At 67.3% G+C, this 112,694-nt stretch carries 107 protein-coding genes and 1 pseudogene (2 of these 108 only partly in view); 61 read left to right on the top strand and 47 right to left on the bottom strand.

Translation table 11 applies throughout. From position 1 onward, the window contains the following. Positions 1–4 carry the end of an Nramp family divalent metal transporter gene (locus tag CFB39_RS27980; RefSeq protein WP_089475262.1) on the top strand. It extends 1,643 nt beyond the left edge of the window, so the window shows 4 of its 1,647 coding nt (coding positions 1,644–1,647); the start codon falls outside the window, past its left edge; it ends in the stop codon at positions 2–4. A gap of 127 nt (positions 5–131) precedes the next feature. On the opposite strand, the gene CFB39_RS27975 is transcribed toward CFB39_RS27980, so the two are convergent. Continuing rightward, entirely contained in the window at positions 132–1,037 is a 906-nt protein-coding gene (locus CFB39_RS27975) for a LuxR family transcriptional regulator (protein ID WP_089475696.1), read from the bottom strand. A 284-nt stretch (positions 1,038–1,321) separates the two neighbouring features. On the opposite strand from CFB39_RS27975, the gene CFB39_RS27970 reads away from it, so the two are divergent. After that, positions 1,322–2,155 carry an autoinducer binding domain-containing protein gene (locus CFB39_RS27970; protein ID WP_089475261.1) on the top strand — a complete coding sequence of 278 codons (834 nt, stop codon included), beginning with the start codon at positions 1,322–1,324 and terminating at the stop codon, positions 2,153–2,155. A gap of 264 nt (positions 2,156–2,419) precedes the next feature. Further along, entirely contained in the window at positions 2,420–4,387 is a 1,968-nt protein-coding gene (gene asnB / locus CFB39_RS27965) for an asparagine synthase (glutamine-hydrolyzing) (RefSeq protein ID WP_089475260.1), read from the top strand. Positions 4,388–4,406: 19 nt separating this feature from the next. Here asnB and CFB39_RS27960 read toward each other — a convergent pair. The 4 genes and pseudogenes from CFB39_RS27960 to CFB39_RS27945 all read right to left on the bottom strand — a co-directional run. Next, a pseudogene (locus CFB39_RS27960) lies at positions 4,407–4,598 on the bottom strand (lytic transglycosylase); the annotation flags it as partial. 512 nt (positions 4,599–5,110) lie between these two features. Continuing rightward, positions 5,111–5,512 carry a winged helix-turn-helix domain-containing protein gene (locus tag CFB39_RS27955; protein ID WP_089475259.1) on the bottom strand — a complete coding sequence of 134 codons (402 nt, stop codon included), beginning with the start codon at positions 5,510–5,512 and terminating at the stop codon, positions 5,111–5,113. 442 nt (positions 5,513–5,954) lie between these two features. Next, a complete protein-coding gene (locus tag CFB39_RS27950; RefSeq protein WP_089475258.1) occupies positions 5,955–8,165 on the bottom strand; it encodes a xanthine dehydrogenase family protein molybdopterin-binding subunit in 2,211 nt (736 codons plus the stop codon). A 2-nt stretch (positions 8,166–8,167) separates the two neighbouring features. Continuing rightward, positions 8,168–8,629: a (2Fe-2S)-binding protein gene (locus CFB39_RS27945; RefSeq protein ID WP_006480868.1), complete on the bottom strand. Its 462-nt coding sequence runs from the start codon at positions 8,627–8,629 to the stop codon at positions 8,168–8,170. A gap of 467 nt (positions 8,630–9,096) precedes the next feature. Between CFB39_RS27945 and CFB39_RS27940 the strand changes: the two genes are divergently transcribed. Next, entirely contained in the window at positions 9,097–10,020 is a 924-nt protein-coding gene (locus CFB39_RS27940; protein ID WP_089475257.1) for an AraC family transcriptional regulator, read from the top strand. A gap of 29 nt (positions 10,021–10,049) precedes the next feature. Here the strand turns inward: CFB39_RS27940 and CFB39_RS27935 are convergent, their stop codons facing one another. The 5 genes from CFB39_RS27935 to CFB39_RS27915 are packed head-to-tail and all read right to left on the bottom strand — an operon-like array spanning position 10,050 to position 16,626. Next, positions 10,050–12,701 carry a glycosyltransferase gene (locus CFB39_RS27935; RefSeq protein WP_089475256.1) on the bottom strand — a complete coding sequence of 884 codons (2,652 nt, stop codon included), beginning with the start codon at positions 12,699–12,701 and terminating at the stop codon, positions 10,050–10,052. A 26-nt stretch (positions 12,702–12,727) separates the two neighbouring features. Next, complete coding sequence (locus CFB39_RS27930; RefSeq protein ID WP_144030328.1) at positions 12,728–14,131, bottom strand: UDP-glucose/GDP-mannose dehydrogenase family protein; 1,404 nt, start codon at positions 14,129–14,131, stop codon at positions 12,728–12,730. A gap of 35 nt (positions 14,132–14,166) precedes the next feature. Continuing rightward, positions 14,167–15,156: a UDP-glucose 4-epimerase GalE gene (gene galE / locus CFB39_RS27925; protein WP_089475255.1), complete on the bottom strand. Its 990-nt coding sequence runs from the start codon at positions 15,154–15,156 to the stop codon at positions 14,167–14,169. Then, on the bottom strand, positions 15,153–16,160 hold the full coding sequence (locus tag CFB39_RS27920) for a UDP-glucuronic acid decarboxylase family protein (protein WP_089427055.1): 1,008 nt from the start codon (positions 16,158–16,160) through the stop codon (positions 15,153–15,155). Before CFB39_RS27920 ends, galE begins: the two co-directional genes overlap by 4 nt. After that, positions 16,153–16,626 carry a hypothetical protein gene (locus CFB39_RS27915; protein ID WP_256991466.1) on the bottom strand — a complete coding sequence of 158 codons (474 nt, stop codon included), beginning with the start codon at positions 16,624–16,626 and terminating at the stop codon, positions 16,153–16,155. The genes CFB39_RS27920 and CFB39_RS27915 overlap by 8 nt, the downstream gene beginning before the upstream one ends. A gap of 14 nt (positions 16,627–16,640) precedes the next feature. On the opposite strand from CFB39_RS27915, the gene CFB39_RS39695 reads away from it, so the two are divergent. The 8 genes from CFB39_RS39695 to CFB39_RS27870 all read left to right on the top strand — a co-directional run bounded on the left by CFB39_RS39695 (position 16,641) and on the right by CFB39_RS27870 (position 24,261). Further along, positions 16,641–17,369, top strand: coding sequence for a hypothetical protein (locus CFB39_RS39695; protein ID WP_179257738.1), 729 nt, complete (start codon positions 16,641–16,643; stop codon positions 17,367–17,369). An 879-nt stretch (positions 17,370–18,248) separates the two neighbouring features. Continuing rightward, complete coding sequence (locus CFB39_RS27900) at positions 18,249–18,572, top strand: hypothetical protein (protein ID WP_089427058.1); 324 nt, start codon at positions 18,249–18,251, stop codon at positions 18,570–18,572. Between the two features lie 111 nt (positions 18,573–18,683). Further along, positions 18,684–19,274: a hypothetical protein gene (locus CFB39_RS27895; RefSeq protein WP_089427059.1), complete on the top strand. Its 591-nt coding sequence runs from the start codon at positions 18,684–18,686 to the stop codon at positions 19,272–19,274. A 73-nt stretch (positions 19,275–19,347) separates the two neighbouring features. Beyond that, positions 19,348–19,629: a hypothetical protein gene (locus CFB39_RS27890; protein ID WP_089475253.1), complete on the top strand. Its 282-nt coding sequence runs from the start codon at positions 19,348–19,350 to the stop codon at positions 19,627–19,629. 44 nt (positions 19,630–19,673) lie between these two features. Then, positions 19,674–21,347 (top strand): chemotaxis protein CheA, encoded by a 1,674-nt coding sequence (locus CFB39_RS27885; protein ID WP_089475252.1) that lies wholly within the window; start codon positions 19,674–19,676, stop codon positions 21,345–21,347. A 156-nt stretch (positions 21,348–21,503) separates the two neighbouring features. After that, positions 21,504–22,088 (top strand): hypothetical protein, encoded by a 585-nt coding sequence (locus tag CFB39_RS27880; RefSeq protein ID WP_089475251.1) that lies wholly within the window; start codon positions 21,504–21,506, stop codon positions 22,086–22,088. A 111-nt stretch (positions 22,089–22,199) separates the two neighbouring features. Further along, the gene (locus CFB39_RS27875; RefSeq protein ID WP_089475250.1) at positions 22,200–23,621 is read left to right on the top strand and encodes a sigma-54 dependent transcriptional regulator; all 1,422 of its coding nucleotides are present in this window, start codon (positions 22,200–22,202) and stop codon (positions 23,619–23,621) included. A gap of 133 nt (positions 23,622–23,754) precedes the next feature. Then, positions 23,755–24,261: a hypothetical protein gene (locus CFB39_RS27870; protein ID WP_089427064.1), complete on the top strand. Its 507-nt coding sequence runs from the start codon at positions 23,755–23,757 to the stop codon at positions 24,259–24,261. 27 nt (positions 24,262–24,288) lie between these two features. Here the strand turns inward: CFB39_RS27870 and CFB39_RS27865 are convergent, their stop codons facing one another. Then, positions 24,289–24,783, bottom strand: coding sequence for a hypothetical protein (locus CFB39_RS27865; RefSeq protein ID WP_069252109.1), 495 nt, complete (start codon positions 24,781–24,783; stop codon positions 24,289–24,291). Positions 24,784–25,169: 386 nt separating this feature from the next. Here CFB39_RS27865 and CFB39_RS27855 point away from each other — a divergent pair, with 386 nt between their 5' ends. Next, positions 25,170–25,847 carry a response regulator transcription factor gene (locus CFB39_RS27855; protein WP_089475249.1) on the top strand — a complete coding sequence of 226 codons (678 nt, stop codon included), beginning with the start codon at positions 25,170–25,172 and terminating at the stop codon, positions 25,845–25,847. 25 nt (positions 25,848–25,872) lie between these two features. Here CFB39_RS27855 and CFB39_RS27850 read toward each other — a convergent pair whose 3' ends face one another. Next, on the bottom strand, positions 25,873–27,426 hold the full coding sequence (locus CFB39_RS27850; protein ID WP_089475248.1) for a methyl-accepting chemotaxis protein: 1,554 nt from the start codon (positions 27,424–27,426) through the stop codon (positions 25,873–25,875). A gap of 259 nt (positions 27,427–27,685) precedes the next feature. Here CFB39_RS27850 and panE point away from each other — a divergent pair, with 259 nt between their 5' ends. From panE to CFB39_RS27810, 8 genes are all read left to right on the top strand, one after another. Next, positions 27,686–28,633, top strand: coding sequence for a 2-dehydropantoate 2-reductase (panE, locus tag CFB39_RS27845; RefSeq protein ID WP_089475247.1), 948 nt, complete (start codon positions 27,686–27,688; stop codon positions 28,631–28,633). Positions 28,634–28,866: 233 nt separating this feature from the next. Next, positions 28,867–29,826 (top strand): AraC family transcriptional regulator, encoded by a 960-nt coding sequence (locus CFB39_RS27840; protein WP_089475246.1) that lies wholly within the window; start codon positions 28,867–28,869, stop codon positions 29,824–29,826. A gap of 120 nt (positions 29,827–29,946) precedes the next feature. Then, a complete protein-coding gene (locus CFB39_RS27835) occupies positions 29,947–30,891 on the top strand; it encodes a substrate-binding domain-containing protein (RefSeq protein WP_089475245.1) in 945 nt (314 codons plus the stop codon). 62 nt (positions 30,892–30,953) lie between these two features. Continuing rightward, positions 30,954–32,474 carry a sugar ABC transporter ATP-binding protein gene (locus CFB39_RS27830; protein ID WP_089475695.1) on the top strand — a complete coding sequence of 507 codons (1,521 nt, stop codon included), beginning with the start codon at positions 30,954–30,956 and terminating at the stop codon, positions 32,472–32,474. After that, on the top strand, positions 32,461–33,474 hold the full coding sequence (locus CFB39_RS27825) for an ABC transporter permease (protein WP_089475244.1): 1,014 nt from the start codon (positions 32,461–32,463) through the stop codon (positions 33,472–33,474). Before CFB39_RS27830 ends, CFB39_RS27825 begins: the two co-directional genes overlap by 14 nt. 46 nt (positions 33,475–33,520) lie before the next feature. Then, on the top strand, positions 33,521–34,609 hold the full coding sequence (locus CFB39_RS27820) for an alcohol dehydrogenase catalytic domain-containing protein (protein ID WP_089475243.1): 1,089 nt from the start codon (positions 33,521–33,523) through the stop codon (positions 34,607–34,609). A gap of 29 nt (positions 34,610–34,638) precedes the next feature. Next, the gene (locus CFB39_RS27815) at positions 34,639–36,186 is read left to right on the top strand and encodes an FGGY-family carbohydrate kinase (RefSeq protein ID WP_089475242.1); all 1,548 of its coding nucleotides are present in this window, start codon (positions 34,639–34,641) and stop codon (positions 36,184–36,186) included. Then, on the top strand, positions 36,183–36,941 hold the full coding sequence (locus CFB39_RS27810) for an SDR family oxidoreductase (RefSeq protein ID WP_089475241.1): 759 nt from the start codon (positions 36,183–36,185) through the stop codon (positions 36,939–36,941). The genes CFB39_RS27815 and CFB39_RS27810 overlap by 4 nt, the downstream gene beginning before the upstream one ends. Before the next feature lie 70 nt (positions 36,942–37,011). Here CFB39_RS27810 and CFB39_RS40355 read toward each other — a convergent pair whose 3' ends face one another. The 6 genes from CFB39_RS40355 to CFB39_RS27785 all read right to left on the bottom strand — a co-directional run bounded on the left by CFB39_RS40355 (position 37,012) and on the right by CFB39_RS27785 (position 42,749). After that, positions 37,012–37,152, bottom strand: a complete 141-nt coding sequence (locus CFB39_RS40355; RefSeq protein WP_174972170.1) for a hypothetical protein — start codon at positions 37,150–37,152, stop codon at positions 37,012–37,014. Positions 37,153–37,355: 203 nt separating this feature from the next. Further along, positions 37,356–37,940, bottom strand: a complete 585-nt coding sequence (locus CFB39_RS27805; RefSeq protein WP_089475240.1) for an NTP transferase domain-containing protein — start codon at positions 37,938–37,940, stop codon at positions 37,356–37,358. Positions 37,941–38,043: 103 nt separating this feature from the next. After that, positions 38,044–38,763, bottom strand: a complete 720-nt coding sequence (locus CFB39_RS27800) for a M15 family metallopeptidase (RefSeq protein WP_089475239.1) — start codon at positions 38,761–38,763, stop codon at positions 38,044–38,046. A gap of 291 nt (positions 38,764–39,054) precedes the next feature. Further along, positions 39,055–39,738 (bottom strand): Fe2+-dependent dioxygenase, encoded by a 684-nt coding sequence (locus CFB39_RS27795; RefSeq protein WP_089458582.1) that lies wholly within the window; start codon positions 39,736–39,738, stop codon positions 39,055–39,057. Then, positions 39,735–40,502 carry a tetratricopeptide repeat protein gene (locus tag CFB39_RS27790; RefSeq protein ID WP_089475238.1) on the bottom strand — a complete coding sequence of 256 codons (768 nt, stop codon included), beginning with the start codon at positions 40,500–40,502 and terminating at the stop codon, positions 39,735–39,737. The genes CFB39_RS27795 and CFB39_RS27790 overlap by 4 nt, the downstream gene beginning before the upstream one ends. Positions 40,503–40,505: 3 nt before the next feature. Further along, positions 40,506–42,749, bottom strand: a complete 2,244-nt coding sequence (locus tag CFB39_RS27785; protein WP_089475237.1) for a TonB-dependent siderophore receptor — start codon at positions 42,747–42,749, stop codon at positions 40,506–40,508. Between the two features lie 322 nt (positions 42,750–43,071). On the opposite strand from CFB39_RS27785, the gene CFB39_RS27780 reads away from it, so the two are divergent. Beyond that, positions 43,072–43,311 (top strand): Arc family DNA-binding protein, encoded by a 240-nt coding sequence (locus CFB39_RS27780; RefSeq protein ID WP_089475694.1) that lies wholly within the window; start codon positions 43,072–43,074, stop codon positions 43,309–43,311. Beyond that, positions 43,308–43,727 carry a type II toxin-antitoxin system VapC family toxin gene (locus CFB39_RS27775; protein WP_089475236.1) on the top strand — a complete coding sequence of 140 codons (420 nt, stop codon included), beginning with the start codon at positions 43,308–43,310 and terminating at the stop codon, positions 43,725–43,727. Before CFB39_RS27780 ends, CFB39_RS27775 begins: the two co-directional genes overlap by 4 nt. Positions 43,728–43,839: 112 nt before the next feature. On the opposite strand, the gene CFB39_RS27770 is transcribed toward CFB39_RS27775, so the two are convergent. Further along, positions 43,840–45,135, bottom strand: a complete 1,296-nt coding sequence (locus CFB39_RS27770; protein WP_089427078.1) for an aspartate carbamoyltransferase — start codon at positions 45,133–45,135, stop codon at positions 43,840–43,842. Positions 45,136–45,367: 232 nt separating this feature from the next. Between CFB39_RS27770 and CFB39_RS27765 the strand changes: the two genes are divergently transcribed. Then, on the top strand, positions 45,368–45,502 hold the full coding sequence (locus CFB39_RS27765; protein ID WP_006485835.1) for an entericidin A/B family lipoprotein: 135 nt from the start codon (positions 45,368–45,370) through the stop codon (positions 45,500–45,502). Positions 45,503–45,601: 99 nt separating this feature from the next. Here CFB39_RS27765 and CFB39_RS27760 read toward each other — a convergent pair whose 3' ends face one another. From CFB39_RS27760 to CFB39_RS27750, 3 genes are all read right to left on the bottom strand, one after another. Next, on the bottom strand, positions 45,602–46,150 hold the full coding sequence (locus CFB39_RS27760) for a permease (RefSeq protein WP_089475235.1): 549 nt from the start codon (positions 46,148–46,150) through the stop codon (positions 45,602–45,604). Between the two features lie 256 nt (positions 46,151–46,406). After that, on the bottom strand, positions 46,407–47,375 hold the full coding sequence (locus CFB39_RS27755; protein ID WP_256991465.1) for a DMT family transporter: 969 nt from the start codon (positions 47,373–47,375) through the stop codon (positions 46,407–46,409). Positions 47,376–47,598: 223 nt separating this feature from the next. After that, positions 47,599–48,393, bottom strand: coding sequence for an AraC family transcriptional regulator (locus CFB39_RS27750; RefSeq protein WP_089475233.1), 795 nt, complete (start codon positions 48,391–48,393; stop codon positions 47,599–47,601). Between the two features lie 172 nt (positions 48,394–48,565). Between CFB39_RS27750 and CFB39_RS27745 the strand changes: the two genes are divergently transcribed. Both CFB39_RS27745 and CFB39_RS27740 read left to right on the top strand, forming a co-directional pair. Beyond that, on the top strand, positions 48,566–49,399 hold the full coding sequence (locus tag CFB39_RS27745) for a MoaF C-terminal domain-containing protein (protein ID WP_089475693.1): 834 nt from the start codon (positions 48,566–48,568) through the stop codon (positions 49,397–49,399). Further along, positions 49,396–50,205, top strand: a complete 810-nt coding sequence (locus CFB39_RS27740) for an SDR family oxidoreductase (RefSeq protein ID WP_089475232.1) — start codon at positions 49,396–49,398, stop codon at positions 50,203–50,205. The genes CFB39_RS27745 and CFB39_RS27740 overlap by 4 nt, the downstream gene beginning before the upstream one ends. A gap of 299 nt (positions 50,206–50,504) precedes the next feature. Here the strand turns inward: CFB39_RS27740 and CFB39_RS27735 are convergent, their stop codons facing one another. Then, entirely contained in the window at positions 50,505–51,197 is a 693-nt protein-coding gene (locus CFB39_RS27735; protein ID WP_089475231.1) for a dihydrodipicolinate reductase, read from the bottom strand. A 160-nt stretch (positions 51,198–51,357) separates the two neighbouring features. After that, a complete protein-coding gene (locus CFB39_RS40935; protein WP_256991464.1) occupies positions 51,358–51,480 on the bottom strand; it encodes a hypothetical protein in 123 nt (40 codons plus the stop codon). A 210-nt stretch (positions 51,481–51,690) separates the two neighbouring features. On the opposite strand from CFB39_RS40935, the gene CFB39_RS27725 reads away from it, so the two are divergent. The 4 genes from CFB39_RS27725 (at position 51,691) to creD (ending at position 56,162) form a co-directional block, all read left to right on the top strand. After that, complete coding sequence (locus tag CFB39_RS27725) at positions 51,691–52,404, top strand: SDR family NAD(P)-dependent oxidoreductase (protein ID WP_089475229.1); 714 nt, start codon at positions 51,691–51,693, stop codon at positions 52,402–52,404. Between the two features lie 84 nt (positions 52,405–52,488). Beyond that, complete coding sequence (gene creB, locus CFB39_RS27720) at positions 52,489–53,193, top strand: two-component system response regulator CreB (protein WP_089475228.1); 705 nt, start codon at positions 52,489–52,491, stop codon at positions 53,191–53,193. A 15-nt stretch (positions 53,194–53,208) separates the two neighbouring features. Continuing rightward, entirely contained in the window at positions 53,209–54,660 is a 1,452-nt protein-coding gene (creC, locus tag CFB39_RS27715; protein ID WP_089475227.1) for a two-component system sensor histidine kinase CreC, read from the top strand. A gap of 110 nt (positions 54,661–54,770) precedes the next feature. Then, positions 54,771–56,162 carry a cell envelope integrity protein CreD gene (gene creD, locus CFB39_RS27710; RefSeq protein WP_089475226.1) on the top strand — a complete coding sequence of 464 codons (1,392 nt, stop codon included), beginning with the start codon at positions 54,771–54,773 and terminating at the stop codon, positions 56,160–56,162. An 87-nt stretch (positions 56,163–56,249) separates the two neighbouring features. On the opposite strand, the gene CFB39_RS27705 is transcribed toward creD, so the two are convergent. Next, positions 56,250–56,672: a RidA family protein gene (locus tag CFB39_RS27705; protein ID WP_089475225.1), complete on the bottom strand. Its 423-nt coding sequence runs from the start codon at positions 56,670–56,672 to the stop codon at positions 56,250–56,252. Positions 56,673–56,827: 155 nt separating this feature from the next. On the opposite strand from CFB39_RS27705, the gene CFB39_RS27700 reads away from it, so the two are divergent. Together CFB39_RS27700 and CFB39_RS27695 are read left to right on the top strand one after the other, a co-directional pair. Further along, positions 56,828–57,016 carry a hypothetical protein gene (locus CFB39_RS27700; RefSeq protein WP_089475224.1) on the top strand — a complete coding sequence of 63 codons (189 nt, stop codon included), beginning with the start codon at positions 56,828–56,830 and terminating at the stop codon, positions 57,014–57,016. 82 nt (positions 57,017–57,098) lie between these two features. Then, on the top strand, positions 57,099–57,296 hold the full coding sequence (locus tag CFB39_RS27695; RefSeq protein WP_089475692.1) for an oxidoreductase-like domain-containing protein: 198 nt from the start codon (positions 57,099–57,101) through the stop codon (positions 57,294–57,296). Positions 57,297–57,378: 82 nt separating this feature from the next. On the opposite strand, the gene CFB39_RS27690 is transcribed toward CFB39_RS27695, so the two are convergent. After that, positions 57,379–58,839 carry an MFS transporter gene (locus tag CFB39_RS27690; protein WP_089475223.1) on the bottom strand — a complete coding sequence of 487 codons (1,461 nt, stop codon included), beginning with the start codon at positions 58,837–58,839 and terminating at the stop codon, positions 57,379–57,381. Positions 58,840–59,009: 170 nt separating this feature from the next. Between CFB39_RS27690 and CFB39_RS27685 the strand changes: the two genes are divergently transcribed. Beyond that, entirely contained in the window at positions 59,010–59,882 is an 873-nt protein-coding gene (locus CFB39_RS27685; protein WP_089429065.1) for a LysR family transcriptional regulator, read from the top strand. Between the two features lie 59 nt (positions 59,883–59,941). Further along, entirely contained in the window at positions 59,942–60,262 is a 321-nt protein-coding gene (locus CFB39_RS27680) for a hypothetical protein (RefSeq protein WP_089475222.1), read from the top strand. Positions 60,263–60,310: 48 nt separating this feature from the next. Here CFB39_RS27680 and CFB39_RS27675 read toward each other — a convergent pair whose 3' ends face one another. Next, the gene (locus CFB39_RS27675) at positions 60,311–61,213 is read right to left on the bottom strand and encodes a LysR family transcriptional regulator (protein ID WP_089475221.1); all 903 of its coding nucleotides are present in this window, start codon (positions 61,211–61,213) and stop codon (positions 60,311–60,313) included. A gap of 101 nt (positions 61,214–61,314) precedes the next feature. Between CFB39_RS27675 and CFB39_RS27670 the strand changes: the two genes are divergently transcribed. Beyond that, entirely contained in the window at positions 61,315–62,298 is a 984-nt protein-coding gene (locus CFB39_RS27670; protein WP_089475220.1) for an NAD-dependent epimerase/dehydratase family protein, read from the top strand. Positions 62,299–62,645: 347 nt separating this feature from the next. On the opposite strand, the gene CFB39_RS27665 is transcribed toward CFB39_RS27670, so the two are convergent. The 5 genes from CFB39_RS27665 to CFB39_RS27645 all read right to left on the bottom strand — a co-directional run bounded on the left by CFB39_RS27665 (position 62,646) and on the right by CFB39_RS27645 (position 67,597). After that, on the bottom strand, positions 62,646–63,347 hold the full coding sequence (locus tag CFB39_RS27665) for a DUF2848 domain-containing protein (RefSeq protein WP_089475219.1): 702 nt from the start codon (positions 63,345–63,347) through the stop codon (positions 62,646–62,648). A gap of 53 nt (positions 63,348–63,400) precedes the next feature. Beyond that, positions 63,401–64,720, bottom strand: coding sequence for an MFS transporter (locus CFB39_RS27660; RefSeq protein WP_089475691.1), 1,320 nt, complete (start codon positions 64,718–64,720; stop codon positions 63,401–63,403). A gap of 79 nt (positions 64,721–64,799) precedes the next feature. After that, complete coding sequence (locus tag CFB39_RS27655; RefSeq protein ID WP_089475218.1) at positions 64,800–65,486, bottom strand: DUF4286 family protein; 687 nt, start codon at positions 65,484–65,486, stop codon at positions 64,800–64,802. 98 nt (positions 65,487–65,584) lie between these two features. Beyond that, positions 65,585–66,613 carry a LysR family transcriptional regulator gene (locus CFB39_RS27650; RefSeq protein WP_089475217.1) on the bottom strand — a complete coding sequence of 343 codons (1,029 nt, stop codon included), beginning with the start codon at positions 66,611–66,613 and terminating at the stop codon, positions 65,585–65,587. A 192-nt stretch (positions 66,614–66,805) separates the two neighbouring features. Continuing rightward, on the bottom strand, positions 66,806–67,597 hold the full coding sequence (locus tag CFB39_RS27645) for an SDR family NAD(P)-dependent oxidoreductase (RefSeq protein ID WP_089475216.1): 792 nt from the start codon (positions 67,595–67,597) through the stop codon (positions 66,806–66,808). Between the two features lie 400 nt (positions 67,598–67,997). Here CFB39_RS27645 and CFB39_RS27640 point away from each other — a divergent pair, with 400 nt between their 5' ends. The 11 genes from CFB39_RS27640 to CFB39_RS27590 all read left to right on the top strand — a co-directional run bounded on the left by CFB39_RS27640 (position 67,998) and on the right by CFB39_RS27590 (position 80,853). After that, positions 67,998–68,879 (top strand): neutral zinc metallopeptidase, encoded by an 882-nt coding sequence (locus CFB39_RS27640; RefSeq protein ID WP_089475215.1) that lies wholly within the window; start codon positions 67,998–68,000, stop codon positions 68,877–68,879. 173 nt (positions 68,880–69,052) lie between these two features. After that, entirely contained in the window at positions 69,053–69,793 is a 741-nt protein-coding gene (locus CFB39_RS27635; protein WP_089475214.1) for a LuxR C-terminal-related transcriptional regulator, read from the top strand. Positions 69,794–69,990: 197 nt separating this feature from the next. Next, positions 69,991–71,493, top strand: coding sequence for an aldehyde dehydrogenase family protein (locus CFB39_RS27630; protein ID WP_089475213.1), 1,503 nt, complete (start codon positions 69,991–69,993; stop codon positions 71,491–71,493). Positions 71,494–71,535: 42 nt separating this feature from the next. Continuing rightward, positions 71,536–72,876, top strand: a complete 1,341-nt coding sequence (locus CFB39_RS27625; protein WP_089427101.1) for an aspartate aminotransferase family protein — start codon at positions 71,536–71,538, stop codon at positions 72,874–72,876. Between the two features lie 239 nt (positions 72,877–73,115). After that, positions 73,116–74,618, top strand: a complete 1,503-nt coding sequence (locus CFB39_RS27620; protein WP_089475212.1) for an APC family permease — start codon at positions 73,116–73,118, stop codon at positions 74,616–74,618. Further along, positions 74,615–75,202 carry a DUF3156 family protein gene (locus tag CFB39_RS27615; RefSeq protein ID WP_089475211.1) on the top strand — a complete coding sequence of 196 codons (588 nt, stop codon included), beginning with the start codon at positions 74,615–74,617 and terminating at the stop codon, positions 75,200–75,202. Before CFB39_RS27620 ends, CFB39_RS27615 begins: the two co-directional genes overlap by 4 nt. 61 nt (positions 75,203–75,263) lie before the next feature. Then, positions 75,264–76,202 carry a helix-turn-helix domain-containing protein gene (locus CFB39_RS27610; RefSeq protein ID WP_039344159.1) on the top strand — a complete coding sequence of 313 codons (939 nt, stop codon included), beginning with the start codon at positions 75,264–75,266 and terminating at the stop codon, positions 76,200–76,202. A 167-nt stretch (positions 76,203–76,369) separates the two neighbouring features. Then, positions 76,370–77,578: a porin gene (locus CFB39_RS27605; RefSeq protein WP_089475210.1), complete on the top strand. Its 1,209-nt coding sequence runs from the start codon at positions 76,370–76,372 to the stop codon at positions 77,576–77,578. Positions 77,579–77,853: 275 nt separating this feature from the next. After that, positions 77,854–79,092, top strand: a complete 1,239-nt coding sequence (locus CFB39_RS27600; RefSeq protein ID WP_046548265.1) for an ABC transporter substrate-binding protein — start codon at positions 77,854–77,856, stop codon at positions 79,090–79,092. 34 nt (positions 79,093–79,126) lie between these two features. Continuing rightward, entirely contained in the window at positions 79,127–79,996 is an 870-nt protein-coding gene (locus tag CFB39_RS27595) for a carbohydrate ABC transporter permease (RefSeq protein ID WP_089475209.1), read from the top strand. Further along, a complete protein-coding gene (locus CFB39_RS27590; protein WP_373452743.1) occupies positions 79,966–80,853 on the top strand; it encodes a carbohydrate ABC transporter permease in 888 nt (295 codons plus the stop codon). Before CFB39_RS27595 ends, CFB39_RS27590 begins: the two co-directional genes overlap by 31 nt. Positions 80,854–80,885: 32 nt before the next feature. On the opposite strand, the gene CFB39_RS27585 is transcribed toward CFB39_RS27590, so the two are convergent. After that, a complete protein-coding gene (locus CFB39_RS27585) occupies positions 80,886–81,908 on the bottom strand; it encodes a LacI family DNA-binding transcriptional regulator (protein ID WP_089475207.1) in 1,023 nt (340 codons plus the stop codon). A gap of 6 nt (positions 81,909–81,914) precedes the next feature. Between CFB39_RS27585 and CFB39_RS27580 the strand changes: the two genes are divergently transcribed. Further along, on the top strand, positions 81,915–82,835 hold the full coding sequence (locus tag CFB39_RS27580) for a phosphatidylinositol-specific phospholipase C (RefSeq protein ID WP_179257737.1): 921 nt from the start codon (positions 81,915–81,917) through the stop codon (positions 82,833–82,835). Here the strand turns inward: CFB39_RS27580 and CFB39_RS27575 are convergent. Both CFB39_RS27575 and CFB39_RS27570 read right to left on the bottom strand, forming a co-directional pair. Next, positions 82,832–83,788 (bottom strand): serine aminopeptidase domain-containing protein, encoded by a 957-nt coding sequence (locus CFB39_RS27575; protein ID WP_089475205.1) that lies wholly within the window; start codon positions 83,786–83,788, stop codon positions 82,832–82,834. The genes CFB39_RS27580 and CFB39_RS27575 overlap by 4 nt on opposite strands. A 56-nt stretch (positions 83,789–83,844) precedes the next feature. Next, positions 83,845–84,456: a LysE family translocator gene (locus tag CFB39_RS27570; protein ID WP_089475204.1), complete on the bottom strand. Its 612-nt coding sequence runs from the start codon at positions 84,454–84,456 to the stop codon at positions 83,845–83,847. An 85-nt stretch (positions 84,457–84,541) separates the two neighbouring features. On the opposite strand from CFB39_RS27570, the gene CFB39_RS27565 reads away from it, so the two are divergent. Then, positions 84,542–85,069, top strand: a complete 528-nt coding sequence (locus CFB39_RS27565) for a GNAT family N-acetyltransferase (RefSeq protein WP_089475203.1) — start codon at positions 84,542–84,544, stop codon at positions 85,067–85,069. Positions 85,070–85,087: 18 nt separating this feature from the next. Here CFB39_RS27565 and CFB39_RS27560 read toward each other — a convergent pair whose 3' ends face one another. From CFB39_RS27560 to CFB39_RS27550, 3 genes are all read right to left on the bottom strand, one after another. Then, positions 85,088–86,149, bottom strand: coding sequence for an alkene reductase (locus tag CFB39_RS27560; protein ID WP_089427114.1), 1,062 nt, complete (start codon positions 86,147–86,149; stop codon positions 85,088–85,090). Positions 86,150–86,231: 82 nt separating this feature from the next. Beyond that, the gene (locus tag CFB39_RS27555; RefSeq protein WP_089427115.1) at positions 86,232–86,540 is read right to left on the bottom strand and encodes a helix-turn-helix transcriptional regulator; all 309 of its coding nucleotides are present in this window, start codon (positions 86,538–86,540) and stop codon (positions 86,232–86,234) included. A 323-nt stretch (positions 86,541–86,863) separates the two neighbouring features. Next, positions 86,864–87,460, bottom strand: coding sequence for a carboxymuconolactone decarboxylase family protein (locus CFB39_RS27550; RefSeq protein WP_089475202.1), 597 nt, complete (start codon positions 87,458–87,460; stop codon positions 86,864–86,866). A gap of 182 nt (positions 87,461–87,642) precedes the next feature. Here CFB39_RS27550 and CFB39_RS27545 point away from each other — a divergent pair, with 182 nt between their 5' ends. From CFB39_RS27545 to CFB39_RS27535, 3 genes are all read left to right on the top strand, one after another. Then, positions 87,643–87,954, top strand: a complete 312-nt coding sequence (locus CFB39_RS27545) for a winged helix-turn-helix transcriptional regulator (protein WP_231937848.1) — start codon at positions 87,643–87,645, stop codon at positions 87,952–87,954. A gap of 83 nt (positions 87,955–88,037) precedes the next feature. Further along, positions 88,038–88,718, top strand: a complete 681-nt coding sequence (locus CFB39_RS27540) for an HAD family hydrolase (RefSeq protein WP_089475201.1) — start codon at positions 88,038–88,040, stop codon at positions 88,716–88,718. A 236-nt stretch (positions 88,719–88,954) separates the two neighbouring features. Continuing rightward, positions 88,955–90,115 (top strand): alpha/beta fold hydrolase, encoded by a 1,161-nt coding sequence (locus CFB39_RS27535; RefSeq protein WP_089475200.1) that lies wholly within the window; start codon positions 88,955–88,957, stop codon positions 90,113–90,115. 243 nt (positions 90,116–90,358) lie between these two features. On the opposite strand, the gene CFB39_RS27530 is transcribed toward CFB39_RS27535, so the two are convergent. The 3 genes from CFB39_RS27530 to CFB39_RS27520 all read right to left on the bottom strand — a co-directional run bounded on the left by CFB39_RS27530 (position 90,359) and on the right by CFB39_RS27520 (position 92,958). Beyond that, positions 90,359–91,498, bottom strand: coding sequence for a patatin-like phospholipase family protein (locus CFB39_RS27530; RefSeq protein WP_089475199.1), 1,140 nt, complete (start codon positions 91,496–91,498; stop codon positions 90,359–90,361). A 157-nt stretch (positions 91,499–91,655) separates the two neighbouring features. Beyond that, positions 91,656–91,988, bottom strand: coding sequence for a cupredoxin family copper-binding protein (locus tag CFB39_RS27525; RefSeq protein WP_089475198.1), 333 nt, complete (start codon positions 91,986–91,988; stop codon positions 91,656–91,658). A 25-nt stretch (positions 91,989–92,013) separates the two neighbouring features. Then, positions 92,014–92,958 (bottom strand): metallophosphoesterase, encoded by a 945-nt coding sequence (locus tag CFB39_RS27520; RefSeq protein ID WP_089475197.1) that lies wholly within the window; start codon positions 92,956–92,958, stop codon positions 92,014–92,016. Positions 92,959–93,213: 255 nt separating this feature from the next. On the opposite strand from CFB39_RS27520, the gene CFB39_RS27515 reads away from it, so the two are divergent. The 3 genes from CFB39_RS27515 to CFB39_RS27505 all read left to right on the top strand — a co-directional run bounded on the left by CFB39_RS27515 (position 93,214) and on the right by CFB39_RS27505 (position 97,996). After that, positions 93,214–94,803, top strand: a complete 1,590-nt coding sequence (locus tag CFB39_RS27515; RefSeq protein ID WP_089475196.1) for an inorganic phosphate transporter — start codon at positions 93,214–93,216, stop codon at positions 94,801–94,803. Positions 94,804–94,883: 80 nt separating this feature from the next. Then, a complete protein-coding gene (locus CFB39_RS27510) occupies positions 94,884–96,638 on the top strand; it encodes an ABC transporter permease subunit (protein WP_089475195.1) in 1,755 nt (584 codons plus the stop codon). An 11-nt stretch (positions 96,639–96,649) separates the two neighbouring features. Then, positions 96,650–97,996: an AAA-associated domain-containing protein gene (locus CFB39_RS27505; protein ID WP_089427123.1), complete on the top strand. Its 1,347-nt coding sequence runs from the start codon at positions 96,650–96,652 to the stop codon at positions 97,994–97,996. 50 nt (positions 97,997–98,046) lie between these two features. Here CFB39_RS27505 and CFB39_RS27500 read toward each other — a convergent pair whose 3' ends face one another. The 6 genes from CFB39_RS27500 to CFB39_RS27475 are packed head-to-tail and all read right to left on the bottom strand — an operon-like array spanning position 98,047 to position 104,201. Next, positions 98,047–99,165: an ImpA family type VI secretion system protein gene (locus tag CFB39_RS27500; protein ID WP_089475194.1), complete on the bottom strand. Its 1,119-nt coding sequence runs from the start codon at positions 99,163–99,165 to the stop codon at positions 98,047–98,049. After that, positions 99,162–100,217 carry a type VI secretion system baseplate subunit TssG gene (tssG, locus tag CFB39_RS27495; protein WP_089475690.1) on the bottom strand — a complete coding sequence of 352 codons (1,056 nt, stop codon included), beginning with the start codon at positions 100,215–100,217 and terminating at the stop codon, positions 99,162–99,164. The genes CFB39_RS27500 and tssG overlap by 4 nt, the downstream gene beginning before the upstream one ends. Continuing rightward, on the bottom strand, positions 100,217–102,106 hold the full coding sequence (gene tssF / locus CFB39_RS27490; RefSeq protein WP_089475193.1) for a type VI secretion system baseplate subunit TssF: 1,890 nt from the start codon (positions 102,104–102,106) through the stop codon (positions 100,217–100,219). The genes tssG and tssF overlap by 1 nt, the downstream gene beginning before the upstream one ends. Before the next feature lie 37 nt (positions 102,107–102,143). Next, on the bottom strand, positions 102,144–102,710 hold the full coding sequence (gene tssE / locus CFB39_RS27485; RefSeq protein WP_089475192.1) for a type VI secretion system baseplate subunit TssE: 567 nt from the start codon (positions 102,708–102,710) through the stop codon (positions 102,144–102,146). Further along, positions 102,703–103,554, bottom strand: a complete 852-nt coding sequence (locus CFB39_RS27480) for a type VI secretion system accessory protein TagJ (RefSeq protein WP_089475191.1) — start codon at positions 103,552–103,554, stop codon at positions 102,703–102,705. The genes tssE and CFB39_RS27480 overlap by 8 nt, the downstream gene beginning before the upstream one ends. Further along, positions 103,551–104,201: a TagK domain-containing protein gene (locus CFB39_RS27475; RefSeq protein WP_089475190.1), complete on the bottom strand. Its 651-nt coding sequence runs from the start codon at positions 104,199–104,201 to the stop codon at positions 103,551–103,553. Before CFB39_RS27475 ends, CFB39_RS27480 begins: the two co-directional genes overlap by 4 nt. Positions 104,202–104,740: 539 nt before the next feature. On the opposite strand from CFB39_RS27475, the gene tssH reads away from it, so the two are divergent. The 7 genes from tssH to CFB39_RS27440 all read left to right on the top strand — a co-directional run. Then, entirely contained in the window at positions 104,741–107,422 is a 2,682-nt protein-coding gene (tssH, locus tag CFB39_RS27470) for a type VI secretion system ATPase TssH (RefSeq protein ID WP_089475189.1), read from the top strand. A 36-nt stretch (positions 107,423–107,458) separates the two neighbouring features. Further along, positions 107,459–107,998, top strand: a complete 540-nt coding sequence (tssB, locus tag CFB39_RS27465) for a type VI secretion system contractile sheath small subunit (RefSeq protein ID WP_011354587.1) — start codon at positions 107,459–107,461, stop codon at positions 107,996–107,998. Positions 107,999–108,025: 27 nt separating this feature from the next. After that, on the top strand, positions 108,026–109,519 hold the full coding sequence (gene tssC, locus CFB39_RS27460; RefSeq protein ID WP_089475689.1) for a type VI secretion system contractile sheath large subunit: 1,494 nt from the start codon (positions 108,026–108,028) through the stop codon (positions 109,517–109,519). A 92-nt stretch (positions 109,520–109,611) separates the two neighbouring features. Then, positions 109,612–110,097, top strand: coding sequence for an Hcp family type VI secretion system effector (locus tag CFB39_RS27455; RefSeq protein ID WP_089442060.1), 486 nt, complete (start codon positions 109,612–109,614; stop codon positions 110,095–110,097). Positions 110,098–110,176: 79 nt separating this feature from the next. Next, positions 110,177–110,680 carry a type VI secretion system lipoprotein TssJ gene (gene tssJ / locus CFB39_RS27450; protein ID WP_089475688.1) on the top strand — a complete coding sequence of 168 codons (504 nt, stop codon included), beginning with the start codon at positions 110,177–110,179 and terminating at the stop codon, positions 110,678–110,680. A gap of 31 nt (positions 110,681–110,711) precedes the next feature. Then, positions 110,712–112,055 carry a type VI secretion system baseplate subunit TssK gene (gene tssK / locus CFB39_RS27445; RefSeq protein WP_089475188.1) on the top strand — a complete coding sequence of 448 codons (1,344 nt, stop codon included), beginning with the start codon at positions 110,712–110,714 and terminating at the stop codon, positions 112,053–112,055. Between the two features lie 279 nt (positions 112,056–112,334). After that, positions 112,335–112,694 carry the beginning of a type VI secretion system Vgr family protein gene (locus CFB39_RS27440; RefSeq protein WP_089475187.1) on the top strand. 2,166 nt of this gene lie beyond the right edge of the window, so the window shows 360 of its 2,526 coding nt (coding positions 1–360); its start codon is at positions 112,335–112,337; its stop codon lies beyond the right edge, outside the window.

Below are 112,694 nucleotides of genomic sequence, written 5' to 3'. Positions count from 1 at the left end.
GTAACGCAGGCCGTCTTCCAGGAAGCGGCGCCGGACCCGGCACCGCGCCGCAACCCGCACATGCCGGCCTCCGTGGCCGGCATGTGCGTTTACGCGTCCGCTTGCGACATGCCACGCACGCCGCGCGACCGTCAGATCAGCTCGAGCTTCGACGTCAGGTACGTGAGCTGGATCCGGTTCGCGACGCCGAAGCGCTTGCGCAGCTTGCGCAGGTGATAGTCGACGTTGTGCGCGCTGGTATCGAGGCGCCGGCCGATCTCCTTGTCGGAGGCGCCTTCGGCGATGCCGAGCAGCAGTTCCTGCTCGAACGGCGTGAGCCCGTTCACCGCGCGTTCGCGCGACGTCGAGATCAGCTGCGGCGACGCGAACTTGTGCACCGACAGCCCGATCGACAGCGCCTGCTCGATCGTCGCCGGCGTGATCCATTCGCGCGTGCGGCGCGGCGCGGTGAAGCTCATGAACGCATGCAGCCGCGTGCCGGGCACGGCCATCGAATACATGATGCCGCTGCACATTCCGTCGTCGTGCATCGTCTGCAGGAAGCCGTCGAGCGCGGCCGGCGTCGCGCGCGGGCCGTCGTCGCGCTCGCGGTGTTCGCGGCGCAACTGCTGCAGGTCCCACACGATCGGCATGTTGCACACGCGCGCGCCGAGCGTGCGCGGATCGATGTCGTGATGGTTGTGCCGCACGTAGTCGCCGCGATAGGTGGCCGGCGTGAAGGCTTCGTGCAGGTAGAGACTTTCGACGCGCTCGTGCGCGAATTCGAGCGCGAAGTACGCGAACGTCGAGAAGCCCGTCAGGTGCAGCAGGCTCGCGACGATGCGGCTGCGCTCGGCCGTGCTCTGCGCGTGCGCGAGCGTATCGGCGACGCCGAGCTTCGGCGCGTGCGGCTGCGTGAGCTCGCCGCGCTTCACGTCGTCGCACCAGACGACCTGCACGGGGCGCTCCCGCAGCACGTCCGGGCACGCGTTCAACCCGTGCGTCGGGCGGGGAAAGGTTGGGGCGACCGCTTCTTCATGCAATGCAATATCGGACATGTGCCATCCCTCGGAATCGACGCGCATCGCCTGGCGGCGGCCGTATCGTGTACGGCGTTCGTGGCGGTGCGATCGAGCATCGTGTGATATGCGCCGATCGTCATCCCTGACGAAACGCGGGGGCATTGTACAAAAAATGCCTGTGTATGCGTAATATGCCGTAATACTAATGGCGGCGGAAGATTCCTATTCGCACGCCTATAACGAAGACCAGACAATCCATAAAGAAAAGACCAGATCGTGACGGGGCGCAGTTTCATATATTGGGAAAGGGCGGGCTCCTCATGACATATGCTGACGGCGCACCACGCGTCGAGTGGTTTTCGCAGGCCGATATCGCAACGACTGCGGCTTATTCGAATCAATATCAGGCAATCGGGCACGACGTTTTTACCGGTGCTCAAATTGAATCCGGTAAAACCGACCTTGCTCCGGTCGATTTCGCGCAATGCCATGCGCGCTTGCGGCAAATCGGTTTCAGTACGCTCGGTTATGGCGCTTTCGAAATGATCGGGCGGCGCATCCTGTGCGCGCATCTGTTGCGCGACCTCGCGCCCGCCACGTTCATGCAGCCGTTCATCGAAGGAATGCTCTACGAGAGCGACCCGCGGTTCGCGCAGGTGCGGCAGAGCGGCTTTCCGGTCGCGTGGCAGCTCGACGAGATCGAGGCGGCCGCGCAGGGCAGCGGCGACCGCAAGATGCTGGCGCTCGCCGGCCATCTGCGCGCGCATGCGATGAACAGCGGCGTGCTGTTCGGCCTGTCGGCGCCGCGTCTTGATTTGCGTGTCGCGGTGAACGTGACGTCGGAGACGCACGGCACCGAATGGATCGACGATCGCGTGATCGGCGGTGCGCTGTCGGTGAGCCTCGCGGTGCATCGTGTCGCGTTGCCGTTCCTCGAGGCACGCATCGCACGGATGCGCGGCTTCGCGCTCGGCGACGAGCAGCAGCAGGTGCTCGACCGGCTCGTGCACGGGCTGTCCGACCAGGAGATCGCGAGCGCGCTGCGCACGTCGCTGCACAAGGTCGGCCACCACATCCGCTCGCTCGAAAAACTCTTCAACGTGCAGAACCGCGCGCAGCTCGCGTATCTGGCGGCGCGCCGGATGCCGTCCTGACGCTGTCAGTTCCCCGTTTTCTCCGCGTGACCCGGTGACCGTCGCCGGCCCGCCCGTGGCCGGCCCGACGGGCCGTTTGCGACCGCGGCGCCGTCGCGATGCGCACGCGACGCTTGACAGCATTTTTTTCGAGTGATTGAGACATTCACCTGTGAATTATTGCTGAATTATTTCTTCGTAATATGGCTCGACCGTCACGCCGGACGGCAGGCCGCGAGGTTGCGCCATGCGTGACGGAACTGGTCAACAGGGGCGGACAAATCAATGTGCGGAATCGACGGCTTTCTGAATAGCGTCGCCTTCGATGAGGAGACAGCGCGCGGCACGCTCGCGCGCATGACGGCAAGCCTCGCGCATCGCGGGCCGGACGGACAGGGGATCTGGGTCGATCCGGAAGCCGGCATCGCGCTCGGCCACCGGCGGCTCGCGATCGTCGACCTGTCGGTACACGGCCGACAGCCGATGGCATCCACGTGCGGCCGCAACGTCATGGTCTTCAATGGCGAAATCTACAACCATCGCGAACTGCGCGCGGAGCTCGAGCGCACGGGTCGCGCACCGGCGTGGCGTGGCCACTCCGACAGCGAGGTGCTGATCGCGGCGATCGTCGCGTGGGGTGTCGAGGCGACGTTGCGGCGCGCGACCGGCATGTTCGCGATCGCGCTGTGGAATCGCGAATCGCGGGTGCTGACGCTCGCGCGCGACCGGATCGGCGAGAAGCCGCTCTACTACGGCCGGATCGGCGACGCGCTCGTGTTCGCGTCCGAGCTGAAGGCGCTGCGCGGCTATCCGGGTTTCGACGGCGCGATCGATCGCGACGCACTGTGCCTGTACCTGCGCCAGTCGAGCGTGCCCGCACCGCACACGATCTATCGTGGCATCCGCAAGTTGCCGCCCGGCACGTATATCCAGTTCGAGCATGCGCGCGACACGCCGCGCCTGCGGGCGTACTGGACGCTCGATCAGGCGATCGAGGACGGTCGCGCGCGGCCGTTCGAGGGCAACGCCGACGAGGCCGTCGGCCAGCTCGACGCGGTCTTGCGCCAGGCCGTCGCGCGGCAGATGGAGGCCGACGTGCCGCTCGGCGCCTTCCTGTCGGGCGGCATCGATTCGTCGACGATCGTCGCGCTGATGCAGGCGCAATCGTCGACGCCGGTCGATACGTTCACGATCGGCTTCCACGAAGCCGGCTACGACGAAGCCGGGTATGCGAAGGCGGTTGCGCGTCATCTCGGCACGCGTCATACCGAGCTCTACGTCACGGCCGACCACGCGCTCGGCGTCGTGCCGAAGCTGCCGTCGATCTACGACGAGCCGTTCTCCGATGCGTCGCAGATCCCGACCTTTCTCGTGTCCGAGCTGACGCGCCGGCACGTGAAGGTGAGCCTGTCCGGCGACGGCGGCGACGAGCTGTTCGGCGGCTATACGCGCTACTTCCTGACGCCGCGCCTGTGGCGCAAGCTGCATCGTGTCCCCGGTGCCGTGCGCGCCCGGATCGCCGCCGCGCTGCATGCGTTGCGGCCCGATCATGCGGACCAGCTCGCGGCTGTCGCGCAGGGTGCGTGGGGCGGCGTGGAGGCACGCGAATCGGCCGCGCGCATCGGCGATCGCCTGCACAAGCTCGGCCACGTGATGACGGCCGAGAGCCGCATCGGGCTGTACCGGCTGCTGATGTCGTCGGTGCATCATCCGGAGCGCCTCGCGCTGTCGGGGCAGGAGCCGGCGACGCCGCTCGACACGGTATCCGCGTGGCCCGCGCACCTGAGCTTCGCCGAGCAGGCGATGGCGATCGATACGCTCACGTACCTGCCGACCGACATCCTCGCGAAAGTCGATCGCGCGGCGATGGCGGTGAGCCTCGAAACGCGCATGCCGTTCCTCGACCATCACGTCGTCGAATTCGCGTGGCGCGTGCCGGCGGAGCTGCGTTTGCCGGAAGGGCAGTCGAAGGCGCTGCTGCGCCGGCTGCTCGATCGGTACGTGCCGTCCGCACTGATCGACCGGCCGAAGCAGGGCTTTTGCGCACCCGTCGATCACTGGCTGCGCGGCTCGCTGCGGGATTGGGCCGAGGCGCTGCTGCGGCCGTCGCGGTTGCGCGAGGAAGGCTTCTTCGATGCGGCCGCGGTCGAGCGCCTCTGGCGGCAGCACGTGACCGGGCGGATGAACTGGCAGCACCAGTTGTGGACGGTGCTGATGTTCCAGGCGTGGCTGGAGGCGCAGCGCGCCGCATAAGGCGGCGCACTGCGCGTCGTCACTCGTCGAGGCAGCGCATGCAGCGCTGCTTCGCGGCGTTCGAGTGCAAGCCGCGGCACATCGTCATCACGGGCCGCGCATGGCACGAAGGCGGATCGGCGGACGCCGCGGGCGACGCCTGCCGGCGTGCGCGCTCGGGCGGTGTGGTCGCGGCGGCATCCATCCGTCGCTGGCGTGCGGGCGGCGTGTCGCGCCCGGCGCTGCTCTCATCGGGATTGCCGGACGTCATCGACGCGACGTGCAGCGTGTCGTCGCTGGCGGCATGCGCAACGGGTGGCGGCGTGGCGCACACGAGCGCAACCAGCGCATACAGGCAGGCGACAACGGTTCGCGAAGCGCGCATCTTCATGGTCATTCCGTTCGTTCCGGGGCCGGCGGCGCGGAGGGCGCGCGGCTGCTGCGTCGATTGTAGGGACGACGCAGGCCGCGTGTCACGCCGGAATCCGTCGTCACGGGCATGGACGGTGGCATGGGCGGCGATGGACGCAGCGGGCGCGACGAAGCGTGACGCGCGAGGACGTTCGGCTGCCGGCGCGCAAAAGCGACCGCCGCCCGGAGGCGGCGGTCGGGTCGCGACTGGCTGGCGGGCCGGGCGGCGTGCAGGCCGCGCCCGACGGGCGGGCCGCGAGGCGCTGCGGATCGCCGCAGCGCGGTGGAGGGAGCGTGGCCGGCGCGCCGCGTGCGGGCGGCGCGGGGGAAGCGTCAGGCGTAGTCGGCGGCCATCACGGCCTGCGGCGGCGCCACGCGCAGGATCGGCGCGGCTTCGTGGCGCTCGACGTGCGTCATCGCCGCACCGAACAGCACGAGACGATAGCCGACCGCATAGATCGGAATGATCCGCAGGTTCTTGTCGTGATCGAGCTGCAGCTTCGAGCGAATACGCGAGATATGGGTGTCGAGCGTGCGCGACGACACGCCGAGTTCACGGCCCCACACGGCTTCCTGGATTGCTTGCCGCGGCACGACCTTGTTCATGTTGTCGAGCAGGAATTCGACGACGTCGAATTCACGCGGCGTGACATCAATGATCTTGTTGTCGATTTCGATCGTGCGGCGCACGAAGTTGATTTTTATGTTGTCGATGTACAGGTATTTGCAATCCATGGTGGCCCTCGCATGTCCATAAAGGAGTGTTTGCGGGTCCTGTGCTGCAACTTCCGGGCCAGGGAGCGGATCGTCGGGGATCGACAGGGGGCGGCGCCCGTGCAGGCGGCCCGGCAGCCTTGAATTTAAAAGAATTTTTAACGGAAGGCGCGGGGCGCAGAGAAAAGGGGGCGGGACAACCGTGAAGGATTGTTACGTAGCATCGGCGGGCGACGTTACGGGCGTTACGTCCGACGTAACGTGTGGGGCGAGGCGGGGGAGTGTCGCCGCGGCCGAATGGCGAACCCGACATCGAACCCTACATGGGTCGATGGATTTTTCATGCGAATCAATGTGTTACGGGTGTTTTTTGCCGACATCGAACCCTACATTGTCAGCCTCCTGAATAAAAAACGCCGGCCGCGAGACGTCTGCGCCCCGCGGCCGGCGTTCCGGCCCATCCTCAAGCCTTCGCGCTATCCGCCGAATCGAACGGCAGCACGTAATGCCGCTTGCCCGTCGCCGCGAAGATCGCGTTCGCGACCGCCGGCCCGATCGGCGCGACGCCCGGCTCGCCGACCCCGGTCGGGGCTTCGGCCGACGGCACGATATGCACTTCGACCTTCGGCATCTCGGCCATCCGCAGCACGTGGTAACCGTCGAAGTTGCGCTGCTCGACCTGGCCGTCCTTCAGCGTGATCGCGCTGTGCATCGCCGCGCCGAGCCCGAAGCCGATGCCGCCCTCCATCTGCGCGGCGACGATGTCGGGATTGATCGCGATCCCGCAATCGATCGCGCACACCACGCGCTCGACCTTCACCTTGCCGTCCGCGTCGACCGACACCTCGGCCACCTGCGCGACATAGCTCTTGAACGCTTCGGCGACCGCGATCCCGCGCCCGCGGCCCTTCGGCAGCGGCTTGGCCGGGTCCCAGCCGGCCTTCTGCGCGGCCAGGTCCAGCACTGCGCGCATGCGTGGCTCCTTCGCGAGCAGGTCGCGGCGGAACGCGTACGGATCCTTGGCCGCCGTGTGCGCGGCTTCGTCGATGAACGCCTCGACCGCGTACGCCGTGTGCGAGCTGCCGACCACGCGCCACCACAGCACGGGCAGGCCGACCTTGGTGGTGGTGAGTTCGACCGACACGTTCGGCACCGCGTACGGCAGGTTCGCCGCGCCCTCGACCGAGGTGGCGTCGACGCCGTTCTTCACCATGAACGCCTCGAACGGCGTGCCGGCGAGGATCGACTGGCCGACGATCCGGTGGCGCCAGCCGACCAGCTTGCCGTCCGCGGTCAGCCCCGCGTCGAGCTTGTGGAAGTACATCGGCCGGTAGAAGCCGCCCTGGATGTCGTCCTCGCGCGTCCACTGCAGCTTGACGGGTTTGCCGTCCGCGCCGAGCGCCTTGGCGATCGACACGGCCTCGACCACGTAGTCCGACCACGCGTTCGCGCGCCGGCCGAAGCTGCCGCCCGCGTACAGCGTGTGGATCTGCACCTGCTCGGGCTTCAGGCCGGCCGTCCGGGCCGCGTTGGCCTGGTCGACGGTCTGGAACTGGTCGCCGGCCCAGATCTCGCAGCTGTTCGCCGTCAGCTTGACGACCGCGTCGAGCGGCTCCATCGGCGCGTGCGCGAGATACGGGAATTCGTACGTCGCGCTGATCTTGCGCGCGGCACCCGTGATCGCCGCGTCGGCATCGCCGTCCTTGCGTGCCGACGTGCCCGGCTTGTCGGCGAGCTGCCGGTATTCGCGCATGATCTCGTCCGAGCCGCGCTTTTCGGCGTTCGTTTCGTCCCATTCGATCTTCAGCGCGTCGCGGCCCTGTTTCGCGGCCCAGAAGCCGGTGCCGACGACGGCGACGCCGCCCGGCACCTGCACGACCGACACGACGCCCGGCACGGCCTTGGCCGCCGTCGCGTCAAACGACTTCACCTTCGCGCCGAAGCGGGGCGGGCGCTGCAGCAGCGCGACGCGCATGCCGGGGACGGTCGTGTCGAGCGTGAAATGCGCGGTGCCGTTCGATTTGGCTGACGCGTCGACGCGCGGAATGGGGTGACCGATCAGCTTGAAATCGGCCGGCTGCTTCAGCGTGACCTTGTCCGGCACCGGCAGCTTCGCCGCATCGGCGACGAGCGTGCCGTACGCGGCCGTCTTGCCGCTCTTCGCATGCGTGACGACGCCATTGGCCGTCGTCAGCTCGCTCGCGGGCACCTTCCAGCGGGCCGCCGCGGCCGATACCAGCATCGCGCGGGCCTTGCCGCCGGCTTCGCGCAGTTGCTGCCACGAGTTCGACATGGCCGAGCTGCCGCCCGTCCCCTGCATCGTGCCGAACGCGAGGTTCGCGTAGCGTTTCGCATCGGCGGGCGCGCTTTCGACGCGCACGTGCGACCAGTCGGCGTCGAGCTCCTCGGCGACGATCGTCGCGATGCCCGTATACGCGCCCTGGCCCATTTCGACGTGCTTCGCGATGACGGTGACGGTGCCGTCGGGCGTGATGCGCAGGAATGCATTCGGCGCGAAACCGGCGGCGGGCGCGGTCGCGGCGAGCGCGCGGCGGCCGAAGCCGCTGAAGTCGAAGCCGATGGTCAGGCTGACGGCGGCCACGGCGCCCGCGGCCTTCAGGAACGTGCGGCGCGACGGACGCACCGACCCAGTGTTGTCGAGTTCGATCGTCATGGTCAGGCTCCCAGCGTCGCGGCCGCGTCGTGGATCGCCGCCCGGATGCGGGCGTAGGTCGCACAGCGGCACAGGTTGCCGTTCATCGCGGCGTCGATGTCCGCGTCGGTCGGCTTCGGGTTCTGTTCGAGCAGCGCGGTGGCCGACATGATCTGGCCGGACTGGCAGTAGCCGCACTGCGGCACCTGCAGCTTGACCCAGGCGGCCTGCACGGCCTGCGCGGGCTTGCTCTGCAGGCCTTCGATCGTCGTGACGTGCTTGCCCGCGATGCCGGCGAGCGGCAGCACGCACGAGCGGACGGCCTGGCCTTCGAGATGCACGGTGCACGCGCCGCACTGCGCCATGCCGCAGCCGAACTTCGTGCCGGTCAGTCCCGCGTGTTCGCGAATCGCCCAGAGGACGGGCATCGACGGATCGGCGTCGAGCGTGACGTTCTTGCCGTTCAGGACAAAGGAGGTAGGCATTGTGATTGTCTCCGTGGGGAAAACCCGGCATGCGCCCGGTTACAGGGTCTGCTCACGCTCATAGCGGGCTTGCGCTGGCCCCCAGAAGGGCCGAGCGCAAGGAAAGCGACGCAGCGAATACTCGACGTATTCGCAAGGAGCATGACGCCGCGATCGGCCCTTCTGGGGGCCAGCCCCACGAATGAATTTATCCAAAACAGGGGAACGTGCGTTGCCGGCCGTATTGCGGCGTCGATCGTCGCTTGTTTGGCTCGGCCAAACGGCGCTCCTCACTCCTTGCACTACGACCGGCAACGCACGTTCGCAAGCCCGCTATGAGCGTGAGCAGGCCCTGAGTTTGCGCGAGCGGCCGGTTTTTGCGTCTACCCAATCCTGCAAATTTATTGAACAATCCTGCAAATCCCCGGCAGGCGGCGGGCGGTTTCGCTATGCTCCCGCGACATGAGGAAATTGATCGAGGAAGCGTCATGGACATGACCGATATCGTGGCGTCGCGCGCATCCGGGCAGCGCGAGCTGGCGACGCTGATCAGCCGCTTCGCGCCCGCGGACGGCTCGCATTCAACGGCCGTGCCGGGTTTGATGCTGCACCGGCACACGCGGCCGGTCGATCTCGGCTGCGGCGTGTCGCGGGCTGCGCTCGTGATCGCCGCGCAGGGCTCGAAGCGCGTGATCGTGGCCGGCCAGGCTTACGAGTACGACGCGCAGAATTGCCTGATTACCTCCATCGACTTGCCGATCCTGTCGCGCGTGACGTCCGCGTCACCGGACGCGCCGTACCTGTGCCTGTCGCTGACGCTCGATCCGCAGCGCATCGTCGAGCTCGCGGCCGAGATGCGGCTGCCCGAACCCGATGCGGGCCCCGAAGGCGAGGGGATCGCGCTCGCCGAGCTGACGCCGCCGCTGCTCGATGCCGCGCTGCGGCTGATGCGGCTGCTCGATACGCCGGCCGACATTGCGGTCGTCGCGCCACTGATCGAAAAGGAACTGCTGTACCGGCTGATGACGAGCGGGCAGGGCACGCGGCTGCGGCACATGGCGATCGCGGGCAGCCAGACGCACCGGATCGCCCGCGCGATCGAATGGATCCGCGATCACTTCGCGGAGCCGATGCGCGTCGAGTCGCTCGCGCAGGCGGTCAACATGAGCGTGTCGTCGCTGCACCATCATTTCAAGCACGTGACGACGCTGAGCCCGCTGCAGTACCAGAAGCAGTTACGGTTGCACGAGGCGCGACGGCTGCTGCTGCGGCAGGGCGGCGACGTCGGGTCGGTGGCCGCGGTCGTCGGCTACGAAAGCGCGTCGCAGTTCAGCCGCGAATACAGCCGGCTGTTCGGCGCGCCGCCGATGCGCGACGTCGTGCAGTTGCGCAGGAAGGAACTGCTCGGCTGACGGCCGATCGCTGAAAGCCGGCGCACCGGTCACCTGGCGACCACCGTCGTCTGCAGGAAGGCCGGCGCGATCCGCCAGTCCGGCACGTAATGCGCGGGCCACGCGCCGGGCGTATCGACCGCGTTGAAATACACAACGGCCTTCAGCAGCGGATAGCGCCACAGCGACCGCTGGAATTCGTCGAGTGCCTCGCGCTTGCGCGCATTCGACCCATCGACGCCGAGCTCCGTGACCATCACCGGCAGCCCGTAGTCGGCCACCCGCTCGTACTTGGTCCGCAGGACGCTCGCGGCGGACGCATGGCCGCTGGCCGGCCAGATCGCGCAGCGCGGGCAGTCGAACACGGACAGGCCGATGTCGTCCACATAGCCGCGGCCCGGGAAATAGTCGTCGAGGTTCCGGTTGCCGGCCGGCGACCACACGAAGCGGATCTGGTCGGTCATCGCGCGGCAGGCGGTCACGACCCGCCGGTACGCCTGCACGTAAGCCGATGCATCGCCGATGGCCCACGGATAGCGCCCGGTGTCGGCCTCCATCTCGTGGCCCCAGCGCACGAACACGGGGTGCTTCAACGCGGCCAGCGCCGAGCAGGTGGCCGCGATCCGCGCGTCGTAGCGCCCGTGCGCGATATCGTCGAGCAGCGCGCCTTGCCGCGTGTCGCCGGCCGCCCAGGGCTCGACGGTCAGCATCAGCGAGCGGTTGCGCGCCTGCGCGTTTCGGTACGCATCGTCGATTTCCGCGCGGATGTCGGGCGCGTTCCACGACACGAACACATGGTCGAACGCGAGATTCCGGTCGCCCGCGAGCGTGTTGTCGGGATCGTAGGCGCCGAGTTCGGGCTGCTTCACCGGTTCGCCCGGCACGGGCGCGACCACGGCCGGCAATCCCGAGCGCCACATCATCGCCTGCCAGCCTTTCGGCGCGCGCAGCCCGATGCCCGACAGCAGTATCGCGAGCGCGAACACGAACAGCGCGTTGCGCACCGGCAGGCGGCTGAAGAACATCTGCCTGAACGCCGACCACGCGAGCCCTTGCTCCCGGCCGTGATTCACCGCGACGACGGCCGCGATCACCAGATACAGGATGCTCGTCAGCGTCGAGAACAGGTAGAAACCGGCGGCGTTGCGCGGATCCTCGACCGTGACGACGGGCAGGCTGCAGAACAGCGAGATCAGCAGATACGGGGCGACCACGCGCAGCGGCGCGTCCTGTTCGATCGCGCCGCCCTTCGGCGTGACCTTGAACGGAAATTCCTTGCCGCGCACGCAGTCGAGCACCGCCGACACGCAGCCGAGCACGACCCACGGCCAGCGTGCGAACACGAACGACAGCCCTTCCCACGACAGCAGTTTCGTATTCAGCGGGCGGCACGACTGGGTCGAATGCGTGGCCCAGGTCACGACGCACAGCAGCAGCACGGCCAGCGGCAGCGCGTAGGTGAGGTACGTGAGGTAGTCGACGTGCGCCCACACGCGGCCCGTGAGCAGCGCGACGACCGGAATCACGACGCCGCCGGCCATCGCGAGCGCGCACAGCGGATACCACAGCTGGCAGAACAGGAACTGCGCCTTCAGTTTCAGCGGCAGCCCCATGAAATAGCGGCGCGTGTAGCGCAGCATGATGATCATCACGCTCTTGGACCACTGGAATTCCTGCGTGGCCAGGTCGCCGAACGTGCGCGGCCCTTCGCCGTTGGCGATCGCGTTCAGCGCATGCATGCCGCGCCAGCCCTTTGAATTGAAGATCATCGTGGTCGAGTGATCCTCGGCGAGCTCGGGCCCGAGCCCGCCGATCTCGCGCAGCGCGCGGCAGCGCACCGCATAGTGCGAGCCGATGCACAGCGGCGCGAGGCCGCCCGCATAGCCGGCCTGCATCGTGCCGTGCAGCGGCCCCTCGACGTTCACGCGCCCGCGTGCGCTCCAGCTCATGGCCGCATTGCTGTCGCAGATGCTCGGCGCCGACACGTAGCCGACTGCCGGATCGACGAACGGCCGCAGCATCTCCTCGAGATAGGTGCGGGTCGGCACGTGATCGGCATCGAGCTGCGACACGAAATCGTAGTGGTCGTAGCCCACCATGTCGTAGAAGTACGCGAGATTGCCTTCCTTGCACTGGGTCCGGCGCGGCCAGCTCGTCCGGTGGTACGCGGCGACGCCGCGCCGCGTCGACACGAACACGCCGTGCTCGCGGCACCAGTCGAGCGTCTCGGGCGACGGGTCCTCATCGGCGAGCCACGTATCGTGCGGGTAGGTCTGGTCGAGCATCGCAAGCAGCGTCGTGCGGACGATGTCGAACGGCTCGGACGGCGCCTTGGTGACGACCATCGCGACGCGCCAGTCGCGCGGCACCGACAGCGCGGGGTTCGGCACGACCGCCGAGCGGATGATGAAGATGAAGTAGCCGGGAATGAAGGTGGTCCAGAACAGCACGAAGCAGTTGACGCCGAAGCGGAAGGCGTCGACGTAGTGCTCGTCGCGCAACCACCAGCGCCAGAAGATGCCCAACGCGACGAACCAGCCCAGCGCGAGGAGGTGGAAGACGATACGGGTCCCACTGTCCATCAACGGGACGACGAGCGGAACGTCCGCGTTCATCGGAGCGGCGCGATCTGCTTCGGAGGAGGGGGTGTCGGCGGTATCCGGCGCAGGGCCGCCCGCCAGCGACGCAACCAGCTTCTTCATGGTGCTCTCCCGTCAAGGTCAGATCATCAGTCTTGAAGCAGGCCGCGTGGCAGCCGGGTGTCCTCGCTGGCAGGCGGTTGTTCCGGTGCCGGGTCGGCCGGCGTGCGTTCGCCGCACGCGCGGCCCACGCGCTCGTAGCGGCGAAAGCCGCTGTCGACGGCGAGCCGTTCGCTGAACAGGTTGCGCATGTCGAGCATCACGGGATCGGCCATGTGATCCGCGAGGTCGGCGAGATCGAGTGCCTCGAACGCTTTCCATTCGGTCATCACGACGACGGCGTCCGCGCTGCGCACCGCGTCGATCGCGGAGCCCTCCATGAAGACCTGCGGCAGCAGCCGCGACGCTTCGTGCGGACGCGCCGGGTCGTACGCGCGGATATGCGCGCCCGCGCCGACGAGCAGCTGGATCACGTCGATGCTCGGGCTTTCGCGCACGTCGTCGGTCTGGCCTTTGAACGTGAGGCCGAGCACCGCGATGCGCTTGTCCTTGATCGAGCCGCCGCAGGCTTTCTCGATGCGGCGCAGGATCTGCTCCTTGCGCAGCGCGTTCGATTCGATCGCCGCGCTGACGATGCGCAGCGGCACCGCATGCTCGGAAGCCGTCGCCTTCAGCGCGCGCGTGTCCTTCGGGAAGCACGAGCCGCCCCAGCCGGGGCCGGCCTTCAGGAACGATGCGCCGATGCGGCGGTCGAGGCCCATCCCGTTCGCGACCAGTTCGACGTCGGCGCCGACGGCTTCGCACAGGTCCGAGATCTCGTTGATGTAGCTGATCTTCACCGCGAGGAACGCATTCGCCGCGTACTTCACGAGTTCGGCCGTTTCGATCTCGGTCGCGAGCACGAGATGGCCCATCGCTTCCAGCGGCGCATAGATGGCCTTCATGATCTCGATCGCACGCGGATGCTCGGCGCCGAACACGACGCGGTCCGGGTGCATGAAATCGTCGATCGCCGAGCCTTCGCGCAGGAATTCCGGATTCGATGCGATCGCCGCGTCGATGCCGTCCGGCGCGCAGCGTTCGACGATCTGCTTGACGATCCGGTTGGTGCCGACCGGCACCGTCGACTTCGTGACGACGACCGCGAAGCCGGTCAGGTTCGACGCGATCTCGCGCGCGGCCGCCTCGACGTACCGCAGGTCCGCCTGGTCGGTGCCCGGCAGCGTCGGCGTGCCGACCGCGATGAATACCGCGTCGCGATCGCGCACGCTCGCCGCGAGGTCGCTGCTGAAGCGCAGCGTGCCGCGTTCGACGTTGCGGGCGACGACGGCGTCGAGGCCCGGTTCGTAGATCGGCATGCAGCCGTCGTTCAGCGCGTCGATCTTGCCGCGATTGTTGTCGATGCAGACGACGTCATGCCCGAGATCCGCAAAGCACGCGCCGCTGACCAGCCCGACGTAGCCCGTGCCGACGATGGCGATCCGTACCTTCATGGTGATTCCCCTGCGTGGCGTTCAAGGAAACTTGCTCAATTGCCGGATTCGAATTGCAGTGCCTTCTGAAACCACGCCGCGGCGTGTTCGACCATCGGTTCGATCGCGGTGAAACGTGGCCGCCAGCCGAGCACGAGCGCGGCTTTCGTGGCGTCGGCGTACAACTCGGGCGGGTCGCCCGGGCGGCGCGCGGCCGTGACCGTCGGCACGCGCCGGCCCGTCACGGCTTCGACGGCGCGCAGTGCGTCGAGCACCGACGTTCCTTTGCCGGTGCCGAGATTCAGTGCGACGCTGTGGCCGCCGCCGCACAGATAGGCGGTTGCTTTCAGGTGCGCGTCGGCGAGGTCGCTCACATGCACGTAGTCGCGAATCGCCGAGCCGTCGGGGGTCGGGTAGTCGGTGCCCATCACCTGGAATGCAGGGCCGGTGCCGAGTGCCGCGCGGATCGCGAGCGGCAGCGCGTGCGTTTCCGGTTCGTGGCATTCGCCGATCTCGCCGTCAGGGTCCGCGCCGGCCGCGTTGAAGTAGCGCAGCGCGACCCACTTCAGCCCGTACGCGCGCTCGAAATCGGCGGCCATCCGTTCCATCGCGTACTTCGTGAAGCCATACGGATTGATCGGCTGCTGCGGCGTGCGCTCCGAGATCGGCAGCACGTCCGGAACGCCGTACGTCGCGCACGACGACGACATCACGATCTTGCCGACGCCGGCCGCGCGCATCGCGCTCAGCAGCGTGCAGGTGCCGGTGACGTTGACCGTGTAATAGCGGTCGGGCGCGAGCACCGAATCGCCGACGTACGCGAGCGCGGCGAAATGGATCACGACGTCGGGCCGATGCGTGGTGAACGCCTTCGACAGCGCGTCGCGGTCGAGAAGGTCGGCCGCGACGAGCGGCCCCCAGCGAACCGCGTCGCGATGGCCGGTCGACAGGTTGTCATAGGCGACCGGTTCGTGTCCCGCCGCCGCGAGCGCCTTGCAGGTATGGCTGCCGATGTAGCCCGCTCCGCCTGTCACGAGCACTTTCATGCCGTGGCCCCGGTCACGCGCAGCACCGGCTCGAGCCACAGTTCACGGCTGAAATAGTCGACGGTCCGGCGCAGCCCTTCGTCGAGATCGATGCCCGGCCGCCAGCCGAGCTCGGCCGAGGCCACCGAGATGTCGGGCTTGCGCTGGTGCGGATCGTCGATCGGCAGCGGCCGGAACACGATCTCCGATGTCGAGCCCGTCATCGCGAGCACTTTCTCCGCGAGCTCGATCATCGTGAATTCGCCGGGGTTGCCGATGTTGACCGGCGTGCCGACGTTGCGCTCGGCGCTCATCAGGCAGAAGAAGCCGTCGATCAGGTCGCTGGCGAAGCAGAACGAGCGCGTCTGCCGGCCGTCGCCGTAGATCTCGAGCGGTGCGCCGTTGAGCGCGCCGACGATGAAGTTCGACACGACGCGGCCGTCGCGCGGCGACATCCGCGGGCCGTAGGTGTTGAAGATGCGCGCGACACGCACGTCGACGCCGTGCGTGCGGTAGTAGTCGTAGCACAGCGCCTCGGCCGCGCGCTTGCCTTCGTCGTAGCACGCGCGCGGGCCGATCGTGTTCACGTTGCCGCGATAGGTTTCCGTCTGCGGATGCACGTCCGGGTCGCCGTAGATCTCGCTGGTCGACGCCTGGAACACGCGTGCGCCCGTCTTGCGCGCGAGCATGAGGCAGTGGTTCATGCCGAGCACGTTGGTCATCATCGTATGGACGGGATCGATCTGGTAGGTGGGCGGCGATGCCGCGCACGCGAGATTCCAGATCTCGTCCACCTGCAGTTGCGGCAGGCCGAGCGACACGTCGCCCTTCACGAATTCGAAGCGGCCGGACGCCTTCAGGTCGGCGACGTTGAGCTTGCGCCCCGTCAGCAGGCTGTCGATGCACGTGACTGACGCGCCTTCCATGACCAGGCGCTCGCATACGTAGCTGCCGAGAAAGCCGGCGCCGCCCGTCACCAGGACGCGCTGACCGGCGCGCGTCTCGAGCGCGACCCTGTCATTCATGGCTTTCTCCTTCGTCGAGCAGCTCGAGAAACCACACGTCGATTTGCTCGACGGCGGTGCGCACGCGTTCCATCCCGCCGCACGGGTAGCGCTTCGGCAAGCGCCGGTTCGCATGGGCCGAGGTCGACGAAGCGCCGCGACAGGCGCTCCGGTTTCGTTGACTACCCCGTTGAAGCTTGAACGACGCGCACGTCGATCGATCGGTGGTGATCTTCATCGCCTTTTCCCCGATTCGCTGATGGACGAGCAGGCCGCCGTTCGTGATCTTGTGCCTCGGCGTGCCGCTCGGTGAGAGCCGGAGATCAGGCAATCGGCATGCCATGAACGATGCCGTCGCGATGCGCACGGGGCCGGCGGCGCGATTGCCGCCCGCTGTGCGCGCTTCTGTTTCATGCATGTATCGTGGGGACAGAAAAGCGAGCGGGGAAATTGCCGGATCGATGCGATTCGATACGACGAAACGCACGATAAATCAGGCTTTTGCGGGAATGGCGTCGTCAAAAAGGCGTTGGGTTTGAATGTTTCATCAATGAGAAATGCGTGGATAACGGATTAAAAACGTTTCCTGAATGTGCCGCGAATCGGGTGATTCGGTGCGTGAAAGGCGGGGCGAATGAAAGTGAAAAAATGATGTGCGGCGTGACGGGGTGTGAGTTTTCAATTTTTTTAATTATTACGCCACCACGAAAGTTTTCTTTTTTACGGTCGATTTCGGCCCTCGGGCGGCACGTGATCCTGTCGGTATTTTCACGGATGAATCAAATCCGTTTCGGTCATCAGGGGAAACGCACGTCGAAGACGCGCCGGAGGCTGCTGTGTCGGGCTTTCGGTGCCCGGTATCGGGCGAATCGATTCTCGTTTGTGATGGCACGGGAGGGGGGCGCACCTGCCGCACCCCCCGGTTTGCAGGCGGAAATGCCCGCGCCGCCTGCCTTGCGCGGCAGCCCGGTTCTCAAGTTTGAAACACTCGTTCATCTGGTCGCCCGGTGCGGGCCTGCGGGCCGGATTCGTCCGTCTAATCCGGCGATTGCGTCGCGGCGCTCAATGATCGGAGCGGGTGTCAGACTGTCATTGCGATACATTCCTGAAACAAAAAATGTCGTTCCCGGCGCTGCGAGCCGCCGTGGCGGCCGTTTGCCGTGCGCAATCTGCGGTGGAATATCGCGTGGCACGCTGCTTGCGGTATTGGACGCACCGGCGGGCGGCTGAAACGAAGTAACAAAGCGGTGGGGCGGCCAACTCGTCAATAAGCAGTCGGGGAAACGGCGATGAAGACCATAAGCAGTAGCTTGATCGGCGCGTACTTTGCGCATCAGTGGGGGAGTCGGAAAGGCCGGGGTGACGCTCGCGACGCTGTGCCAGCTTCGCGAGTCGTGCTGTCCCGGTTTCTTGCCCGCCGCGCGCTCCGCGTGCTGGCGCGGTTGTCGCGCCGCACGGCAGTCGGGCGACAGCGGTACTCGCTCTCATTCAGTTCACCCGGATGGATCAGGCTGTTCGTGCCGGACAGCGTGATGCCGATTCGTCCTCGGCCATGCAGGGCCGCTTCGATCGCGCCTGGCCCATGCCGGCGCCGGCCGGATTAGATCGAACGCCTGTCGGCCGGATTATCCGGAAGACGCTTCTTCGATAGCTCAGGGAGAAGACACGCCACCTGGCTGCAAGGCAGTCGTTTGTCGCTCGCGTAAAAGGTGTATTTCAAGCGGCGCTGCAATTTGCGGTGGTTAATGTATTCGCGAATTTTCGATTCCGGAAATGGGATGTCGATTTATGGCATGCCGTCCGGCGGGGTATCGAATATCGCAAGCCGGAAAGAAGTGCGTATCGTTCCGGTCTGTCAAGCAATGGTGTTTTCGATGCAAGGCCAATGTTCATAAAAATAATAGAAAACACCTACCAAAAAAATTTGGATAACCAAAAATCTCGAAGCTAAGCTTCGTCTGGCCAAAATCGCAAAAAACGTGATTTAAAAGGAAACTGGATTTTATTGATTAGATAGTGATCCTTAATTTCGAGGATTGCTCAAGTCAGGAAGGTTGATGGCGTGCGATCTTCCTGATTCACTCCGTCCACGCCGTTTTGGAGTCGACCATGAAGAAGCTTCTGATTGCAGCAGCAGTTCTGGCGGTTTCGGGTGCAGCGTTCGCCGGCAGCGGCACGGTGTCGAGCAGCAATTCGTCGAGCGGCGGTTCGACGATGGCTGGCGTTGCAGGGTTCGGTCATTTCTCCGCGACCGATTCCGGTTCGGCACTCGGTGCAGCCGGTGCACTGGCCGGCGGCCCGGGCAGCGGTTCGGTCTCGTACACGAACCACACCCAATCGTCGTCGGTTGGCGGCTTCGGCTTCGGTGGCGCACAAGCAGGCGGCACCAGCGGCGCGAACGCCGGCTCGATCGGCTGGACGTATCACCACTAAGCCGCGACGCGTAGCGTTCGTCATTGGCTGGCGGTACGGATGCCGGGTTCCGCTCGATGGGGGTTGACCCGGCTCCGCCACCGCCGAACACACTCACAGCAAGGAATTGCTATGAAAGCCAAAGTCTTTTTAGCGACAGCGCTCACCGTCATTTCGTCCGCTGCGTTGGCAGCCGGATCGTCCACGACCAACCAGACGCAATCCGTTGCGGCGGGTGTTTCCGGTTCGGTGCTGGTCGGCTCCGGTAGCTATACCAGCAATTCGACTTCGACGGCCGGCGCGAATGCAGGCAGTACCGTGACACCCGCCGGTTCCGCCGGCACGGCGTCCGCGTTTCACAACTCGACTTCGACAGCCAGCGGGTCGGGGACGAACGGAGGCGCGTTCGCGGCAGGCGGCGGTATCGGTGCCGCCGGATCGTTCGCTGGCAACAGCAAAACGAACGAGAACGCGAATGCGCTGTCGGGAGGGGTGACCGCCACGATCGTACTCGGCGCGAACCACTACACGGCTACGGGCGCGAACGACAACGGCAATGCCAATGCGGGTGCCGTGGGGCTGACGGGCAGTGGCGGGTCGGGCGCGATCGCGGGCTCGAATCACTACAACTCGTCGACCGTGTGGAGTACCGGTCCGGCCGGTTCGCCGTCCGCATCGGGCGGAAGCCAGGGCGACTCGAGCGCAACCGGGAGCAGTCATTAGTCAGGGGTGGGGGGGACCAGTTTCCCTGCGACGCTGGTCTCTTTTCCGCATTGTTGTCACGTAAGGAGTTGGCATGAAGCAGAACCTGATTGCCGCCGCTCTGATGCTCGCGTCTCTGACGGCGTATGGCGCTGACCGTGCTGCCGATGGTGTGCAATCGAATTTGCAGACGTCAAACAACCCTGACCAGACAACCAAACCGTCAGAACAACAAACGCTTTCTTCGGGCAGTGCCATCGGCGGACCAGACGCCCAGCAGTGGCAGGGCATGTCGGCAGGCTCATGGTCCCAGCTGGGCAACGGCTGGAAGCAGTTCGGGGAAGCAGGCAAAGCTGAAGGGAATCAGGGGAACTAGTACGGTTGCCTGGGTGGGAGGTCAAACCTCGTCCGGAGAGTGAAATGAACAGCAACAGGATCAAGGTGGCATGTGCGGCGATGTTCGCGATGACCACGATCGGTGCCCAGGCACAAACCGCCGACTCGACGTCGAGCGCGCAGTCGTCGAGCGGCTCGACGGCGATTAGCCAGGGCGGTGGCTCGAGCATGAACACGAACACCACGAGCTCGCGCGGCGGCAATGCCACCAGCTCCAGCGGGGTGCGCGGCAGCGGCAATTCGACCGTGAATCTGAACGTGACGATGCCGTCCAGCACGAGCGGCGGCTCGGGCATCACGCCGCAGAGCACCAATTCGCTGCAGTCGTCCGGCGCGCCCGGCACCAACCCGTACAACACCCAGTCGTCGGAAAACGTCAATTACTCCGGGACGCAGACGATCAAGACGAACCCCTCGATCCAGGCGCCGGGCCTCACGACCACGCTGTCCGATACCTGCATGGGCTCGGTGAGCGTCGGCGTGTCGTTCCCGGGGTTCGGCGCGACGGGCGGCACGACGCTGGTCGACCAGGCTTGCGTGCGACGTCTCGATGCGCGTGAATTCCGTGCGATGGGCCTGACCGACGTGGCGCTCGCGCTGCTCTGCCAGAGCGACGCGAACCGGCGTGCGGTGGAGGCGACCGGGCACCTGTGCCCCGGCACGACCGCGCCGCTCGCCCGTTCGAACGTGGCGCCGAGCGTGGAAGCGACGGTCGCCGACGACGTGAAGTATCGCGATCCGATCGTGCGCGACCGCATGGGCTTGCCGCCGCTCGGCGCTGCCGCGCCGGCACCGGCGCAGCCCCGCCCGGTGGCGACGTCTTTCGTGCAGGCAGCACCCGTGTCGGTGCCGGTACCCGTGCCCGTGCCGTCGATGGCGCCGGTTGCCGCTGCGCCGGCTGCTGTAGTACCGGCTGTCGCGGCTGCTGCGCCGGCTGCTGCAGTACCGGCTGCCGCGCCGGCAGTGGCAGCGCCTGCCGTTGCAGCCGCACCGGCCGTCGCAGCTGCGGCGCCGGCCGTAGCCGCAGCACCTGCGGTGGCTGCCGCGCCCGCAGCGTCGGTCGTCCCGGCGGCTGCGATGGCTGCCGTGCCGGCTGCCGCCGTGATCGCCGCACCGGCAGTCGCGGACAAGGCATCGCAAGCGCCTGCCACACCGGTCGCCGACACGAAGGCACCCGAGCCCGTGCAGCCGGTCGCCGACAAGGCACCGGAACCCGCACCGGTGGTGGCCGACAAGGCACCGGAACCCGCACCGGCAGTCGCCGACAAGGCCCCCGAGCCCGTGCAGCCCGTCGCCGACAAGGCGCCGGAGCCGATGCCGGTCGCGACCGACAACGCAGCGCAGGCCGCTGCCGCGCCGGCTGCGGACACGACGCCGGCGGCTGCCGTCGTCGCGGCGCCCACGGCTGAAGCCGCGATGCCCGCCCCGGCAGCCGATGCGAAGGCCGCCGAGCCGGCGCCGGTCGCCGCGGCAGCGCCCGCACCGGAAGCCGCGCAGCCTGCCGTAGCCGCGGCGCCTGCCGACATGCCGACCGCCGACGCGAAGGTGCCGGAAGCAGCGGCTGCGCAGCCCGCCGACATGCCCGCGTTGTCCGATCCGGCGCAAGCATTGCCGCCGGCTTCGGTCGACCAGCAGGCGGCCCCGGCTGCACCGGTCGTGCCGGCTCCGGCGGTCATCTCGACGAGCACGTCGTCGTAAGCACGCGGGTCGGTTTCCCGTGTGACCGGAACACCGGCCACACGGGAGACGTTCGACCCCGATGCCCGACGGTCGTTGCCTGTTTGACGGGTGTTGATCCCATCCCCGAGGTCAACACCTCTTTTTGCCTGACGAGGATGCAAGGAGGCCTCAATCATGAGGATCTTTTTGGTCGCTCTGTTGTTGTACAGCGCACAAGCCGCGGCGCAGTCGGTATTTCAGAACCCGGCGGTCTTCGTGATCCTGGGCGAGCAGACCGCCGCGAACGCCGTGAGCGTTCAGCAGGCGCTGTCGACGCTCGGTCGCGCCGACAACACGGCATGCGCGCCGATGATGATGATCGGCGATCCGCAGATGATCTACATGATGCCGGAGGAAGGTCACGCCCCGTCGTGGCAATCGCCGGTGTACGGCCGTGGCGCGCCGTTCGAAGCGCAGAAGGGGCCGACATCGACCGGCAAGACGGTCGGCGCGATGCAGCACGCCGAGGACATGCAGACGCAGCCATGGAGCGACGGCAGCGCGATCACGCAGAAGATCGCCGGCGAGTCGAGCGTGACGGCGGCGGAGCGGGTGAGCGGGTGGCAGCGCAACGGGCTCGGCTCGATCGAGACGGCCCCTGCGACGGAAGTCACGGTAAACGGCAAGACCTACCGCGCCTATCGTGACGACCTCAACCGTTCCGCGAAGCCGGTCGTCGAGCCGCAGATCTACACGCAGCGCGTCGTGTTCTGCCGATAACGAAACGTCAATCCGAGGACGGCCCGGCGCCGCGCCGCGGGACCACGATGTCCCGCCCCGCGCGATCCGGCGACGGCCGTCTCGACCACCCATCCAAGCGACGAGGCCATCGTGAACTATTGCTGCCAGATCAGGGTGTCGGGCCCGCAGGATCTCGAACGCGCGGCGGGACCGGCGCCGTTCGTTGCCGTCCGGCGCAACCATGTCGTACCGCCGCGGCCACTCGTCTACCTGTCGCAGCAGCACGATGCCGCGCTCGTCGACTGCCTCGCGTCACGCGGCTGGGACGTGTGGCGCGCGAAAACCGTTGCGGACGCACTGAATCTCGTCAGGGTGAACCGGCCGCATGCGGGCATCGTCGATTTCGGCAGCTTCGCGTCGCCCGACGTCAAGTCGTTCGAAACGCTGCTGCGCGATCCGCGCGTCGGCTGGGTCGCGCTCGCCGACCATGAGCGCCTGCGGGATCTCACCATCGCGCGCCTGATTCGCCACTGCTGCTTCGACTACGTGCGCAATGCGAACGCCTATACCACGATCGGCTATCTGGTCGGCCATGCATACGGGATGCTGAAGCTCGCGGACGGCAGCCCGGACGCCGATGCGGCGCCCCCCGGCGGCACGATGATCGGCTCGTGCGACGCCATGCGCCGGCTGTTCACGACGATCCGCAAGGTCGCGAACACGGACGCCACCGTCTTCGTCGCCGGCGAATCCGGCACCGGCAAGGAGCTGACGGCGGCGGCGATCCACCAGCAGTCGTTGCGCGCCGACGCGCCCTTCGTCGCCGTGAACTGCGCGGCCATTCCGCCGGCGCTGCTGCAGGCCGAACTGTTCGGCCACGAGCGCGGCGCGTTCACGGGCGCGCACCAGCGCAAGATCGGCCGGATCGAGGCTGCGCACGGCGGCACGCTGTTTCTCGACGAAATCGGCGACATGCCGTTCGAGAGCCAGGCGAGCCTGCTGCGCTTCCTGCAGGAAGGCACGATCGAGCGGCTCGGCGGGCACGCGTCGATTCCGGTGGACGTGCGGATCGTGTCGGCGACCCACGTCGATCTCGAGGCCGCGATGCAGGCGGGGCGGTTCCGTGCCGACCTGTACTACCGCCTGTGCGTGCTGCGCATCGACGAGCCGCCGCTGCGCGTGCGCGGCCGCGACATCATGCTGCTCGCCGACCACGTGCTGCGGCGCTATCGCGGCGACAGTTCGCTCCGGATTCGCGGCTTCATGCCGTGCGCGATCGAAGCGATCCACAGCTACCCATGGCCCGGCAACGTGCGCGAGTTGATCAACCGCATCCGGTTCGCGGTCGTGATGACGAACGGCCCGATGATCTCGGCCGCGGATCTCGAACTGCACCCGTACACGTCGCGGCGGCCGCCGACGCTCGCGGAAGCGCGCCGGCAGGCCGAGCGGCACGCGATCGAGGAAACGCTGATGCGCCACCGCCACCAGCATGCGGACGTGGCGGCCGAGCTGGGCATCTCGCGCGCGACGCTGTACCGGCTGATGACCTCGCACGGGCTGCACGGCTGACGCGCTGCGGCAAACCGCCGCTCAAGACCGCGCGATGTCGGCCGTTAAGACAGGAAACGGCCCGTCCGGACCGCCGGTGCAGCCCTGCTGCGCGCGGCCGGCACGCGGCGCATCACGCTTATCCGAGGTTACCGTGGCAGAGTGCAGTCACTGCGGCAGGACGTTCCTGGTCGGCGGGCGGTCGATCGACGGCCGCCGCTATTGCCGTCCGGCGTGCGCGCAAGCGCATCCGATCGTCGTCGAGGCGGAACGGGTGCCCGACGCGAAAGTCTGGGAGTACGTGCACGACTGGCGTTACGGGCCGTGCCCGATCTGCGGGCGCGACGACCAGCCGGTGGATGTCCATGCGTCGCATCGCGTCGTGTCGCTGCTGTTCGTCACGCGCTGGGCGACGCGGCGCCATGTGTGCTGCCGGCGTTGCGGCCGCAGGAAGCAGGCGGTCGCGCTGCTGGCTTCGGCCGCGTTCGGCTGGTGGGGGGTGCCGTGGGGCCTCGTGCTGACGCCGATCCAGCTCGTGCGCAACGCGCTCGGGCTGGCCGCGCGCGACCCGGCGGTCGCGACGCAGCAGTTCGAACAGCTCGTGCGGCGCAAGCTGGCGGCGCGCCGGCTGCGGCGCGCACGGCAGGGCGCCGGCGCCTGAGCGCGCGGCCCGGCGCGCCGCGCGCGATCAGGCGGCCGGCCGCTCGAAGCCCGATGCGACCCAGCGCTCGGCGCTGGCCTTGTTGAGCTTGAACCCGGCCGACACTTTCGCTTCGGCCAGCAGCTCGCCATACGGATCGAATGCCTTGAGCTGCGCGTACGGCTCGAATTCGTCCGGCACGATGTCGAGCGTCACCGACACATCCTGGTCGTCCTCGCCCTGAACCGTCACCTCCTTGTGCAGCATCGCGCGCCGCTGCTGCTCGTGCCGCATCAGCACCTCGGTCGCGGTCTTCACGAGCGTGCGGAACGCGTTCGCGTCCATCGGCTTCGGGTTCTTCTTGTCGCGGCCCATGGTCCACGGCCCGACGAGCGCGGGCTCGGACTCGCCGTCCTTGATCATCTCGACGGCCCAGCCGTCGTCGTCTTCGTTCTTGATGATGCGGGCCGTCCAGCCGTTGTCGCGCCAGAGGCCGTCTTCGTGGATGGAGGTGTCGTCGGGTTGCAGGTCGGATTCGGTCATGGGGAAAGCGAGGTACGGGCAGCCGGCAAACGGGCGGTGGCGCGCGGCCGGCATCGGCGCGTCGCGCGCCTCCGGTGGCCCGGCGCGGGATGCAAAGGCGTCGATTTTACCTGCTGGCCGGTCGCTTGGCCCGCATCGGCCGCCACGCTGGCCATTCGACCGATGTCCGCGGCGACCCGCCGCCCGGTATCGGGCATTCGAACCGGCGCAAATATCAAACTCGTATTACGTCCCCGGCGGCCGATCCCGATGCCGTCCGATATCCCGCCTGCGCGCGGCTTCATAGAATCGACGTTCAGGCTAAAAATAGCCTGAACGTCCTTTCAACGCCAAACCGGCCGTGCGCGTCCCGTGTCGCGCGGCCGATGAACCAACTGGAACTGCGCATGAGGAAATTCAATGTTCGCGTCGTTTTCGCGTACGACTGGCCGTTGACGCTGGCCGGCATCGAGCAGGTCGCGGGCAGCGGCTGTGCGATCGAGATCGTCGCGGTGTACCGGAGCATGGCCGAACTGGTCGCGTCGCTCGGCGGCGTCGATTGCGATCTCGTGCTGGTCGACTATGCGATCCGGGCAGACGAGCAGATGGACGGCCTTGCGCTGTTCGACTGGCTGCGGCGCACGCGTCCGAACGTCGGGATCGTCGCGCTGGTCGCGAACGAGAATCCGCTGATCTTCGGGTCGATCCTCGCGATCGGCGGCGTGAGCATCGTCAGCAAGTTCGACGAGGTCGGCCATATCGTCACGGCCATTCATTCGAGCTACAGCGGCGGGCGTTACCTGTCGCCGCTCGTCAGGCGCGCGGTCGACGCATTCGGCGAGCGCGGCGAGGCGCCCGTGAAGCTGTCGGCGCGCGAGATCGAGGTCATTCGCCTGTATCTGTCAGGGGTGCCGATCAAGACGATCGCGCAGCGTCTGAGCAAGGGCAAGCAGACGGTCAGCGCGCAGAAGATCAGTGCGATGAAGAAGCTCGGCGTGAGCAACGACGTCGAGCTGATCCAGCGGGCGGCGGGGTTGGGGCTCGGCACTGGCCTGACCGCGTCACGGCCCGGTCGCGCCGCGTGAGCACGCGTGCGCCGGGCAGCCGCCGTCAGGCCGGCAACGCGAACCGCGTCACCGCATCCCGCAACGCCTCGGCCTGATCGCGCAGCGAATGCGCGGCGGCCGCGGCTTGTTCAACGAGCGCCGCGTTCTGCTGCGTCACCTGGTCCATCTCGCCCACCGCGCGATTGACCTGCTCGATCCCGGCGCTCTGTTCGCGCGACGCATGGCTGATCTCGTCGAGGATCTCGTTCACGCGCCGCACCGACTGCACGATCTCGGCCATCGTCTCGCCCGCGTGCGTGACGAGCGCAGCACCTTGCTCGACGGTCTCGTTCGACGACACGATCAGCGACTTGATCTCCTTCGCCGCCGTCGCCGAGCGTTGCGCGAGCGAGCGCACCTCGGCCGCGACCACCGCGAAGCCGCGGCCCTGTTCGCCGGCACGCGCAGCCTCGACCGCCGCGTTCAGCGCGAGGATGTTGGTCTGGAACGCGATCCCGTCGATTACGCCGATGATGTCGCCGATCTTGTGCGAGCGGTCGGTGATCTCGTTCATCGTGCGCACGACGTCGTCGACCACCGCACTGCCGCGCGTCGCCACCTGCGCGGCCTGGCCGGCGAGCGACGCGGCCTGCGCGGCGCTGTCCGCGTTCTGCTTCACGTTCGCGGTCATTTGGTCCATGCTCGACGCGGTCTGTACGAGCGCGGCTGCCTGTTCCTCGGTGCGCTGCGACAGGTCCGTGTTGCCGGACGCGATCTCGCTCGCGCCGACGTTGATGTTCTCGGTGCCCATCCGCACGCGCGACACCATGTCGATCAACCCGCCCTGCATCGTGTGCAGCGCATGCAGCAGGCTGCCGCGATCGTCCTGCTTCACGGTCACGCGCGCGGTCAGGTCGCCCTGCGCGATGCGTTGCGCGGCGTCGAGCGCCACTTCCAGTTCGCCGCCGAGGTTCGCGCGCACGCTTTTCAGCACCAGCACCATCACGGCGGTCGCGATCCCGCCGAGCACGGCCGTCATCGCGAGCCAGCGGCCGACGCTTTCGAGCACCGCCGAGCGGACGTCGTTCATGTACATGCCGGTCACGAGATACCAGTCCCACGGCGCGAAGCGCTGCACCGCGCTGGTTTTGTCCTGCGGCTTGTCGGCGCCCGGCTTCGGCCACAGATACTCGACGAAGCCCTTGCCGCCTTCCAGGTTGCCGGCCTTCACGATCTCGACGAACAGGTGCTTGCCGTTCGGATCGGTGAAATTCGACACGTCCTTGCCGTTGAGCTCGGACTTGATCGGATGCATCACGATCACCGGCTTCGAGTCGTTGATCGAGATGTAGCCGTCCGCGCCGTGGCGCATCGCGGCGATCGCCTCGAGCGCCTTCTGCTTCGCTTCGGCTTCCGGCAGCGCGTTCTGCTGCGACAGCTTGTAGAAATGGTCGGTCACGCTCGCGGCCTGCGCGACCAGCGACGCGAGCTGGTCGCGGCGGTCGGTGATCATCGATGCGCGTGTCTGCCATGCGCCGAGCCCGGCGATCACGAGCAGGCCGAGCCAGAGGATGACGATCATCGAGGCGAGTTTCTGATTCAGGGAAAGGTTGCGCATGGTGTGTGGTCGGTCGATCGTGGAAGCTCGCCATATCGGCGTGACGGGATAAATGTCTTGACGGCGCCCGGCGGGCGTTACCGTAGACGGGTTATCCCTAGGAACCGGTACCGTGGACGCATGCCTCTAATCCCGACGAGGGTATCTATGCATATGCATAACGGGTGTCGCTATACTCACGGGGCGATGGCGTGTGCGCCGCATGTCCGCCACAGCGGCTCGGCGGCGCGGCGGCGAATGAAACCGAAAGGAGGCAACGATGCGAATTCTGGTGGTAGGGGCCGGCGCGGTCGGCGGGTATTTCGGCGGCCGGCTGGCCGCGGCGGGGCGCGACGTGACGTTCCTGGTGCGCGACGGCCGCGCGGCCGCGCTGGCGCGCGACGGGCTGCTGATCCGCAGCCCGCGCGGCGACCTGACGCTCGCGAACGTGCAGACCGTGCGCGCGGGCGATGCGGGTGCCGGCGTCGCGCCGTTCGACCTCGTGCTGCTGAGCTGCAAGGCGTACAGCCTCGACGATGCAATTCAGTCGTTCGCGCCGTTCGTCGGCCCGCAGACGCTGATCCTGCCGATGCTCAACGGGATGCGTCATCTCGACGTGCTGCGCGACCGGTTCGGCGCCGCGCAGGTGCTCGGCGGGCTGTGCGTGATCGCGGCGACGCTCGATCGCGAGCAGCGCATCGTGCACCTCAACGACACGCACGGGGTCACCTTCGGCGAACTCGCGGGCGGTGAATCGCCGCGCGTGCGCGCGGTGGCCGACGTGCTCGGCGGCGCGGGGTTCGATGCGACGCTCAGCGACAACGTGGTCGCGCGGATGTGGGAAAAATGGGTGTTCCTCGCGACGCTCGCCGCGAGCACGTCGCTGTTCCGCGGCTCGGTGGGCGACATTCTCGCCGCGCCGGACGGCCGCCGCCTGCTCGAGACGATGCTCGGCGAATGCAGCGCGATTGCCGAGCACAACGGCCACCGGCCCGAGCCGGCCGCCATCGAGCGGATGCAGCGGATGGTGCTGACGCCGTCGCCGCTGACCGCGTCGATGCTGCGCGACGTCGAGAACCATGCGCGTGTCGAGGCCGATCACGTGATCGGCGACCTGCTTGCGCGCCGCGACCCGCAGGCGGCCGATACGCTGTCGCTGCTGCGGATCGCGTACAACCACCTGAAGGCATACGAAGTGCGGACGGCGCGCGAGCACGCGGCCGCGTAAGCACCGGAGCGGGCGGCCGTCCGGCCGTTCCGCGCTGCACAAATTTGTCGTCCGGCGCCCTGTGCGGCCGGAATGCGCAAAAAAGTATCGGAAATCAGGCGTAAAGTTGGTGGAGCCGCGCGCTCGATCGACCTACATTGCTTCCCATGCGACCGGTCGCGTCGCCGTGTGAAATACGCGGCGCACGCGCGCAACGAACCGGCCAGCGAGACATGGGAATGGAGACGCCAACCATGATGCACCCCGATCTGGAAGTGGTCGACGTGCGACGCGACGAGTCGTTCAAGGTCTGGTCGCACGGCTATCCGTATCGCACGATCCGCTGGCACTTCCATCCCGAATTCGAACTGCACCTGATCGTCGCGACGCGCGGCAAGTATTTCGTCGGCGACCACATCGGCTCGTTCGGCCCCGGCCATCTCGTGCTGCTCGGCCCGAACCTGCCGCACAACTGGGTCAGCGACATGGCTGAAGGCGAAACCGTCGAGCGCCGCAATCTCGTGATCCAATTCGACCCGGCGTTCGTGCGCCGTTGCATGGACGCGTTTCCCGAATGCCGCGATGCGCAGGCGCTGCTTGACGATGCGCGGCGCGGGGTCGGCTTCGACGCGGCCACCAGCGCCGCGATCGCGCCGCTGTTCGACGAACTGCTGGCCGCGCGCGGCATGCGCCGCATCGCGCTGTTCATGACGATCCTCGAACGGCTTTGCGGGGCGGCCGAACGCACGCTGCTCGCGAGCCCCGCGTACGACCAGGCCGACGTCACGCCCACGCGGCTCAGCCATGCGCTGTCCTACATCGGCAAGAACCTTGCGTCCGAGCTGCGGGAAGCCGATCTCGCGCAACTGACCGGGCAGAGCGTCAGCGCGTTCTCGCGCGCGTTCCACCGCCAGACGGGCATGCCGTTCGTGCAGTACGTGAATCGTCTGCGGATTGAGTCCGCGTGCCAGATGCTGCTCGCCGACGACGCGAACATCACCGATATCTGCTTCCAGGCCGGCTTCAACAACGTGTCGAACTTCAACCGCCAGTTCCGCGCGGTGAAGGGGATGGCGCCGTCCGAATTCCGCGCGCTGCAGCGCCTGAATGCGCGCAGCCGCGAGCTCGCGCTGCACGCGGCGCCCACCGGCAATCCGCTGCCGCCGCGTGTCGTCACGGCCGGCCTCCCCGAGCTCGCGCCGCAGCCAGGATGATCGCGGGGCCGCGGCCCGCCTGACTTTCCCGACCGTTTCACCCAGCGCAATCGCGTCGCCCACGTCGCGAGGGGCGCGTTCACCCACGAAAAAGCCGCACACATAACCGGAGACACCGTCATGACGCATGCATTGCCCGCTTCATTCCCCCGTCGCGCCGCCCGTATGGCGGTGATTGCCGCGCTCGCCGTCGCGGCCTGGCTGCCCGCTGCCGCCGTGCAGGCCGCACCGCTGCGCATCGGCATGACGTTCCAGGAGCTGAACAACCCGTATTTCGTGACGATGCAGAAGGCGCTGAACGACGCCGCTGCGTCGATCGGCGCGCAGGTCGTCGTCACCGACGCGCATCACGACGTCAGCAAGCAGGTGAGCGACGTCGAGGACATGCTGCAGAAGAAGATCGACATCCTGCTCGTGAACCCGACCGATTCGACCGGCATCCAGTCGGCGATCACGCAGGCGAAGAAGGCCGGCGCGGTGGTGGTGGCCGTCGACGCGAACGCGAACGGCCCGGTCGATTCGTTCGTCGGCTCGAAGAACTACGACGCGGGCGTGATGTCGTGCGACTACCTCGCGAAGGCGATCGGCGGCAGCGGCGAAGTGGCGATCCTCGACGGCATTCCGGTCGTGCCGATTCTCGAACGCGTGCGCGGTTGCAAGGCCGGGCTCGCGAAATACCCGAACGTGAAGCTGGTCGACACGCAGAACGGCAAGCAGGAGCGCGCGACTGCGCTGTCGGTCACGGAAAACATGATCTCCGCGCATCCGAACCTGAAGGGCATCTTCAGCGTGAACGACGGCGGCGCGATGGGCTCGCTCGCCGCGATCGAGAGCTCGGGCAAGGACATCAAGCTGACGAGCGTCGACGGTGCGCCCGAGGCGATCGCCGCGATCCAGAAGCCGAATTCGAAGTTCATCGAGACGACCGCGCAGTTCCCGGCCGACCAGGTGCGCATCGCGCTCGGCATCGCGATCGCGCGGAAGTGGGGCGCGACGGTGCCGAAGGCGATTCCCGTCGACGTGAAGGTGGTCGATCGCGGCAACGCGAAGGGCTTCAGCTGGTGAACGACGTGCGATGCGACGCGAGGCGCGGCGGCACGGCCGGCGCGCTTCGCACGGAGAAGCCGATGGACACGATACTCAGGCTCAGCCACATCACGAAAAGCTTTCCGGGCGTGAAGGCGCTGTCCGACATTGATCTGGAGATTGCGCGCGGCGAGATCCACGCGCTGCTCGGCGAGAACGGCGCGGGCAAGTCGACGCTGATGAAGATCCTGTGCGGCATTCACCAGCCGGATGCCGGCACGATCGAGATCGACGGCACCGCCCGCCATTTCGCGGACTATCACGATGCGGTCGCGGCGGGCGTCGGCATCGTGTTCCAGGAATTCAGCCTGATTCCGCACCTCGACGCCGTTGACAACCTGTTCCTCGGCCGCGAGCTGCGCAACCGCTGGGGCGCGCGCGACCGCAAGCGGATGCGTCACGCGGCGGCCGCGATCTTCGCGCGGCTCGGCGTGGCGATCGATCTCGATGCGCCGATCCGTGCGCTGTCGGTCGCGCAGCAGCAGTTCGTCGAGATCGGCAAGGCGCTGTCGCTCGACGCGCGCATCCTGATCCTCGACGAACCGACTGCCACGCTCACGCCGGCCGAGGCCGAGCACCTGTTCGCGATCATGCGCGAGCTGAAGCGGCAGGGCGTCGCGATGATCTTCATCTCGCATCACCTCGACGAGATCTTCGCGGTGTGCGACCGCATCACGGTGCTGCGCGACGGCCAGTACGTGGCGACGACCGACGTCGCGCGCACGGACGTCGAGCAACTGGTACGGATGATGGTCGGCCGACGGATCGAAAGCAGCTTTCCGCCGAAGCCGGCGCGCGCGGCCGATGCGCCGCGGGTGCTGGAGGTCAACGAACTGCAGATCGAGCGCGGCGGCCCGGTGAACCGCTTCACGCTGCATGCCGGCGAGATCCTCGGCTTCGCCGGGCTGGTCGGCTCGGGCCGCACGGAAACCGCGCTCGCGGTGATCGGCGCGACGCGTGCGCACCGCAAGGACGTGCGCGTGCGCGGCACGGCGGCGAAGCTCGCCGATCCGGCCGACGCGCTGCGCGCGGGCATCGGCATCCTGCCGGAGAGCCGCAAGACGGAAGGGCTCGTCACGTCGTTCTCGATCCGCGACAACATCTCGCTGAACAACCTCGGCAAGTACCGGTCGATGCGCTGGCTGATCGACCGTCGCGGCGAGGCGCGCACCACGCACGACGTGATGCGGCGCGTCGGCGTGAAGGCGCCGTCGATCCACACCGAGGTCGCGACGCTGTCCGGCGGCAACCAGCAGAAGGTCGTGATCGCGCGCTGGCTGAACCATCACACGTCGGTGCTGATCTTCGACGAGCCGACGCGCGGCATCGACGTCGGCGCGAAAGCCGAAATCTACGGGCTGATGCGCGAACTCACCGCGCGCGGCTACGCCATCATCATGATCTCGTCCGAGTTGCCGGAAATCGTCGGCATGTGCGATCGCGTCGCCGTGTTCCGGCAGGGCCGCATCGAGGCGACGCTCGCAGGCGACGAGATCGATCCCGACACGGTCATGACCTATGCCACGGCCGGCACGCGAGGAGCGACCCATGAACCTGCCTGATTCTTCTTCCACGCCTTCCACGACGCTCGCGGCGACCGCCGGACACGGCGACGCACCGCCGCCACGCGCGAGGTGGGCGCAGCTGCGGCGCTCGACGCTGTTCTATCCGCTCGTCGGCCTGATCGTCGTGTGCATCGCGATGATGATCGCGAGCCCGAGCTTCCTGTCCGCCGCGAACCTGGAAAACGTGCTGCGCCAGGTGTCGATCAACGCGATCATCGCGGTCGGCATGACCTGCGTGATCCTGACCGGCGGGATCGACCTGTCGGTCGGCTCGGTGATGGCGCTGTCGGGCACGCTCGCGGCCGGGCTGATGGTCGCGGGCGTGAACGCGGTCGCCGCGCTCGCGATCGGCATCGCGGTCGGCCTCGGGTTCGGCTTCCTGAACGGCGTGTTCGTCGCGTTCGCGGGGATGCCGCCGATCATCGTCACGCTCGCGACGATGGGTATCGCGCGCGGCCTGGCATTGATCTATACGGGCGGCTATCCGATCGACGGCTTGCCCGACTGGGTCGCGTTCTTCGGCAGCGGCAAGGTGTTCGGCATCCAGGCGCCCGTGCTGATCATGCTGGTGATCTATGCGATCGCGTGGCTGCTTCTCGACCGGATGCCGTTCGGCCGCTATGTGTATGCGATCGGCGGCAACGAGCAGGCGACGCGGCTCACCGGCGTGCGGGTCGCGCGCGTGAAGCTGATCGTCTACACGCTGGCCGGCCTCACGTCGGCGCTCGCCGCGATCGTGCTGACCGGGCGCCTGATGAGCGGTCAGCCGAACGCCGGCGTGGGCTTCGAGCTCGACGCGATCGCGGCCGTCGTGATGGGCGGCACGTCGATCTCCGGCGGGCGCGGCGCGATCCTCGGCACGCTGGTCGGTGCGCTGCTGCTCGGCGTGCTCAACAACGGGCTGAACATGATCGGCGTGAACCCGTATGTGCAGAACGTGATCAAGGGCGGAATCATCCTGCTCGCGATCTACATCAGCCGCGAACGGTCGCGGTAACGACCGATTCATCAGTCATCCAGATCATCCACGAAAGAGACAACTCATGACGACACCCGAAGCCCTGCCGCGGATGACCGCGGTCGTCTGCCACGGCCCCGAGGACTACCGCGTCGAACAGGTCGCGAAGCCGCGCCCCGGCGCGAACGAGCTCGTGATCCGTATCGCCGCATGCGGAATCTGCGCGAGCGACTGCAAGTGCTACACGGGCGCGAAGATGTTCTGGGGCGGCCCGAGCCCATGGGTGAAGGCGCCCGTGATTCCCGGCCACGAATTCTTCGGCCACGTCGAAGCGCTCGGTGACGGCGCGGCCGAACATTTCGGCGTGACGGTGGGCGACCGCGTGATCGCCGAGCAGATCGTGCCGTGCGGCAAGTGCCGCTATTGCAAGTCGGGCCAGTACTGGATGTGCGAAGTGCACAACATTTTCGGCTTCCAGCGCGAGGTGGCCGACGGCGGGATGGCCGAGTACATGCGCATTCCGCCGACCGCGATCGTCCACAAGATTCCGCTCGGCGTGTCGCTCGAGGATGCGGCGATCATCGAGCCGCTGTCGTGCGCGATCCATACGGTGAACCGTGGCGACGTCCAGCTCGACGACGTGGTCGTGATCGCGGGCGCGGGCCCGCTCGGGCTGATGATGACGCAGGTCGCGCACCTGAAGACGCCGAAGAAGCTCGTCGTGATCGACCTGATCGACGAGCGGCTGGAACTCGCGCGCGAGTACGGTGCCGACGTGACGATCAACCCGACGCGCGACGACGCGCGCGAGATCGTCCGGTCGCTCACCGACGGCTACGGCTGCGACGTCTACATCGAGACGACCGGCGCGCCGGTCGGCGTGAGCCAGGGGCTCGACCTGATCCGCAAGCTCGGCCGCTTCGTCGAATTCAGCGTGTTCGGCGAGGATGCGACCGTCGACTGGTCGATCATCGGCGATCGCAAGGAACTCGACGTACGCGGCGCGCACCTGGGGCCATACTGCTATCCGATCGCGATCGACCTGCTCGCGCGCGGGCTCGTCACGTCGACAGGCATCGTCACGCACGACTTCGCGCTCGAGGACTGGGACGACGCGATCCGCGTCGCGAAATCGCCCGAATCGATCAAGGTGCTGCTGAAGCCGGCCCGCTGACGGCCGGCGTGCGCCTCACCGGAGACATCATGGAATACGTCATAGGCGTCGATATCGGCACGCAGAGCACCAAGGCGCTGCTCGTCGACCGGCACGGCACGATCGTCGCGCGGCGCTCGGCCGGCTACCAGCCCGATACGCCGCGCCCGCTGTGGGCCGAACAATGGCCGCAGGTGTGGTTCGATGCGGTGCTCGCGTGCATCGCGGGCTGCGTGAGCGATGCGCGCGCGCAGGGCGTGCCGGCCGATGCGATCCGCGCGGTGTGCGTGGGCAGCCTGTACGGCGGCTCGGGCATTCCGGTCGACATCGACATGCGGCCGCTCCATCCGTGCCTGATCTGGATGGACCGGCGCGCGACCGCGGAAGTCGACTGGGTCGACGCGAACGTGAACGTCGAGCGGCTGCGCGTGATCACGGGCAACGGCGTCGACAGCTATTACGGCTTCACGAAGATGCTGTGGCTGCGCGACCAGCGGCCGGACGTGTGGGCGAACGTGCGCTATTTCCTGCCGCCGAACGCGTACGTAATCTACCTGCTGACCGGCGAGGTCGCGGTCGATCACAGTTCGGCCGGCAATATCGGCGGCGTGTACGACGTCGCGCGCCGCGAGTGGTCCGACGACGCGCTCGACATGCTCGGCATTCCGGCGACGATGATGCCCGAGCGGCTCGTCGAATCGACGGACGTCGTCGGCGGGCTGCTGTCGCAATGGACGGAGCAACTTGGGCTGCCGGCCGGCACGCCCGTCGTCGCCGGCGGCGTCGATGCGGCCGTCGCGACCTTCGCGGCCGGCGCGACGCGCACGGGGCAGCATGTCGCGATGATCGGCACCAGCATGTGCTGGGGTTACGTGAGCCGGCACGTCGATGCGCGTCACGGGCTCGTCAGCATGCCGCACGTGTTCAACGGGCAGCGCGACCTCTACGTGTTCGGCGGCGCGATCACGGCCGGCGCGTCGGTCGCCTGGTTTCGCGACCAGTTCTGTCACGCGGAAATCGATGCGGCGCGCCTGCTGCCGCACGGCGATCCGCACGTGTTGCTCGAGGAAGCGGCCGAAAGCGTGCCGCCGGGCGCCGACGGCGTGCTGTTCCTGCCGTACCTGATGGGCGAGCGCAGCCCCGTGTGGGACGCGAAGGCGAGCGGTGCGTTCGTCGGGCTGAGTCTCGCGCATACGCGCGCGCACCTGTATCGCGCGGTGCTCGAAGGTGTCGCGTTCGCGTTGCGGCACAACATCGAGGCGGGCCGGCGTGGCGCGGTGGCGCTGGATGACCGGCTGATCGTCGTGGGCGGGGCCGCGCATTCGGCGCTGTGGATGCAGATCATCGCGGACGTGACGGGCTTCCCGGTGTGGACGATCGAGCAGGACGTCGAAGCCGCGATGGGGGCGGCCTTGCTCGCGGGCGTCGGGGCAGGGCTCGTGTCGCACGACGATGCGCAAGGCGGCTGGGTCACGCTCGTCGAGCGTGCACGGCCCGATGCCGGACGCGCGAAAGCGTATGCGGCGCGCTTTGCGCTTTATACGGCGCTGTATCCGGCGCTCAAACCGATCATGCACGAGTTGCACACGCCATCATGAAGACACGATTCGATTTCGGCGGTTCGCGGGTGCTCGTCACGGGGGCGTCGAGCGGGATCGGGCGCGCGTGCGCGGTCGCGCTGGCGCAGGCGGGCGCGCAGGTCGTCGCGGCCGGGCGCGACATGGCCGCGCTCGATGCGCTGGCCGGCGAGGCCGCGTGCAAGACGCTGCGACTCGACGTCGGTGGCGACGAGCACGCGATCGATGCGGCGCTCGCCGCGCACGATGCGTTCGACGGCCTCGTGAATTGCGCGGGGATCGCATCGCTCGAATCGGCGCTCGAGGTGAGCGCCGCGCATTTCGATCGCGTGATGGCCGTCAATGCGCGCGGTGCGGCGCTCGTTGCCCGGGCCGTCGCACGGAAGATGAGCGCGCGCGACGCGCGGGGCGTCGCGCAGGCGCGGGGCAGCATCGTCAACGTATCGAGCCAGGCCGCGCTCGTCGGCTTGCCCGCGCATTTGAGCTATTGCGCGTCGAAGGCGGCGATGGATGCGATCACGCGCGTGCTGTGCATCGAACTCGGGCCGCACGGCATTCGTGTGAACAGTGTGAACCCGACCGTCACGCTCACGCCGATGGCGCAGTTCGCGTGGAGCGAACCGGAAAAGCGCGCGCCGATGCTGGCTGCGATTCCGCTCGGGCGATTCGCGGAGCCGGACGAGGTCGTCGAACCGATCCTGTTCTTGCTCAGCGACGCGGCGTCGATGGTCAGCGGCGTGTCGCTGCCGATCGACGGCGGATATACGGCGCGCTAGACAACCTCATGCGGCGACGACGGCGCATGACGGGAACCCGCGATGAATGCGCGGCGCGGCAGCCCGGAGGCTAGACAGGATCCTTGCTCGGCGGTCCGTCCGGTTGCTGCGGGTTGTCGTGATGGCCGGGCGGCGACGAGAACGGATCGTCTTCCGGATCGCGGTTCGGGTCGGCCGGTGGCTCGGGCGTCGGGGTCGTGTGATCGGTCATGGAGGACTCGCGCGGTGCGTGACGGCGGTGGCGCGGCAGGGGCGCCTCGTCTCCGTTATAGCCAATCGGGTGCGCGTTTGCAGCGGGATTGTGGCGACGGGTGGTCTGTCGTCGGTGCAAGCCGCGGATGGACGAGTTTCAGCAGGAGCCCGCTGGGCGCGGCGCTGGCGCTGCTTTGCACCGCCCGCGTGGTGCGATCCCGGTCAGCGCAAATCCGCCGGTGTATCGACGTCGCGCACGATGCCGGGATCGTCGACGTCCAGCAGCGTGACCGCCGCGCTGGCGAACAGCGCGCGGGCGCCTGTGTCGCCGTCGAGGGTGGCCAGTGCATCGAAATGGTGCGCGGCGAACCCGACCGGATGGCCGCGCACGCCGTGGTGCGCGGGTGCGACGATCGACGCGTCGTCGGCGTCGAGCGCGCGCGTGACCGTTTCGTAGGTGGACGCCGCGATCCACGGCATGTCGCCGAGCGCGACGAGCCAGCCGTTGGCGTCGGGCGTCGCGCGTACGCCGGCCGCGAGGCTCGCGCCCATGCCGCGCACGGCGTCGGGCGCATAGACGACGTGGCAGCCGGCTTCGTTCAGCAGCATCGCGAGTTTTTCGGCACCGGGACGCACGACGGCGATCACGTCGGCCGTGGCCGCCGCGAGATGGCGGGCGGCCGCGACCGCAACCGGCGTGCCGTCGGGAAGCAGCGCGAGCAGCTTGCTGTGCAGGCCGCTCGGGTCGAAGCGCTGACCGAGGCCGCCCGCGAGGAGGACGCCGGTGGCGAGTGACGCATAGGACATCGGCGCGGGGGAGAGTGATGCAGGTGCTGCGATTGTGCGGGAGCGGGCAGGGATCGACAAGTGAGGATGTTACCGAGCCGGGCGCGTTTCGTCGGAAAGAATGTCAGCGTGAGGCTTCGTCGAGCATGTTTTCCTCGACGGGGCCGTAGATGGCGTGCGATTGATCGTGCATCACGGCCCAATAGCGGTCGCCGAACGACCAATGCCACCATTCCGACGGGTAATTGGTCAGGCCGGCGCCCGACAGCGCGGTGATCAGCACCTGACGGTTGCGGGCGGCTGCGCGGCTGATGAACGGGTTGTGCGTGTAGCACGCGCCGGAGGATTCCTGGTCGGTGGCGTTCATGATGCAGCCCATGTCGAGCTCGATGCCTTCTGCCGAGATCAGTGTGAGGTCGACGGCTGCACCCGTTGGGTGCGCGGCGACTTCCGGCGGCGCGACGTGGTGGCTCGTCAGGGCGATCAGCGCGTCTTCGTCCGGAAGCGGATTCAGCGTGCGGCGCAGATGCGCGAGGTGTGCGGAGAAGGAGTCGCGCTGCAGGGCCGGCGGCCGATAGCCTTCCTTGACGTACAGGCGCAGGCCGGCGGGGAGCGCTTGCGCGGCGGCGATCAGCCGGTCCGCTATACCGCGACGCACTTTCAGGAAATGCGGGCTTCTGCTTTCGATGTCGCGGCGGCCGAGATCGACGGCAATGCGTGCATGGAAACCTGCGAGATCGACAAACCCTTCGTGCGACTCCAGCAGGGCAATGGACCGGACAACGGGATCGGAGAGCGAAATCACGATAGTGGACGAAGTGGCGCAATGACGGTTGCGGGCCACGTCCGGCTGGCAGCAGGAAGCGCGGTTGCGCGAGGCCGGGCGCTCGTGGTTGATTGGGTCAGACGAATCGCCAATATGCCAGAGTCCGGCGGAGGATGTGTCGCGGTTTCCGCTGCGGGGGCGTGAGCCTCTTATCCTCGCGTATCGATGGTCGTGCCCGCGTGGACGCCGTCGTTTCGCGTGTCGTGTGGCGGCGCCTCCCAACCGCTTTCCTCGATTGGATCGACGGGACCGTCGTAGCGCACGACCGAGCCGCGCAATACGTCCAGCGGCTGCCTTGCATATCGTTGGTTATGCATCCGCCCACTTCCTCAACAGGTTGTGATAAATCCCCGTCAACGAGATGACCATCGGATCCTTCGCGCCTTTCTCCGCGGAAAGCGCCTGAATCTGCGTATCGAGCTGGAACAGCAGCGTGCGGTCGCCGTCGTCGCGCACCATGCTCTGAATCCAGAAGAACGACGCGACGCGTGCGCCGCGCGTCACGGGCGTGACGTGATGCAGGCTCGACGCCGGATACAGCACGAGGTCGCCCGCCGGCAGCTTCGCGCGATGGGTGCCGTACGTATCCTCGACACACAGCTCGCCGCCGTCGTACGCATCGGGTTCTTCGAGAAACAGCGTCGCCGACAGGTCGCTGCGCACGCGGAAATCCGTGCCGCGCAGCAGCCGGATCGCGTTGTCGACGTGCGTGCCGAACGTCTCGCCGCCTTCGTAGCGATTGAACAGCGGCGGAAACACCTTGAGCGGCAGCGCCGCCGAGAAGAACAGCGGATGACGTGCGAGCGCGTCCTGAATCGCGTCACCCACCGCGCGTGCGGCCGGCGCGCCTTCCGGCAATTGCCGGTTGCGTTTCGCGAGCGCCGATTGCGTGCCGGACGTCGCATTGCCGTCGACCCATTCGGCCGCATCGAGCAGTTCGCGACATTGCGCGACCTGTGCTTTCGTCAGTACGCCGGGGATGTGAAGCATCATGATGCGGTGTCCATACAATGTGGCTGCGGCTGTGGTGGCAACTTCAGCGCCGCCGCACGAAACGCGTCGATCGGCGACGACGCGAGATACGCGCGCATCTTCGCGACGAACGCGGGTGTCGCGGTGGCCGGCACGCGTGCAAGCCACGCGAGCGCTTCGTCGATGCGCCCGCGCTCGGCGAGCAGCCGCGCAAGGTTGAACTGGCCGCGGAAGTCGCCGGCCACGGCGGCGCGTCGATAGTGGTCGAACGCGGCGTCGCGGTCGACCGGTACGACCCAGCCATCCTCGTAGAAGCCGCCGATCAGGTTGATCGATTTCGCATGGCCGCGCGCGGCCGCGCGCTGGAACCAGTCGAGCGCCTCGGCGCGGTTCTCGTCGACGCCGTTGCCGAGCGCGAGCGCCGTCGCGTAGTTGTACATGCCCCAGTCGAGCCCCGCCTGCGCGGCGAGCCGGTACCAGTACACGGCAACCGGCGCGCACGCGGCCGTGCCCCAGCCGAACTCGTAGCAGCGGCCGAGCATGTTCATCGCCATCGCGTGGCCGGCGCGCGCCGCGTGCCGGAACCAGTTGAACGCGGCCGCCGGATCGCGCGCGACGCCATGTCCGTCGAGCAGGTATTGCCCGTAGACGGCCTGTGCATCGACGATGCCGTTGTCGGCCGCCGCCGCGACCCACGCGGCGGCGCGCTCGGGCGGCCCGGCCAGGATGTCGGCGAACTCGCGCGGCGAAACCGATGCGAGCGCCTTCAGCGACACGGCCTCCATCGATCAGTAGCGCGCGTTCAGCGTGACGAACGCCGAGCGGCCCGGTGCGATCGACGCGTAGTGCGCCGGATACGCCTGGTCGAAGTAGGTGCGGTTGAACAGGTTGTTCACGTTCAGCTGCAGGTCGAGCTTCTTGTTGATGCGGTACTGCGCCATCGCATCGAAGCGCCAGTACGACGGCACCGCGTGCTGGTTCGCGGGATCGCCGAACACCTGCGACATGTAGAACGCGCCGCCGCCGACGGTGAACTTCGGCGTCACGTCGTAGTTCGACCACATCGTGAAGCTGTGCTTCGGCGTGTTCGGGAACCGGTTGCCGTTGTTCGCCGTGTCCTTGCCGTTGTCGCGCAGCTCGCTCTTCATGTACGTATAGCCGCCGAACAGCTGCCACTGCTTCGTGATCTGGCCCGCGACGCCGAGTTCGAGACCCTGCACGCGCTTGTTGCCGACCATCGCGTACTGGTTGTTCGGCAGCGTCACGCGCGCATTCGTCGTATCGATCTGGAACAGCGCGGCGGTCAGCGCGAGCTTGTCGTTCAGCACGTTCCACTTCGTGCCGAGCTCGATGCTGCGGTTCTTCTCCGGCGACAGCTGATCGGCGTTCGAGCCGACGCCGCCGCGGCCCGGCGTGAGCGACTGCGTTTCGCTGCCTTCGCCGAGCAGCATGCCGGCCGGCGTCGACGACGTCGCGTACGACGCATAGATGCTGCCGTTCTGCGCGGGCTTGAACACGAGGCCGGCCTGCCAGTTCACGAGCGTGTCGTCACGCGTGGTGGTCTTGCCGCCGTTGGCCTTGGTGTCGGTGAAGCGCGTCGAGTAGTCGTCGACGCGCACGCCGGCATTGACCTGCCAGCGCGGCGTGATCTCGATCGTGTCGAAGCCGTAGATCGACTTCGTCACGGTGCGCGCATACGCGTAGTCGTTGTTGCGCGTGATCGAGCCGGCCCACGGGTCGTTCGGGTTCGGCGACCACAGGCTCGTGCAGTTGTAGCCCGACGCGGCACCGATACCGTTCTGGCAGATCTTGCCGTTCGCGGCGGCGACGTTGTACGTGTCGCGCTTGCCCCATTCGCGCGACAGCTCGATACCGGTCGTGAAGCTGTGCTTGAACGGGCCGGTGCGGAATTCGCCGAACAGCTCGGTCTGGTTCGCGATGCTGTTGATTGCGCTGTTGCGGTTGTTCGCGCGCCGCCAGACCTTGCCGTTGACCACGTTGCCCTGGCTGTCGTCGGGCTGCGTCCAGATGTAGTCCTGCGTCGATTCCGTATAGCGCGTGGTGTTGCGGATCGTCAGCGACGACGTGATGTCGTGCTCGATCTTCAGCGTGCTGATGTCCGACGTCGTCTTGCGGAAATCGCGGTTGGTCAGGCCGTAGAAGTTGTGGCGGTCGACGGGCGCCGGGCCGTCGGTGGCGACGCCTTTCGGGAGGTTGAAGCCGTAGTAGTACGGGATGCCGCCGTCGGGCAGGTCGTCCGTCTGCAGGTGGTAGTAGCTCGCGACGACGCGCGTCGACGTGCCGAGGCCGAACGCGATCGACGGTGCGACGCCCCAGCGCTCGTTGTTCACCGCGTCGCGGCCGGCGACGTCGTTGTTGTGGCTCATCAGGTTCAGGCGGAACGCGGCGTGGTCGGCGAACTGCCAGTTGCCGTCGGCCGTGAAGCGGCGGTAGCGGTCGGTGCCGAGGCCCGCGCTCGCGGCGGCGGTGGTGCCGAGGTGCGGGGCCTTCGTGATCAGGTTGATGCTGCCGCCCGCGCCGCCGCGGCCGCCGTACGCGCCGTCGGAACCCTTGGTGATCTCGATGCGCTCGGTGTTGAAGATCTCGCGCGTCGTCGCACCGGTGTCGCGCATGCCGTCGACGAACATGCTGCCCTGCGTGTCGTAGCCGCGGATGAACGGACGATCGCCGAGCGGGTTGCCGCCTTCGCCGGCGCCGAACGTGATGCCGGGCACGGTGCGCAGCGCTTCGGTCAGCGTCGACGCGCCGCTGTTCTGGATCAGTTCCTGCGGGATCACGGTGACGGACTTCGGCGTGTCGACGAGCGGCGCGGTGAATTTCGCGGAAGCGGAGAAGTCGGCCTTGTAGCTGTGTTCGGCCTTGCCCTGGACCTCGATCGGCGCGAGATGGCCTTCGGTGCCGGCCGGGGCGGGCGGCGGCGTGCCGTCCGCCGCGAAGGCCGGGCTTGCGGCGAGCACGCTGCACAGGGTGGTGAATTTGCCGAGCTTCAGCTCGTCGGGACGTGACTTCATGGTGCGCTTCGACCTCGCGGTGTGGCCCCGGGGGCGGTGCGCTACGGAAGTGTGCATGCCGCCGGGAATTATTACGATTTGTTTTCAGGCGGCATTCTATGTAATTTCAACTTAAATGAGAAGCATTCGTGTTATCGCTTGTTGGGAAATTGTTGAGGAATGTGACGGGGTGGTTGTGGGGCGTGCGGGACGGTGTTGATGGCCGAAAGGCCAGGTGGGGCGGGCTTGTCGGGCGGGGTAGAGTGGTTTTGTCGCGGGGCATCAACCATGACAGCAAAGTGCCAGGATGACTGCACTGAAAGCAATCTTGGTGAGGTGCATCATGCCAGTCATTACCGTTCGAAATTTGCCCGATGAAGTGCATCGGGCGCTTCGGGTTCGCGCGGCTCAGCACGGGCGTAGCACCGAAGCGGAAGTGCGCGACATCCTCGAGCAGGCCGTTTTACCGGGCGGTCGGCTCAAGCTGGGAGCGCTGCTGGCCGAAATCGGACGGGAGGCAGGCGGCGTCGATTTCGACGTTCAGCGCGACAGGACGCCAACTAATCCGATGAGCTTTGAATGATCCTTGTTGATATGAATGTCATTTCCGAGCCGCTGCGGCGTGAGCCGAGTGCGGCCGTGGTCGAGTGGCTCGATGCTCAGAACGTCGAGACATTGTTTCTCGCCGCGATCAGTCTCGCCGAAATTCGCTTCGGCGTTGCGGCAATGCCGGAGGGGCGAAGGCGAGACTTGTTGCACGAAAGCATCGAGCAGCGCGTCGTGCCGCTGTTTCGCGGCAGGATTCTGCCGTTCGACGATGCGGCGAGCAAAGCGTATGCGAGCATTCGAGCGCGTGCGCGCGCCTCTGGCAGTGCGATCGCGCCTGCCGACGTTTTTATCGCCGCCACGGCCGAGGCGAACGGGTTGATCATTGCGACGCGCGACGTCGCGCCGTTCGAGTCGGTCGGCCTGCGGGTAATCGATCCGTGGGCGTCCTAGGCGCTGATTGCCTACCTTTCCACCGCGCGTAAAAAAAGCGCAGCCGGGCCTGCCGGGCGCGCTTTCCGTTGAACCTAGGGGCGCCTGACTGGCTCGCCCCCGCAGTTCCTTCTCAATCAACCCCGTGAAACACCGCATCCTCCGGCCCGAGATAGGCCGGCGGGCGCCACGTCGCGTCGCGCATCGAATGCTGGACGAGGTTCTCGACGCCGAGCAGCACCGCGAAGATCGCCATCCGCACCGGAATGCCGTTGTCGGTCTGGCGGAAGATCGCGAGGCGCGGGTCGCGGTTCAGGTCGACCGACAGGTCGTTCGCGCCGGGCCGGCTGTCGCGCGGCAGCGGGTGCATGATCAGCGTGTCCGGCTTGCACACCGAATCGACGAGCGCCTGGTTGATCTGGAAATCCGGCGTGTAGCCTTCGAACGACTCGTCGGTGAAGCGCTCCTTCTGGATCCGCGTCGCATAGACGACGTCCGCGCCGCGCAGCCCGGCGGCGAGATCGGTCGTCTGCTCGATCACGTGGCCGTTCGTCGCGATCTGGTCGACGATGTAGGCCGGCATCTCGAGCGTCGGCGGCGATACGAGCGTGAACTTGAGCCCGCGGTACAGCGCGAGCAGCTTGACGAGCGAGTGCACGGTGCGGCCGTACTTGAGGTCGCCGACCAGCGCGATGTGCGCGCCGTCGACGATCTTGCCGAGCCGCGAGAACTCGCGCTGGATCGTATAGAGATCCAGCAGTGCCTGGCTCGGGTGCTCGCCGGGGCCGTCACCGCCGTTGATCACGGGCAGGTTGGTCGCGCGCGCGAACTCGGCCACCGAGCCTTTCTCCGGATGGCGGATCACGAGCGCGTCGACATAGCCGGCCATCACGCGGCTCGTGTCGTAGATCGATTCGCCCTTGGCCATCGACGAGAACGTGAAGCCCGTCGTATCGCACACCGAACCGCCGAGCCGGCAGAAGGCGGCGCCGAACGACACGCGCGTACGCGTGCTGGCCTCGAAGAACAGGTTGCCGAGCACCGCGCCTTCCAGCACGCGCGAAATCTTGTGGCGGCGCGCGATCGGCTGCATCACGTCGGCCACGCGAAACAGCGCCTCGACCGATTCCCGCGAGAACTGGTCGACCGACAGCAGCTGCGGCTTGCCCTCGAAAAAGAACTGCTTGGCGAGCCCCTGATTATCTACGCTTTGCGTATAGTTGCCGCCTTCCGGTACCGAGCGCTCGACGATTTCCGACACGAAGCGTTCGACGATCTCGGGCATCCCGCGCGATTCCTGCGAATCGTCGGGCAGAAGCCAGGTATCCAGCGCGCGCCGACTCACACCGATGCGGCTGGCGAACGCTTCGCGCGTCATGTTGAGGCGGCGCATGGCGTCGCGGAGGAAGGCTTGCTGGGGAACGGTCATCGGCGGCTCCTGACGAGAAATATACGCGGTGCGTATATTAGTTCCTCGCGTGTTGAAGTCAAGGAAAATCTGCGCGAACCGGCTGTGTGGCCCGCGTGACAGGCGGCGGGTTCGGACTGGCGCGCGGCGGCCGTCTCCGTATAATCAGGTCAGGCCCCGTGCCCAGCATCTGCCGGGCGCGACGCCGCAAACGATTCGCCCGTCGGGCTTGTTGATTCCAAGGAGAATGAGAATGACGCGTACGATTGCTGCAATGCTGCTGGTGGTGACCGCCGCGCTTGCCGGTTGCAACACGGTCGCCGGTGTGGGGCAGGACATTTCGAAGGGCGGCCAGGCGATCAGCGATTCGGCTGAAAAGGCCAAGTAAGCCGACCGGTTCCGGAATGCAGAAGGCGCCGGGCCGCCCCGCGATTGCGGGGCGGCCCGGCGCCTTTTTTCGTGCGGCCGGCGCTCGATGCCGGTGGCGTCAGGCGTGCTCGACGAACGCGTAACGGCCTTCGACCTTGCGCGGCGTGAACCAGCCGTAGTCGGGGAACAGGCGGTTGCGGACGAACCAGACATAGCCCACCAGCAGGACCGTGATCGCGAGGCTCGGCAGCGCGGTCGACGGATCGCGTCCGAGCTCGGCGATGGTCTTCGGCACCTGCAGCAGCGACAGCAGGATGAACGCGTGGTACGCGCCGACACGATTGGTTGCAAAGCCCCAGATGAACAGCAGCGACAGCGGCACGGTCAGCGCGAGGAACACCAGCACGAGGCCGTTGCCGGCGCCGGTGGCGAAGAAGTAGTACGCGAGCATGAGGCTGATCGCGAGTTGCGCGATGCCGAGCGCGACCAGGATCCGGATGTGCAGCTTGTTCTTGCGGCAGCGTTCGGGATCGGGGCGCGACGCGATCAGGTGCGCGAGCACGCGATCCTTGAGCCCCTGTCCGGACAGTTCGGCCAATGCGTCGGCCTTCCTCGTTCCCGCGGACAGCAGCACCGCGATTCTTGTTTTGGCTTCCTTCCTGTTCATTGCGTGGCGGATTGTTGTGCGATGGTTGTCAAAGGTCCCGGCCACGCGAATATTGCATCTTGCGGGGTGGTGCGCAACGGTTTTGCGGTGCGCGGACACATTCCTACAGTTGCCGGCCGCACGGGGGAAGCGCGAGGATCGACAGCTTATACGGCGCGGCGGAGCCGCCGCCGTTTCCGCAACGAAGCAACGAAGCAACGAAGCAACGAAGCAACGAAGCAACGAAGCAACGAAGCAACGAAGCGATGAGCGCGAGTCAGTCGGTGGCTGTTTGCGCGGCGGGCGTGGGGCGGGACGGTCGATCCGGATTCGCCGGGTGCGTATTGCGTGCTACGGCTGGCGGTTCGCGTCGCCGCGTCGCGCCGACGACCATGCCGGCGACGACGAGCGCGATACCCGCGATACGCGTGCCGCTGAGCGTTTCGCCGAATAGCACGACCGCGAACAGCACGGCCGAGACCGGCGCGACCGCCGTGAACAGCGCGGCCTCGGTTCCGCTCGTGCGTGCCGAACCGGCATACCAGCACAGGTAGCCGAGCACGGTCGGCACCAGCGCGTAGTAGGCGATCGCCGACACCGCGTCGACAGTCCAGCCAGTCGCCACCGCGTGCCATTCGAACGCGGCCGGCACGAGGGCGAGCACGAAGCCGAGGCCGGACATCGCGGTGGACAGCGCCAGCGGCGGCAACGGTGCGGCCAGCCGCCGGTTGAGCAGGATGAATACGGCTTCGCAGGCGACGGCGGCCAGCACCAGCGCATCGCCGGCGAGCGTGCGGAGCGACGGCAGGGCCTGGCCGGGCGCGAATGTGACGAACAGCACGCCGGCCGTTGCGAGCGCGGCGGCCATCCAGTCGCGCGGCGTCTGCCGCTCGCGCAGCACGACGGCCGCGATCAGCGTCGACATCGCGGGCAGCGTGCCGAGCATCACGCCCGCATCGAGCGGCGACGACAGCTTCGTGCCGCAGATCAGCAGCACCGTATAACCGACGCCGCCCGCCGCCGCCTGGATGACGAGCAGCACGGCGTCGTGAGTGGAGAGGCGCGGCCAGCGCATGCGCTGCGCGCGCATCAGCGCGAACAGCAGCGGTGTCGCGATCAGGAAGCGCAGCGCCGTGGCCGCGAACGGCGGCAGGCCGCCGGCCGCGAGACGGCTCGCGATGACGGTGCTGCCGACGCCTGCCATTGCGGCGGCGAGATAGAGATAGCCAATCAGTCGTGTCTTCATGCGCCGCATCGTCGCGTACGGCCGCGGTGCGCGTCTTGAATGAAATTGCAGCGCGCGCGGGCATGTCGAATACGGCGCGCGCGACTCGGCATGCTTGGGCCGCAGGGGCGGGCGACAGCCACCGCGAGCAGCGCATGGCGCGGTGTGCCGTCGCAGTTGTCGATGTGAGCGCAGCCTTCGAGGCCGGTATGTCGACGACGGGCCCCGCGGGATGACGGCGGCGTCAAACGGCCTGCGTGAACCGCCCCGGCGTGATCCCGAACTGGCGCGCGAACGCGCGCGTCAAATGGCTTTGATCGGCAAAGCCGGCTTCGGCCGCGGCATCCGCGATCGGCAAGCCGCTGGCAAGCAGCGCGCGCGCCAGCCGCGCACGCGACTGGATCAGGTACGCGTGCGGCGTGATGCCGACTTCGCGGGCAAACCCGCGCAGCAGCTGGAAGCGGCTGACGCCGCTCAGGTCGGCCAGCTCGGCGAGCGAAACGGGCGCGGCCGGCGTCGCGTCGAGCCGCTCCCGGGCGAGGCGGATTGCCGGTGCGACGCCCGCCGCCGGCAGCGTGCGGTTCGCATGCCGGGCAAGCAGCCCGGCGACGAGCATCACGAGCGCCTCGTCGCGGGCGAGCGGCTGGGATTCTCCCGCGACGATACGTGCATGCAGCTGGCCGACGGCAGCCGTGAGTCGCGCGTCGCGTACCGCCGGATGCGCCAGTTCGATACCGCCGAGGCCTTCTTCCGCCGCCACGCCAGCAACCAGCGCGGGTGTGAGGTACAGCATTCGCCAGCGCCGGCCCGTGCCGGCCTCGATCGGCGAGCCGTCGTGCATCTCGCCCGGGTTGACCATGATCGCGTCGCCGGCCAGTGCGTCGACCTGCCCGCGGCCGCTCCACGACCGATGCGCGCCGCTGACGATCACGCCGACCCCGAATTCGTCGTGCGCGTGGCGTGGAAATGCACGGTCGGATTCGAGGCTGATTGCCTCGATGCCTTCGTCGGTCCGTCGGTAATGGGTGACGCGGTGCATGTGCGCTCCTCGCGCCGGTTGCGGCGCGGATGTCGTGCACTTTAGCGCGTTCCGGCGCCGCGCGCCCTTCATCCTTTTGGCCGATACCGCGCGGCGCGCGCAGCCCGCACCATATGTGCACATGAGCAGCGTACACGGCCCGCCGGGCCTGAAGCTGCGCGGGAGGCGGCAGGTGGAACGACAGGATCCGGTATTCATTCAGGTTGGCGCGCTCGCGGACGGCTTCGCGCCGGAAGCGAACATCCTCGCATCCGTCGACGCGCTCGCCGGGCGGACGCTTGTGCTCGGCGACGCATCGGGGGCATGGCGCGTCTATACGTTCGAGCCCGGCGCGCTGCAGTGGCGCGATGCGGCGACCGATACGGGCGGCCGCGAGCCGTGCCGCGTGACGCGGCTGCGCGACGCGCTGTACTTCGTCGACTACATCGATTCGGCCGCCCGCGCGACGTCGGTCAGTCTCGTGATCGATCTCGACAACGGCGTATGGACGTCGGTCGTCGGCGCGCTGCCGACCGAAGCCGACACGCGCATCGACGCGTTCACACGGGTTGCGCGCGGGCTGCCGCTGACGGGCGTCGAGGCCGAGTTCCGGCACGGCACGCTCGGCGGCCACACGCAGCCGGGGCCGTTGCACGGGCCCACGCGCGAGCTGATCGGCAAGCGGACGATGTATCGCTATAGCCCGACCGAATGCTACGAGCACATCTACCTGAACGAGAATTTCTATGCGTGGCAGTGCCTGCAGGGTGTCGAAGGCGGGCTGGCCGATGTCGACCGCTGTCATTACTTCAGGATTGCGGACGAACTGTATCTCTTCGTGTGGCGAGAAAAGGTGGTGCCGACGCTCGGCGTCGTGCTGATCGACCTCGCGCAGCGCAAGACCGACGGCAAGATCTTCGGCTACCAGGGCGGCGATTTCGGCACGCTGTCGAATTTCCCGATCGGCGCGCACGCGCAGGTGCTCAACGAAACCGTGCATCCGCTCGACGGCGAGGCGCAGCGATGAATGCCGTGCCGGGCAGCGGCCGCCTGCGGGCGGATTTCAGCGGGCACGTCGTGCTCGTCACGGGCGCCGCGCAGGGGATCGGCGCGGCGATCGCACGCCGATTCGCGGAATCCGACGCGTTCGTCGCGCTTGCCGACCTGAACGGCGAAGCCGCCGCCGCGCAGGCCGATGCGCTCGCGAGCGCGGGCGGCGAGACGCGCGCCTATCGGGTGGATGCCGCCAGCCGCGACGAACTGGGCGCACTGGTCGCGGCGGTCGAGCGCGACGGTGGCCGGCTCGATGTGGTCGTCCACAATGCCGCGTATTTTCCGCTGACGCCGTTCACGCAGATCGACGAGCCGACGCTCGACCGGACGCTCTCGGTCAACCTGTCGGCGCTGTTCTGGCTCGCGCAGGCTGCGTTGCCGGCATTCGAGCGCGCGGGAGCGGGGCGGCTGCTCGTCACGTCGTCGGTGACGGGGCCGCGTGTCGCGTATCCGGGGCTCGCGCATTACGCGGCGTCGAAGGCCGGCGTGAACGGCTTCATTCGTGCGGCGGCGCTGGAACTCGCGCGCCGCAACGTGACGGTCAACGGCGTCGAGCCGGGCATGATTCGCACGCCGGCGGCCGGCAATCTCGGCGACGCGTCGGTCGCGACGCAGATCGCGCAAGACATTCCGCTCGCGCGGATGGGCGAACCGGAAGATATCGCGAACGCGATGCTGTTTCTCGCATCGGCGGATGCCGCTTACATCACGGGGCAGACGATCGTCGTCGACGGCGGTGCGACGTTGCCCGAGAGCGGAGCGGTGCTTGGCGGCGCGTGACGGTGACTCGCGCCCCATCTCGGCGAATGAACCTCGGCCGATAACTTGCCAGCGAATGCGGCAGGGAGATTGCTCGTCGAATTTCCCGAGCGGCCGTGGCGGCGAAGCCGGCTGGCGTGATCTTGAACGCCGGCCATGCGGGACGTCACGTGCCGGCCGGCGCGATTCATGGCGGCCCGGATGTCGCGGATCGGGCGATCGACGACCTCCACGGAAATCGGCACCGAACCTCTTCTTGCGTTGAACAAAAAACTTCTGCGCTGCCACGCGCGCGTGCCGGCCGCCGCGCATCGCCGCGACTACAGCCAGCCGTTGCGGATGAACTCGACGATCGAATAGCGGCGGTGCTCGAGATCGTGCTGCCGAACGGCGTCGACGATGCGCGACACGCCATCAGCGTAAGGTGTCGCACCCACCACGCGCGATTCGAACTGCAGGCTGCACGCGCCGTCGTCGATGCGGATCCGGTGAATCGCATGGCGGCCGAGCTGATCGTCGTCGACCGAGAATTCGCTGCGCTGCACGTCCGGGTCGCGCACGGAGCGGATGTCTTCCGGCCGCACGCCGAGCGACTGGCCGATCCCGACGGCCGTGCCGGGGACGGACGTCTTGCCGGCCTGGTGCGACTCCGTCACGCTGATCCGGCAGTCGTGAAACAGGTGGCCGCTGGTTTCCAGCATGCTCATGAACTTGAGCATCAGGATGTTCGTGTTCGGGCACAGCACGACCGGGAAAGCGTGCGAGCCGGTTTCGAGCGCGGAGCCGGTCGACAGTTCGACGAGTGGCGATCCGGTGGCCTCGCAGAACGCGATCACAGCGGGGAGTTCGCGGCCGGAACCGGCATGCACGACGATCGTTCGGGCGTCGCTGCGCTGCGCGTCGTCGCGCGCGCTGTCCGACCAGGGGATCACGCGGCAGGTGGCCGGGTCGAGCCGGTGCGCGTCGAGCAGTTCGCTGGCCAGCTTGCCGGTTCCTACGACGAGTACTTGCATGACATTCACGGATTGAAGTTCAGGATTCGGGACGGGAAATGATGCGGGCCGTCGGGTGGTCCGGCACGGTCGCGGCGCGTGGCGCCGGACCGGCCTCGCGCATTATGCCCGGCCGCTCGCCTGCGTGCCCGCCGGGCCTCGCAGCCGGCGGCCCGGTGCGTCAGCTCGCCGCCACCGTCGGCAGCCACGCATTTGCCGCGTTCTGCGTCGCGCGTTGTTTCGCGATCGAGCGTTCGAGGCGGTCCGTATCGGATGCCACCGTGTCGTGCTTCACTTCCGACACGCCATGCACGCCGGCGCCGACCGCTGCATCGCCCTGACAACCCGGGCGAAACGACGGAGGAACCGCGCCGTCGCAGCCTCGTCGCGGTGCGCACGGATGCGTGAACGGCGCTACCCTGTGGCACATTGCCGGCCGCGCACGCATGCCGCGGCCGGCATCGCTCATGCAACACGCATCATCAAGCAACCCTCGATCCAGGAGAAAACATCGATGGAACACGATTTCAAAGGCAAGGCAGTCGCGATCACCGGCGGATTCGGTCACCTGGGCGTCGCGACGGCCGCGTGGCTCGGCGAGCGCGGCGCACGCGTCGCGCTGATCGGCCGCGGCGCGGCCCCGGCGGCGCAGGCGCTGCCCGGCGTGCCGCCCGACGCGCTGCGCATCGGCGGCATCGATCTCGTCGATCCGCAGGCCGCCGCGCAGGCGCTCGATACCGTGCAGCGCGAATTCGGCCGGGTCGACGCGCTGCTGAACATCGCGGGCGCGTTCGTGTGGCAGACGATCGCCGACGGCGACGCCGCCACGTGGGACCGCATGTACGAGCTGAATGTGAAGACCGCGCTGAACGCATCGAAGGCCGCGCTGCCGCACCTGCTGGCGAACCCGGCCGGGCGCATCGTCAACATCGGCGCGGGCGCGGCGTTCAAGGCCGGCACGGGGATGGGCGCCTACGCGGCCGCGAAGGCCGGCGTCGCGCGGCTCACCGAGGCGCTGGCGGCCGAACTGCTCGACCGCGGCGTGACGGTGAACGCGATCCTGCCGAGCATCATCGATACGCCGCCGAACCGCGCGGACATGCCGGACGCGGATTTCACGCGCTGGGTGAAGCCGGAGCAGATCGCGGCGACGATCGGCTTCCTGCTGTCGGCCGACGCGCAGGCGATCACCGGTGCGTCGATTCCGGTGACCGGCCGCGTGGCATAGCGCGGCAGGGCAAGGCAGGGGCTCGCGCCACAGCCGGCCGTGCGTACAATGTCGCACCGGATTGCGCGAGCCCTGACTGAGACCATGCATCAGCCCACTATCCTGATCGTCGAAGATGAAGTGGCGATCGCGGACACGATCATCTATGCCCTCGGCACCGACGGCATGCAAACCGTCCACTGCATGCTCGGCCAGGCGGCGCTCGACCACCTGCGCGACACGCGCGTCGATCTCGTGGTGCTCGACGTCGGCCTGCCGGATCTCAGCGGCTTCGAGGTGTGCCGACGGCTGCGCACGTTCTCCGACGTGCCGGTGATCTTCCTCACCGCGCGGCACGATGAAATCGACCGGATCGTCGGGCTCGAGATCGGCGCCGACGATTACGTGGTCAAGCCGTTTTCGCCGCGTGAGCTGGCGGCGCGGGTGCGCGTGATCCTGCGGCGCTTCTACCGGACGGCCGTGCCCGAAGCGGCACCCGCGCCCATGCCGGCTGCGACGATCGCACCAGGTTTCACACTCGACACCGACGGCGCCCGCATATCGTGGCTCGGCCACGCACTGGATCTCACGCGCTACGAATTCGGGCTGCTGGCGCTGCTGGTCCGGCATCCGGGGCGCATCTACTCGCGTGAGCAACTGATGGACCTCGTGTGGCACGAGGCATTCGACTCGGCCGACCGCACGGTCGACACGCACATCAAGACGTTGCGCGCGAAGCTGCGCGCGATCGACCCCGAGCGCGACCCGATCCGCACGCATCGCGGGATGGGTTATTCGCTGCAACCGTAACGACCGGCACCGCCCATGCATATCGGCCTGCGCATCTTCTTCGGCTTTTTCCTGATCGTCGGCCTGGCCGCGCTGATCACGCTGCGCGTGTTCGTGCAGGAGGTGAAGCCGGGCGTGCGCGAGGCGATGGAGGACACGCTCGTCGATACCGCGCAAGTGCTCGCGACGCTGGCCGCCGACGACCTGGCGAACGGCCACATCGCCAACGGCGCGTTCGCGCGGCAACTGTCGAACCTGCACGAACGCCCGATCAGCGCGAACGTGTGGGGCGTGCAGAAGAACACGATCGGCTACCGCCTCTACATCACCGACGCGCACGGCATCGTGCGCTACGACTCGTCCGGCCGCGCGGTCGGGCAGGACTATTCGCGCTGGAACGACGTGTACCGGACGCTGCGCGGCGAGTACGGCGCGCGCAGCACGCGCAGCGATCCGAACGACGACAGCAGCACCGTGATGCACGTGGCGGCGCCGATCCGGCATGGCAACGCGATCATCGGCGTGCTGACGATCGCGAAGCCGAACCAGACGGTCGCGCCGTTCATCGCGCGCAGCCAGCGCAAGATCATGCTGTACGGCGCGCTGCTGATGGGCGGCGCGATCCTGATCGGCGTGGCCTGCACGTGGTGGCTGGTGGTCGGGCTGCGGCGCCTGCAGCGCTATGCGCGCGCGATCGCGGCGGGCGAGCGCGCCGACATGCCGCTGCAGGGCGCGAGCGAGCTGGCCGAACTCGGGCGCGCGGTGGAAAGCATGCATCAGCGGCTGGAAGACCGGCAGTACGTCGAGACCTACATCCATACGCTCACGCATGAGATGAAGAGCCCGCTGGCGGCGATCAGCGGCGCGGCCGAACTGCTGCAGGAAGACATGCCGGTGGCGAACCGGCGGCGCTTCACCGAGAACATCCGCCGCCAGGCCGGCCGCCTCGAACAGATGATCCGCAAGCTGCTCGCGCTGGCCGAAGTCGAGCAGAAGCAGCGCCTGTCGGTGCGCGAACCGGTCGCGCTGCGGCCGGTGCTCGAACAGCTCGTCGACGATATCGAGCCGCGCGCGCGGCAGCGCGGCGTGAACCTCGCGATCGACGCGCACGATGCGGCCGATCCGGCGAGCGTCGAAGGCGATCCGTTCCTGCTGCGCCAGGCGCTCGGCAACCTGCTCGACAACGCGCTGGATTTCGCGCCGCAGGGCAGCACGATCCGCATCGCGCTCGAACGGCAGCCGGCGGGCAAGGCGCACGTCGCGGTCGTGCGTGTGGCCGACGACGGCCCCGGCGTGCCCGACTACGCACTGGCGCGCGTGTTCGAGCGCTTCTATTCGCTGCCGCGCCCCGACGGCCAGGATCGCAGCACCGGCCTTGGGCTGTGTTTCGTCCGCGAGGTCGCGATGCTGCACCGCGGCCAGGTCGCGCTCGCGAACCGCGACGAAGGCGGCGCGTGCGCGACGCTCACGCTGCCGTCGGCGGGCTGAACTCCCTTCAACTTCACGTTCGCCACACCTTCGCTTCACACCGGCTTCAATCGCCCTTCACCGGGCCGGATCATGCTGACCGTACCCTTTTACTCCGGTACCTGTCGGCCATGAATCGAGTCCTGTTGTTCAAATTCGCGATCACCGCGTTTCTCGCGCTGCTGATCCTGATCCCGCTGCAGATGGTGCAAAGCATCGTGCACGAACGCGCCGCCTATCGCCGGGATGCGCTGCAGAGTATCTGGTCGAGCTATGCGGGGCCGCAGACGGTGGCGGGCCCCGTGCTCGTCGTGCACTACACGGAAGTCACGCGGGTGCGCGACGATTCGCCGGCCGGCGGCGCGACGAAGACGAGCCTGCGCAGCGAGACGAAGCGCCTGCTCGTGTTTCCGAAGACGCTGAACGTCGACGGCACGCTGACGACCAGCGTCCGCTATCGCGGCATCCACAAGGCGCTGGTGTACGAGCTGGCAAGCCGGATGACCGGCACGCTGCCGTTGCCGGACCTGAAGAAGATGCCGCAGGCGGACGGCCACGTGAGTTTCAAGATCGACGATGCCTATGTGTCGATCGGCATCGGCGACATTCGCGGGCTGACCGCGCAGCCCGACCTGCGCATCGGCGGCACGCGCTTCGACGTCGAGCAGGGCACGCGGCTGGACAGCCTGCGCCAGGGCGTGCACGCGAACGTCGATCTTGCGGCGCTGGCGGATGCAAACGCAGGGGCGGTCGTACCGTTCAGCGTCGACCTGCCGTTGCGCGGTGCGGATTCCGTCGCGTTTGCGCCGGTGGGCGACCAGAACGATTTCTCGCTGAAATCGACGTGGCCGCATCCGAGTTTCGACGGCGCATTCCTGCCGAACAACCGCACGGTCGATGCGCGCGGCTTCACCGGCAACTGGCGCGTGACGTCGTTCAACACGAAGGCGCGTGAGCAGATCATCTCGGGCGACGGCGAAGGCGCGATCGAAATGGCGTCGGTGTCGGTGATCGAACCCGTGAACGTCTATCTGCAGGCCGAGCGTGCGACGAAGTATGGCGCGCTGTTCGTGATGCTCACGTTTGCAAGCTTCTTCATGTACGAACTCGTGAAGCGGCTGCGCATTCACCCGATCCAGTACACGCTGGTCGGCCTGTCGCTCGCGCTGTTCTTCCTGTTGCTGCTGAGCCTGTCCGAACACATCAAGTTCGCGTATGCGTATCTCGCGGCGAGCGGCGCCTGCATCGGGTTGCTCGCCTTCTACCTGTCGTTCGTGCTGCACAGCGTGAAGCGCGGGGCGGTGTTCGCGGTGTTGCTCGCGGTGCTGTACGCGGCGCTCTACGGGTTGCTGCTGTCGGAAGACAACGCGCTGATGCTCGGTTCGCTGCTGCTGTTCGCGATCCTCGCCGGCATCATGACGCTCACGCGCCGTGTGGACTGGTATTCGCTCGGCGCCGCGTGGCAGCCGCTGGCCGACAAGGCGGGGGCCGGGGCCGTTAAGCCGGGCACGCAGGGGAAGTAAGCGGGTGGATTGTGCGCAGGCGCGCCGGTCGGGAAGGTGACGGCCGGCGCGTCATACGGCGCGGTACCACATCGCCACATCGCTGAGTCACGCGCGCGGTGCAGGCCGCCGAAACCGTGCCAGCGGAATCTCGGCAACAGCGGTGATCTCGATCAGCAGATCGGGATGGTAGAGACGCTCGACCTGGACGGTCGTCGTCACGGGATAGGGCTCGGCGAAGACCGCTTTGCGGATGTCGCCGGCCTGCATGAAGGCATCGATGTCGGTCGCGTAGTGAACGAGCGAGATCACGTCCTGCATCTGTCCGCCCATCGTGGCGAGCACGGCGCGGATGTTGTCGAGCGTCTGGCGTACCTGCGTGCGCATGTCGCCGTGGCCGGCCACCTGGCCGTCGCGGTCGAGCGACACTTGCCCCTTCAGATGCACGATCCGGCCATCGCCCTGGATCACGGCCATCGAGAACGCGCCGAACGGCGTCCAGACTTCCGGCGGATTCACTGCTTCGGCCATCGTGCGGCTCCTGTGGGGCGATGACGAGGATGCGGCGGCGAGCGTCGTGGTGGGTTCGGGTCGTGCGCCGGCCGGAATGCGATGGAAGCGAGACATCGACGGCGTCGCCGGGTTCGCCGACAATCGCGCCATTATGGATCAGCGCCCGGCGAAGCGTGAGCGACGCCACGCAGCGAACGACGGCACTCGAGCGGCTCGGCTTCGTGTTCCGCGATTCGCGGCAGGATTTCATCGACCGTCCGGACACGCGTTGCGCTGCGCTTGCGGAAGTGATTGCCGAAATCGATGCATGGACGCGCGAGGTCCGGATCCGCCAGGACCAGGTGACGATACTGGGGATATGACGCAGCATGGTATGGCCCGCGCGGCACGCATGCCGTGCGGCATCCGCTTATACTGAACGCGTCCATTCATTCGATTTTCGCCGTGCCCAACACTGTCTCTCCGGATCCGTCCGTCGACGATCCCCGTCCGACCCCGCCCATCCAGCCCGAACTCGAAGACTGCTGCAACAGCGGTTGCTCGCCGTGCGTCTTCGATCTCTACGACGAAGCACTCGCGCGGTATCGCGTCGAGCTGGCCGAATGGGAAGCGCGCCAGGCTCAACGCAAGCATCACGCGTGATGCCCGAGACCGGCGAGCGGCCGCACCTGCATCGGCATCGCTTCCGCATCAGACCCTGCCGTCGCAACGCTTCCCGTCCCGCTTACCCGCCTGCATGCAGCCGCCGATGCAGCGGCCCGAGCAGCGCCGACAGCGCGATGCACACGAGCAGGACGGCCGTCAGCGCGAACATCGACGTCCTGAAGCCCTGCACGTAATCGAGCGCGGCCGGATGCGCGCCAAGCCGGGCGAAGAACACGCCGCCGAGCGTCGCCGCGCCGACGGCCGCGCCGATCTGCAGCATCGCGGTGACCATGCCGGAGGCGACTCCCGCGCGCGCCGTGTCGACTTCCGCGAGCACGATCCGCACTACCGACGGCAGCACGAGGCCCTGGCCGATCCCGATCGCCGCGATCCCCACGTAAAAGCCGATGCCCGGCGTGGCTGCACCCGCCAGCGCGGCGGCCGTCGCGACGCCGGCCGCGAGCATCGCGAAACCGAGCGTGAGCACGCGATAGCCGCCGAACCGGCCGACGAGTCGCGGCATCAGCAGCGGGCTCGACAGGAAACCGAGCCCGAGCGGCAGGATCGCGAGCCCCGACGCGAGCGGCGACCAGTTCAGGCAGCCCTGCAGGTAGATTCCGTAGCTCAGGAAGAACGCGCTCAGCGTATAGAACAGGAACGCCAGCACGAGCCCGAGCGCGACGACGGGGTTGCGGAACAGGCGCACGTCGAGCAGCGGATCGTGGCCGCCCGCGAGACGGCGCGCCTCGACCGCCAGCAGCGCGCCGAGCATCGGCAGCGCGCCGACGAGGCACGCGACCATCCACAGCGGCCAGCCGGCCTCGCGCCCGTGCGTGAGCGGATAGACGAGCATCAGCAGGAACAGCGACAGCAGCACCATGCCCGGCACGTCGATGCGCTGGCCTTTCGGCGGCCGGCTTTCCGGGATGAAGCGCCAGCTGCCGATCAGCGCCAGGATGCCGATCGGCAGGTTGACGAGGAAGATCGCGCGCCAGCCGAGCCCGAACGGATGCAGGCTGATCAACGCGCCGCCGCCGAGCTGGCCGATCACGGCCGCGAGGCCGAACACGAAACCGTAGAAGCCCATCACGCGCACCTGCTCCTGCGGGCTGAACACGCTGCGGATCGTCGCGAGCACCTGCGGCGCGAGGATCGCGGCGAACAGGCCCTGCAGCACGCGGCCGCCGACGAGCACCGCGCCGCTGCCGGCGAGCCCGCACAGCGTCGACGCGACGACGAAGCCGGCCATCCCGATCATGAACATCCGCTTGCGGCCGTACAGGTCGCCGAGCCGGCCGCCGGTGATCTGCACGACGGCGTTCGCGCACGCGTACGCGGACACGACCAGCTGCAGCTCGGCCGGGCGCGCGCCGATGCCGTCGCGGATGGCCGGCAGCGCGAGATTCACAATGAAGTAGTCGAGCGGCGGCAAAATCGCGCCAACCAGCAGGACCACCAGCGCCCAGCCGTGGTGGCTGCGCGGCGTCGCCGCGGCGGCCGTGCCGGCCGGCACGCAGGGGGCAAGGGTGTCGTTCGTCATGGAAGCAGGTCCGAAAGAATGAGTGCCGCATTCACGCCGGACGCGACGACAGAAGCGCCGGTTCGGCCGTGGGCGGGCGATTGACCCCCATTCTGGGTGGTGGCAATGAATCGGAAAAGCGGGAATTGGTGGTAGCATCCATCGGGTTAATCGATGGATGGGGAATGGCGATGCGCGGTTTCGACCTGGATCAGTTGCGTACTTTCGCGGCGGTCGCGGATGCCGGCAGCCTGACGGCCGCCGCGCCGCTGCTGCACCTGTCGCAGTCGACGGTCAGCGAGCAGGTGCGCAAGCTCGAATCGCGCGCCGGCGTGCCGCTGTTCGTGCGCAGCAAGCGCGGGGTCGAGCCGACGCCGGCCGGCTCGCGGCTGCTGCAGCACGCGCGGCGCATCGTCGCGCTGAACGAGGCCGCGTTCGACGAAGTGCGTGGGCAGGCGATCAAGGGCGAGCTGCGCGTCGCGATCACCGATTACTACCGGACCAACGAAGTCGCGGGCTTGCTCGCGCGGCTGCGGGAGTGCTACCCGCAACTGAGCCTGCACGTCAGCGCGATGAAGAGTGCCGATATCGAGGCCGCGCATGCGCGCGGGCAGGTCGATCTCGGCGTGGTGATGAACCTGTCGAGCGGGCCGTTCCGGCCGGCGTCGGCCGATACGCGCTGGGTGCTGCGGCGCGAACCGCTGTCGTGGGTCGCATCGCCCGCGCTCGCCGAGCAGTTGCCCGAGCCGCTGCCGCTCGTGCTGCTGCCGGACGACTGCATGATGCATCAGGTCGCGGTGCGCTCGCTCGACGAGCAGCACATGCCGTACCGGCTCGTGCACAGCGCGTCCGGGGTGGCGGGGCTGCAGTCGATGCTGGCGGCGGGGCTCGGGGTGGGCTGCCTGTGCGCGTCGGCGATCGGCGACGGCATGATGCGGCTCGGCGCGAAATACCGGCTGCCGCCGCTGCCCGACGCGGTGTTTTCGCTGACGCCGCCGATGCCCGGCGAACGCGAAGCCGTCACGCAGGCGCGCGAGGTGCTGTCGCGGCAATTGCTGATGTAAAACCGGGCCGCACGACTGGCGGCGGCGCGTCCCTGAGAGGCGCGCGAAGGAACATAAAAATGAACGACGAACTGCAACGCCAGATGGCCGCGAAGCTGCAGGATGCGCTGGAGCGCGTGGTCGACGAACGCTCGCTGATCCAATTCCTGCGCGTGCTCGGCCACGACTGGAACACGGAGCGCCAGCTCGAGGCCGACGTGCCGCCGTCGCCGTACGCCCGCGCCGCGCTCGGCTGGGAAAACCGCTCGATCGGCGAGTACCTGGACGCGATGGTCGACTGGGCCGAGGCGTCGGAGGAAGGGCTGCGTTTCTACGACGTGCCCGACAATCCGTGGCGGCGCATGGCGGACATCCTGTTCGCCGGGAAAATCTACGAATAGCGCCGCGCGCGCTTCGTTCACTGCGTCCGTGCCGTCGCCGCGCACCGTTTATTCGACGATTTCGCCGCTCACATACGCACGCAGCCCGTCGGCCAGCGCATCGAACACCGCGCGGCAGCGCGGGCTCGACCGCAGGTCCTCGTGCATCACGACCCAGGTTTCCAGCTGCATCGCGAGCGTGTCCGGCAGCACCCGCACGAGCCGCGTGTCGCGTTTCGCGAGCCCGCTCTGGCAGAAGCCGATCCCGTAGCCGGCGCGGATCATCGCGAGCTGGGCGAGGTTGCTGTCGGTGCGCAGCGAGAACGCATCGCGCTTCCACAGCGGCATGCTGCGGCCCATCGAGCGGATGAACGGCGTGACCGTATCGAAGCCGATCAGCGCGTGATGCGCGAGTGCGTCGGTCGTCTCGGGCACGCCGTTGTGCGCCAGGTAATCGTCGCGCGCATACAGCCCGACATCGACCGCGCCGATACGCCGCGCAACCAGCGCCTCCTGCATGGGCGGCGTCATCCGGACCGCGATGTCGGCCTCGCGCTTGAGCACGTCCTGCAGGCGGTCGGTCGGCACCAGTTCGATGACGAGCCCCGGATGGTTGCGCCGCAATTGCGAGAGCATCGGCGGCAGCACTTCGACGGCGATCACGTCGCTGGCCGAGATCCGCACGATGCCGCGCACGCCGGCGCCGTGGCTCGCGGCCGCGCGCTCGAACGCGGCCGCCGCGCTACGCAGCGCCTCTGCATGGCCACGCAGCGCGAGCGCCGCCTCGGTCGGCAACAGGCCGGACGGCGAGCGCGTGAACAGCGTCTGGCCGAACGCGGCCTCCAGTGCCGCGACGTGGCGGCCGGCCGTCGGCTGCGTGATGCCGAGGGCGCGCGCCGCGCCCGACAGCGAGCCTTCCGTCAGCACGGCGAGAAAGGTGCGGTAGCGTTCCCAGTTCAGATCGGTGGTCATGCATAAATGTATAGCTGATCTATCAGGTTGGGCAATTCCTTGGTAGCCGAAGCCGCGCCAGAATGCGTGTCATCACGGACATTCATTCAAGGAGAGCGGCAATGACGACCCACGCAGGCGGGACGCAACGACAGGCACTCGTGCTCGGCGCGAGCGGCGGAATTGGCGGGGAAGTCGCGCGGCAGTTGCGCGATGCGGGCTGGCAAGTGCGCGGGTTGAAGCGCGGGCTCGATGCCGAAGTCGTGGAGCGCGACGGCATCACCTGGATGCGCGGCGACGCGATGGATCGCGACGCGGTCGTCCGCGCCGCGCGCGGCTGCGGCGTGATCGTGCATGCGGTGAATCCTCCGGGCTACCGGAACTGGGCCGGGCAGGTGCTGCCGATGATCGACAACACGATCGCGGCGGCAAAGGCGGAGCGGGCCACCGTCGTGTTGCCGGGCACCGTCTACAACTACGGCGCCGATGCGTTTCCGGTGCTGGTCGAAGATGCGCCGCAGCATCCGTCGACGCGCAAGGGCGCGATTCGCGTCGAGCTGGAGCGCCGGCTGCAGGATGCGGCCGGGCAGGGCGTCCGCACGATCATCGTGCGCGCCGGCGATTTCTTCGGGCCGAAGCTCACCGGCAACAGCTGGTTCGCGGCGGGGTTCGTCAAGGCCGGGCAGCCGGTGGCGGCCATCAGCGTGCCGGGGCGGGACGGCATCGGGCACCAATGGTCGTACGTGCCGGATGCCGCGCGCGCGATGGTCGAGCTGATCGAGCGGCGCGACACGCTGGAACCGTTCGCGCGCTTTCATCTCGGCGGGCATTGGGATGCGGACGGCACGCAGATGGCGGAGGCCGTGCGCCGCGTCGCGCAGCGGCACGGGCTGCGGCCGACGGTGCGCAAGTTCCCGTGGTGGTTCGTGTGGGCGGCGGCGCCGTTCGTCACGACGCTGCGCGAATTGCTCGAGATGCGCTACCTGTGGCGCGAGCCGATCCGGCTCGACAACACGCGGGTGACCGCGGTGCTCGGCCGTGAGCCGGTGACGCCGCTCGACACGGCGGTGGAAGCGACGCTGGTGGGGCTCGGGTGTCTCAAGTGAGCAACGGCCCGGGCCTGGGTTCATGCTCTGGCACGGGCAGGCGCGATGGCGAACCGCAGAACCCGCGGCACAACAATTCTCCACATACCCGGGCCCGTCCGATGCGCATCATGTCGGCTCATGTCGAAAAGGCGGAAACGGGGGCGCAATGTTGCATTTCGGATGGAAAGTGTCGGTTGCGGGCGCAATGATGCTTGCATTGAGCGGGTGTACCAACCTGGCTGGTGTGCTGTATTGCGGCAACTCGCAGTTCAACTTTCCCGACTATCACTGCTTTTAAGCGTATTAGCGGGAGCCGGCGCGGCGACAGAACGCTGGCGCGCCGATGTGCCGCGCCTCGTTACCCGCTATGCCACGACCGGCAATACCTCCACCGCATAGCGGTGCCGAAGGCTGCGCCCGAGCACCGGATCGTGCAGCTCCATCTCGAACGCCTCGCCGTCACCCATTGCCGCGATCGGGCCATGCACGGCAACCGTGCCGCCATACATCGCGCCGCGTGCGGGCATCGTCCGGCCGTCATCGAAGCGCTGCCACAGCACCTCGGGCGCAAGCAAACCGCTCACCGCGCCGTGCTGGTACGCCGTCCGCCCGCCATCGCGCGAAATCAGCCACGAACGCATCTCGATCGCATCCCAGTGATCCGCAACGTCGGCGTAAAGCCACGCGTGGTGGCCGAGCGGTTTCGCGCACACCTGCTTCGACACCGCGACGCCGTACGCTTCGACCTCACGATCCGTATGATCGGAGCCGACGGTCACGAGCGTGCCGGCCGGGCTGTCGACCAGCACGCATTCGATCTCGCCGCCCGAGCGTGCGCCGAGCACGCCGATCGTGGGCGCCTGCGTCAGCAGCGCGGCCGACACACGATAGAAGCAGGGCGTGGTCGACGGCGGCGCGACGCCGAGCGCCGCGAGTTCGTCGATATGCGCCTGGATCGCGGCCGGATCGCGGCCGGCCCAGCCGGCGATCACGACGCGCGTGATCTCGACGTCGACGGTGGCCGGCGCACCTTTCCGGGGAATGACATTAAACGACAGGGTTGGCATGCGGGTATCCGGTTGAAGTGCGAAGGAATGAAACGGCTTGCTGACGGCGACGTTCAATCCGCGAGCGGCTTGTGCGCGGTTTCGCGTGCGACGAGGAGCGCGATCGACGTGACGACGAGCGCGGCGGCGACATACAGCGACACGGCCGTCGTCGTGCCCGTCTGCCGGAACAGCGCGGCGATCACGAGCGGCGCGAAGCCGCCGCCGACGATGCCGGCGAGCGTGTACGCGAGCGACGAGCCCGCATAGCGCACGCGGGTCGGGAACTGTTCGGTCACGAACGCGCCCTGCGGGCCGTACATCACCGCGTGGATCACGAGGCCGATCGCCACGGCCGCGACGATCGCGCCGGGGCGCGCCGAATCGAGCAGCGTGAAGAACACGAACGCCCACACGATGCCGGCGAGCGCGCCGGCGAGATACACGGGCCGGCGGCCGAAGCGGTCCGACAGCGCGCCGAAGCACGGCACCGCGAGCGCGTTGCAGGCCGTGCCGATCATCACGGCCGTCAAGGCGACGGGGCGCGACAGGTGCAGCACGGTCGTCACGTAGGTGAGCGTGAACACGACGATCAGCGCATACAGCACGTCCGAGCCGATCCGCGAGCCACCCGCGATCAGCAGGCGCTTCCAGTGGTACTTCAGCACGTCGGCGACGGGCACCTCGGCAGTCGCGTGCGATTCGGCGAGCTGCTCGAACTGCGGCGTTTCGTCGACACCGCGCCGCAGCCAGAAGCCGAACACGACGAGCAGCGCGCTGGCCGCGAACGGTACGCGCCAGCCCCACGACAGGAAATCGCCGGACGTGGTCGACAGCGTCACGAGCGCGATGCAGCCGGTGCCGAGCAGCGTGCCGAACGACGGGCCGATCTGCGTCCACGATGCGGACAGCCCGCGCCGCTTCTGGTCGCCGTGCTCGACCGACAGCAGCACCGCGCCGGCCCATTCGCCGCCGAGCGCGACGCCCTGCACGAAGCGCAGCGCGACGAGCAGGATCGGGCTCAGGATGCCGGCCTGCGCATAGGTCGGCAGCGCGCCCATCAGCGCGGTCGTCACGCCCATCAGCACGAGTGTGAGCATCAGCACCGCGCGGCGCCCGATGCGATCGCCGAGATTGCCGAACACGAAGCCGCCGAGCGGGCGCGATACGTAGCCGACCGCATAGGTCGAGAACGCGAGGATCGTGCCGGCCAGCGGATCGACCGACGGAAAGAACAGGTGGTTGAAGACGAGTGCGGCGAGCGTGTTGTAGATCGTGAAGTCGTACCACTCGAGCGACGTGCCGATCATGCTCGCGGTCGCGAGTCGGCTGGTGCGGACGCGGCGGGGCGCGTGGGCGGCGGGCTGGGCGAGCGTGTTCATGGTGTCGGGCAGGTCGTGATGGTGAACGGGATGAGGCGCCGGGCCGATGCGTGGGTGTGCATCGCGCCTGCGGTGCGGCCGGCGTGGGCGATCAGGCCGAACATGCCGCGGCAGCGGGTGCGGTTTCGACGTCGCCGTGCGTGACGTGCGGCGGCGCGGCAGCGCGCCACAGCAGCTCGAAGGTGCGCACGTCGTCGTGCCCGGCGAGCGTGGCGGCCACGCGGCGGGTCGCGGCCGCATCGCTGCCTTCGATCAGCACGAGCGCATCGGCGGCCGGGCGCGCGGCCGCAGCGGCGCCGATCGGCGCGGACAGCTCGGGCGCGGTGCAAAACAGTCGTGCCGCGTGGATGCCCGGTTCGTGCAGCACGTCGTCGAAACGCTCGCGCAGATGCGGCACGTCGATGCGATCCGGCGGCAGCACGAACAGCGCGAGATGCGCGCCTTCACCGTCGCCGGCCTCGATCGTCAGTTCTCCGACGCGTCGCTGCGTGCCCGTCATGCGCTCGAAATTCGCGAGCGACCATGCGCTCTGCTGCGTGAACGCGCGCCGGTACGCGTCGCCATGGAACACGTCGAGCGCGTCCGTCACGTACAGCGCGAGGTACTTGCGCGGGCCGCGGTCGGTCGCGCGAAAGCGCCGCGCATGCGTGAAGCCGGGAATCGCGACACGTTCCTGCATGTGCTCGCGGTCGTACCACGCGTTGAAATCGGCTTCGTGCGCGGGGTCGATATCCGTCCAGACGCAAAGCTGGCCGTGTGGAAGGGAAAGGCGGGTCATCGCGGGGTTCCTCGTGACGGGGTGTCAGGAACCGCAGTTTCCCGAAGACGGGCCGCGCCCGTCCAACAAGAAAACAAATTCGCGGTGAACAGGTTTTCTTATGAGCGGCGCGGGCGGCGTTTCGCGGCGGCCGGGGCGGATGGCGTCGTGCGTTTCGCTTTTGCCGGTGCTGTCGCTTTGGCCTTTGTCGCGGGACGGGCGGGTGCTTTGCTCACGTTGTCGGGCGCGGCCGTCTTTGCGTGATGCGCGGCGGCGGCCATCGCGCGCGCGACTTCGCTGGCCAGTTCCGCGATGCGCGCGGCCACCGGCAGGCCCTGGCTGCGATACGTCGCGACGAGCGGCAGCGCGGGGAATTCGGGTTCGACGTCGAGCAGTTCGAGCGTGCCTTCGTGGAGTTCGCGCCCGATGATCGCGGGCGGTAGCGCGGCCACGCCGAAACCGTCGGCGACGAGGCGGATCATCGCGGCGACCGACGTGATGCAGTTGATGCTGGCCGGCCGCTCGACGGCCGCGAACAGCCGCTCGATCGTCGCGTGCGGTCCTGAGTGGCGCGAGAAGCTGATGATCGGGAATTCCGCCAGGCGCGCGACGTCGAGCGCCTGGCCGCCGAGCCCGAGGCGCGGGCTGGCCGCCCAGCGCACCGGGAATTCGCACAGCGGCAGGTTCGTGAAATCGGGGCCCGGCACCGGGTCGGTCTGCAGGATCAGGTCGACGCCGTCGGTGCTGAGCAGGCGGATCAGGTGCAGCGTCGTGTCGCTGGTGATCTCGACGTCGAGGCGCGGATAGCGCTCGCGCAGTTGCGCCATCAGCGCGGGGAACCAGCTGTGCACGATCGATTCGATCACGCCGATCCGGATCAGGCCCGCATCGCTCGCCGCATCGATGTCGCGGCGCATTTCGCCGTCGAGCCGCACGATCCGCTCCGCGTACGCGAGCATGCGGCGCCCGGCGGGCGTGAGCGTGGCCGAGCGCGTGTTGCGGTCGAACAGGCGGACGTCGAATGCCTCCTCGAGCGACGCGATGCGGCTCGATACGGCGGCCTGCGTGGTGTGCAGTTTTTCGGCCGTGAGCCGGAAGTTTTCCAGCTTCGCGAGCCAGACGAAGGTTTCAAGAAACCGGATGTTCATCGACGTTCGAACCGTGAGGCGGTGCCGGGCGGGGCGGCGGGATCGGTCGATGGTAGCGGATTTTCGGGGGCGGGAAACAAGCGGCAGACCCGGCGCGCGTGCGTGGGCAGGCGCTGGAGCGGGCGGACGGGACGACGTGCACGAAACGCCGCCCGCGACGCGTACGTCACGCGAGCGGCACACCCACGCGCATCAAAGCTTGTCGAACGCGAGCGTCGGCACGTCCACCACCATCGCGCCGCCGTCGGCAACGAGCGTCGCGCCGGTCACGAACGACGCGTCCGGCGATGCGAGGAACGCGCACACGGCCGCGATCTCGTCCGGATCGGCCGCGCGCCGCAGCGGCACGTCGGCGCTGACGCGTGCATACGCGCCGTCGAGCGTGTCGCCGTGCGCCGACATCAGCGGTTCCATCTCCGCGTCGGCCATCGGCGTGCGGACCCAGCCAGGGCACACCGCATTCGCCCGCACGCCGTGCGGCCCGTAGTCACGTGCGAGCGACCGGGCGAGCCCGAGCAGCGCGTGCTTGCCGACCGTGTAGCCGCACACGCCGGGCCCGGCCGCGAGCGCGGCGATCGACGCGACCAGCACGATGCTGCCGCGCTGCGCGATCAGATCGGGCAGGCACGCGCGCGCGCTGACGAACGCGGTGTCGAGGTTCGCGTGCATCGCGTCGCGCCACTGCGCGTCGTCGGTTTCGTCCGCGCGGCCGAGACCGTGGCCGCCCGCGCACGCGACGAGCGCATCGACGCGGCCGAAGCGTTCGGCGATCCGCGGCAGGAAGCGGGCCCAGTCGGTGGTGCTCGCGGCGTCGCCGGCCAGTGCGAGGCCGCCCGTTTCGGCGGCCAGCGCGTCGAGCGGCGCCTGGCGCCGCCCGATCAGCACGACGCGGTCGCCCCGGCGGGCGAAGCGGCGTGCGCAAGCGGCGCCGATACCGGTGCCCGCGCCGGTGATCGCGATCGTGCGGGGTGGCGGGTGGGTCATGTCGTGCTCCGGAAAGGTGTCGTTTCCGGTCACTTTAGGCGGCGCCGGCGAGCGCCGGTATCAGCCGAAAGGATGAACGCGGGCGGCATTCGGGCGACCGGCGCGGTAGCGGGCCATTTTGCAAAGGCTGACGATGTCCGGCGCCGAATCGCTCTATCCTCCACATTTTTGCGATAAGTCACGAAAGCCCGGCAGAATAGCGCGGGCGGGCCGCGCATCGACGCGCGGCGCATCGGCCGGCCGATTCCGTCGTGCGAGCGGAGCGGCAGGCCGGCGATCCCGGCAGGAGCGCACACCCCGTGCGCGGGCGTTGCATCGGCCGGGGATCGTGTCACGACAACCTATCGCCCGGTTGCGCGCTCGCGTGCCGGATCATCGACAAGAACAGGGGGGGCCGGCTATGAGGCTGGACGACGAAAGGGAAAGCACGAACGTCGAGGATCGCCGCGGCGCCGGTGGGTTCGGCGGCGGGCGTGGCGCGACGATCGGCATCGGCACGATCGTGGTTGCGTTCGCCGCGTCGTATTTCTTCGGGATCGACCCGCGCGTGATACTCGAAGGCGCGTCGGCGCTGCAGGGCCGCCAGCAACAGGCGCAGCCCGCGCCCGCGCAGCGGCAGGGCGCGGCGGCGAACGAACCGAACGTCGTGTTCACGCGCAAGGTGCTCGGCAATATCGAGCGCACGTGGACGGGTGTGTTCAACACCCAGCTGCACGCGCAGTACCAGCCGCCGACGCTCGTGATGTTCACGAACTCGACGCCGACCGCATGCGGCACCGGCCAGACCGCGATGGGGCCGTTCTACTGCCCGGGCGACCGCAAGGTGTACATCGATCTCGGTTTCTACGACGAACTGCGCAAGCGTTTCGGCGCGGGCGGCGATTTCGCGCAGGCTTACGTGATCGCGCACGAGGTCGGCCATCACGTGCAGAACCTGCTCGGTATTTCCGACAAGGTCGACGCCGCGCGCCGGCGGGCGAGCCAGGCGCACTCGAACGCGCTGTCGGTGCGGATGGAGCTGCAGGCCGACTGCTTCGCCGGCGTGTGGGCGAACAACGCGCAGCGCGCGAACCAGCGGCTGATGGAACCCGGCGATTTCGAGCAGGGGCTGAAGGCGGCCGCCGCGATCGGCGACGACCGGCTGCAGCAGCAAGGGCAGGGCTATGTCGTGCCGGAGAGCTTCACGCACGGCACCAGCGACCAGCGCGTGTACTGGCTGCGACGCGGGATGGAGTCGGGCGAGCTGAGCGCCTGCGACACGTTCGCCGCGAACGCACGCTGAATCGAGCGCGTGCCCGGCCGCGCGCCTGCATCGTTCCGGCCGGAGGGGTGAGAAGCTGCCGTACCGGCCGGGCCGGGACGATTTGCCGATTTGTGCTCACCGGCGCTTTTCGGCGCCGGTAGGCTGGCCTGAACTTCGCTCTTCGTGACGTTCACCCGCCCGCCGATTCCACCATGCCGACCTCATCCGTTCCCGCCGACCCGGCCGCCGCCGACTGGCCACGCGCGCTGCGCGCGTGCGTGGACGCGTTCGACGCGTTCGCGAGCCCGTCCGCGATCGTGTTCTACCGGCTCGACCAGAGCGGCGAACCGGCCGATTTCGAGCTGTTCGGGATGCCGGAATCGATGCATCGCACCTATGTCGCGCGCTACCGGATGCTCGATCCGCTGCATCCGTCGCGCTGCGCGGCCGGCGAGCGCGCGGTCGTCACGCTTGCTTCCCAATTGCCTGACGAAAGGCGCGACGCGTCCGCGTACTGGACCCGTTTCCTGCGGCGGCACGACGTGGCCGACGTCGTCGAGATGTGGCTGCGCGATGCGGGCCGCACGGTCGGTGCGTTCTCGCTGCTGCGCTTCGAGGCGGGCGACACGCGCGGCGGCGTGGCCGGCAACAGCACGGCGGGGCGGTTCGCGCCCGGCGAGATCGAAGCGCTCGCGCGGCTGCAGCCGGTGGCGGAAGCCGCGCTGAGCCCGCTGCTGCGCGCGCGGCGCGGAATTCACCGGATCGGCTGCGAGGAGCGGCTGACCTACCGCGAGGAGCAGATCGCGCGCCTCGTGCGCGACGGCCGCTCGAACAAGGAGATCGCCCGCGATCTCGCGCTCGGCCAGCCGACCGTCAAGACGCACCTGATGCGGATGTACCGCAAGCTCGGCGTGTCGAACCGCACGGAACTGGTGGGGGCGTTGTTCCTGTAATTCATCGGATAATTGCGACCCGGACTTCGAACCTTTCGCGATCGCCAGCCATCCCGCACGGTTCAAACCCGCCTCCTCCCCAGCGCCCACGCGCTGCCAATTTGCGCTCACCGGGCGCGAACCCTCGTCGATACAGTGGAACGACGCCCGCGTGCCCGTGCGCACGCGGTCCAGCCACGACAATCCTCGAGACGCCCATGAGCACCACGAATTTCGTCGCCGTCAGCGACACCGTGCGCACCTTCGTTGCGCGCGACTTCGGCCTCTTCATCGACGGTGAAATGCAGCCCGCGCACGCGGCCGCGCGGCTCGACGTGTACGACCCCGCGACGGGCGAGCGGCTTGCGACGGTCGCGGACGCCGACGCACACGACGTCGATCGCGCGGTCGCCAGCGCGAAGCATGCATTCGACACCCGCGTATGGAGCGGCCTGCGCCCGGCCGACCGCGAACGCATCCTGCTGAAACTCGCCGACCTGATCGAAGCCGACGCCGAAACGCTCGCGCAACTCGAAACGCTGAACCAGGGCAAGTCGATCCACGTGTCGCGCGCGATCGAGGTCGGCGCGAGCGTCGAATACGTGCGCTACATGGCCGGCTGGGCGACCAAGATCACCGGCCAGACGCTCGACGTGTCGATCCCGTTCCCGCCCGGCGCGCGCTATACGGCCTATACGCGCAAGGAGCCGGTCGGCGTGGTCGCGGCGATCGTGCCGTGGAATTTTCCGTTGATGATCGCGGTGTGGAAGCTGATTCCCGCGCTCGCGGCCGGCTGCACGATCGTGCTGAAGCCGTCGCCGGAAACGCCGCTCACCGCGCTGCGCCTGGCCGAGCTCGCACGCGAGGCCGGCGTGCCGCCCGGCGTGTTCAACGTCGTCACCGGCGGCCGCGTGTGCGGCGCCGCGCTCGCGAGCCACCCGTCGATCGCGAAGATCTCGTTCACGGGCTCGACCGCGACCGGCAAGCTGGTCGGCACGGCGGCCGTGCAGAACATGACGCGCTTCTCGCTCGAGCTCGGCGGCAAGAACCCGATCGTGATGCTCGACGACATCGACGTCGCGCAGGCGCTCGACGGCGTCGCCGCCGGCGCGTTCTTCAACCAGGGGCAAGTGTGCGCGGCCGCATCGCGCATCTATGTGCACCGCAGCAAGTTCAGGCAGCTCGCGGATGGCCTCGCGGGCGTCGCGCAGTCGATGAAGCTCGGCGCGGGCCTCGACACGACCGCGCAGATCAACCCGCTGGTCTCCGCGCACCATCGCGACAAGGTCGTCCAGCACATCGAGGGCGCGCGCCGCGCGGGCCTCACGTTCCTCGCGGGCGGCACGCCGGCCGACGACCTGCCCGGCTACTACGTGAAGCCGGCCGTGATCGCCGATCCGCATCCGGACAGCGCGATCGTGCGCGACGAAGTGTTCGGCCCGGTGATCGTCGTCGTGCCGTTCGACGACGCGGCCGACGCGGTGCGCCTCGCGAACGCGTCGCCGTACGGCCTCGCCGCGAGCCTCTGGAGCAACGACCTGACGCGCGTGATGAACCTCGTGCCGCAGATCGAGGCCGGCACCGTGTGGGTGAACTGCCATATCCCGCTCGACCCGTCGATGCCGTTCGGCGGCTACAAGCAATCGGGCATCGGCCGCGAATTCGGCCAGTACGCGATCGAAGGCTTCACCGAAACCAAATCCGTCTGCATCGCGCACTGACGCGCGGCCTCAACCTCAACCGATCCGACAGTGGAGACTGCAATGAGCTACAACGAAGCGAAATTCTGGCACCCGATGCTGCACCCGAACGAGATGAAGCAGCGCAAGCCGATCCGCATCGTGCGCGGCGACGGCTGCTACGTGTTCGACGAACAGGGCCGCAAGCTCGTCGACGGCGTCGCGGGCCTGTGGAACGTGAACGTCGGCCACAACCGCCAGGAAGTGAAGGACGCGATCGTGCGCCAGCTCGACGAGCTCGAATACTTCCAGCTGTTCGACGGCATTTCGCATCCGCGCGCGGAGGAGCTGTCGAAGAAGGTGATCGACATGCTCGAACCGGAGGGCATGCGCCGCGTGCTGTACAGCTCGGGCGGCTCCGACTCGATCGAGACCGCGCTGAAGATCGCGCGCCAGTACTGGAAGGTGCGCGGCCAGGCCGACCGCACGAAGTTCATCTCGCTGAAGCAGGGTTATCACGGCACGCACTTCGGCGGTGCGTCGGTGAACGGCAACACGGTGTTCCGCCGCAACTACGAGCCGAACCTGCCGGGCTGCTTCCACGTCGAGACGCCGTGGCTGTACCGCAACCCGTTCACGCAGGATCCCGAAGCACTCGGCCGGATCTGCGCGGAGATGCTGGAACGCGAGATCCAGTTCCAGAGCCCCGACACGGTGGCCGCGTTCATCGCGGAGCCGATCCAGGGGGCGGGCGGCGTGATCGTGCCGCCGGCCAACTACTGGCCGCTGGTGCGCGAGGTGTGCGATCGTTACGGCGTCCTGCTGATCGCCGACGAAGTCGTGACGGGCTTCGGCCGCAGCGGCAGCATGTTCGGCAGCCGCGGCTGGGGCGTGCGCCCGGACATCATGTGTCTCGCGAAGGGCATCTCGTCGGGCTACGTGCCGCTCGGCGCGACGGTCGTGAACGCACGGATCGAGGACGCGTTCGCCGCGAACGCCGATTTCGGCGGCGCGATCATGCACGGCTACACGTATGCGGGCCATCCGGTCGCGTGCGCGGCGGCGATCGCAAGCCTCGACATCGTCGTGAAGGAGGACCTGCCTGCAAACGCGGCGAAGCAGGGCGCGTATCTGCTCGAGGCGTTGAAGCCGTTCGCGGAACGCTTCGCGGCGGTCGGCGAGGTGCGCGGCAAGGGGCTGATGCTCGCGCTCGACCTCGTCGCGAACAAGGACACGCGCGAGCCGATCGACCCGCTCTCGGGCTATGCGAACGCGGTCGCGGAAGTCGCGCGCGAGAACGGCGTGCTGGTGCGCCCGGTCGGCACGAAGATCATCCTGTCGCCGCCGCTCGTGATCCAGCGCGAGCAGCTCGACCGGATCGTCGACGCGCTCGCGGCGGGCTTCGAGGCCGTGCCGTTCGCGTGACGGCGTGACCGCGTGACGGCACGGCGGCGGCGGCGGGCAGCGTGGCCGCCGCCGGTTTGCCGATTTGCGCTATGACCGGATTATTTTGCCTGCGTATTTTCTCGACATCGGATCAAGGTGTGATCGACAAGGGGCCCGGGAATCGAAGCGCTGAAGCGCCGCCCGGGCCGACCGCATAGCCATGGAACCCGGGTCGCCGACGAAGCGGCAGTCCGGGTCGACACAGGAAGGAGACAGGGATGTCGGGATGGTCTGGAGTTACCGGCGCAGCGGGCGACACGTCCGCCGGCACGCCGGCTGAAGCGGGAGGCGGCACGGCGCTGAAGGCGGGTGCGGTCGGCTTTCCGACCGCGCTGGCGAGCGCCGTCGGCCTCATCATGGCAAGCCCGGTGATTCTCACCGCGACGTCGGGCTTCGGGATGGGCGGCTGGGCGTTCGCGGTCGCGATGATCATCGCGTTCGTGATGATGCAGGCGCAGGCGACCACCTTCTCGGAAGCCGCCGCGATGCTGCCGACGGCCGGTTCGGTTTACGATTACCTGTCGTGCGGGCTCGGCCGCTTCTGGGCGATCACCGGCACGATCTCCGCGTATTTCCTCGTGCACGTGTTCGCCGGGACGGCGGAAACGATCCTGAGCGGCATCATGGCGCTCGTCAATTTCGAATCGCTGAATGCCGCGTTCGAGAAGCACAACAGCTCGTGGCTCGTCGGCGTCGGCCTCGTGGTGACGTTCGCGATCACCAACATCATCGGCATCAAGGTGTTCAGCAAGCTCGAGATCGTGCTGACGGCCGGCATGTGGCTGTCGCTGATGATCTTCGGGATCCTCGGGCTCGCGGCCGCGCCCGCCGTGCATCTCGACGGCTGGTTCGGCGGCTCGGAAGTCGGCACGTCGGTGCCGGCCGTGCTGTCGCTGGTCGGGATGGCGATGTTCATGTTCGTCGGCTGCGAGTTCGTCACGCCGCTCGCGCCGGAAATGAAGGCGCCGGGCAAGACGATTCCGCGCGCGATGGCGCTGGGCCTCGTCGGCGTCGCGATCTGCATGTTCCTGTACGGCGCGGCGATCCGCCGCCAGGTCGCGAACGTGCCGGTGAGCGCCGACGGCCTCACGCACCTGCTCGACACGCCGGGTGCGATTCCCGCGTTCGCGCTGCAGGTGCTCGGGCCGTTCGGCCGCGTGTGGTTCGGCATCGCGTTCCTGTGCGCCGGCGCCGCAACGATCAACACGCTGATGGCCGGGTTGCCGCGCATCCTGTACGGGATGGCGATCGACGGCGCACTGCCGCGCTGCTTCGCGTACCTGCATCCGCGCTTCAAGACGCCGGTGGTCGGTATCGTGGCGGCGGCGATCGTACCTATCTTCCACGCGTGGCTGATCAACGGCAATCTCGACAGCATCCTGCACCTCGTGCTCGCCGCGACCTGCGCGTGGGGCACCGCGTACCTGCTCGTCACCGCGTCGGTCGTGATGTTGCGGATTCGCCGCCCGGACCTGCCGCGCCCGTACCGTTCGCCGCTGTTCCCGCTGCCGCAGATCGTGTCGAGCGTCGGCATCATCCTGGCGATCTGGTACATCACGCCGCCGGGCATGAACGCGCGCGACATCTACGTGCCGTTCGGCGCGATGCTCGGGCTCACCGCGCTGTACGCGCTGTTCTGGACGCTCGTCGTGCAGCGCCGGCATCCGTTCAAGCCGGTGCCGGTCGAGGAAGTGCTGCGCAACGAGCACGTCGCATCGTGAAGCTCGCGCTCGCCCGCTGGCGCGCGGTGTCCGATGCGCCGCCGCCCGGCCATCGGCCCGGCGCGATCGCCGCGCGCGTGCTGGCCGACCTGCGCGCCGAGCGCGATGCCGATGGCGCCGGCAGCCTGACGGCCCGGCTACCGAACGGCGTGCGCGTGAGCATCGACGAGCGGGGCGACCGCCAGTTCCTGATGCATACGGTCAGCGTGAAGGTGGCGGTAACCGCAACCGGCCCGGCCGTGCAAGGCAGCGCGCGCGTGCGCCAGACCGGTTGGCTGCGCTGCACGGGTATCGACGCGGTGATCGTGCCAGGATGCGACCCCGGATTCGCCGACACGCTGGCTGCGCTGGTCGACGAGCCGTCGCTGGCTGACGCGCTGCGGCCGCTGCACCTGACCGACTGTACGATCGACGCGCGCGACGGGCGCTGGACGCTCGCGATCGTGCCGTTCGGCGGCAGCGAGGTCGTGAACCGGATGCCGTCGTTCCGCCGCTACGTCCGCCTGACGGGCGAGCAGGCCGCCGCGCTGTCGGCGGCCTGCCTCGCGTTCGAAACCGCACTACGCAGGATTTTGCACGGGTAAGCTGTGGCGTTGCGCGCCGGGGAACCGGCGGCCGCGTTTAGGGGTTTTACCGGAGATGCCGATGCTGTTCCAGTCACGCTCACACGAAGACGTGCACGATCACGGGCTCGCGATCGCGGGCTGGCATCAGGTCTACCGCCAGATGACGCCGGGCCGCTTCAAGGGCACCGTCACGCAGGTGCTGTACGACGATTTCCACTTCTTCCGCGAAACGACCAACCGGCGAGTCGCGCAGACCGGGCTCGCGCCGGCCGGGCGCACGTCGCTCGCGGTGCCGCTGTCCGTGCCGCTCGCGGGCACGTTTCAGGGCCAGCCCGTCGACGGCTATGCGCTGCTCGCGCTGCGCGCCGGCGAGGATTTCGAATTCCACACGCCGGAAGGGATGGGGCTCGTCGGGATCAGCGCGGCGTCCGACATGGTCGACGAGCTCTGCGAAGCCGAATTCGGCGCATCCGGCGCGCGCAAGCTGCGCCACGTGACACGGCTGTCCGATGAGCAGGGTGTCGCGCTCGGCGTGCGGCTGTCGTCGCTGATCGACGACGCGCAGCGCAACCCGGGCCACCTCGAATACGCGGCCACCCGCAAGATGTTCCGCGACGCGATGCTCGGCATGTTCCTCGATGCGCTCGAACAGGGCATCGGCGTCGAGCGCCGCGACATCACGCACGCCACCTACAGCGACATCGTGAGCCGTTGCGAGAAGCATCTGCGCGACCGGCCCGAGGAACCCGTCACCGTGCTTGAACTGTGTCGCGCGCTGCGCTGCAGCCGCCGCACGCTGCAAACGAGTTTTCAACGCGTGGCCGACGTCACGCCGGTCGGCTATCTGCGCACGATCCGGCTGAACGCGGTGCGCCGCCTGCTGCGCACGACGCCCGTGCAGCAGCTCGGCGTCGGCGAGGCCGCCGCGAGCTGGGGGTTCACGCACCTCGGCTATTTCGCGCGCGAGTATCGCGACCTGTTCGGCGAGCTGCCGTCGCAGACGACGCGCCCCGAATGACGCACGCACGCCGCAACGGCGCCGCTGGGCACGGTCGCGGGCAACGCGTGCGACTGTTTGCCGATTTGCGATAGAGGTCCTGAATTTTCGCTGGATAGAGTCCTGTCACCCATATCGATTACCCCATCGATCTGCACTGCGAATCGATGACAACAGAGGGGCGGGACATGAAGATCGGACGACGACTGGCCGCGGCTGCGGCGACGCTGGGTTGCATGCACGCACACGCGCAGACCTCGGGCAGCGTGACGCTGTACGGCACCGTGGACACCGGCATCATCTACTCGACGAACCAGCAGTTCACGCGCGCCGACGGCAGCACGGGCGGCGGCCATGCGTGGCAGATGGGCGGCGGCAACCTCGTGCCGTCGCGGTTCGGCTTCCAGGGCGCCGAGCCGCTCGGCGGCGGGCTCAATGCGGTGTTCACGCTCGAGCAGCAGTTTCTTTCGGCGAACGGGCAGGCGCTGCAGGGTGGCACGGCCTTCAGCCGGCAGGCGTGGGTCGGGCTGCGCCAGGACGGGATCGGCACGCTCGGCCTCGGCCGCCAGTACGACTCGTACACCGACATGCTCGGTGCGTACGTATCGAGCAACAACTGGGCGACGCCGTACGGCTCGCACCTCGGCGACGTCGACAACCTGAATGCCGCATTCAACTTCAACAACGCGGTGAAGTTCACCAGCGCCGATTTCAACGGCTTCACGTTCGGCGGCACGTTCAGCTTCGGCGGGCAGGCCGGCGATTTCTCCGCGAAGCGCGGCTATGCGGTGGCCGCGACGTACACGCGCGCGCCGGTTGCATTCTCGGTCGGCTACCTCGACCTGCACCAGCCGCTCGACGCGGCGCTCGGCGGCGCGAGCGGTTATATCGGCGATTTCGCGTGCAGCAACCCGGGCGCGATGTATTGCCTGCTGCAGGATGCGGGCTCGATGCGCGCGTTCGGCGCGGGCGGGTCGGTCACGTTCGGCGACGCGACGATCGCGCTCACCTATACGCATACGCGCCTCGGCGACAGCCGCTATTTCTCGACCACCGCCCAGCCGCGCACGCAGGCGTTCACGTTCGATATCGGCGAGGTGAACGCCACGTACATGTTCACGCCCGCGCTGCAGGGCGGTGTTGCGTACATCTTCAACGCCGCGCATACCGACGGGCGCGGCACGACGCGGTTCCACCAGGTGAACGTCGGCACGAACTACAGCCTGTCGAAGCGCACGGCGCTGTATGCGGTCGCGATCGGCCAGATCGCGAGCGGGAAGGGGCTCGGCACCGACGCGGACGGCAACGCGGTGAACTACGCGCAGATCCCGGTGCTCGCGAACAGCAATTCGAGCCGGCAACTGGCGGTGATGGCGGGCATTCGTGTGAATTTTTGAGCGCAGGGCATGGGACACGGCGCGCGAAACGCGGGCGGCCGGCGACGAGCAACGGGCGGCGAGCAGCAGGCGGGTGGCGGGCGGCCGGGTTGCCGCCCGATTCGCCGTGGCAAGCGCTCGGCAGGCGCCGCGCACCGGCGATCGCCGCGTGCCATAAATTCTTAACGATCGGCGTGAACAATGGCGTTCGCTACAGGCGGCCGGAAGCATCCCCCGCGTTGCACACGTGTGCAACGCCCGGCCGTCCCGCCACCACGCCGAACGAGAGAGACCTCATGACCTTGCTGAGCCGCCTGCGCGCGCTGTCCGCCGCCCTTGCGCTGTCCTTCGCCGCCACGCATGCCGTTGCCGCGGATCTCGTCATCGCAGGCCGCGACGATATCTACGGCAAGGGGCTGGCCGACGCCGTCGCCGGCTTCAACAAGCTGCACCCGGGCACCGAGATCGAGCTGCTCAAGCTGCCGAACGCGAACCTGTACCAGAAGCTCAAGCTGTCGATGCGCGAAGGCACCGGCGCGTACGACCTCGTGATGATGGACGACACGTGGGCGCCCGAATTCATCGGCAACGGCTGGCTCAAGCCGCTGCCCGCGTCGCTTGCTGACGCCGATCTCGTGCCGTCCACCGTCGCGCTCGGCCGCAACGCGGCCGGTGCGCTGTACGCGCTGCCGATCGTCGGCAACGTCGAGATGTTCGCGTACCGCAAGGACCTGCTCGCGAAGTACAAGCTGCAGCCGCCGCGCAACTGGGACGACGTGCTGAAGATCGCGCAGACCGTCGGCGGCGCGGACAAGAGCGTGTCGGGCGTCGTGTTCCGCGGCACGAAGGGCAACCCGGTCGTGACGGGCTTCCTGCCGATCCTGTGGGCCTATGGCGGCGACGTGTTCGACCGTGCCGGCAACGTGACGATCGATTCGCGTGAGGCACAGGCCGCGCTGAAGACCTTCCTCGCGCTGAAGGCATCCGCGCCGAAGGACGTCGACGTGTACGGCGCGGCGGAAGTGCGCGATGCGCTGCAGCGCGGCACCGCCGCGCAGTCGATCGAGGTATGGCCGGCGTGGGTGCCGGCGCTCGACGATCCGAAGCAGTCGCGCGTGGTCGGGCAGATCGCGCTGCAGCCGCCGCCCGGGCAGACCGCCGGCCCGGCGCCGATGCTCGGCATCTGGCAGATGGGCATCCCGAAGGACGCGCCGCACGCGAAGCTCGCGCAGGATTTCCTCGCGTACCTGACCGCCCGCGATACGCAAACGCGCCTCGCCGGCATCGGCATTCCGCCGACCCGCCGCAGCGTGTTCAACGATCCGGCGCTGGTGCGCCAGTACCGCTGGTACCCGGATCAGCTGAAGGCGCTCGAAGCCGGCCGTGCGCGGCCGCGCGTGAACGACTGGCAGCAGGTCGAGAGCATTCTCGGCGACCAGCTGCAGCTCGCGCTGACCGGGCAGGCCGCCCCCGACGCCGCGTTGCGCCAGGCGCAGCAGAAGATCGCGCAGGCGACGGCCGCGGCCGGCAAGTGACCACGCGCCTCGAACCCTCGCCGGAACACAGCGCATGAAAGCCTTCGGCCGCAGCCTGCCGTTCGTCGCGCTGCTCGGGCCCGCGCTGCTGGTGCTCGCCGCGCTCGCGCTGTATCCGGTCGCGCAGGTGCTGATCGATTCGTTCTGCCGGGTCGACTACTCGGCCGGCCGCCGCGCGTTCGTCGGGCTCGCGAACTATCGCGCGGTGCTCGGCGACGACGCGTTCACGGCCGGCTTCGGCAACACGCTGCGCTTCACGATCGTCGCGTCGCTCGCCGAAGTCGCGCTGGGCTTTGGCCTCGCGCTGCTGTTCGTGCGTGCGTTTCCGGGGCGGCGCATCGCGCTGCCGCTCGCGATCCTGCCGATGATGCTGTCCACGCTCGTGTGCTCGGCGATCTGGCGCAACTGGCTCAACTTCGACGGCTTCCTGAACGCGCTACTCGCGGCGTTCGGCGTCGAAGGCGTGCGCTGGCTGTCCGATCCGCATCTCGCGCTGTGGTCGCTCGCGCTCGTCGACGTGTGGCAGTGGACGCCGATGGCGTTCCTGATCGTGCTCGCCGGGCTGCAGTCGATCCCGCAGGAGCTGTACGAAGCCGCGCGCACCGACGGCGCGAGCGAGTGGCAGTGCCTGCGCGACATCACGCTGCCGCTCGCGGCGCCGCAGATCGGCCTCGCGCTGCTGCTGCGCTCGATCGACACGTTCAAGCTGTTCGACAAGGTCTATGCGCTGACGGGCGGCGGCCCCGGCAACGCGACGCAGACGCTGTCGACCTATATCTACGACACGGGCTTCCGCTTCTTCAACGTCGGGCCGGCGAGCGCCGCGTCGGTGCTGATGCTCGCGGCGTCCGCGCTGCTGGTTTCGGGGTACGTATGGCAGACGGTTCGCAAGCGGCGCACATGACGGCGCAACCCGCCCACATCACGGGCGCACGAACGGGCGCCGCTTTGGGTCGCGCGATGCCGTGGGCGTTGCGCATCGCCGCGCTCGCGCTGTTGCTGCTGCCGTGCCTGTGGATGGCTGGCGCGGCCTTCATGCCGACGCTCGAACGCCTCGATCACCCGTTGCGGATCTGGCCGGCCGCGCCGACCGTCGAGCATTTCGCGTCGGTCTGGTCCAACGGCATCGGCGCGCCGCTGTTCAATTCGCTGCTGGTCGGTTTCGGCACGACGCTGCTCGCGCTGGCGCTCGCGTTTCCGGCCGCGTATGCGCTCGTGCGGCTGCGGTTTCCGGCGCGGCTCGACCTGCTGTTCCTGGTGCTCGTGCTCGCGTTGAAGCTGATGCCGCCGATCACGATCGCGGTGCCGCTGTTCGCGCTCGCGAAGCGGCTGCACCTGCTCGACTCGACGCTCGGCCTGATGCTCGCGTACCAGATCTACGCGTTGCCGATGGCGATCTGGATGCTGCTCGCGTTCGTGCGCGACGTGCCGATCGAATACGAGGAAGCCGCCTGCATCGACGGCGCGGGTCTCGCGCGACGCCTCGTCCAGATCGTGCTGCCGCTGTGCGCGCCGGGGCTGATCGCGACCGCGATCTTCGTGTTCATCGCCGCGTGGAACGAATTCCTGATCGCGCTGCTGTTCGTGTCGACGCCGAGCCGCTTCACGCTGCCGCTCGCGATTGCCGGCTACGTGACGGAGAACGGCATCGACTGGGGCGACCTGATGAGCGCGGGGCTGATGGCGTCGCTGCCCACGCTGGCCGTGGCCGGCTATGTGCAGCGCTACCTGTTGCGCGGGTTCGCGGGCGGGCTGAAGTGACGCGCGGCGTCGCCGCGCCCGATTCTCCGTGGTTATGCGCAGCTGGCCCGCACCACCTGCGTGACCGGCGCGATGCGCGTGCGCGACGGGCCGTCGAACGCCTGCATCCGGTCGGCGAGCAGGTCGACCGCCGCCTGCGCGAGGCCGCGCGTGTCCTGCCGCAGCGTCGTGAGCCGGTACGCATCGTAATCGGCGGCCGGGATGTCGTCGAAGCCGATCACGCGAACGTCGTCCGGCACGCGCAACCCGAACTCGCTGCGCGCGACGTCGATCACGCCGAGCGCGAGCAGGTCGGACGAGCAGAACACGCCGTCGGGCCGCTTGCCGTTCGCGAACAGTTGCCGCGCGGCGTCGACGCCGCTTGCATGCGTGTCGGACGGCGTGTCGAGCACGTGCGCGAGTGTCGCGTCGAACGCGTCGCCGCGCCCGATCGCCTGCTCGAACGCGGCAGCGCGCGACTGCGCGCTGTAGCTCGCGCCGCGCGGCCCGACGAACGCGAGCCGGCGCGCGCCGGCCCGCACGAGCCGCTGCGCTGCGTGGACGGCGCCCGCCGCGTTGTCGCTGACGACGATGTCCGCGCCCGGCAGGTTCGCCTCGCGGTTGATCATCACGACCGGAATCCGGTGTTCGAGATACTGCTGCGCGACCGACAGCGGCGGCGACGCGGACGTCATCACGAGGCCCGCGATCCGGTAGCTGAGCAACTGTTCGAGCGATTGCCGGACCTGGCGCGGATCTTCCGCATTGGTCACGAGCGGCGTGAGCGCGCGCTGCCCGAGCGCGGCCATCAGGTCCGACAGCAGCCGTGCGCGAAACGGATTCTCGAACCCGGCCGTCACGACGCCGATCATGCTGCTGCGCTGCGTGATCATGTCGCGGGCGATCAGGTTGACCTGGTAGCCGAGCGCGCGCGCGGCGACCATCACGCGCTCACGCGTCTGCGGCGCGATGCTCGCCGTCGGCGAGAATGCACGCGACACCGCGGAGCGCGACACGCCGGCGCGCGCCGCGACATCCGATGCCGTGACCCACGGCTTTCTTTCCTTGTCATTCATCGATTCATGATCCCTTCGAGCCACGATACGTGCATGCCGCCCGCCGACTGGATGTCGGCGCTCGACGATGCGCGGCTGCTGCATACGCTGACCCTACCGGGCAGCCATGACACCTGTGCGTATACCGTCGACGATCGGCTCGTGCGCACCCAGCATGCGCCGCTCGATGCCCAGCTCGCGCATGGCGTGCGGCTGCTCGACATCCGCTGCCGGCACGTGCGCGATGCGTTCGACATCCATCACGGCGGCATCGCGCTCGGCATGACGTTCGACGACGTGCTGGCCACCTGTGCGCGTTTTCTCGACGCGCATCCGCGCGAATGCATCGTGATGTCGATGAAGGACGAATGGCCGGCGCACGCGTGCACGCGCGGTTTCGATGCGACGTTCGACGCGCATCGCGCGCGGCATCCGCGGCTGCGCTGGCATGCCGGCGGCACGCTGCCCGCGCTCGGCGACGTGCGCGGCGCGATCGTGCTGCTGCGCCGCTTTCGCAGTAGCCGGCCGCTCGGCATTGACCTGACTGCGTGGCCCGACAATGCGACGTTCACGATCGACCACCCCGACGGCGCATTCGTGATCCAGGACGAATACCGCGTGCCGGTTGCCGCGTCGATCGGCTGGAAGTGGCGTGCGATCGACGCGCTGCTGACGGATTTGCCGTCGCCGGACAGCGGCCGCTGGGCGATCAACTTCTGCAGCGGGACGGGAATGGGCGCGAATCCGTCGGTGGTCGCACACGGCGACGGCAACGTGCGGGGCATTCATGCACGGCTGGCCGAACGGCTGCGCGAGCAGCCCGGCCCGTATGGCGCGATGCTGCTCGACTTCTGCGATGACGACGACTGGGCGCTGGTACGCGCGCTGATCGCGTGCAACGACCATGTGCCGGCGCCGGGTATCTGGCGCAAGACGTTTCGCTGTTAGTGGAGATTGGCGCTGAAGAACGCGAGCGCCTTTGCATCGAGCGTTTCGTGGAAGGCCGCGCGATCGAATCCCTTCGCATCGGTACAGACTTCGGGCGAGACGTGCGCCAGTTGTTCGGGGCACGGCGCGAGAAACGCGAAATGTGCGGAATTCGGTACGACGTGGAATTCCGGCCGTTTCGGCAGCATGTCGGCCAGCGCGGGGACCGTTTCCGGCTCCACGCCGTCGCCGCCGGCTTCGGATCCCCAGAGCTGGATCGGCGCGTGCACGTCCTTCAGCGTATCGGCGCTCGGGAATTCGTTCATCGGGTCGGCGATCACGTAGGCCTTGATCCGCGGGTCGTGCGTCAGCGGCCGGCGCGGCAGGTCGTGGTCGCGGATCTGCTTGCAGATCAGCCAGGTCGGGTCCGGACAGGCCACGTGCGCGTGGACGAAATCCGGATTGGCGCCGGCCAGCACGAGGCCCGTGTAGCCGCCGCGCGAAAAGCCGAAGAAGCCGATCCGGGCAGCGTCGATATGCCCGGCGTCGGGCCCGTCGGCCAGCATGTAGTCGACCAGGCGCTTGATGTCGTCCGGTCGCTCGACCAGCTCCCGCAGGTCGGCCGCGCGGCTCATGTCGGTGTGCGTGTCGCCGGGATGGTTGATTGCCGCGACGACGTAACCCGCGTCGGCGAGCGTTTCGGCGAGGTCGTGATGCCCGAAGTAGGTGCCAGCGTGGCCGTGCGAAATGACGACGAGCGGCAGCTTGTCGCCGACGGTCGGGCAGTTGCGTTGCCCTTTCAGCACGAACGGGCCGATCGTGAGCGGCTGCGCGGGGGTTGCGCAGGGCGTCCAGATGACGGCGCGCAATTCGGGGCCGGCCGTGTCGGCCGGGATAGTGACGAACTTGACGCCGGCCGCATGCGCGACCGTGGCGGACAGGCAGAGCAGGGCAGCCGATAGCCAGGTCTTCATGTCGATTCCCGGGGCAACGGATTGGACGCGGCGCGACCTGCGTCGGACAGAGGCGCTTACCGCGTCGCGATCGCCACCGCGGCACCGGCCATCGCGGTCGCGCTCGTGCGGTTGGCGAACCGCTTCGCGCGTGCCGATGTCAGGAACGCCCGTGCGCGTGACGCAAGCAGCGACCAGAAGCAGTCGGCGAGGATCAGCACCGCGAGCATCGTGCCGACCAGCTCGGCCCATGCGGTCACACCCACGTGCGTGAGATCGACGAGCGTCGGCAGCAGCGCGAGATAGAACACCATGATCTTCGGGTTGCCGAGCGTAACGAGCATGCCTGCGACGAACATGCGCCATGGCGACTGGCCGCGCGGCAGGTCGTCGGCGTCGGTCGCGGTCGGCGCGGTCCACATCTTCCACGCGAGGAACAGCAGGTACGCGACGCCGAGCAGCTTCAGCACGATCAGGCCCGTTTCGAACGTGCGCGCGAACGCGGACAGCCCCGCGACCGCGAGCGTGAGCCACAGCGCTTCGCCGACCCACATGGCCGCGAGGAACGGCAGCACGTCACGCACGCCGTTCGTCAGCACGCGCGCGACCAGCGCGGCGACGCTCGGCCCGGGCGTGCCGGCGGTGACGAGCAGGGTGACAGCGAAGACGGCGAGCGCGGACAACGTCATGGCGAACCTCGTGGGTGGGGGGCGTTCGAAACGTATGAGGTTTCGATTATAGTGACGGCCGTTCCAGACTGCCTGAATCGCCGTGATGACTGCATCGATCCTGATCCGTCCCGCCACGCGGGAAGACGCGGCCGCGATGGCCGCCGTCGAAGTCGCCGCCGCGCAGCGGTTCCGCGCAATCGGCATGACCCACATCGCCGACGCCGAGCCGACCGATGCGGCTGCCGTGCGCGTGCGCATCGACGACGGTCGCGCGTATGTCGCGGTCGATCCGGAGGGCACGTGCGTCGGGTTTGCGTTCTACCGGCTGCTCGATGCGCAGCGGCTTTATCTGGAAGAGCTGGATGTCGCGCCGTCGCATGCCGGACAGCGGATCGGCGCGCGCCTGATCGAACAGGTGATGGCACGCGCGGCGCAGGAAGGGATCGCGGAGGTCGTGCTGTCGACGTTTCGCGACGCGCCGTGGAATGCGCCGTACTACGCGCGCCTGGGTTTCAGCATCGTCGACGACGCCGCGCTCGACGACACGCTGCGCGCGATCCGCGCGCACCACGTCGCGCTCGGCCTCGACGAGACGCAGCGCGTGTTCATGCGGGCGGACGTGCGCCGCTGAACACGCGCTGCTGAACCGTCAGGCCGCGTCGCTCAGCGCCGGGTAATCGGTATAACCCGTTTCGCCTTCCGCGTAGAACGTCTCCGGCACCGGCTTGTTGAGCGGTGCGCCGAGTTCGAGGCGGCGCGGCAGGTCGGGGTTCGCGATGAACAGCTTGCCCCATGCGATCGCGTCGGCGCTGCCGTCCTCGAGCGCAGCCTGCGCGGTGTCGAGCGTGAACTGCTCGTTCGCGATCAGCGGGCCGCCGAATGCCTCCTTCAGGCGCGGGCTCAAGTGGTCGCCCGAGTACGACTCACGCGTGAAGATGAAGGCGATCTTGCGACGGCCGAGTTCGCGCGCGACATAACCGAACGTTGCCGCCGGATCGGAATCGCCCATCGTGTGCGCGTCGCCGCGCGGGGCAAGGTGCACGCCGACGCGGCCGGCGCCCCACACGTCGATTGCCGCATCGACCACTTCGAGCAGCAGGCGTGCGCGGTTCTCGATCGGGCCGCCATATGCATCGGTGCGGTGGTTGGTGCTGTCCTGCAGGAACTGGTCGAGCAGGTAGCCGTTCGCGCCGTGGATCTCGACACCGTCGAAGCCGGCGGCCTTCGCGTTTTCCGCACCCTTGCGGTACGCGGCGACGATGCCCGGGATTTCGTCGAGCTCGAGTGCGCGCGGCGTCACGTACGGGCGCTGCGGACGCACGAGGCTCACGTGGCCGCCCGCGGCGATCGCGCTCGGCGCGACCGGCAGGTCGCCGTTCAGGAACACCGGGTCGGAGATCCGGCCGACGTGCCACAGTTGCAGCACGATCCGCCCACCGGCCGCGTGCACGGCCTGCGTCACCTGTTTCCAGCCTTCGACCTGCTCATCGGACCAGATGCCGGGGGTGTCCGCGTAGCCGACGCCCTGCGGCGTGACCGACGTTGCCTCGGTAATGATCAGGCCGGCCGTCGCGCGCTCGGCGTAGTAGCGGGCCATCAGCGCGTTCGGCACGCGCGTCGCGCCCGCACGGGAGCGGGTGAGCGGCGCCATCACGATGCGGTTCGGCAGGGTCAGGTCGCCGAGGGTGACGGGATCGAACAGGGTGGGCATGGCAAATAACCTCTTCACGAAAGGCGGGAAACCGTCGCGTCATGGGCGACAGCGTTCCGCATGGCCGGTTCGGCCGTGTTGACTAGAGTTCGCGGCGCAGGGCGTCGTGAAATGCGTCGATGACGGCCTCGTTGCGCTGAAAGAACGCCCACTGGCCGATCCGTGTCGACGTCACGAGCCCCGCGCGCTGGAGCGTCGCGAGGTGCGCGGAGACGGTCGACTGCGACAGCCCGCAGCGCGCGTCGATCTGGCCCGCGCAGACGCCGTGTTCGTACGGCAGCGTCTGGTTCGGGAAATGCTCGCCCGGCGTTTTCAGCCAGAGGAGGATTTCCCGGCGCACGGGGTTCGAGAGCGCTTTCAGGATGGCTTCGATGTCGAGTTCGGTCGGCATGGATGGGTTGGGCGTTTCGGTCAGGCAATGAAGTATCGTCGATGGGCGAATCTTATATCGGAACTTGACGATATGTTTGAAAGCATTGCTGGCAATGGGGTTGATAGTGAAACGCGATAACGGGGATGGATCGTGATGACTTTCGAGGGTGCGGGGCGGGTCGTACTGCGACCGCGCGATCCGGCCCTCAGTCGGGCAGTCCGACGAACGTGTACCGGCCCTATATCGCATCGACATGCGCGAGCGTATCGAGCACGCGTATCACGGGCGGGTGGCCATACACCCGCTCGACCATCGCCTTGTATTCGTCGCCATGCCAGAAATCACGGTCGATCCTCCGCCGGCAAATCAGGGGAATGAACTTCACATGCCGACGTACGAGACGGAAACCGTGTCGCATGCGCTTCAAGCGGCAGGCGCAGTGCATTCGCGAGATAACTGACCGTCCGATAGAAGCCCGCGAGCATCAGCAACTCGAGCCGTGCCTCGTCACTGAAATGCCGGCACAGCGTGTGCCACAGGTCATCGTCGATATCGCAGTGCCGATGCAGCGCATCGCACATCCGGATCAGCACCTGGTCGTCGTCGTTCCAGCATGTGTCGTCAGCCGAGCCGCAAGCCAACGACCGGATTTGCTCGCTGCTCAGCTTCGCCGTCCGGGCGAACACGGCGACATGCACGCCCCATTCGTATTCGCACCCGCAAAGCGCGGTAGTGCGGTCGATGACGATCTCACGTTGCCGGATGTCGAGATGGCCCTTGTCCAGCAGGCCGGCGGCAAAGAATTTCGTGAACAGGCGCGGATCGCGCGCGAGCGTGGTGAAGAGTCGCAACGGTGGACGGCCCTGCATGATCCGGTCGATCGAAGCCGCGATGTCGGGTTCGAACGGCGGTGATGCGGATGCAATACGCTGAGTCATGTGAGCCCCGTGCCCGAGACGATGCATGCGTGGAAGCGTAGGCGTCGTGCTTTAAAAAGTAAAGCGGAACCGAGGCGCGATTCAAGCGATTGACTCTGCCTGGCGATTGCTTTAAAAAGTACAGCATGACCACACCAAAAATCGGACAGCGCGTTCGCGGATCGAAGACGGGACGACCCATCATGGTCGTGCTGGATCTGCTCGGGCGGCGTACTACGCTGCGCATCCTGTGGGAACTGCGTGGCGAGCCGCTCACATTCCGCGCACTGCAGGAAGCCTGCGAAACGAATGCGCGCCTGCTCAATACGCGACTGGCCGAGCTCAAGGCATCGGGCCTCGTCGAGCATGGCGAGGGCGGCTACTGCATGACGGCCGAAGGCCGGCGGCTCGAGGCGGCGCTGCAACCGTTGCTGGGGTGGGCAAAACAATGGGCGAAGCGCGACCCGGACGGGTTCGACGCGGCCGATCGCGAGCAATCCGGTCAGGAGCGCTGATCGATCGCCACGCGGATGCGCAGCGCAACGTCATGCCGGTTCGCGCGTCGCGCGCAAGCCGATTTTTTGCGGAGCGTCCTTTCATGCCTGTTCAGGCCGTCATCTTCGATTTCGATCTGACGCTGGCGGATTCGTCCGCCGCAATCATCGAATGCACGGAATACGCGCTGCATCGGCTGGATGCCGCCGGCGCGACACCGGCGCAGATCAGTGCCGTGATCGGGCTGCCGCTGCACGAAATGTTCCGCGTGCTGACGGGCGAAACCGAGCCGGCGCGGGCCGACGCGTTTGCGCGCCACTTCGTGGCACGCGCCGACGAGATCATGGTGCACGGCACGCGCATCTATCCCGATGTCCCGTCGCTGCTTGCGCGTCTGCGCGAGCAGGGTCTCGCGGTCGCGATCGTGTCGTCGAAGTTCCGCTACCGGATCGAGGCGATTCTTGCGCTGAACGAACTGCAGTTGCGCGTCGACGTGCTGATCGGCGGGGAGGACGTGCAGCGTCACAAGCCCGATCCCGAAGGGCTCGTGCTCGCGCTGGCGCGGCTGGGCGTGCCGGCCCGTTCGGCGATCTACGTGGGTGACCACGCGGTGGATGCGCAGGCGGCCGAGCGTGCCGGCGTGGCGTTCGTCGGCGCGGTGAGCGGGATGACGTCGTTCGATGGATGGGCACGCGCGGGCAAGCAGGCGGTGGTCACGCATCTCGGCGAACTGGATGCGATCGTGCAACGGATGCAGCGCGATGCGTCCGAAGCGTCGGGCTGACGCGCCCCGGGCCGTCGATCGTCGGAATTTCGATGACCCTGACGATCCGCTTCCAGGTCAGCGCGATCGACTCGCCGGCGGCTGGTGGGGCCGGTGACGGATGCCGGGAATGGGCGGGCGGCGCGAACGCGGCGCAGAACCGGCCCACTGACGCGCTTCCCGGAACCGTCCGGCAGCGCGCGACGGATTCTGCGACCATCGCCGTTAAATTCATGTCCGCCACTCGATCCGTCGCCATGTCACTCATTTCAGTTGCCTTTGCAAGCATCCGGCGCTCGCGCGTATTGCCGGCCGCCCGAACCCTGGCGTTCGCGATTTCGGTCGAGGCAGCCATCGGTGTCCTGGGCGGCGCGCATCCGGTCGAAGCCGCCACGCCCACCCAGCGCGAACGTCTCGAAGCACCGGTGAAGGCAGTCGCCGACCAGCGCTTGACCGTCGACACGCCGCAGGGCAGCGCGATGTTGCCCGTCTATGCCGACCATCCCGTCGACAAGGCGGCACCCGACGTCACGCGTGTGTTCATCGTGATTCACGGCACGCTGCGCAACGCCGACGCTTATTACGCATCGGGGCTCAAGGTCGTCGAGAAGGCCGGTGCGGCGGGCCAGGGCACGATGGTCGTCGCGCCGCAATTCCTGACACGCGCCGATACGCGTGCGTTTTCGCTACCCGCGCCGACACTCGCCTGGACCCAGGAAGGATGGAAGGGCGGCGAACCGGCCCGCCAGCCCGCCCCGATCAGTTCGTTCACCGCGCTCGACGCATTGCTCGCGCATTTCGCCGACCGCAGCCTGTATCCCGCGTTGTCGACGGTCGTCGTGATCGGCCACTCCGCCGGCGCGCAGTTGCTGCAGCGTTACGCGGTGGCCGGGCACGAAGGCGATGCGCTCGCGCGGGCCGGCATCGCAGTGCGCTATGTGGTCGCGAACCCGTCGAGCTACCTGTATTTCGACGACGAACGGCCGGACGGCCAGGCGATCGCCAGCGGAACCTGCCCACGCGCGACAGCGTGGAAATACGGGCTGAAGTCGGCACCGCCTTATGTCGCGTCGCAGGACGTGCGCGATCTCGAAACACGCTATGTCGCGCGTCATGTCGTGTACCTGCTCGGCCAGGCCGACACGAACCCTTACACCCACTTCATCGACCGCTCATGCGCGGCCATGGCGCAAGGCCCGTACCGGCTCGCACGCGGGCTCGCGTATTTCGACTATCTGAAGAAACGGCATCCTGACGATCTCGCGCAACAGGTCGTCGAAGTGCCGGGCGTCGGGCATGACGGCCTCGGCATGTTCACGTCCGCTTGCGGGCTGGCCGTGCTGTTCGGGCACGCGTTGCCGCCATCGTGTCCGGTCGTTGCCGGCACGGCGCCGGACAGGCGCGCGGCAGGGCAGTGAGCGGGCGTGCGAGATCCGCGCACGGCGAAAATCGATCGGTCAGAGACATGCAGGCTCCCGGTTCAGGATGACGGCGGTGCCGGGAGCGCTCCCATGAACATCACGATCCTCGACGATTATTTCGACACGCCGCGCGGAACGGTGTGCTGATGGTCGAGGTGAACGCAGCCGGCCGTGCCCGGCTTCAGGCTGGTCGCGCCTGATCGAGCCGAAACGCTCGGCGCGCGATAGCGGCGCCGCGTATCACGCCGGATCTTCCGTGATCGGCGGCCCGCTGGCGTCGAATACCGTCAGGCCTTCCGTCGGGTCCGTCGGCGTATCCCACGGACGCGCCGCGATGGCCCGTTGTGCGGCCTCGTAGCCGGCTTGCCGGCGGGCCTCGATGCCGGCCGGCGTGAAATCGATGTCCTTGAACTGATTGTCGTCGGCGAGTCGCGGCGCCGCGAGCTTGATCAGATGCATCGTGGTTTCGCATCCCCACGCGGTGAGCCGGCGCACGGCCGGCGACGCGCGTTCGGCCTCCGGCACGTGCCGGGCCAGCTCGCGGATCACGTGGCGCAGCCGGTGAATTTGCTGCTGGCGCGCGATGTGGCTGTCGGTGCGGCTCGCGTACTGGATGTCCTTCTGCCGCTCCGACACCTGCCAGATGCTCTGGGGCTCGGGGCCGGCCGGGTTCCACATCTGGACCGAGAAGATGATCGAGCTGCGGCGCGGATTGTCGTCGAGCACGACCTCGACCGGCGTGTTCGAATACACGCCACCATCCCAGTACGGTTCGCCGTCGATCCTGATCGCCGGGAATGCGGGCGGTAGCGCGCCGGAGCTCATGATGTGCTCGAGCGCCAGTCGCGTATCGCGGGAATCGAAATAGCGCATCGTGCCCGAGCACGCATTGACCGCGCTGACGGTCAGGCGCGGGTGGCCCGCGTTCAGCAGCTCGGGATCGATCAGCGACGCAAGGGTGTCGCGCAGCGGCGCGATCCGGTAATACGACGCGCGATCGACGCCGAGGCGGACCATCGGCCCGAGCCAGGAGGCCGGATTGGGCTGGAAGAATCCCGCGATGCCGCCGCCGATGATCATCAGTTCGGCCAGCGTCCGGTTCCAGCCGGGCAGCAGCGGCCCAGTGTCGAAACGGGTCCGTTCGGTCACGCGGCGCCAGAATGCCGACAGCTTCTCGTAACGCTGCGCTGGCGGGTTCCCGGCGATCAGCGCCGCGTTGATCGCGCCGATCGACGTCCCGACCACCCAGTCGGGCCGGATGCCGGCTTCGTCCATCGCCTGAAAGACGCCGAGCTGGAAGGCGCCCAGTGCGCCGCCGCCCTGGAGCACGAGCACCACTTGCCCGGGGAGATCCATGCGTGCCGGCTGGCTCGCGGTCATGGCTGGCCTCGCTGCGTGTGATAGTGGGTCGGGTACGAACGGTTCGATTCAGTTTAGGCGATCGACGGCGCAGGGCCGCCCGCAGTGCAACGGGCGGCCGCGTTCGATTCGACGTCAGTCGCTTCCGACCCTCGAGCGCGTGTCGTGACGCGCCGCGTCATTCGACCGTGATGGTCTCCTTCATGTACGGGTGAATCCCGCAGAACACCTTGTAGACGCCCGGCTTGTCGAAGCGGAACGAGTAGGTATCGTTCTGGTCGAGTGCGCTCGAGTGAAAGATGCCGGCATCGTTGACGACCGTGTGCGGCTCTCCGTCGAGGTTCTTCCACGTGATCGTCGTGCCGGCCTTGATCGTCGTCGACATCGGCGAAAACATGAAGTTGCGGATCGTCACGAGCGTGCCGTCGGGGCCCTGCGCGAACGCGCTGAGCGGGGCGGTGGCGCACAGGAGCAGCGCCGCGATGAGGCTGGATCGCTTGAAACGGGTCATGTCGGTCTCCCTTGGATTCAGTGCGTCAGGCCAGCGTCGCATCGCGCAGCGACGACGCGACCGGATGGCCGGCGAATTCGACGGTCGTCACGCCGAGCATCGACGGCAGCCGGTCGCGCGGCACGGTGAGCGGCACGGGGCCCGGGCCGTTGCCGGCCGTCGGTTGCGGGAACGCGGTGGAGCGCGCGGTGTGGAACGTCACGTTGCCCTCGACCTTCGACACGATCTGGTGGATGTGCCCGTTCAATACGGTGACCGAACCGAAGCGGCGCAGCAGCGCCATCGTCTGCGGCGCGTCGCCGGTGCCCCAGCCCCACGGCTCGTAGATGGTCCACATCGGCATGTGCGAGAACACGACGATCGGCGTGCTCGACGAGCGGCCCTTGAGATCCTGCGCGAGCCACGCGAGCTGGTCGTCGCCGAAGCTGCCGAGCCCGTTCGGCTTGAAGTGCATCACGTTGACGAGGCCGATGAAGTGCACGCCGGCGTGATCGAAGCTGTAATAGCCGCGGTTGTCCGACGCCTTGCCGAATCGCCCGAAATATTCGGCGCCCGAACCGTCGGTGACGTCGTGCTCGCCGGGCACCGTATGCAGTTCCGGCACGCGCAGCGCGGCGAGCAGTTGCGACGCGTGGTCGAACTCCTCGGGCTTGGACAGGTGCGTGATGTCGCCGGTATGGATGGCCAGCGCGGGCATCGCCGGCATGCCGTTGACGAGGTCGATCGTCTGCTTCAGCGTGGCCGATACGTCGGGGTTCGCGTCCTTGTTGAAGCCGATGTGCGTGTCGCTGATCTGCACGAACAGCGGGCGGCCCGCGTTGGCCGGCAGCGCGTCGCCGGTCTGCGCGAGCGCGAGGTCGAACGGCGTCAGGATGCCGCCCGACAGCGTAAACAGCGTGCCGAGGCCGCCGAAGGCCATGCACTGCAGGGCCTTGCGGCGCGACGGGTTGGTGGGGGTCGATGAAGACATGTGAGCCTCGCATTCGTGTGACGAAACCGGACGGCCGGATCGTCCTGGAATAAGCCGGCGCCTTCGTGTGCCATACCGGCGCAGCGGCGAATTTATTCCCGCCAGTTACAAGGTCGAACGCCCGTGTTTGCGGCTTGCGCGGCGATCCGGGATGCCTGTCGGATGACCTGTCAATGTCCTGTAAGTGACACGTCACATTTGCGTCACGACCGATCGATAGCCTGCCACTCCGAGTCACCTATCCGGAGCCCCTTCATGCCGAATCTCGCGGCAACGGAAACCAGTGGTGCGGTCAGCACCCGCACGCGCATCGTCAGCCTCGCGCTGTTCTTTCTGATCATTGCCTGCGGCATCGTCTACGTCGGTATCCACCTGAGCGCCGACCTCAGTCCCGTCAAGGAAAGCTCGGTCCTCCCGTTCCTGCTGCTGATCGTCGCGCTGCTGATCGCGCTCGGCTTCGAATTCGTCAACGGCTTCCACGACACCGCGAACGCGGTCGCGACCGTCATCTATACACACTCGCTCGACCCGCACCTCGCCGTCGTGTGGTCCGGCCTCTGGAACCTGTTCGGCGTGCTCGTGTCGAGCGGCGCCGTCGCGTTCGGGATCCTGCAGTTGCTGCCGGTCGAGCTGATCCTGCAGGTGGGCAGCGGCTCGGGCTTCGCGATGGTGTTCTCGCTGCTGATCGCGGCCGTCACGTGGAACCTCGCGACCTGGTATTTCGGGTTGCCGTCGTCGAGTTCGCACACGCTCGTCGGCTCGATCATCGGCGTCGGTTTGATGAACCAGATCGTCAGCGGCCCGTCGGGCACGAGCGGCGTCGACTGGAACCAGGCGCTCGGCGTCGGCAAGGCGCTGCTGTTCTCGCCGCTGATCGGCTTCGTGCTGTCCGCGCTCGTGCTGCTGCTCCTGAAGGCGCTCGTGCGCGTGCCGGCGCTGTACCAGGAGCCGAAGGGCAACAAGCCGCCGCCGTTCTGGATCCGCCTGCTGCTGATCCTCACCTGCACGGGCGTGTCGTTCGCGCACGGCTCGAACGACGGGCAGAAGGGCATGGGGCTGATCATGCTGATCCTGATCGGCGTGATGCCGACCGCGTATGCGCTGAACAAGGCCGTGACGCCCGATCAGACGAGCACGTTCGTCGCGGTGGCGCGCCACGCGTCGACGACGCTTGTCAAATATGCGGACCCGGCTGCCCGGTCGACCGACCCGCGCGCCGATGTCGAGGCCTACGTGCGCACGCACAAGCTGACGCCGGCGACGATTCCCGCACTGGGCAAGCTCACCGACACCATCGCCGACCAGGTCGCGCAGGCCGGCGGCATCTCGAGCGTGCCGCAGAACCTCGTCGACAACGTGCGCAACAACATGTACGTCGCATCCGAGGCGATCCGGCTGATGGAGAAGGCGAAGGCGCCGGCGTTCTCGGTCGAGGACGCGAGCGCGCTCGAAGCGTTCAAGAAGCAGATGGACCGCGCGACGAAATTCATCCCGACCTGGGTGAAGGTCGCGGTCGCGATCGCGCTCGGCCTCGGCACGATGGTCGGGTGGAAGCGGATCGTCGTGACGGTCGGCGAGAAGATCGGCAAGTCGCACCTGACATACGGGCAGGGCGCATCGGCCGAGGCCGTCGCGATGCTGACGATCGGGATGGCCGACGCGTACGGGCTGCCGGTGTCGACGACGCACGTGCTCGCGTCGGGCGTGGCCGGCACGATGACGGCCAGCGGCGCGGGCCTGCGCTGGAATACGGTGCGCAACCTCGTGCTCGCGTGGGTGCTGACGCTGCCCGCGTCGATCGCGCTGTCCGCCGCCCTGTACTGGCTGCTGCACGGGCTGTTCTGATTCGCGCCGGGGGCGCGACGCCCGGCCGCGCGGCACGCGGCTGGACCCATCGATTTTCAATTCAACACAAGACGCTACCGATGGATATCAGTTTCTTCGATCCGAATCGCACCGCCAACGCGTCCGCGTGGCGCGTGCTGCCCAACCGCTGGGACGTGGTCGCGTTTCCGCTGATCATCGGCATACTCGCGATGGCGATCGTCGGCTTCCACCAGACGATGGCGCCGATCGGCGTGCTGCAGACGCAGAAGATCTCGCTCGCCCCGTCGAACCTGCCCGAATACGCGTTGCGCACCACGCTGCGGATGCTCGCCGCGATGGTCGCGTCGCTCGTGTTCACGCTCGTCTACGGCACGCTCGCCGCGAAAAGCCGGCGTGCGGGCATGGTGCTGATCCCGATCCTCGACATCCTGCAGTCGGTGCCGGTGCTCGGCTACATCTCGTTTACCGTCACGTTCTTCCTCGCGCTGTTTCCGGGTCGCGTGCTCGGTGCGGAGCTGGCCGCGATCTTCGCGATCTTCACGAGCCAGGCGTGGAACATGACGTTCAGCTTCTACCAGTCGCTGCGCACGGTGCCGCGCGACCTGAGCGAAGTGTCGCGCGGCTTTCACCTGACGCCGTGGCAACGCTTCTGGAAGCTCGAGGTGCCGTTCTCGATGCCGGGGCTGATCTGGAACATGATGATGTCGATGTCGGGCGGCTGGTTCTTCGTCGTCGCATCGGAAGCCATCACCGTCGGCAACCAGACCATCACGCTGCCGGGCATCGGCGCCTATCTCGCGCAGGCGATCTCGGACAAGAATCTCGGCGCGGTGGGCTGGGTGATCGTCGCGATGTCGGTCGTGATCCTCGCCTATGACCAGTTCCTGTTCCGTCCGCTCGTCGCGTGGGCCGACAAGTTCCGGATGGAGAACACCGCGTCGGGCGATGCGCCGCAATCCTGGCTGCTCGACATGATGCGCCGCACGCACCTGATCCATCAGCTGCTCGTGCCGGCGGGCTGGCTGCTGTCGCAGGCCGCGCGGATTCCGCTGCGCTTTCCGTCGCTGACGAGCACGCGTGCGCGCGGTGCATCGTCGCGCGGCGCGTCGCGCATCGGCGACATCGTGTGGGGCGCGTTCGTGATCCTGCTGACGGCGTACGTCGTGTGGCGTGTCGTCACGTTCGTCGCGACCGGCGTGACGATGGGCGAAGTCGGGCACGTGCTCGTGCTCGGTCTCATCACGCTGCTGCGCGTGCTGGTGCTGATCGCGATCGCGTCGGTGGTCTGGGTGCCGCTCGGCGTGCTGATCGGGCTGCGCCCCGCGCTGGCCGAGAAGATCCAGCCGCTCGCGCAGTTCCTTGCCGCGTTCCCGGCGAACCTGCTGTTCCCGGTGTTCGTGATCGTGATCGTCCGTTTCCACCTGAACGCGGACATCTGGCTGTCGCCGCTGATCGTGCTCGGCACGCAGTGGTACATCCTCTTCAACGTGATCGCCGGTGCGATGTCCTATCCGAACGACTACAAGGAAGCGACGAAGAATTTCCGCATCCGCGGCTGGCAGTGGTGGCGGCAGGCGATCCTGCCCGGCATCTTCCCGTACTACGTGACGGGCGCCATCACCGCATCGGGCGGCGCGTGGAACGCGAGCATCGTGTCCGAGTTCGTGCAGTGGGGCGACACGAAGGTCGTGGCTCACGGCCTGGGTTCGTATATCGCGCAGACCACCGCCGCCGGCGATTTTCCGAAGATCATCCTGGGCATCGCCGTGATGTCCCTGTTCGTTACCCTGTTCAACCGTCTGCTGTGGCGTCCGATGTACGCCTATGCGGAATCCCGGCTCCGTCTCGATTGAGAGTAAGCGCGATGCAAAATTCGACCGTTATCAACGCCCCCGCCAAGACGTCCCAGCCGCTGCAGCCGCCGCGCCTCGGTGACGAAATCCTGCGCGTCGAGCATGTGAACCGCGGCTTCAACAAGTCGCAGGGCGAATTGCTCGTGCTCGACGATGCGAACCTGTCGCTGCGCGAAGGCGAGATCGTCGGGCTGCTCGGCCGTTCCGGCTCGGGCAAGTCGACGCTGTTGCGCATCATCGCCGGGCTGATCGAGCCGACCGGCGGCGAGGTGACCTATCTCGGCCAGCCGCTGCGCGGCCCGGCCGAAGGCGTCGCGATGGTGTTCCAGACCTTCGCGCTGTTCCCGTGGCTCACCGTGCTGCAGAACGTGGAAGCCGGCCTCGAGGCGCTCGGCGTCGGCGCACGCGAGCGGCGCGAGCGTGCGCTGGCCGCGATCGACCTGATCGGTCTCGACGGCTTCGAGAACGCGTACCCGCGCGAGCTGTCGGGCGGCATGCGCCAGCGCGTGGGCTTTGCGCGCGCGCTCGTCGTCGACCCGACGATCCTGCTGATGGACGAGCCGTTCTCCGCGCTCGACGTGCTGACGGCCGAGACGCTGCGTACCGACCTGCTCGATCTGTGGACGCAAGGTCGGATGCCGATCAAGTCGGTGCTGATCGTCACGCACAACATCGAGGAAGCGGTGTTCATGTGCGACCGGATCCTCGTGCTGTCGTCGAACCCGGGCCGCGTGATCGCCGAGATCAAGGTGCCGTTCAAGCATCCGCGCAACCGGCTCGACCCGGCGTTCCGCAAGCTCGTCGACGACATCTACGCGAAGATGACGGCCCGCCAGACCGGCGAGGCGACGAAGAAGGGGCTCGAGCTCGGCAGCTGGCTGCCGCAGGTGTCGACCAACCTGATGGCCGGCCTGATCGAGACGCTCGCAATGGCGCCTTACCACGGCCGCGCGGACATGCCGGAAATCGCACGCACGCTGCATCTGGAAGTCGACGACCTGTTCCCGATCGCCGAAGTGCTGCAGTACCTCGGCTTCGCGGACGTGCGCGAAGGGGACGTGTTCCTCACGCCGCCGGCACGCGTGTTCGCGGAATTCGGCACGCAGGAGCGCAAGCTGATGTTCGCGGATCATTTGCTGAAGCACGTGCCGCTTGCTGCGCGTATTCGGAAGGTGTTGAACGAGCGCCCAGGCCATAGGGCGCCGCGCGTGCGGTTCGAGCAGGAACTGGAGGATTTCCTGTCGGACGAAGCTGCTGAGGAAACGCTCGATGCGGTGATCGACTGGGGGCGTTACGGGGAAGTGTTCTCGTATAACGACAAGACCGAGGTGTTCAGTCTCGAGGATGTCGAGAGCTGATCGTCGAGCACGCACGGCATCCCGTCACGCACGACCGTGACGGGATGCCATCATGAGCCGTCTGCCTCTTCCCATTGAGCGAGAAGCTCCGGCGGAATGGCCCTGACGACATCGACGTAGCGCTTTCCGACGAATTGTTCGGCGCGTTTGAGCAGCACCGGGATGGGGCTGCTCGGTTCGTTGATTTCGAACCAGTTGCGTGCCGTGCAGATCAGCGCCAACGCTGCCTGCCGGTCCGTTGGCGCAAGGGGGCCGGGCGCGGCAAAGGACGTCGGGGTTGGCACAGCCTCCTCCTCGCCGTCCGGACCTGCCGGCGCTGTGGCCGTTTCGTCGAGCGCCGCCAACACCGGCGTATCGCGTGCCTCGTGTTCGACCGCATGCAAGGAGCCGGATCGGCTGTCGACCTGCGGTTCGCCTGCCTGAAAGAGCTTGAGCAGGCGGATCAACGGGGAAAAATCCGGCAGATACGTCTCGAGGTGCGTCGAGCACCACGAATCGATAGCGGAGAGGCTCGAGATCGCATCGTCGAAGGCCTTCATCGTCGACGGCTGTTGTTCCCGCAGGTTCTGCAATTGCAGGGTGACCGAATCGGGCGCGAGCGCGTCGGCGGGACGCGGATGCGCGAACGCGCGCTCGACGTCACGAACCTGCAACCGGGTGGCAGTCGATCGTGTCAATACGATTTCCCGCACATCGGCCAGCAACCCTTCCGGATCCGACAGCGCCTGCAGCGCGTTCATGCGCATCTCCAGCGCGGCATGGCGATCGTTGTCGGCATCGGCCTGCGGATGGACCTGCTCCGGAAAGGCCTGCAACCACGCCGCCAGTAACCGCATGCCTTCCGACAGGCCTGCGACGCCGCCCAGGCGCGTGCGGCAGCGCGTATGCAGCACGGCAACGCGTATGTCCTTCGTGCGCGTCATCAGCCGCCGGCAGTCCCGCTCGGTCTCGCTCCAGTTCAGCGGTTCGGGCGAACCGACGAATGTGCCGTACTGCACATCCTGTCTGGGTGCGGTGCCGGCAAACAGCACCACGAAATCATGGTCGTATTCGAGATCCGGGCCGCACGGTTCCGTGCCGCTCAACGGCGCCAGCCAGTCGTCATGCGGTGTATCGGCGACGGGCGCACGGCCACGCTTGTTCGAGGCGGGAGAGGATTGCTTGCTCATGGTCGAGGTTCGGAGGCAGGGGCGCGATGATTGAAATGGCGTGCATGGCGTTCTGGCTCGAAGCGCATGCCGGTGATCGGCTTGTCGGTCGCGGGGCGGCCCAGCCATCCGGACCAGCCCATGCGCTGCCGGCCGCCCATGACGGCTGGCGGCGCGCTCTCGGGCTTGATGCGAAGCTCCAGTTCCCACTCGAGCTCGTGGCCGACGAAGGCCCGAACCCACTCGACGAGTCGCGGCAGGTCCTCGCCTTGCGGCGTGAAGCGCAGGTAGGCGTCCAGATCGACGGGGCCGATCACGATGCGGAACCGGTGCTGGCGATCCGGTGCGACACGCCCGAGCACCGCGCCCCGGCCCATCGTGGCGGCAGCGCCTGGGTACCCGATGCGCCCGCAGTCGGCTGGATCGATTTCAATCCAGTGAAAGACGTTTTCCTCGACGGCGACCGGGACACCGAAGTAGTGTTCGAGCGTGGTGCGCAGCCCGTCCGGATTGCGCGATTCGCGAACGAGATGGGCCGACGCAGCGAGGCGCGCATGTGACGGAAGCGGGCGTCGGTCGATTTCGCCGACCGCTTGACCGGCGAGGCTGGCGATATAGAACGAGAAGTGCTCGTCGTGTTTTCGGTCGAGACCCGCAGCCGCCTGCGCGGAAGCCCAGGCCCGATAGAACAGGGTGAAGAACCGATGATGGAAGATATCGAAGAAGTCGACCGTGGTCGTGTCGCGGCGGCTGCTTTCCCGGTCCTTCGCGATCTCGGTAACGTGGATCGGCAATGGACCGTTGGGCCCCAGCATGCCGAGACCGAACAGCCGCACCTTGAGTTGCCCGGCCGTCTCGTGCGCGCTCGCGATTTCCCGCGGCGGGAAGGCCAGGCTTGGCTGTTGGCCGAGCCTGAACGGTTCGGCTCGTGGCCGGCGTGCAGTGCCGATCGGATCGACCGCCGGGTTCGCGCCGATCCGCCGCAGCAACGACAGGAATCCGAAGCGCCAGGGTTCGGCCTGCAAGGATTCGAGCAGTTCGGGCGACAGCGTGGGGTGTGTGGCGCGCTTCATCACAGTGCTCCGCGCGTGCCCGTGCGCGCCGGCCATCGCGCGATCCGGCCGCGTTGCATCGAGTGCAACTCCGTCTGCGTGAAGCTGTTGATCGAGACGTGCCGCGCGAGCCAATGCTCGAGGATTACCCCGAAGAGATAGGGGCTGACGCCCGAGAAGCCTGTCTCGTCGACGGTCAGCGCACATTCGATGCCGCGGCCGAAAGTCATCGGGCCGGTTCCCGGCAGCTTACGCGTGACGGGGCGCGTCTTCACGCCCACGAGGCTCTCGACCTGACGGCCCTGCCCGGAGTCGCCATCCACGAGGTACAGACGTAGCAGATCGCGCAGGCCTTGACCGCCCTCCCGGTGATCGAGTGCTTCGAGCGGCAGATAGTTGAAGTTCAACTGGCGGATCAGGCGCCACGCCATTTCCCGCTCGGCATAAGGCGGCAGCGGTGCGCTCGGCGGCCGGATCAGGCCGATGCTGTCGACTGGCGCGGACTGCGCCGTTTCCAGGTCGTGCACGCCGTTGCGCGGCACGAGCGTGGCGAGATCGCGGTTCGTCAACAGTGCCTCGACCGACAGGAAGCGAATGTTTTCGCCGTACGGTGCCTCTGCCTGGTCGACGAGCGAGAGAAACACCTCCGTCCCCACGTAAGGCGTGCGCGTGCCGTAACGGCGTGCCGAATCGGACAACAGGCGCCGCTCGCGCCGCACCGAAAAGTAACGACCGTGATTGCCTTCATCATTGTTCAGCGTCTGATAAAGCGGCCGGAACTCGAGTTCGGAAGACGTCGTGGCGACCTGCCCGTAGACGGTGCGGACCGAGAACACCTCGTAGTCGAGCGGCGTGAGTCTCGCCGGCACCAGATGGAATTCGGTGTCGCGCGGCGAGATCTCGACCCGGTCGGTATGTTTGCCGAACAGATTGATGACGGGCGTGCAGAAGAGTGCGAAGCGCGAGGCATCGACGAGATTGGCGAGTGGGCCGGGCACCCGGTCGAGCAGCACGACGATCTCGACCTCTCTGCCCTTGACCCGCGAAAAGCCCTCGGCAAGGCCGTTCAACGCAAAAAACCAGAACCGCGCGGGGCACGCGAAGTATTCATGCAGCAGGTTGTGCCCGTGGAATTTGGCCCAGTTGAGCGGCAACAGGCTTTGATCGATGCTCAATCCTTCGTGTTCGATCGCGTTTTCCATGACGGCCGCAAGCGGGCGGCCGGGCGTGCCGAATTCCCCGGGCGCGCCGATAACGGAGGCCATTCCGCCCGCATGCAGCAACTCGAACAGGTGCGAGGCGACCTGTTCGTCGCCTGCCAGATACACCGGAAGCCGCTCGAGTCCTTTCAGGTCGGCGATCCGCATGTTCCCCGTGGTCGCGAGCCTGATCCGCAGCGCGCCGCGCACTTGCCTGTCGGGCGGGCCATAACGCTCCAGCGCCGGGATGTCCGGTGGAATGCCTGTCAGCCGCGCTTCGGTGATCGTGAGCGGCCACAGCGTGACGTCCTGCCCGCTCGTGAACTGGCATGCCGTGCGTTCTCCATCGGGAACCTTCGCGGTGAACGCGGTCCCGCGCTCAAGGCGATAGCCGCCGGCCAGACTGCCTTCGGACTTCCCGGGATACAGGCGGGCGATCGAGATCGACGGGGTCGGCGCGACGTAGTTCGGGTAGATGACCTCGAGCAAGCGTTCCGTGAAGCGCGGAAACTCCGCGTCCAGCTTGATCTGCGTGCGCGCAGCCATGAAGCTGAACGATTCGATCAGCCGCTCGACGTAAGGGTCCGCCACTTCGCCGGCCTGCATGCCGAGCCGGCGCGCGATCTTCGGATGCGCATGCGCGAACTCGGCGGCGAGCTCGCGCATGTAGATGAGTTCCTGGTTGTAGTAGTCGAGCAGTCGCGGGTCCATCGGAGAGGCCTCGTTGTGGTCGTTGTGTGCGCCGCGCTCAGCCGGCGCGCATGCCCGTGATCCGGATTTCGCTCGTTTCGAGATCCAGCGAGCTTTGCACCATGAATTCGAGCGGATACGGATCCATGTGAATCAGGCCGCGCACTTCGAAGGCGAGCACATTGTGATGTTCGCCCGCGGAATCGGCGTCGGCGTGAGTACGGGGCGCGACCACCAGCGAATTCGGAATCAGGCGCGGCTCGAAATCGCCGATGGCCCGGCTGATCATCTTTTCGACGTCGTTCCACTGACGCGAGGCGATAAACGTGCCGGCGAGCGGCGGGACGCCGAAATTCACGGTCGACGCAGCCGCTTGCGGATGGCGATCGCGATCGATCCGGTCTTCGATACTCGTCGTGTTGAGCAGATACGCGAGATCGCGCTGCACGATGTCGCGCATTTGTTTGCGCGTCACCGTGTATTCCTCCGGGGCCTCGGTCTGCCGATGCGGTGCATCGTCGCGCAGGCGATCGAGCAGCGTCGGCAGCAGATGCGAGCTGGCTCGTCGCGGCGTCCGTGTGGCCGGCGCGTCGGTACCCGGCTGCTGTTTCCGGCGCTCAGTCATGGGCTTGATCCGCGTCGATCGCGGCAGGCGCAGCACGCGAGCCGAACTCGGCGTGAGCCAGCTCGAACAGGCTGAAGTCGCCTAGGTCCGTTGTCCAGGTTTTCTGCCCGAGCGCGACGACACCCGTGCGGCCGAGGTCGCGCCAGCGGGTTTCGCGTCCAACGCGCACGGTGTCGCTGCCGGTTTCCGAACCCGGATAGCGGGCCGGCATGAAGCCGCGGACGAGGCTCCCGTCGACGAGGGTGAGTGCGCACGGCGCCCAGACCAGATCGATCGGTTGCACCGGCTGCGACACGCGCCATGCCGCCAGATCGGCCAACGGCACCCAGCGATAGTGTCCGCCCGTGATGATTTCGCAGACCGGGCCGAAACGGGCGTCGCTGTCCGCGATCCATGCGGCATGGCCTTGTCGCGCGACGAGCGGAACGTCCGGCGCGGCCTGGAACGCCGCCTCGCGGAGGGTGTCGGCCTGTTCGACCTGCCCGTCGGCCGCGTGGCGGATCGCGTCCAGCAGTGCATCGATCCAGGGCGGTGATGCAAGGACGCAACCCGGGCGTTCCCGGCCCTCAGCCACCTTTGCCCGCCACCGTTCGGCACGGATCAGGTCGCGATACATCTGCGCGGTTCGGGCCTGCCCCGGTTCGAGTTGCGCCCAAACCTGCAGTTGCTGGATCGCGCGTGACCACTCGCCGACGATGCACAGCAGCTGGAACAGCGCCCACCGATGGGTGGCGGTCGTCGGTTGCGAACGGATGCGTGCTTCGATGCGTGCGATCTGGTCGACGAGCGGGAGGTCGTCCGCGCTCTGCGCGGTGGGCGTATCGGTGGTGGCGAGTCGGATCATGGTTGGTCCTTGCGCAAGGGCGCGGCCAGCGGGCTGTCGACGGACAGCGCATGGTGCTCGCGCCGGGTGAGCGGCGGAGGTGGTGCGGGGGCGCGCCGCGCGGCCTCGGCATGGAATTCGGGCGGCGCGAACAGGTGCAGGATCTCCTGAACGGACTCGCCATCGGTCACCGGTTCCAACTGGCCGTCCAGATGACCGAAGGCATCCTCGAGCGTTCGATTGCCGGACAGGAGCGTCTCGATCGAATCAGCGCGCCCAGGCTTTTCGCAGGCATGCGCATCGCGCAGGTGATCCGGGGCGATCTCGGGCGGGAGCGTGTCGTCTATCGACGGGGCACCCGCCGAAGCGATCGACGCGCCGGGGTCGGTCAGGGTGCGCCAGTACTGCGCATGAAGCGCATCGATCAGCGCATCGGTGTGGTCGGCGTCGATGCCGGCCGTGTCCGCTGCGGCAGGTGGATAGGCCGCAGCACGGTCCCGGATGCCGATACCTAGGAGGCCGAGCATGTTGTCATCGATGCGAGCGGGACCGAGGGCGTCGTGCAGCGACGATGTGTCGGCAACGGGCTGCGAGCGTGCAATCGCCGGTGCGGGCACGGCGAGCGACGTGTCCGACCGACGAGGCCAGGGCAGGCGAAGGAGGCGCATGAACAAGGTCGATAGCGAAAGATCCGAAAATGAAACGCGAGTATCGATGAATCTTTCATCTCAAAAAAGTGCTCGGACGATAAATGTAGGGAGATGAGTTTGGAAATTGATTGTAAAAAATTGCAATGGTTAAATTGAAATCTGATTTCAATCAAAAAGATAAGGTCGTTTGTTTACATTGATGGTCATGGAGTGTCCGCATTTATCTCGAAATAACAATGGATTGGGTGTAAGTGTTTGATGAGGTGTTCGCGGCTTCTATGTGGCCGGTCGGGCGCATTTGCGCGAATTTAGAATCGACGAAATATAAGACTTGTCCTAATTCTTTATTTGAAGTCGATACTGAAATTAATGCGTTGACGTAATTGTTGTTTCGTGTCGATAATGCGGCTCCTGATTCGAGTGGCCGTCTTTTTCGAACCGGAGAGAGAAGTGTGTATCGAGCGTTTGATGTCTCGTCTGGCATGGAATCAATAGAGGATTCCTTATTGTGCCGACGGATTCGTTCGCGACACGCAAACAAACAAAACAAGACCACCATGAACATTTCACGCCAGACCTTGTTCGGCAAGCTCGGGGTCGAGCTTTACCGGGGAATCGAGTCGGCAACGAGTTTCTGCAAGCTGCGCGGGAACCCGTTCGTCGAACTTGTCCATTGGCTGCACCAACTGCTCCAGCAACCGGACGGCGATCTGCAACGGATCGTGCGCCATGCGGAGATCGATCGCGGCGTGCTCGAGCGTGATCTCGCGCGGGCGCTGGCTGCGTTGCCGGCCGGCGCGAGTTCGATCAGCGATTTTTCCTGGCATATCGAAGCGGCCATCGAACGCGGCTGGGTGCTGGCAACCCTCGGTCATGGCGACTGTCACGTGCGTGGTGCATGGCTGGTTGCGGCGCTCGTGTCGACCCCCGAACTGCGGCGCGTACTTCTCGCGATTTCCCCCGAATTCGGCAAGATCTCGGTGGATGAGCTTGGCGATGTCCTTCCCGCCTGGATCGACGGGTCACCGGAGGCAGCCGACGGGCCGTACGATCGCAGCGAACTTGCACCGGCCCTGCCGGGCGAGGCATCGGGCGCCGTATCCGGCGTGTCGAAGGGCAACTCCCTCGAGCAGTACTGCCTGGATCTCACCGCGCGGGCCCGCGCCGGTGAAATCGATCCCGTCATCGGCCGCGAGCTCGAGATCCGTACCATGATCGACGTGCTGCTGCGTCGGCGACAGAACAATCCGCTGGTCACCGGCGAGGCCGGGGTCGGCAAGACGGCCGTGGTGGAGGGGCTGGCACGGGCAATTGCATCGGGCAACGTGCCGCCGAATCTTGCGGACGTCCGATTGCTGAGTCTCGATGTCGGCGCGCTTCTCGCAGGGGCGAGCATGAAGGGGGAGTTCGAGGCTCGCCTGAAGGGCGTGCTCGAGGCGGCAGCACGATCGGCGGCGCCTGTCATCCTGTTCGTCGACGAAATCCATACGCTGATCGGCGCGGGCGGGCAGGCCGGCACCGGCGATGCGGCCAACCTCCTGAAGCCGGCCCTTGCGCGCGGCACGATCCGCACGATCGGTGCGACGACCTGGGCCGAATACAAGCGGCATATCGAGAAGGATCCGGCGCTGACCCGACGCTTTCAGGTATTGCAGGTCGCGGAGCCGTCCGAGGCGGCCGCGACCGACATGGCGCGCGGGCTCGTGCCGACGTTCTCGTCGCATCACGGCGTCGTCGTGCGGGACGAAGCGATCCGTGCCGCAGTGACGCTGTCGCATCGCTATATTCCGTCTCGCCAGTTGCCCGACAAGGCGATCAGCCTGCTCGACACTGCGTGCGCGCGCGTCGCACTGTCGCAGCACGCGACGCCCCGCGAGCTCGACGACGTGCGGCAACGCCTGGCGGCCGCGCATGCCGAAGAAGTGCTGCTGGTGCAGGAGGCCCGTATCGGCCTCGACGCGGACAAGGCGTTGAATCGCGTGCGTACGCGCATCGACGTGCTGGCGACGGAGGAAGCGGCGATCGCGGATCGCTGGCGCGAGCAGGTGTCGGCCGCTCAGGCGTTGCTCGCCGGAAGGGAAGCCGCGATCGCGAACGCAGAAGATTCGCCGGTGTCGGTCGACCGGCTGCGCGAACTTGAACGAACGCTGGCCGCGCTGCAGGGCGACGTGCCGCTCGTCTTCCCCGAGGTCGACGAATCCATCGTCGCCGAGATCGTTTCGGACTGGACGGGCATTCCGGTCGGTCGCATGGTCACCGACGAGATCGCCGCCGTTCGCCGCTTGCCGGAAACGCTGGGCACCCGCGTGATCGGGCAACGCGACGCGCTGCACCTGATCGGCGAGCGCGTGCAGACCGCGCGCTCGGGCCTGACCGACCCGAAGAAGCCGCTGGGCGTGTTTCTGCTTGCCGGCCCGTCCGGCGTGGGCAAGACCGAGACCGCGCTGGCGCTTGCCGAGGCGCTGTACGGGGGCGAGCAGAACCTGATCACGATCAACATGAGCGAGTATCAGGAAGCGCACACCGTGTCGGGCCTGAAAGGTGCGCCGCCCGGCTATGTCGGCTACGGCGAGGGCGGTGTGCTGACCGAAGCGGTGCGCCGTCGCCCCTACGCGGTCGTGCTGCTCGACGAGATCGAGAAGGCGCATCGCGACGTGCACGAAATGTTCTTCCAGGTGTTCGACAAGGGATACATGGAAGACGGCGACGGTCGCCATATCGATTTCCGGAATACCACCATCCTGCTGACGAGCAACGTCGGTGCCGACCTGAGCACGAGCCTCTGCGCGGATCGGGCACTGTCGCCCGATCTCGACGGCCTGCGGGCCGCGCTTGCCCCGGAATTGCTGAAGGCATTTCCGGCGGCGTTCATGGGGCGTGTGACGGTCGTGCCGTATCGGCCGCTTGCCGACGACGCGCTCGCCAGCATCGTTCGTCTGCATCTGGATCGCGTCGTGAAACGCATGGCGGACAGCCACGACATCGCGCTTGTCTACGACGACGCGGTCGTGGACTATATCGTCGGCCGTTGCCTGGTTCAGGAAACCGGTGCGCGCGTGCTCATCGGCTTCATCGAACAACACGTGCTGCCGCGCCTTTCCGCGCTCTGGCTCGACGCGTTTGCATCACGCGCGCCGCTCACACGCATCGCGATCGGCGTGACCGATGCCTCCGCACCGCCTGCCCAGGCGCTGACGTTCGAGGCGACCCCTTCTCATCTTGTCGAGCCGTGCGGTTGAGCTCGACATCCGTCAACCACTGTCAGGAGACTGTTCATGTCCGCTAGCAGTTCGCAGAAGTTCATCGCGCGCAATCGTGCGCCGCGCGTGCAGATCGAATACGACGTCGAAGTGTATGGCTCGGAGAAGAAAATCGAGCTTCCGTTCGTGATGGGCGTGCTCGCCGACCTGTCCGGCAAGCATCCGGTCGAACCGCTGCCCGCGGTGTCGGATCGCCAGTTCCTGGAAATCGATATCGACAACTTCGACGAGCGCATGAAGGCGATCCGTCCGCGCGTTGCATTCGCCGTGCCGAATACGCTGACGGGCGAAGGCCAGATGATGGTCGACATGACCTTCGAAAGCATGGAGGACTTCTCGCCGGCCGCGATCGCCGACAAGGTCGAGCCGCTGCGCCGCCTGCTTCAGGCGCGTACGCAACTGGCGAACCTGCAGACGTACATGGACGGCAAGTCGGGGGCAGAGGCGCTCGTCACCCAGTTGCTGCAGGACCCGGCCTTGTTGAAGTCGCTGGCCGCGGCGCCGCGGCCCGAGCGGCGCGAAGAAGGCGCGGCCGATTCGAGCGACGCGAGCTGACCGACCAACCGATCGAGGATGACCATCATGGCAAAACAGCAAGTACAGGCCGTCGAGGCCCAGGCGACCAGCCAGTCCGAATTTACGCAGCTGCTGGAGCGGGAATTCCGGCCGAAGACGGACCAGGCCCGCGCGGCGGTCGAACATGCGGTGCAGACGCTTGCGGAGCAGGCGCTCACGCAATCGATCACGATCAGCGACGACGCCTACAAGAGCATCGCGGCCATCATCGCGCAGATCGATCACAAGCTTTCCGAGCAGATCAACCTGATCCTGCATCACGACGACTACCAGGCGCTCGAATCCGCGTGGCGCGGCCTGAACCACCTCGTGTCGAACACCGAGACGGACGAACACCTGAAGATCCGCGTGATGGACGTCTCGAAAGCCGAGCTGCATCGTTCGATGCGTCGCTACAAGGGGCTGGCGTGGGACCAGAGCCCGCTCTTCAAGCAGATCTACGAGCAGGAATACGGCCAGCTCGGCGGTGAGCCGTACGGCTGCATCGTGGCCGATTACTACTTCGACCATACGCCGCCGGACGTCGACCTGCTGGGCTCGATCGCGAAGGTGGCGGCGGCTTCGCACACGCCGTTCGTGACCGGTGCGGCTCCGTCGGTGCTGCAGATGGAGTCCTGGCAGGAACTGGCCAACCCGCGTGACCTGACGAAGATCTTCACGCAGAACCTCGAATACACCGCGTGGAATTCGCTGCGCAATACCGAGGATGCGCGCTACGTCGGTCTTGCGATGCCGCGTTTCCTGGCGCGCCTGCCGTATGGCGCGAAGACCAATCCGGTCGACCAGTTCGATTTCGAAGAAGACACCAACGGCTCGAACCACAGCCGCTACGGCTGGGCCAACGCGGCCTACGCGATGGGCGTCAACATCAACCGCTCGTTCAAGCAGTACGGCTGGTGCTCGCTGATCCGCGGCGTCGAATCCGGCGGCACGGTCGAGAACCTGCCGTGCCACACGTTCCCGACGGACGACGGCGGGATCGACATGAAGTGCCCGACCGAGATCGCGATCTCGGATCGTCGCGAGGCCGAGCTGTCGAAGAACGGCTTCATTCCGCTCGTGCATCGCAAGAACACCGATCACGCGACTTTCATCGGCGCGCAGTCGCTGCAGAAGCCGGCCGAGTATCACGACCCCGACGCAACGGCCAATGCGAACCTGTCGGCACGCCTGCCGTATCTGTTCGCGTGCTCGCGCTTCGCGCATTACCTGAAGTGCATCGTGCGCGACAAGATCGGTGCATTCAAGGAGCGCGAGGACATGCAGCGCTGGCTCAACGAATGGATCATGCATTACGTCGACGCCGACCCGGCGAACTCGTCGCAGGACACGAAGGCGCGCCGGCCGCTCGCGGCGGCGGAAGTGCTCGTCGAGGACGTGGAAGGCAATCCCGGCTATTACCAGGCGAAGTTCTTCCTGCGCCCGCACTTCCAGCTCGAAGGGCTGACCGTTTCGCTGCGGCTCGTGACGAAGCTGCCGTCGATCAAGGAAGCCGCTTGACCACCCGGTAGATCCGCAGGGCCGGTCATCGGCTCGCTTTGGCGATCGACGCCCGGCTAGTTTCAAATCGTTAAATAAAAGGAGTACTACACATGGCGCAGGACATTTTTCTGAAGATCGACGGCATCAACGGCGAATCGCTCGATGACAAGCACAAGGACGAAATCGAGATCCTGAACTGGGAATGGGATATCCAGCAGGAGTCGTCGATGCACTCGGGCAGCGGCGGCGGTGCCGGGAAGGCAACGGTCAAGGATCTCACGTTCGAACACAACATCGACCGCGCGAGCCCGAACCTGATGAAGTACGCGCTGACCGGCAAGCACATCGACCAGGCGGTGCTGGTGATGCGCAAGGCTGGCGGCAATCCGCTCGAATACCTGAAGCTCACGATGAGCGACGTGATCGTCACGCGCGTGAAGCCGTCCGGCAGCAAGGCCGGTGAAGAGAAGAGCCGCGAGACGGTGTCGCTGTCGTTCTCGAAGGTCAAGCAGGAGTACGTCGTGCAGAACGCACAGGGCGGCAGCGGCGGTGCCGTCACGGCGAGCTTCGACATCAAGGGCAACAAGGAAGCGTAAGGGCGAAGCGCCGCGCGTGGCCGAGCGTTCGTGCTCGCCGCGCGCGGCGCGTTTCGCGCTTCATCGAGGTGAATTCTGCATGCGTTCGATTCTGACTGCCGCGTCGCTCGCCGGTGTCGTGCTGCTCTCGGCCTGCGCGAGTGGCGAACCGAAGCCAAAGGAGCCGGTTCGGCTCGAACTGGCCGTCAAGGCGGCATCCGACGTCAATCCAGACGATCGTGGCCGGGCGGCGCCGATCGTCGTGCGCATCTACGAGCTGAAGAACGACAACGCATTCGAGGCGGCGGATTTCTTCACGCTTGAGAAGCAGGAGAAGACGGTGCTGGCCGACGACGTCGTCAAGCGCGACGAGTTCCAGCTGCGGCCCGGCGAGCAACGGAAAGTCGTCCGGCGACCCGATCCTGAAACGACCGCCATCGGTGTGATCGCGGCTTACCGCGACTTGCCGAACGCGGTGTGGCGGTCCGTCTACACGATGCCGGCCGCGCCCGACAAGGCGTGGTACCGCTTTACACCGAAGCTGAAACTGACTGTCGATCTTGAGGCCAAGGCCGTCAGGATCGACGAAGCGAAGAAGAAATGAAACACGTCGCGCAACACAACGGACGATACGTATGAGCTGGTACGCCAAGGTCGCCTGGCAGGAAGGGTTGTTTTTCAGACCGCAACTGTTCCAGCAACAGGAACGCTACTTCGAGAAGTACGCACACATGCGTGCGGCGCCGCTGTCGCCGTTTTTCTTCGGCTTCGCGCATTACGGGCTCGATCTGGAGTCGCTCGCGCTCGGGAAGGTGATCGTCAAGGCGGCCGCGGGCGTGTTCGCCGATGGAACGCCGTTCGATGCGCCGGGGAACACGCCGTTGCCGCCGCCGTTGACGATCCGTCAGGAACACCTCGATCAGGTGATCTATCTGGCGGTGCCGGTGCGCTTGCCGAACTGCGAGGAAACCACCTTCGAGAACAAGGCGGATTCGATGGCGCGCTACCAGGTGTTCGATACCGAACTGCGCGACTCGAATTCAGTCGGGCTGGCGCCTGAATCCGTGCAGTTGTCGAACCTGAGGTTGCGCCTCGTGCCCGAGAAGGAGCTGGGCGATGCATGGATCGGCCTTGCGCTGACGTGTGTGAAGACCATCCGCGCGGACGGCAGCATCGAACTTGACGACACGATCGTGCCGCCCGTGTCCGGCTATGGCGCGAGCGATCTGCTGACGAGCTGGGTCACGAAAATCCACGATCTCGCCCACCTGCGTGCGAATGCGTTGTCGCAACGGCTGGCCGGTACCGATGACACAACCGCGAGTGCGGCGACGGTCACGGATTATCTGTTGTTGCAGATACTGAATCGATACGAGCCGTTGCTGCAGCACATGCTGCGCGTGCCGACCACGTCGCCTGCCGATGTGTACACGTTGCTGATCGCGATGGCTGGCGAGTTGTCGACCCATCTGCGTACAGACACGCGTCGCCCGCTCGATACGCATCCGCCTTATCAGCATACGACACCGCATCTCTGTCTGAAGCCGGTGGTCGACGACACGCATCGGCTGCTCAACGCCGTACTGGTTCGAAGTGCGCAGAGCATCGTGCTCGAGGATCAGGGGCATGGCATGCGCAACGCGGTGGTCGATCCGGTGGATATGCAGGGCTTTGCGTCGCTGGTGCTGGCCGTGCATGCGGCGATGCCGCCCGATGCGTTGCGCCAGCAGTTTCTCGCGCAGGCGAAGGCGGGGCCGTCGGAGAAGCTGCCGAGCCTGGTACGCAGTCATTTGCCGGGTATCGGCATGCAACTCCTGCCGGTGCCGCCGCGGCAGATTCCGTTCAACGCCGGATATATCTATTACGAGTTGATGCAGGGCGGGGCGCTGTGGGAGGAGGTGGTGCGGCATGGCGGCATCGCATTGCATGTGGCGGGAGAGTTCCCGTCGTTGAGGCTTGAGTTATGGGGCGTGCGCTGAGCAATTCGGCAATTGTGAAGGCATTAGAGAACGAAGTTCATGAAATATAAGGTTTTTAATTTTGAAAATGAAAAAATCAAATGAAGAGAAGATATCGGAAATATTTTATGGGCTTGTCGCCGTTATTGGTGTATTGATTGTTGTGGCAATTATTTTGATTGTCAGTTTTTTAAGTGATCCACATCCATTTGTTAACGGTTGGAAATAAGGATTAGAGGCGTCACAGGCATAACACGAAATGGATGCTCAGTGATTCGATCGATTCAAGGAGATGTCGGGATGGCATTGTTTGACGCACCACGGACGTTGTCGGTTTCCGGCGCGGCTCTGCCGATGTACGGTGGTCAGTCGATCCTGACGCCGGTGAAGCTCGCTGGCGGCGAAAAGATTGGCGAATTGTTCGAGTACGTCCTCGAGCTGAAAACGCCGGATGCGCTCGGGTTTTCGCAGAGCATCGCCGCGAACGTCGATCTTGATGCGTTGATCGGCACGGAAGTGACCATATCAATCCAGCTCGAGGGCAAAGGGCGTTTCATTCCGGGTCTAGCCGGCGCCGCCGGAATGGCGAACGTCGGTGCCGGCATACGCGAGATCACTGGTGTTGTCAGCCACGCGACGATCGTGCGTGAAGACGGACGG

Source organism: Burkholderia sp. AU6039, from assembly GCF_002223365.1.
Taxonomy (GTDB): Bacteria; Pseudomonadota; Gammaproteobacteria; order Burkholderiales; family Burkholderiaceae; genus Burkholderia.
Note: the sequence above shows the minus strand (reverse complement) of the source record. Positions and strands in the feature narration are given on the sequence as shown.

What these genes read in the sequence shown, in the direction of transcription:
- CFB39_RS27545 (WP_231937848.1), top strand. Translation starts at nt 87,643, where the DNA reads ATGGTCGTGCTGGATCTGCTCGGGCGGCGTACTACGCTGCGCATCCTG.
- CFB39_RS27790 (WP_089475238.1), bottom strand. Translation starts at nt 40,502, where the DNA reads ATGGAGGCCGTGTCGCTGAAGGCGCTCGCATCGGTTTCGCCGCGCGAG.
- CFB39_RS27635 (WP_089475214.1), top strand. Translation starts at nt 69,053, where the DNA reads ATGCCGACCTCATCCGTTCCCGCCGACCCGGCCGCCGCCGACTGGCCA.
- tssB (WP_011354587.1), top strand. Translation starts at nt 107,459, where the DNA reads ATGTCCGCTAGCAGTTCGCAGAAGTTCATCGCGCGCAATCGTGCGCCG.
- CFB39_RS27805 (WP_089475240.1), bottom strand. Translation starts at nt 37,940, where the DNA reads ATGTCCTATGCGTCACTCGCCACCGGCGTCCTCCTCGCGGGCGGCCTC.
- CFB39_RS27825 (WP_089475244.1), top strand. Translation starts at nt 32,461, where the DNA reads ATGAACCTGCCTGATTCTTCTTCCACGCCTTCCACGACGCTCGCGGCG.
- CFB39_RS27900 (WP_089427058.1), top strand. Translation starts at nt 18,249, where the DNA reads ATGAAGAAGCTTCTGATTGCAGCAGCAGTTCTGGCGGTTTCGGGTGCA.
- CFB39_RS27945 (WP_006480868.1), bottom strand. Translation starts at nt 8,629, where the DNA reads ATGCCTACCTCCTTTGTCCTGAACGGCAAGAACGTCACGCTCGACGCC.
- panE (WP_089475247.1), top strand. Translation starts at nt 27,686, where the DNA reads ATGCGAATTCTGGTGGTAGGGGCCGGCGCGGTCGGCGGGTATTTCGGC.
- CFB39_RS27570 (WP_089475204.1), bottom strand. Translation starts at nt 84,456, where the DNA reads ATGACGTTGTCCGCGCTCGCCGTCTTCGCTGTCACCCTGCTCGTCACC.
- CFB39_RS27850 (WP_089475248.1), bottom strand. Translation starts at nt 27,426, where the DNA reads ATGCGCAACCTTTCCCTGAATCAGAAACTCGCCTCGATGATCGTCATC.
- CFB39_RS27840 (WP_089475246.1), top strand. Translation starts at nt 28,867, where the DNA reads ATGATGCACCCCGATCTGGAAGTGGTCGACGTGCGACGCGACGAGTCG.
- CFB39_RS27550 (WP_089475202.1), bottom strand. Translation starts at nt 87,460, where the DNA reads ATGACTCAGCGTATTGCATCCGCATCACCGCCGTTCGAACCCGACATC.
- creB (WP_089475228.1), top strand. Translation starts at nt 52,489, where the DNA reads ATGCATCAGCCCACTATCCTGATCGTCGAAGATGAAGTGGCGATCGCG.
- CFB39_RS27525 (WP_089475198.1), bottom strand. Translation starts at nt 91,988, where the DNA reads ATGACCCGTTTCAAGCGATCCAGCCTCATCGCGGCGCTGCTCCTGTGC.
- CFB39_RS27625 (WP_089427101.1), top strand. Translation starts at nt 71,536, where the DNA reads ATGAGCTACAACGAAGCGAAATTCTGGCACCCGATGCTGCACCCGAAC.
- CFB39_RS27815 (WP_089475242.1), top strand. Translation starts at nt 34,639, where the DNA reads ATGGAATACGTCATAGGCGTCGATATCGGCACGCAGAGCACCAAGGCG.
- CFB39_RS27645 (WP_089475216.1), bottom strand. Translation starts at nt 67,597, where the DNA reads ATGACCCACCCGCCACCCCGCACGATCGCGATCACCGGCGCGGGCACC.
- CFB39_RS27520 (WP_089475197.1), bottom strand. Translation starts at nt 92,958, where the DNA reads ATGTCTTCATCGACCCCCACCAACCCGTCGCGCCGCAAGGCCCTGCAG.
- CFB39_RS27740 (WP_089475232.1), top strand. Translation starts at nt 49,396, where the DNA reads ATGAATGCCGTGCCGGGCAGCGGCCGCCTGCGGGCGGATTTCAGCGGG.
- CFB39_RS27585 (WP_089475207.1), bottom strand. Translation starts at nt 81,908, where the DNA reads ATGAATGACAAGGAAAGAAAGCCGTGGGTCACGGCATCGGATGTCGCG.
- CFB39_RS27835 (WP_089475245.1), top strand. Translation starts at nt 29,947, where the DNA reads ATGACGCATGCATTGCCCGCTTCATTCCCCCGTCGCGCCGCCCGTATG.
- tssH (WP_089475189.1), top strand. Translation starts at nt 104,741, where the DNA reads ATGAACATTTCACGCCAGACCTTGTTCGGCAAGCTCGGGGTCGAGCTT.
- CFB39_RS27630 (WP_089475213.1), top strand. Translation starts at nt 69,991, where the DNA reads ATGAGCACCACGAATTTCGTCGCCGTCAGCGACACCGTGCGCACCTTC.
- CFB39_RS27650 (WP_089475217.1), bottom strand. Translation starts at nt 66,613, where the DNA reads ATGAACATCCGGTTTCTTGAAACCTTCGTCTGGCTCGCGAAGCTGGAA.
- CFB39_RS27575 (WP_089475205.1), bottom strand. Translation starts at nt 83,788, where the DNA reads ATGAAGACCTGGCTATCGGCTGCCCTGCTCTGCCTGTCCGCCACGGTC.
- CFB39_RS27685 (WP_089429065.1), top strand. Translation starts at nt 59,010, where the DNA reads ATGCGCGGTTTCGACCTGGATCAGTTGCGTACTTTCGCGGCGGTCGCG.
- CFB39_RS27675 (WP_089475221.1), bottom strand. Translation starts at nt 61,213, where the DNA reads ATGACCACCGATCTGAACTGGGAACGCTACCGCACCTTTCTCGCCGTG.
- CFB39_RS40355 (WP_174972170.1), bottom strand. Translation starts at nt 37,152, where the DNA reads ATGACCGATCACACGACCCCGACGCCCGAGCCACCGGCCGACCCGAAC.
- CFB39_RS27705 (WP_089475225.1), bottom strand. Translation starts at nt 56,672, where the DNA reads ATGGCCGAAGCAGTGAATCCGCCGGAAGTCTGGACGCCGTTCGGCGCG.
- CFB39_RS27505 (WP_089427123.1), top strand. Translation starts at nt 96,650, where the DNA reads ATGCAAAATTCGACCGTTATCAACGCCCCCGCCAAGACGTCCCAGCCG.
- CFB39_RS27455 (WP_089442060.1), top strand. Translation starts at nt 109,612, where the DNA reads ATGGCGCAGGACATTTTTCTGAAGATCGACGGCATCAACGGCGAATCG.
- CFB39_RS27895 (WP_089427059.1), top strand. Translation starts at nt 18,684, where the DNA reads ATGAAAGCCAAAGTCTTTTTAGCGACAGCGCTCACCGTCATTTCGTCC.
- creD (WP_089475226.1), top strand. Translation starts at nt 54,771, where the DNA reads ATGAATCGAGTCCTGTTGTTCAAATTCGCGATCACCGCGTTTCTCGCG.
- CFB39_RS27920 (WP_089427055.1), bottom strand. Translation starts at nt 16,160, where the DNA reads ATGAATGACAGGGTCGCGCTCGAGACGCGCGCCGGTCAGCGCGTCCTG.
- CFB39_RS27890 (WP_089475253.1), top strand. Translation starts at nt 19,348, where the DNA reads ATGAAGCAGAACCTGATTGCCGCCGCTCTGATGCTCGCGTCTCTGACG.
- CFB39_RS27595 (WP_089475209.1), top strand. Translation starts at nt 79,127, where the DNA reads ATGAAAGCCTTCGGCCGCAGCCTGCCGTTCGTCGCGCTGCTCGGGCCC.
- CFB39_RS27510 (WP_089475195.1), top strand. Translation starts at nt 94,884, where the DNA reads ATGGATATCAGTTTCTTCGATCCGAATCGCACCGCCAACGCGTCCGCG.
- CFB39_RS27600 (WP_046548265.1), top strand. Translation starts at nt 77,854, where the DNA reads ATGACCTTGCTGAGCCGCCTGCGCGCGCTGTCCGCCGCCCTTGCGCTG.
- CFB39_RS27880 (WP_089475251.1), top strand. Translation starts at nt 21,504, where the DNA reads ATGAGGATCTTTTTGGTCGCTCTGTTGTTGTACAGCGCACAAGCCGCG.
- tssC (WP_089475689.1), top strand. Translation starts at nt 108,026, where the DNA reads ATGGCAAAACAGCAAGTACAGGCCGTCGAGGCCCAGGCGACCAGCCAG.
- CFB39_RS27670 (WP_089475220.1), top strand. Translation starts at nt 61,315, where the DNA reads ATGACGACCCACGCAGGCGGGACGCAACGACAGGCACTCGTGCTCGGC.
- CFB39_RS27540 (WP_089475201.1), top strand. Translation starts at nt 88,038, where the DNA reads ATGCCTGTTCAGGCCGTCATCTTCGATTTCGATCTGACGCTGGCGGAT.
- tssG (WP_089475690.1), bottom strand. Translation starts at nt 100,217, where the DNA reads ATGAAGCGCGCCACACACCCCACGCTGTCGCCCGAACTGCTCGAATCC.
- tssJ (WP_089475688.1), top strand. Translation starts at nt 110,177, where the DNA reads ATGCGTTCGATTCTGACTGCCGCGTCGCTCGCCGGTGTCGTGCTGCTC.
- tssE (WP_089475192.1), bottom strand. Translation starts at nt 102,710, where the DNA reads ATGACTGAGCGCCGGAAACAGCAGCCGGGTACCGACGCGCCGGCCACA.
- CFB39_RS27640 (WP_089475215.1), top strand. Translation starts at nt 67,998, where the DNA reads ATGAGGCTGGACGACGAAAGGGAAAGCACGAACGTCGAGGATCGCCGC.
- CFB39_RS27775 (WP_089475236.1), top strand. Translation starts at nt 43,308, where the DNA reads ATGATCCTTGTTGATATGAATGTCATTTCCGAGCCGCTGCGGCGTGAG.
- CFB39_RS27530 (WP_089475199.1), bottom strand. Translation starts at nt 91,498, where the DNA reads ATGACCGCGAGCCAGCCGGCACGCATGGATCTCCCCGGGCAAGTGGTG.
- CFB39_RS27810 (WP_089475241.1), top strand. Translation starts at nt 36,183, where the DNA reads ATGAAGACACGATTCGATTTCGGCGGTTCGCGGGTGCTCGTCACGGGG.
- CFB39_RS27665 (WP_089475219.1), bottom strand. Translation starts at nt 63,347, where the DNA reads ATGCCAACCCTGTCGTTTAATGTCATTCCCCGGAAAGGTGCGCCGGCC.
- CFB39_RS27970 (WP_089475261.1), top strand. Translation starts at nt 1,322, where the DNA reads ATGACATATGCTGACGGCGCACCACGCGTCGAGTGGTTTTCGCAGGCC.
- CFB39_RS27795 (WP_089458582.1), bottom strand. Translation starts at nt 39,738, where the DNA reads ATGATGCTTCACATCCCCGGCGTACTGACGAAAGCACAGGTCGCGCAA.
- CFB39_RS27605 (WP_089475210.1), top strand. Translation starts at nt 76,370, where the DNA reads ATGAAGATCGGACGACGACTGGCCGCGGCTGCGGCGACGCTGGGTTGC.
- CFB39_RS27655 (WP_089475218.1), bottom strand. Translation starts at nt 65,486, where the DNA reads ATGACCCGCCTTTCCCTTCCACACGGCCAGCTTTGCGTCTGGACGGAT.
- CFB39_RS27950 (WP_089475258.1), bottom strand. Translation starts at nt 8,165, where the DNA reads ATGACGATCGAACTCGACAACACTGGGTCGGTGCGTCCGTCGCGCCGC.
- CFB39_RS27865 (WP_069252109.1), bottom strand. Translation starts at nt 24,783, where the DNA reads ATGACCGAATCCGACCTGCAACCCGACGACACCTCCATCCACGAAGAC.
- CFB39_RS27590 (WP_373452743.1), top strand. Translation starts at nt 79,966, where the DNA reads ATGGCAGACGGTTCGCAAGCGGCGCACATGACGGCGCAACCCGCCCAC.
- CFB39_RS27475 (WP_089475190.1), bottom strand. Translation starts at nt 104,201, where the DNA reads ATGCGCCTCCTTCGCCTGCCCTGGCCTCGTCGGTCGGACACGTCGCTC.
- CFB39_RS27560 (WP_089427114.1), bottom strand. Translation starts at nt 86,149, where the DNA reads ATGCCCACCCTGTTCGATCCCGTCACCCTCGGCGACCTGACCCTGCCG.
- CFB39_RS27940 (WP_089475257.1), top strand. Translation starts at nt 9,097, where the DNA reads ATGGACATGACCGATATCGTGGCGTCGCGCGCATCCGGGCAGCGCGAG.
- CFB39_RS27620 (WP_089475212.1), top strand. Translation starts at nt 73,116, where the DNA reads ATGTCGGGATGGTCTGGAGTTACCGGCGCAGCGGGCGACACGTCCGCC.
- CFB39_RS27935 (WP_089475256.1), bottom strand. Translation starts at nt 12,701, where the DNA reads ATGAAGAAGCTGGTTGCGTCGCTGGCGGGCGGCCCTGCGCCGGATACC.
- CFB39_RS27515 (WP_089475196.1), top strand. Translation starts at nt 93,214, where the DNA reads ATGCCGAATCTCGCGGCAACGGAAACCAGTGGTGCGGTCAGCACCCGC.
- CFB39_RS27820 (WP_089475243.1), top strand. Translation starts at nt 33,521, where the DNA reads ATGACGACACCCGAAGCCCTGCCGCGGATGACCGCGGTCGTCTGCCAC.
- CFB39_RS27565 (WP_089475203.1), top strand. Translation starts at nt 84,542, where the DNA reads ATGACTGCATCGATCCTGATCCGTCCCGCCACGCGGGAAGACGCGGCC.
- CFB39_RS27930 (WP_144030328.1), bottom strand. Translation starts at nt 14,131, where the DNA reads ATGAAGGTACGGATCGCCATCGTCGGCACGGGCTACGTCGGGCTGGTC.
- CFB39_RS27755 (WP_256991465.1), bottom strand. Translation starts at nt 47,375, where the DNA reads ATGAAGACACGACTGATTGGCTATCTCTATCTCGCCGCCGCAATGGCA.
- tssK (WP_089475188.1), top strand. Translation starts at nt 110,712, where the DNA reads ATGAGCTGGTACGCCAAGGTCGCCTGGCAGGAAGGGTTGTTTTTCAGA.
- CFB39_RS27580 (WP_179257737.1), top strand. Translation starts at nt 81,915, where the DNA reads ATGATCCCTTCGAGCCACGATACGTGCATGCCGCCCGCCGACTGGATG.
- CFB39_RS27680 (WP_089475222.1), top strand. Translation starts at nt 59,942, where the DNA reads ATGAACGACGAACTGCAACGCCAGATGGCCGCGAAGCTGCAGGATGCG.
- galE (WP_089475255.1), bottom strand. Translation starts at nt 15,156, where the DNA reads ATGAAAGTGCTCGTGACAGGCGGAGCGGGCTACATCGGCAGCCATACC.
- CFB39_RS27690 (WP_089475223.1), bottom strand. Translation starts at nt 58,839, where the DNA reads ATGACGAACGACACCCTTGCCCCCTGCGTGCCGGCCGGCACGGCCGCC.
- CFB39_RS27855 (WP_089475249.1), top strand. Translation starts at nt 25,170, where the DNA reads ATGAGGAAATTCAATGTTCGCGTCGTTTTCGCGTACGACTGGCCGTTG.
- CFB39_RS27750 (WP_089475233.1), bottom strand. Translation starts at nt 48,393, where the DNA reads ATGCACCGCGTCACCCATTACCGACGGACCGACGAAGGCATCGAGGCA.
- CFB39_RS27555 (WP_089427115.1), bottom strand. Translation starts at nt 86,540, where the DNA reads ATGCCGACCGAACTCGACATCGAAGCCATCCTGAAAGCGCTCTCGAAC.
- CFB39_RS27975 (WP_089475696.1), bottom strand. Translation starts at nt 1,037, where the DNA reads ATGTCCGATATTGCATTGCATGAAGAAGCGGTCGCCCCAACCTTTCCC.
- CFB39_RS27725 (WP_089475229.1), top strand. Translation starts at nt 51,691, where the DNA reads ATGGAACACGATTTCAAAGGCAAGGCAGTCGCGATCACCGGCGGATTC.
- asnB (WP_089475260.1), top strand. Translation starts at nt 2,420, where the DNA reads ATGTGCGGAATCGACGGCTTTCTGAATAGCGTCGCCTTCGATGAGGAG.
- CFB39_RS27480 (WP_089475191.1), bottom strand. Translation starts at nt 103,554, where the DNA reads ATGATCCGACTCGCCACCACCGATACGCCCACCGCGCAGAGCGCGGAC.
- CFB39_RS27770 (WP_089427078.1), bottom strand. Translation starts at nt 45,135, where the DNA reads ATGACCGTTCCCCAGCAAGCCTTCCTCCGCGACGCCATGCGCCGCCTC.
- CFB39_RS27785 (WP_089475237.1), bottom strand. Translation starts at nt 42,749, where the DNA reads ATGAAGTCACGTCCCGACGAGCTGAAGCTCGGCAAATTCACCACCCTG.
- CFB39_RS27535 (WP_089475200.1), top strand. Translation starts at nt 88,955, where the DNA reads ATGTCACTCATTTCAGTTGCCTTTGCAAGCATCCGGCGCTCGCGCGTA.
- CFB39_RS27780 (WP_089475694.1), top strand. Translation starts at nt 43,072, where the DNA reads ATGCCAGTCATTACCGTTCGAAATTTGCCCGATGAAGTGCATCGGGCG.
- CFB39_RS27765 (WP_006485835.1), top strand. Translation starts at nt 45,368, where the DNA reads ATGACGCGTACGATTGCTGCAATGCTGCTGGTGGTGACCGCCGCGCTT.
- creC (WP_089475227.1), top strand. Translation starts at nt 53,209, where the DNA reads ATGCATATCGGCCTGCGCATCTTCTTCGGCTTTTTCCTGATCGTCGGC.
- CFB39_RS27735 (WP_089475231.1), bottom strand. Translation starts at nt 51,197, where the DNA reads ATGCAAGTACTCGTCGTAGGAACCGGCAAGCTGGCCAGCGAACTGCTC.
- CFB39_RS27610 (WP_039344159.1), top strand. Translation starts at nt 75,264, where the DNA reads ATGCTGTTCCAGTCACGCTCACACGAAGACGTGCACGATCACGGGCTC.
- CFB39_RS27760 (WP_089475235.1), bottom strand. Translation starts at nt 46,150, where the DNA reads ATGAACAGGAAGGAAGCCAAAACAAGAATCGCGGTGCTGCTGTCCGCG.
- CFB39_RS27885 (WP_089475252.1), top strand. Translation starts at nt 19,674, where the DNA reads ATGAACAGCAACAGGATCAAGGTGGCATGTGCGGCGATGTTCGCGATG.
- tssF (WP_089475193.1), bottom strand. Translation starts at nt 102,106, where the DNA reads ATGGACCCGCGACTGCTCGACTACTACAACCAGGAACTCATCTACATG.
- CFB39_RS27955 (WP_089475259.1), bottom strand. Translation starts at nt 5,512, where the DNA reads ATGGATTGCAAATACCTGTACATCGACAACATAAAAATCAACTTCGTG.
- CFB39_RS27830 (WP_089475695.1), top strand. Translation starts at nt 30,954, where the DNA reads ATGGACACGATACTCAGGCTCAGCCACATCACGAAAAGCTTTCCGGGC.
- CFB39_RS27500 (WP_089475194.1), bottom strand. Translation starts at nt 99,165, where the DNA reads ATGAGCAAGCAATCCTCTCCCGCCTCGAACAAGCGTGGCCGTGCGCCC.